99 protein-coding genes, 2 pseudogenes and 1 riboswitch (1 of these 102 running past the window's edge) are annotated in these 115,343 nt (G+C 68.6%); of the genes and pseudogenes, 50 read left to right on the top strand and 51 right to left on the bottom strand.

The window, feature by feature from the left end:
* Positions 1 to 118 precede the first annotated feature (118 nt).
* From rpmH to KQY30_RS17610, 9 genes are all read left to right on the top strand, one after another.
* A complete protein-coding gene (gene rpmH, locus KQY30_RS17570) occupies positions 119 to 256 on the top strand; it encodes a 50S ribosomal protein L34 (RefSeq protein WP_003949374.1) in 138 nt (45 codons plus the stop codon).
* Positions 257 to 274: 18 nt separating this feature from the next.
* On the top strand, positions 275 to 646 hold the full coding sequence (gene rnpA, locus KQY30_RS17575; RefSeq protein ID WP_217307644.1) for a ribonuclease P protein component: 372 nt from the start codon (positions 275 to 277) through the stop codon (positions 644 to 646).
* Positions 643 to 1,002 carry a membrane protein insertion efficiency factor YidD gene (gene yidD, locus KQY30_RS17580; protein ID WP_217307645.1) on the top strand — a complete coding sequence of 120 codons (360 nt, stop codon included), beginning with the start codon at positions 643 to 645 and terminating at the stop codon, positions 1,000 to 1,002. Before rnpA ends, yidD begins: the two co-directional genes overlap by 4 nt.
* A 3-nt stretch (positions 1,003 to 1,005) precedes the next feature.
* Entirely contained in the window at positions 1,006 to 2,286 is a 1,281-nt protein-coding gene (gene yidC / locus KQY30_RS17585) for a membrane protein insertase YidC (protein WP_217307646.1), read from the top strand.
* A gap of 14 nt (positions 2,287 to 2,300) precedes the next feature.
* A complete protein-coding gene (locus KQY30_RS17590) occupies positions 2,301 to 2,810 on the top strand; it encodes a R3H domain-containing nucleic acid-binding protein (RefSeq protein ID WP_046494331.1) in 510 nt (169 codons plus the stop codon).
* A gap of 105 nt (positions 2,811 to 2,915) precedes the next feature.
* On the top strand, positions 2,916 to 3,632 hold the full coding sequence (rsmG, locus tag KQY30_RS17595; RefSeq protein WP_217307647.1) for a 16S rRNA (guanine(527)-N(7))-methyltransferase RsmG: 717 nt from the start codon (positions 2,916 to 2,918) through the stop codon (positions 3,630 to 3,632).
* Positions 3,633 to 3,898: 266 nt separating this feature from the next.
* Positions 3,899 to 4,975: a ParA family protein gene (locus tag KQY30_RS17600; RefSeq protein ID WP_217307648.1), complete on the top strand. Its 1,077-nt coding sequence runs from the start codon at positions 3,899 to 3,901 to the stop codon at positions 4,973 to 4,975.
* A complete protein-coding gene (locus KQY30_RS17605) occupies positions 4,972 to 6,075 on the top strand; it encodes a ParB/RepB/Spo0J family partition protein (protein WP_217307649.1) in 1,104 nt (367 codons plus the stop codon). The genes KQY30_RS17600 and KQY30_RS17605 overlap by 4 nt, the downstream gene beginning before the upstream one ends.
* Before the next feature lie 164 nt (positions 6,076 to 6,239).
* Positions 6,240 to 6,857: a GNAT family N-acetyltransferase gene (locus tag KQY30_RS17610; protein WP_217307650.1), complete on the top strand. Its 618-nt coding sequence runs from the start codon at positions 6,240 to 6,242 to the stop codon at positions 6,855 to 6,857.
* Between the two features lie 96 nt (positions 6,858 to 6,953).
* Here the strand turns inward: KQY30_RS17610 and trxA are convergent, their stop codons facing one another.
* From trxA to KQY30_RS17645, 7 genes are all read right to left on the bottom strand, one after another.
* Positions 6,954 to 7,286: a thioredoxin gene (gene trxA, locus KQY30_RS17615; RefSeq protein WP_217307651.1), complete on the bottom strand. Its 333-nt coding sequence runs from the start codon at positions 7,284 to 7,286 to the stop codon at positions 6,954 to 6,956.
* A 42-nt stretch (positions 7,287 to 7,328) separates the two neighbouring features.
* Entirely contained in the window at positions 7,329 to 8,300 is a 972-nt protein-coding gene (gene trxB, locus KQY30_RS17620; protein ID WP_046494327.1) for a thioredoxin-disulfide reductase, read from the bottom strand.
* 118 nt (positions 8,301 to 8,418) lie between these two features.
* Positions 8,419 to 9,387, bottom strand: a complete 969-nt coding sequence (locus KQY30_RS17625) for an anti-sigma factor (RefSeq protein WP_217307652.1) — start codon at positions 9,385 to 9,387, stop codon at positions 8,419 to 8,421.
* The gene (sigM, locus tag KQY30_RS17630; RefSeq protein WP_217307653.1) at positions 9,384 to 10,088 is read right to left on the bottom strand and encodes an RNA polymerase sigma factor SigM; all 705 of its coding nucleotides are present in this window, start codon (positions 10,086 to 10,088) and stop codon (positions 9,384 to 9,386) included. The genes KQY30_RS17625 and sigM overlap by 4 nt, the downstream gene beginning before the upstream one ends.
* Positions 10,089 to 10,113: 25 nt before the next feature.
* Positions 10,114 to 11,826 carry a protein kinase family protein gene (locus KQY30_RS17635; protein WP_217307654.1) on the bottom strand — a complete coding sequence of 571 codons (1,713 nt, stop codon included), beginning with the start codon at positions 11,824 to 11,826 and terminating at the stop codon, positions 10,114 to 10,116.
* A 119-nt stretch (positions 11,827 to 11,945) separates the two neighbouring features.
* Positions 11,946 to 14,111, bottom strand: a complete 2,166-nt coding sequence (gene murJ, locus KQY30_RS17640) for a murein biosynthesis integral membrane protein MurJ (protein WP_217307655.1) — start codon at positions 14,109 to 14,111, stop codon at positions 11,946 to 11,948.
* Between the two features lie 45 nt (positions 14,112 to 14,156).
* On the bottom strand, positions 14,157 to 16,484 hold the full coding sequence (locus tag KQY30_RS17645; protein ID WP_217307656.1) for a DUF6049 family protein: 2,328 nt from the start codon (positions 16,482 to 16,484) through the stop codon (positions 14,157 to 14,159).
* A gap of 213 nt (positions 16,485 to 16,697) precedes the next feature.
* On the opposite strand from KQY30_RS17645, the gene KQY30_RS17650 reads away from it, so the two are divergent.
* On the top strand, positions 16,698 to 18,164 hold the full coding sequence (locus KQY30_RS17650; RefSeq protein WP_217307657.1) for a CCA tRNA nucleotidyltransferase: 1,467 nt from the start codon (positions 16,698 to 16,700) through the stop codon (positions 18,162 to 18,164).
* Positions 18,165 to 18,254: 90 nt separating this feature from the next.
* On the opposite strand, the gene KQY30_RS17655 is transcribed toward KQY30_RS17650, so the two are convergent.
* The 3 genes from KQY30_RS17655 to KQY30_RS17665 all read right to left on the bottom strand — a co-directional run bounded on the left by KQY30_RS17655 (position 18,255) and on the right by KQY30_RS17665 (position 21,467).
* A complete protein-coding gene (locus KQY30_RS17655) occupies positions 18,255 to 19,517 on the bottom strand; it encodes an MFS transporter (RefSeq protein WP_217307658.1) in 1,263 nt (420 codons plus the stop codon).
* A 101-nt stretch (positions 19,518 to 19,618) separates the two neighbouring features.
* Positions 19,619 to 20,701, bottom strand: a complete 1,083-nt coding sequence (locus KQY30_RS17660; protein WP_217307659.1) for an inositol-3-phosphate synthase — start codon at positions 20,699 to 20,701, stop codon at positions 19,619 to 19,621.
* A 58-nt stretch (positions 20,702 to 20,759) separates the two neighbouring features.
* Positions 20,760 to 21,467, bottom strand: coding sequence for a PadR family transcriptional regulator (locus KQY30_RS17665; protein WP_217307660.1), 708 nt, complete (start codon positions 21,465 to 21,467; stop codon positions 20,760 to 20,762).
* A 370-nt stretch (positions 21,468 to 21,837) separates the two neighbouring features.
* Here KQY30_RS17665 and KQY30_RS17670 point away from each other — a divergent pair, with 370 nt between their 5' ends.
* Together KQY30_RS17670 and KQY30_RS17675 are read left to right on the top strand one after the other, a co-directional pair.
* Positions 21,838 to 24,513, top strand: a complete 2,676-nt coding sequence (locus tag KQY30_RS17670; RefSeq protein ID WP_217307661.1) for a transglycosylase domain-containing protein — start codon at positions 21,838 to 21,840, stop codon at positions 24,511 to 24,513.
* 131 nt (positions 24,514 to 24,644) lie between these two features.
* Positions 24,645 to 26,135 carry a glycosyltransferase family 87 protein gene (locus KQY30_RS17675; RefSeq protein WP_217307662.1) on the top strand — a complete coding sequence of 497 codons (1,491 nt, stop codon included), beginning with the start codon at positions 24,645 to 24,647 and terminating at the stop codon, positions 26,133 to 26,135.
* Positions 26,136 to 26,326: 191 nt separating this feature from the next.
* On the opposite strand, the gene KQY30_RS17680 is transcribed toward KQY30_RS17675, so the two are convergent.
* The 3 genes from KQY30_RS17680 to KQY30_RS17690 form a co-directional block, all read right to left on the bottom strand.
* Positions 26,327 to 27,358, bottom strand: a complete 1,032-nt coding sequence (locus KQY30_RS17680) for an alanine racemase (protein WP_217307663.1) — start codon at positions 27,356 to 27,358, stop codon at positions 26,327 to 26,329.
* A gap of 129 nt (positions 27,359 to 27,487) precedes the next feature.
* The gene (locus KQY30_RS17685; RefSeq protein WP_217307664.1) at positions 27,488 to 28,606 is read right to left on the bottom strand and encodes a peptidoglycan bridge formation glycyltransferase FemA/FemB family protein; all 1,119 of its coding nucleotides are present in this window, start codon (positions 28,604 to 28,606) and stop codon (positions 27,488 to 27,490) included.
* Positions 28,607 to 28,716: 110 nt separating this feature from the next.
* Complete coding sequence (locus KQY30_RS17690; RefSeq protein ID WP_217307665.1) at positions 28,717 to 29,031, bottom strand: hypothetical protein; 315 nt, start codon at positions 29,029 to 29,031, stop codon at positions 28,717 to 28,719.
* Positions 29,032 to 29,295: 264 nt separating this feature from the next.
* Here KQY30_RS17690 and rpsF point away from each other — a divergent pair, with 264 nt between their 5' ends.
* From rpsF to KQY30_RS17720, 6 genes are all read left to right on the top strand, one after another.
* Positions 29,296 to 29,586 carry a 30S ribosomal protein S6 gene (rpsF, locus tag KQY30_RS17695; protein WP_006604399.1) on the top strand — a complete coding sequence of 97 codons (291 nt, stop codon included), beginning with the start codon at positions 29,296 to 29,298 and terminating at the stop codon, positions 29,584 to 29,586.
* A gap of 94 nt (positions 29,587 to 29,680) precedes the next feature.
* A complete protein-coding gene (locus KQY30_RS17700) occupies positions 29,681 to 30,265 on the top strand; it encodes a single-stranded DNA-binding protein (protein ID WP_046494311.1) in 585 nt (194 codons plus the stop codon).
* 44 nt (positions 30,266 to 30,309) lie between these two features.
* Positions 30,310 to 30,546 (top strand): 30S ribosomal protein S18, encoded by a 237-nt coding sequence (gene rpsR, locus KQY30_RS17705; RefSeq protein WP_003967857.1) that lies wholly within the window; start codon positions 30,310 to 30,312, stop codon positions 30,544 to 30,546.
* Positions 30,547 to 30,564: 18 nt separating this feature from the next.
* On the top strand, positions 30,565 to 31,011 hold the full coding sequence (gene rplI / locus KQY30_RS17710) for a 50S ribosomal protein L9 (RefSeq protein ID WP_217307666.1): 447 nt from the start codon (positions 30,565 to 30,567) through the stop codon (positions 31,009 to 31,011).
* A gap of 339 nt (positions 31,012 to 31,350) precedes the next feature.
* Positions 31,351 to 31,938 (top strand): hypothetical protein, encoded by a 588-nt coding sequence (locus tag KQY30_RS17715; protein WP_217307667.1) that lies wholly within the window; start codon positions 31,351 to 31,353, stop codon positions 31,936 to 31,938.
* The gene (locus tag KQY30_RS17720; RefSeq protein WP_217307668.1) at positions 31,935 to 32,507 is read left to right on the top strand and encodes a signal peptidase I; all 573 of its coding nucleotides are present in this window, start codon (positions 31,935 to 31,937) and stop codon (positions 32,505 to 32,507) included. Before KQY30_RS17715 ends, KQY30_RS17720 begins: the two co-directional genes overlap by 4 nt.
* 11 nt (positions 32,508 to 32,518) lie before the next feature.
* Here KQY30_RS17720 and KQY30_RS17725 read toward each other — a convergent pair whose 3' ends face one another.
* A complete protein-coding gene (locus KQY30_RS17725) occupies positions 32,519 to 33,856 on the bottom strand; it encodes an MATE family efflux transporter (RefSeq protein WP_217307669.1) in 1,338 nt (445 codons plus the stop codon).
* Between the two features lie 423 nt (positions 33,857 to 34,279).
* Here KQY30_RS17725 and dnaB point away from each other — a divergent pair, with 423 nt between their 5' ends.
* The 5 genes from dnaB (at position 34,280) to KQY30_RS17750 (ending at position 42,582) form a co-directional block, all read left to right on the top strand.
* On the top strand, positions 34,280 to 35,767 hold the full coding sequence (gene dnaB, locus KQY30_RS17730) for a replicative DNA helicase (RefSeq protein WP_217307670.1): 1,488 nt from the start codon (positions 34,280 to 34,282) through the stop codon (positions 35,765 to 35,767).
* Positions 35,768 to 35,970: 203 nt separating this feature from the next.
* Positions 35,971 to 36,687, top strand: a complete 717-nt coding sequence (locus tag KQY30_RS17735) for a TnsA-like heteromeric transposase endonuclease subunit (protein ID WP_254407188.1) — start codon at positions 35,971 to 35,973, stop codon at positions 36,685 to 36,687.
* Positions 36,684 to 38,810 (top strand): DDE-type integrase/transposase/recombinase, encoded by a 2,127-nt coding sequence (locus KQY30_RS17740; protein WP_217307671.1) that lies wholly within the window; start codon positions 36,684 to 36,686, stop codon positions 38,808 to 38,810. Before KQY30_RS17735 ends, KQY30_RS17740 begins: the two co-directional genes overlap by 4 nt.
* Complete coding sequence (locus tag KQY30_RS17745; protein WP_217307672.1) at positions 38,807 to 39,928, top strand: AAA family ATPase; 1,122 nt, start codon at positions 38,807 to 38,809, stop codon at positions 39,926 to 39,928. The genes KQY30_RS17740 and KQY30_RS17745 overlap by 4 nt, the downstream gene beginning before the upstream one ends.
* Positions 39,925 to 42,582 (top strand): TniQ family protein, encoded by a 2,658-nt coding sequence (locus KQY30_RS17750; RefSeq protein WP_254407189.1) that lies wholly within the window; start codon positions 39,925 to 39,927, stop codon positions 42,580 to 42,582. Before KQY30_RS17745 ends, KQY30_RS17750 begins: the two co-directional genes overlap by 4 nt.
* Before the next feature lie 989 nt (positions 42,583 to 43,571).
* Here the strand turns inward: KQY30_RS17750 and KQY30_RS17755 are convergent.
* Positions 43,572 to 44,159: an ImmA/IrrE family metallo-endopeptidase gene (locus KQY30_RS17755; protein ID WP_217307673.1), complete on the bottom strand. Its 588-nt coding sequence runs from the start codon at positions 44,157 to 44,159 to the stop codon at positions 43,572 to 43,574.
* Between the two features lies 1 nt (position 44,160).
* Complete coding sequence (locus tag KQY30_RS17760; protein ID WP_254407190.1) at positions 44,161 to 44,523, bottom strand: helix-turn-helix transcriptional regulator; 363 nt, start codon at positions 44,521 to 44,523, stop codon at positions 44,161 to 44,163.
* 152 nt (positions 44,524 to 44,675) lie between these two features.
* Between KQY30_RS17760 and KQY30_RS17765 the strand changes: the two genes are divergently transcribed.
* From KQY30_RS17765 to KQY30_RS17780, 4 genes are all read left to right on the top strand, one after another.
* Positions 44,676 to 44,936: a multiubiquitin domain-containing protein gene (locus tag KQY30_RS17765; protein ID WP_217307674.1), complete on the top strand. Its 261-nt coding sequence runs from the start codon at positions 44,676 to 44,678 to the stop codon at positions 44,934 to 44,936.
* Entirely contained in the window at positions 44,911 to 46,080 is a 1,170-nt protein-coding gene (locus KQY30_RS17770; RefSeq protein WP_217307675.1) for a ThiF family adenylyltransferase, read from the top strand. Before KQY30_RS17765 ends, KQY30_RS17770 begins: the two co-directional genes overlap by 26 nt.
* Positions 46,077 to 46,478, top strand: a complete 402-nt coding sequence (locus KQY30_RS17775; protein ID WP_217307676.1) for a DUF6527 family protein — start codon at positions 46,077 to 46,079, stop codon at positions 46,476 to 46,478. The genes KQY30_RS17770 and KQY30_RS17775 overlap by 4 nt, the downstream gene beginning before the upstream one ends.
* Positions 46,479 to 46,644: 166 nt before the next feature.
* Positions 46,645 to 46,854 carry a hypothetical protein gene (locus KQY30_RS17780; protein ID WP_254407191.1) on the top strand — a complete coding sequence of 70 codons (210 nt, stop codon included), beginning with the start codon at positions 46,645 to 46,647 and terminating at the stop codon, positions 46,852 to 46,854.
* 91 nt (positions 46,855 to 46,945) lie between these two features.
* On the opposite strand, the gene KQY30_RS17785 is transcribed toward KQY30_RS17780, so the two are convergent.
* Positions 46,946 to 47,665, bottom strand: coding sequence for a hypothetical protein (locus KQY30_RS17785; RefSeq protein WP_217307678.1), 720 nt, complete (start codon positions 47,663 to 47,665; stop codon positions 46,946 to 46,948).
* Positions 47,666 to 48,468: 803 nt separating this feature from the next.
* On the opposite strand from KQY30_RS17785, the gene KQY30_RS17790 reads away from it, so the two are divergent.
* Positions 48,469 to 49,170: a hypothetical protein gene (locus KQY30_RS17790; protein ID WP_217307679.1), complete on the top strand. Its 702-nt coding sequence runs from the start codon at positions 48,469 to 48,471 to the stop codon at positions 49,168 to 49,170.
* Positions 49,171 to 49,358: 188 nt separating this feature from the next.
* On the opposite strand, the gene KQY30_RS17795 is transcribed toward KQY30_RS17790, so the two are convergent.
* The 4 genes from KQY30_RS17795 to KQY30_RS17810 form a co-directional block, all read right to left on the bottom strand.
* Positions 49,359 to 49,727, bottom strand: a complete 369-nt coding sequence (locus KQY30_RS17795; protein WP_217307680.1) for a VOC family protein — start codon at positions 49,725 to 49,727, stop codon at positions 49,359 to 49,361.
* 168 nt (positions 49,728 to 49,895) lie between these two features.
* Entirely contained in the window at positions 49,896 to 50,531 is a 636-nt protein-coding gene (locus KQY30_RS17800; protein ID WP_217307681.1) for a DUF6875 domain-containing protein, read from the bottom strand.
* Positions 50,528 to 51,148 (bottom strand): GNAT family N-acetyltransferase, encoded by a 621-nt coding sequence (locus KQY30_RS17805; protein WP_217307682.1) that lies wholly within the window; start codon positions 51,146 to 51,148, stop codon positions 50,528 to 50,530. Before KQY30_RS17805 ends, KQY30_RS17800 begins: the two co-directional genes overlap by 4 nt.
* A 35-nt stretch (positions 51,149 to 51,183) precedes the next feature.
* Positions 51,184 to 52,560 carry an aminotransferase class V-fold PLP-dependent enzyme gene (locus KQY30_RS17810; RefSeq protein ID WP_217307683.1) on the bottom strand — a complete coding sequence of 459 codons (1,377 nt, stop codon included), beginning with the start codon at positions 52,558 to 52,560 and terminating at the stop codon, positions 51,184 to 51,186.
* A 191-nt stretch (positions 52,561 to 52,751) separates the two neighbouring features.
* Between KQY30_RS17810 and KQY30_RS17815 the strand changes: the two genes are divergently transcribed.
* Entirely contained in the window at positions 52,752 to 54,161 is a 1,410-nt protein-coding gene (locus KQY30_RS17815; protein WP_217307684.1) for a serine hydrolase, read from the top strand.
* A gap of 137 nt (positions 54,162 to 54,298) precedes the next feature.
* On the opposite strand, the gene KQY30_RS17820 is transcribed toward KQY30_RS17815, so the two are convergent.
* From KQY30_RS17820 to KQY30_RS17830, 3 genes are all read right to left on the bottom strand, one after another.
* Positions 54,299 to 54,751, bottom strand: coding sequence for a GNAT family N-acetyltransferase (locus KQY30_RS17820; protein ID WP_217307685.1), 453 nt, complete (start codon positions 54,749 to 54,751; stop codon positions 54,299 to 54,301).
* A gap of 112 nt (positions 54,752 to 54,863) precedes the next feature.
* The gene (locus KQY30_RS17825; RefSeq protein ID WP_217307686.1) at positions 54,864 to 55,868 is read right to left on the bottom strand and encodes a GNAT family N-acetyltransferase; all 1,005 of its coding nucleotides are present in this window, start codon (positions 55,866 to 55,868) and stop codon (positions 54,864 to 54,866) included.
* A gap of 5 nt (positions 55,869 to 55,873) precedes the next feature.
* Positions 55,874 to 56,437, bottom strand: a complete 564-nt coding sequence (locus KQY30_RS17830) for a DUF2269 domain-containing protein (protein ID WP_217307687.1) — start codon at positions 56,435 to 56,437, stop codon at positions 55,874 to 55,876.
* 76 nt (positions 56,438 to 56,513) lie between these two features.
* Here KQY30_RS17830 and KQY30_RS17835 point away from each other — a divergent pair, with 76 nt between their 5' ends.
* The gene (locus KQY30_RS17835) at positions 56,514 to 57,155 is read left to right on the top strand and encodes an HAD family phosphatase (RefSeq protein WP_217307688.1); all 642 of its coding nucleotides are present in this window, start codon (positions 56,514 to 56,516) and stop codon (positions 57,153 to 57,155) included.
* An 853-nt stretch (positions 57,156 to 58,008) separates the two neighbouring features.
* On the top strand, positions 58,009 to 59,535 hold the full coding sequence (locus tag KQY30_RS17840; RefSeq protein WP_254407615.1) for a globin domain-containing protein: 1,527 nt from the start codon (positions 58,009 to 58,011) through the stop codon (positions 59,533 to 59,535).
* Between the two features lie 58 nt (positions 59,536 to 59,593).
* Here the strand turns inward: KQY30_RS17840 and KQY30_RS17845 are convergent, their stop codons facing one another.
* The 4 genes from KQY30_RS17845 to KQY30_RS17860 all read right to left on the bottom strand — a co-directional run bounded on the left by KQY30_RS17845 (position 59,594) and on the right by KQY30_RS17860 (position 62,782).
* Positions 59,594 to 60,073, bottom strand: a complete 480-nt coding sequence (locus tag KQY30_RS17845; protein ID WP_046494291.1) for an NUDIX domain-containing protein — start codon at positions 60,071 to 60,073, stop codon at positions 59,594 to 59,596.
* 52 nt (positions 60,074 to 60,125) lie between these two features.
* The gene (locus KQY30_RS17850; protein WP_217307690.1) at positions 60,126 to 61,019 is read right to left on the bottom strand and encodes a LysR family transcriptional regulator; all 894 of its coding nucleotides are present in this window, start codon (positions 61,017 to 61,019) and stop codon (positions 60,126 to 60,128) included.
* 241 nt (positions 61,020 to 61,260) lie between these two features.
* Positions 61,261 to 62,412, bottom strand: a complete 1,152-nt coding sequence (locus KQY30_RS17855; RefSeq protein WP_217307691.1) for a cystathionine gamma-lyase — start codon at positions 62,410 to 62,412, stop codon at positions 61,261 to 61,263.
* Positions 62,405 to 62,782 (bottom strand): phage holin family protein, encoded by a 378-nt coding sequence (locus KQY30_RS17860; RefSeq protein WP_217307692.1) that lies wholly within the window; start codon positions 62,780 to 62,782, stop codon positions 62,405 to 62,407. Before KQY30_RS17860 ends, KQY30_RS17855 begins: the two co-directional genes overlap by 8 nt.
* 14 nt (positions 62,783 to 62,796) lie before the next feature.
* Here KQY30_RS17860 and KQY30_RS17865 point away from each other — a divergent pair, with 14 nt between their 5' ends.
* The 3 genes from KQY30_RS17865 to KQY30_RS17875 all read left to right on the top strand — a co-directional run bounded on the left by KQY30_RS17865 (position 62,797) and on the right by KQY30_RS17875 (position 64,480).
* Positions 62,797 to 63,114, top strand: a complete 318-nt coding sequence (locus KQY30_RS17865; RefSeq protein WP_217307693.1) for a cupin domain-containing protein — start codon at positions 62,797 to 62,799, stop codon at positions 63,112 to 63,114.
* Positions 63,115 to 63,275: 161 nt separating this feature from the next.
* Entirely contained in the window at positions 63,276 to 63,494 is a 219-nt protein-coding gene (locus KQY30_RS17870; protein WP_046494286.1) for a DUF5326 family protein, read from the top strand.
* A 551-nt stretch (positions 63,495 to 64,045) separates the two neighbouring features.
* Positions 64,046 to 64,480, top strand: coding sequence for an SsgA family sporulation/cell division regulator (locus KQY30_RS17875; protein WP_217307694.1), 435 nt, complete (start codon positions 64,046 to 64,048; stop codon positions 64,478 to 64,480).
* 144 nt (positions 64,481 to 64,624) lie between these two features.
* Here the strand turns inward: KQY30_RS17875 and KQY30_RS17880 are convergent, their stop codons facing one another.
* Entirely contained in the window at positions 64,625 to 66,112 is a 1,488-nt protein-coding gene (locus tag KQY30_RS17880; RefSeq protein WP_217307695.1) for a YibE/F family protein, read from the bottom strand.
* Between the two features lie 20 nt (positions 66,113 to 66,132).
* A riboswitch (TPP riboswitch) is annotated at positions 66,133 to 66,278 on the top strand.
* On the opposite strand from KQY30_RS17880, the gene thiC reads away from it, so the two are divergent.
* Positions 66,271 to 68,139, top strand: a complete 1,869-nt coding sequence (gene thiC, locus KQY30_RS17885) for a phosphomethylpyrimidine synthase ThiC (protein WP_254407192.1) — start codon at positions 66,271 to 66,273, stop codon at positions 68,137 to 68,139. (Overlaps the previous riboswitch by 8 nt.)
* A gap of 336 nt (positions 68,140 to 68,475) precedes the next feature.
* On the opposite strand, the gene KQY30_RS17890 is transcribed toward thiC, so the two are convergent.
* The 3 genes from KQY30_RS17890 to KQY30_RS17900 form a co-directional block, all read right to left on the bottom strand.
* On the bottom strand, positions 68,476 to 69,411 hold the full coding sequence (locus KQY30_RS17890) for an ECF transporter S component (RefSeq protein ID WP_217307696.1): 936 nt from the start codon (positions 69,409 to 69,411) through the stop codon (positions 68,476 to 68,478).
* A gap of 148 nt (positions 69,412 to 69,559) precedes the next feature.
* A complete protein-coding gene (locus KQY30_RS17895) occupies positions 69,560 to 70,663 on the bottom strand; it encodes a metallophosphoesterase (protein ID WP_217307697.1) in 1,104 nt (367 codons plus the stop codon).
* Between the two features lie 365 nt (positions 70,664 to 71,028).
* On the bottom strand, positions 71,029 to 72,141 hold the full coding sequence (locus tag KQY30_RS17900) for a LacI family DNA-binding transcriptional regulator (protein ID WP_079022854.1): 1,113 nt from the start codon (positions 72,139 to 72,141) through the stop codon (positions 71,029 to 71,031).
* Between the two features lie 624 nt (positions 72,142 to 72,765).
* Here KQY30_RS17900 and hisC point away from each other — a divergent pair.
* The 5 genes from hisC (at position 72,766) to KQY30_RS17925 (ending at position 82,389) form a co-directional block, all read left to right on the top strand.
* Positions 72,766 to 73,872 (top strand): histidinol-phosphate transaminase, encoded by a 1,107-nt coding sequence (gene hisC, locus KQY30_RS17905; RefSeq protein WP_217307698.1) that lies wholly within the window; start codon positions 72,766 to 72,768, stop codon positions 73,870 to 73,872.
* 337 nt (positions 73,873 to 74,209) lie between these two features.
* A complete protein-coding gene (locus KQY30_RS17910) occupies positions 74,210 to 75,718 on the top strand; it encodes a cytochrome ubiquinol oxidase subunit I (protein WP_217307699.1) in 1,509 nt (502 codons plus the stop codon).
* A gap of 27 nt (positions 75,719 to 75,745) precedes the next feature.
* On the top strand, positions 75,746 to 76,744 hold the full coding sequence (gene cydB / locus KQY30_RS17915; RefSeq protein ID WP_217307700.1) for a cytochrome d ubiquinol oxidase subunit II: 999 nt from the start codon (positions 75,746 to 75,748) through the stop codon (positions 76,742 to 76,744).
* Positions 76,745 to 76,836: 92 nt separating this feature from the next.
* On the top strand, positions 76,837 to 80,625 hold the full coding sequence (gene cydD, locus KQY30_RS17920) for a thiol reductant ABC exporter subunit CydD (RefSeq protein ID WP_217307701.1): 3,789 nt from the start codon (positions 76,837 to 76,839) through the stop codon (positions 80,623 to 80,625).
* A 390-nt stretch (positions 80,626 to 81,015) separates the two neighbouring features.
* The gene (locus tag KQY30_RS17925) at positions 81,016 to 82,389 is read left to right on the top strand and encodes a GAF domain-containing sensor histidine kinase (RefSeq protein ID WP_254407193.1); all 1,374 of its coding nucleotides are present in this window, start codon (positions 81,016 to 81,018) and stop codon (positions 82,387 to 82,389) included.
* A 119-nt stretch (positions 82,390 to 82,508) separates the two neighbouring features.
* Here KQY30_RS17925 and KQY30_RS17930 read toward each other — a convergent pair whose 3' ends face one another.
* Entirely contained in the window at positions 82,509 to 83,312 is an 804-nt protein-coding gene (locus KQY30_RS17930) for a Cof-type HAD-IIB family hydrolase (protein WP_254407616.1), read from the bottom strand.
* Positions 83,313 to 83,726: 414 nt separating this feature from the next.
* Here KQY30_RS17930 and KQY30_RS17935 point away from each other — a divergent pair, with 414 nt between their 5' ends.
* Entirely contained in the window at positions 83,727 to 84,620 is an 894-nt protein-coding gene (locus KQY30_RS17935; protein WP_217307703.1) for an LLM class flavin-dependent oxidoreductase, read from the top strand.
* A 160-nt stretch (positions 84,621 to 84,780) separates the two neighbouring features.
* Here KQY30_RS17935 and KQY30_RS17940 read toward each other — a convergent pair whose 3' ends face one another.
* From KQY30_RS17940 to KQY30_RS17955, 4 genes are all read right to left on the bottom strand, one after another.
* Positions 84,781 to 85,335, bottom strand: a complete 555-nt coding sequence (locus KQY30_RS17940) for an RNA 2'-phosphotransferase (protein WP_217307704.1) — start codon at positions 85,333 to 85,335, stop codon at positions 84,781 to 84,783.
* 356 nt (positions 85,336 to 85,691) lie between these two features.
* Complete coding sequence (locus KQY30_RS17945; protein WP_217307705.1) at positions 85,692 to 86,627, bottom strand: metal-dependent hydrolase; 936 nt, start codon at positions 86,625 to 86,627, stop codon at positions 85,692 to 85,694.
* Complete coding sequence (locus KQY30_RS17950) at positions 86,624 to 88,474, bottom strand: SDR family oxidoreductase (RefSeq protein WP_217307706.1); 1,851 nt, start codon at positions 88,472 to 88,474, stop codon at positions 86,624 to 86,626. Before KQY30_RS17950 ends, KQY30_RS17945 begins: the two co-directional genes overlap by 4 nt.
* Entirely contained in the window at positions 88,471 to 89,319 is an 849-nt protein-coding gene (locus KQY30_RS17955; protein WP_217311131.1) for a M24 family metallopeptidase, read from the bottom strand. The genes KQY30_RS17950 and KQY30_RS17955 overlap by 4 nt, the downstream gene beginning before the upstream one ends.
* A 283-nt stretch (positions 89,320 to 89,602) precedes the next feature.
* Between KQY30_RS17955 and KQY30_RS17960 the strand changes: the two genes are divergently transcribed.
* The 5 genes from KQY30_RS17960 to KQY30_RS17980 all read left to right on the top strand — a co-directional run bounded on the left by KQY30_RS17960 (position 89,603) and on the right by KQY30_RS17980 (position 94,151).
* A complete protein-coding gene (locus KQY30_RS17960; RefSeq protein WP_254407617.1) occupies positions 89,603 to 90,637 on the top strand; it encodes an ABC transporter ATP-binding protein in 1,035 nt (344 codons plus the stop codon).
* Positions 90,627 to 91,550 (top strand): ABC transporter permease, encoded by a 924-nt coding sequence (locus KQY30_RS17965; protein ID WP_217307707.1) that lies wholly within the window; start codon positions 90,627 to 90,629, stop codon positions 91,548 to 91,550. The genes KQY30_RS17960 and KQY30_RS17965 overlap by 11 nt, the downstream gene beginning before the upstream one ends.
* The gene (locus KQY30_RS17970) at positions 91,547 to 92,458 is read left to right on the top strand and encodes an ABC transporter ATP-binding protein (protein ID WP_217307708.1); all 912 of its coding nucleotides are present in this window, start codon (positions 91,547 to 91,549) and stop codon (positions 92,456 to 92,458) included. The genes KQY30_RS17965 and KQY30_RS17970 overlap by 4 nt, the downstream gene beginning before the upstream one ends.
* Positions 92,459 to 92,474: 16 nt before the next feature.
* Positions 92,475 to 93,194, top strand: a complete 720-nt coding sequence (locus tag KQY30_RS17975) for an ABC transporter permease (RefSeq protein ID WP_217307709.1) — start codon at positions 92,475 to 92,477, stop codon at positions 93,192 to 93,194.
* Positions 93,195 to 93,455: 261 nt separating this feature from the next.
* Complete coding sequence (locus tag KQY30_RS17980; protein WP_217311132.1) at positions 93,456 to 94,151, top strand: hypothetical protein; 696 nt, start codon at positions 93,456 to 93,458, stop codon at positions 94,149 to 94,151.
* A gap of 415 nt (positions 94,152 to 94,566) precedes the next feature.
* On the opposite strand, the gene KQY30_RS17985 is transcribed toward KQY30_RS17980, so the two are convergent.
* From KQY30_RS17985 to KQY30_RS18020, 9 genes and pseudogenes are all read right to left on the bottom strand, one after another.
* The gene (locus KQY30_RS17985; protein WP_217311133.1) at positions 94,567 to 95,412 is read right to left on the bottom strand and encodes an HAD family hydrolase; all 846 of its coding nucleotides are present in this window, start codon (positions 95,410 to 95,412) and stop codon (positions 94,567 to 94,569) included.
* A gap of 56 nt (positions 95,413 to 95,468) precedes the next feature.
* Entirely contained in the window at positions 95,469 to 96,746 is a 1,278-nt protein-coding gene (serS, locus tag KQY30_RS17990) for a serine--tRNA ligase (RefSeq protein WP_217307710.1), read from the bottom strand.
* A 576-nt stretch (positions 96,747 to 97,322) separates the two neighbouring features.
* Entirely contained in the window at positions 97,323 to 98,258 is a 936-nt protein-coding gene (gene pheA, locus KQY30_RS17995; RefSeq protein WP_217307711.1) for a prephenate dehydratase, read from the bottom strand.
* A gap of 92 nt (positions 98,259 to 98,350) precedes the next feature.
* The gene (gene efeB / locus KQY30_RS18000) at positions 98,351 to 99,703 is read right to left on the bottom strand and encodes an iron uptake transporter deferrochelatase/peroxidase subunit (RefSeq protein ID WP_217311134.1); all 1,353 of its coding nucleotides are present in this window, start codon (positions 99,701 to 99,703) and stop codon (positions 98,351 to 98,353) included.
* A gap of 63 nt (positions 99,704 to 99,766) precedes the next feature.
* Positions 99,767 to 101,926 (bottom strand): copper resistance protein CopC, encoded by a 2,160-nt coding sequence (locus tag KQY30_RS18005; protein WP_217307712.1) that lies wholly within the window; start codon positions 101,924 to 101,926, stop codon positions 99,767 to 99,769.
* 14 nt (positions 101,927 to 101,940) lie between these two features.
* Positions 101,941 to 102,279, bottom strand: coding sequence for a copper chaperone PCu(A)C (locus KQY30_RS36515; protein WP_254407618.1), 339 nt, complete (start codon positions 102,277 to 102,279; stop codon positions 101,941 to 101,943).
* Between the two features lie 174 nt (positions 102,280 to 102,453).
* Positions 102,454 to 103,098 (bottom strand): annotated as a pseudogene (locus KQY30_RS36520) (SCO family protein); the annotation flags it as partial.
* Positions 103,099 to 103,259: 161 nt separating this feature from the next.
* Complete coding sequence (locus KQY30_RS18015; protein WP_217307714.1) at positions 103,260 to 104,045, bottom strand: YcnI family protein; 786 nt, start codon at positions 104,043 to 104,045, stop codon at positions 103,260 to 103,262.
* 149 nt (positions 104,046 to 104,194) lie between these two features.
* Positions 104,195 to 105,061: a hypothetical protein gene (locus tag KQY30_RS18020; RefSeq protein WP_217307715.1), complete on the bottom strand. Its 867-nt coding sequence runs from the start codon at positions 105,059 to 105,061 to the stop codon at positions 104,195 to 104,197.
* A 241-nt stretch (positions 105,062 to 105,302) separates the two neighbouring features.
* Between KQY30_RS18020 and KQY30_RS18025 the strand changes: the two genes are divergently transcribed.
* Complete coding sequence (locus tag KQY30_RS18025; protein ID WP_217307716.1) at positions 105,303 to 105,815, top strand: ATP-binding protein; 513 nt, start codon at positions 105,303 to 105,305, stop codon at positions 105,813 to 105,815.
* A gap of 160 nt (positions 105,816 to 105,975) precedes the next feature.
* Here the strand turns inward: KQY30_RS18025 and KQY30_RS18030 are convergent, their stop codons facing one another.
* The gene (locus KQY30_RS18030) at positions 105,976 to 107,451 is read right to left on the bottom strand and encodes an aminopeptidase P family protein (RefSeq protein ID WP_217307717.1); all 1,476 of its coding nucleotides are present in this window, start codon (positions 107,449 to 107,451) and stop codon (positions 105,976 to 105,978) included.
* A 144-nt stretch (positions 107,452 to 107,595) separates the two neighbouring features.
* Positions 107,596 to 109,062 (bottom strand): PP2C family protein-serine/threonine phosphatase, encoded by a 1,467-nt coding sequence (locus tag KQY30_RS18035; protein WP_254407619.1) that lies wholly within the window; start codon positions 109,060 to 109,062, stop codon positions 107,596 to 107,598.
* A 686-nt stretch (positions 109,063 to 109,748) separates the two neighbouring features.
* On the opposite strand from KQY30_RS18035, the gene KQY30_RS18040 reads away from it, so the two are divergent.
* Positions 109,749 to 110,432, top strand: coding sequence for a bifunctional DNA primase/polymerase (locus KQY30_RS18040; RefSeq protein WP_217311135.1), 684 nt, complete (start codon positions 109,749 to 109,751; stop codon positions 110,430 to 110,432).
* Between the two features lie 385 nt (positions 110,433 to 110,817).
* Positions 110,818 to 111,441, top strand: coding sequence for a hypothetical protein (locus KQY30_RS18045; protein WP_217307719.1), 624 nt, complete (start codon positions 110,818 to 110,820; stop codon positions 111,439 to 111,441).
* A 496-nt stretch (positions 111,442 to 111,937) separates the two neighbouring features.
* Here the strand turns inward: KQY30_RS18045 and KQY30_RS18050 are convergent, their stop codons facing one another.
* From KQY30_RS18050 to KQY30_RS18060, 3 genes are all read right to left on the bottom strand, one after another.
* Entirely contained in the window at positions 111,938 to 112,903 is a 966-nt protein-coding gene (locus KQY30_RS18050; RefSeq protein ID WP_217307720.1) for a DUF5926 family protein, read from the bottom strand.
* Between the two features lie 281 nt (positions 112,904 to 113,184).
* Positions 113,185 to 113,985: an ATP-binding protein gene (locus KQY30_RS36525; RefSeq protein ID WP_254407194.1), complete on the bottom strand. Its 801-nt coding sequence runs from the start codon at positions 113,983 to 113,985 to the stop codon at positions 113,185 to 113,187.
* A 120-nt stretch (positions 113,986 to 114,105) separates the two neighbouring features.
* Positions 114,106 to 114,906, bottom strand: a complete 801-nt coding sequence (locus KQY30_RS18060; protein WP_217307721.1) for a glycerophosphodiester phosphodiesterase — start codon at positions 114,904 to 114,906, stop codon at positions 114,106 to 114,108.
* 395 nt (positions 114,907 to 115,301) lie between these two features.
* Between KQY30_RS18060 and KQY30_RS18065 the strand changes: the two are divergent.
* Positions 115,302 to 115,343: pseudogene (locus tag KQY30_RS18065) on the top strand (trypsin-like peptidase domain-containing protein) (it continues 1,544 nt past the right edge of the window).

A 115,343-nucleotide genomic window follows, 5' to 3' on the forward strand; every position in this document is an offset into this window, starting at 1 on the left:
AGATCACGATCTGTGGTTGTGAAGCGGTGCACTCGGGCGTGAACGCGAGCTACTCGTGGGCGCACGGTGACAGCCAGGCGATGTCCCGCCATCACACAATCATTTCTGGAGCCCCCGAGTGAGCAAGCGCACCTTCCAGCCGAACAACCGTCGTCGCGCCAAGACCCACGGCTTCCGGCTGCGGATGCGTACCCGCGCCGGCCGCGCGATTCTCGCGTCCCGCCGTGGCAAGGGTCGCGCCCGTCTGTCCGCCTGATCGTCACCAGGTCATGACGTGCTGCCTACCGAGAATCGGCTGAGGCGGCGCGAGGAGTTCGCGGCCGCGGTACGCCGAGGACGCCGGGCCGGACGCCCGCTTCTTGTCGTCCATCTACGCAGCGGTGCCATGGACCCGCACGCGCCTGGGGAGAGCGCCTCCCCGACGCGTGCGGGTTTCGTCGTAAGCAAGGCCGTGGGCGGCGCCGTCGTCCGTAACAAGGTGAAGCGCCGACTCCGTCATCTCATACGCGAACGACTGCCCGAGCTGCCCCCCGGTAGCCTGGTTGTCGTACGGGCGCTGCCCGGAGCGGGTGACGCCGATCATGCACAACTGGCCCAAGACCTGGACGCCGCTCTCCGGCGGCTGCTGGGAGGGGGCGCGCGATGAAATACCCGCTGCTGGCTCTGATCAAGCTGTACCAGTGGACGATCAGCCCCCTGCTCGGGCCCGTCTGCCGGTACTACCCGTCGTGTTCGCACTACGGGTACACGGCCATCGACCGGCATGGCGCGGTGAAAGGAACGGCGCTGACCGCCTGGCGCATTCTGCGGTGCAATCCGTGGTCGCCGGGCGGTGTGGACCATGTCCCACCCCGCAAACGCCCACGGTGGCACGAACTGCTGCGCAATGCGTGGCGCGGCAGTAAGGACGGGCACTCCGCCGCTGGCGTGCCTTCTGGGGGATCGGCCCCCGACACTTCCAGTCCAGCCGCAGAGACCTCGCCCAACGCTCAAGGAGCCTGATTAGTGGACACGATTGCCAGTCTCTTCAGTTTTATCACCACACCTGTTTCCTGGGTCATCGTCCAGTTCCACGCGCTGTACGGGACGATCTTCGGCCCCGACACAGGCTGGGCCTGGGGACTGTCCATCGTGTCCCTGGTGGTGCTGATCCGGATCTGTCTGATTCCGCTCTTTGTGAAGCAGATCAAGTCGACCCGGAATATGCAGGTGCTCCAGCCCAAGATGAAGGCGATCCAGGAGCGCTACAAAAACGACAAACAGCGCCAGTCCGAAGAGATGATGAAGCTGTACAAGGAGACGGGTACCAACCCGCTCTCCTCATGTCTTCCCATTCTGGCGCAGTCCCCCTTCTTCTTCGCGCTCTACCACGTGCTCTCCAGCATTGCGAGCGGCAAGACGATCGGTGTGATCAACCAGTCGCTGCTGGACAGCGCACGCCAGGCGCATATCTTCGGTGCCCCGCTGGCCGCCAAGTTCACGGACAGCAGCGACAAGGTCGCGTCCCTGAGCGCCTCGCTGACCGATGTACGGGTCGTCACCGCGATCATGATCGTTCTGATGTCGGCGTCGCAGTTCTACACCCAGCGCCAGCTCATGACCAAGAACGTCGACCTGACGGTCAAGACGCCGTACATGCAGCAGCAGAAGATGCTCATGTACATCTTCCCGCTGATCTTCGCCGTCACCGGCATCAACTTCCCCGTCGGTGTGCTCGTCTACTGGCTGACCACCAACGTGTGGACCATGGGCCAGCAGATGTATGTGATCAACCAGAACCCGACGCCGGGCAGCAAGGCGCAGGACCACTACCTGGAGCGTCTGCTGAAGAGCATCACGGCCCATGGTGAGGTCCGGTCCCGTCGTAAACGCAATGTCGTCAAGGCGATCGTGGCCAAGGGGCCCGACCGCAATGACAACGAGCGCAAGTTCGTGACGGGCCTGGCGAAGTCGGGCCTGGCCGCGCAGGCCGACGGCACGGTGATCAAGAGCGAGACCACCTCCGCCGAGGCCGAGTCCGGCGCCGCCGCACGCAGGCAGCAGCCGAAGCGCCAGACCAAGGCGCAGCGGCAGGCCGCCGCTGCCGCCCACCCGGGTACGGACAAGCCGGCCGAGGCCAAGGACTCCGAGACCGCCGACCTGGCGAAGACCTCGCTGCAGAAGAAGGACGAGCCGCAGGACACCAAGTCCAAGCCGGCGGCCAAGCCCGCCGCCGGTTCCGCACGCCAAGCCAAGCCGGGGCAGCGTAAGGGCCAGCAGCGGCCCAAGCACCCGTCCAAGAAGTAAGAAGGAGTCCATCCGTGACGGAAGGCACCATCTCCGCCGCCGAGGGGGGCGACACCCTGACCCGCCTGGAGCAGGAAGGGGAGATCGCGGCCGACTACCTCGAAGGTCTGCTCGATATCGCCGATCTTGACGGCGATATCGACATGGACGTCGAGGCCGACCGAGCCGCGGTCTCGATCATCAGTGACTCCGGTGCCCGGGATCTGCAGAAGCTGGTGGGGCGTGATGGCGAGGTCCTGGAGGCGCTCCAGGAGCTGACCAGGCTCGCGGTGCACCGGGAGACCGGGGACCGCAGTCGGCTGATGCTGGACATCGCCGGGTTCCGGGCCAAGAAGCGCACCGAGCTGGCCGAGCTGGGGGCCAAGGCCGCGGACGAGGTGAAGAGCACCGGCGAGCCGGTCAAGCTGAATCCCATGACACCCTTTGAGCGGAAGGTCGTGCATGACGCGGTCGCCGCCGCGGGACTGCGCAGCGAATCCGAGGGTGAAGAGCCCCAGCGCTTTGTCGTGGTGCTCCCGGCCTGACCGGTCCATCGCTTTCCGGCCCCGTCTGTTCCGCAGGCGGGGCCGATCTTTGTCAGCCTGTGAGTCAGCCACCGGGCGGTGGCTCGGTATGGAAGGACGGTTCCCGTGACGGAGGCAGCAGAGCTTCCCCCCGCACCGGACGAGGCACGCGCCGTCTTCGGTGAGTTCTTTCCGGAGGCTGTCCGCTACGCGGAGCTGCTGGCGGACGCGGGGGTCAGGCGCGGGCTGATCGGTCCGCGTGAGGTGCCGCGGCTGTGGGAGCGGCATCTGCTGAACTGCGCGGTGCTCTCGGAGGTTGTGCCCGAGGGCGTGATGGTCTGCGATGTCGGCTCGGGCGCGGGCCTTCCGGGGATTCCGCTGGCGCTGGTACGGCCGGATCTGAAGATCACGCTGCTGGAGCCACTGCTGCGCCGGACAAACTTCCTCCAGGAAGTGGTCGAGCTGCTGGGGCTGGACCATGTCACGGTGGTACGAGGCCGGGCCGAGGAGGTCCTTGGCACGCTCCAGTCGGTCCATGTGGTGACCGCCCGTGCGGTGGCTCCGCTGGACCGCCTGGCGGGCTGGGGAGTGCCGCTGCTCCGTCCTTACGGTGAGATGCTGGCGCTCAAGGGCGACACGGCCGAGGAGGAGATCAAGGGGGCCCGGGCGGCACTGAGCAAGCTCGGTGTGGTGAAGACCTCAGTGCTCCAGGTCGGCGAAGGAATTGTCGATCCACTGGCCACCGTGGTGCGGGTCGAGGCAGGGGAGAGTCCCGGCGGGGTCCGGTTCGCGGCCAAGAGAGCCAAGGCCGCCCGGGCTGGGCGTGCGAGGCGCCGCCGCTGAGCCGCAGGGGCCCTGTTAACTGCGGGCCCGTGCTCCATACAAGCTGCCATGGCCACGCATTGCGGAGTGTCGTGAGGATCTAGCCCTGCGGCCCGTGCATCGTGTTTCACGTGAAACGTCGCTCACTGCTGCAAGGAATCATCAGCCGTGGCCGCGCGGCTTCTACCCCACGCGGCCGAAAGCCCCTCGTAAGGGGCACGGGGTTGTCCACAGAGGCGGATTCATCCACAGAACCACCAGCCTCGCTGGTTCATGACCCCGAAAGCATGGCAGGCTCTGTTCATTGCGAGTCTGAAGTCGAGGAGAGTGAATCCTTGCGGTCCGACGCCAACATCGCGGGACCGATGACCGATCCGGTCCCCGGTCCCCGCACCGAGTCGGCGGGGGAGGATGTTTCACGTGAAACACCGCCCCCGATGGACGACACCCCCATTGGCCGTGCTGCCCAACTGGCGGTGGAGGCATTGGGCCGAGCCGGAGAAGGTCTGCCCCGCCCTGAGCAGACGCGTGTCATTGTCGTTGCCAACCAGAAGGGCGGCGTAGGGAAGACGACCACCACGGTCAACCTTGCTGCCTCGCTTGCGCTCCATGGCGCGCGCGTGCTGGTGATCGACCTCGATCCGCAGGGCAACGCCTCCACGGCGCTCGGTATCGACCATCACGCCGAAGTTCCCTCGATTTATGACGTCCTGGTGGAGAGCAAGCCCCTCTCTGAGGTGGTCCAGCCCGTCCCGGATGTCGAAGGCCTCTTCTGTGCCCCGGCCACCATCGATCTCGCCGGTGCGGAGATCGAGCTGGTGTCGCTGGTGGCACGGGAGAGCCGACTGCAGCGGGCGATCGAAGCGTACGAGCAGCCTTTGGATTACATCCTTATCGACTGCCCGCCGTCGCTCGGCCTGCTGACCGTCAATGCGATGGTCGCCGGCGCAGAGGTGCTGATCCCCATCCAGTGCGAGTACTACGCGCTGGAAGGGCTGGGTCAGTTGCTGCGCAATGTCGACCTGGTGCGGGGGCATCTCAACCCCACGCTCCATGTGTCGACGATCCTGCTCACCATGTACGACGGCAGGACACGGCTTGCCTCGCAGGTGGCCGAAGAGGTGCGGAGCCACTTCGGCAAGGAGGTGCTGCGGACGAGCATTCCTCGGTCCGTACGTATCTCGGAGGCACCGAGCTATGGGCAGACGGTGCTGACGTACGATCCGGGATCCAGCGGATCCCTGTCCTATCTCGAAGCTGCCCGCGAGATCGCGCTCAGGGGGGTCGGGGTGCACTATGACGCCCAGCACGCCCATATGGGCGGCCAGAACAGTCAGCAGAGTATGTCGGAGGGGATCCAGTGAGCGAGCGACGTAGAGGGCTGGGGCGTGGGCTCGGTGCGCTGATCCCTGCCGCTCCGCAGGAGCAGCAGGTGCCCTCCCCTGGAGCGGCCCCGGGGGCCCCGGGAGCGGCTCCGGTGCTGACCGCGGAGCGCGGTGTGGCCGCCGCCAAGGTGACCTCGCTGCCACAGGCCGCCGCCGTACCGGAGGCGGAGACAGTCGCACCCGAGACCGAGGTGGCGCCGGAGCCGGCACCACTGGCCGGGGCGCACTTCGCCGAAGTGCCGATCGGCTCCATCACGCCCAACCCCCGCCAGCCGCGTGAGGTGTTCGACGAGGACGCCCTCGCCGAGCTGATCACCTCCATCAAAGAGGTGGGACTGCTCCAGCCCGTTGTCGTACGGCAGGTGGGGCCGGAGCGCTATGAGCTGATCATGGGCGAGCGGCGCTGGCGGGCGTGCCGGGAAGCCGGCCTGGAGCGCATTCCGGCGATCGTCCGTGCGACGGACGACGAGAAGCTTCTGCTCGACGCGCTCCTGGAGAATCTGCACCGCGCCCAGCTCAACCCGCTGGAAGAGGCCGCGGCGTACGACCAGTTGCTCAAGGACTTCAACTGCACCCATGACCAACTGGCCGACCGGATCGGGCGCTCCCGGCCACAGGTCTCCAACACCCTGCGGCTCCTGCGGCTCTCTCCCCCTGTACAGCGCAGGGTCGCCGCCGGGGTGCTCTCGGCGGGACATGCGCGGGCGCTGCTCTCGGTGGACGACTCCGAGGAGCAGGACCGGCTGGCGCATCGCATTGTGGCCGAGGGGCTCTCGGTGCGTGCCGTCGAGGAGATCGTGACCCTGATGGGGTCGCGGCCTCAGAGCACCGCCAAGGCGAAGGGGCCGCGTGCCGGTGCCCGGCTGTCCCCAGCGCTGACCGATCTGGCGTCGCGGCTCTCGGACCGTTTCGAGACCCGGGTGAAGGTCGATCTGGGGCAGAAGAAGGGAAAGATCGTTGTCGAGTTCGCCTCGATGGACGATCTGGAGCGGATTCTCGGCACTCTCGCCCCCGGCGAGGGACGGGTCCTGGACAAGGGACTTACGGGGGACAGCGGAGAGGACGACGACGAGAGCTGATGTTCTCGCGTCGGCGGGCGGGCTGTGTTCCATGCTTACCGGAACACAGCCCGCCCTTTGCTGTCCCTCGGTGTGCCACGTAGCTCTGGGTGGATACGATGCGTTCTGGTATGGCGCATCCACCTTGATCACCTCAGAGGAGAAGGAAGTGGGGAACAGCCTTCATGGGGCGTCGGCTCGTACCGCTCACGCTGGACAACCTTGCGGATCTCCCCAAGCGCTGTCGTGCGTGTGTCTTCTGGGAGCTTGATCCGGTCAGCGGGGAGGCCGCGGTAAAGACCGGCAGAGCCGAGGAGGAGAAGGAAGCCTGGATCTCGGCCGCTCTACTGGAGTGGGGATCCTGCGGCCGCGTCGTCTATGTCGACGATCTGCCGGTGGGCTTTGTGCTCTACGCACCGCCGGCGTATGTACCGCGCTCCCTGGCCTTCCCGACGAGCCCGGTCTCCCCGGACGCGGTCCAGTTGATGACCGCCTGGATCAAGCCGGGCTATCGGGGGCAGGGGCTGGGGCGGGTGATGGTGCAGACCGTGGCCAAGGATCTGCTGCGGCGGGAGTTCAAGGCCATTGAGGCTTTCGGCGACGCGCGTTGGAGAGAGCCGGCCTGTGTGCTGCCTGCGGATCATCTGCTGGCGGTGGGCTTCAAGACCGTACGTCCTCATCCCCGGCACCCGAGGCTGAGGCTGGAGCTGCGCACCACGCTCTCCTGGAAGGAAGATGTGGAGCTGGCGCTGGACCGGCTGCTGGGTGCGGTGAAGAAGGAACCCGCTCTCCGCCCCCTCTGAGGGAGTGGAGATTGAGCGATACGGAAACGGGCCCGTTCCCCCAGTCGGGGGAACGGGCCCGTTTCACGTGAAACATTGGCGCCGATAGTCGTCGCCTTACTCGCCGATAAAGCTCTCCAGGTCACGCACCAGCGCGGCCTTGGGCTTGGCACCGACGATCGTCTTGGCGACCTCGCCGTTCTGGTAGACGTTCAGCGTCGGGATGGACATGACGCCGTACTTGGCTGCCGTGGCCGGGTTCTCGTCGATGTTGAGCTTGACGATCTCGATCTTGTCGCCGTGCTCGGCCGCGATGGCTTCGAGCGACGGGGCGATCTGGCGGCACGGTCCGCACCAGGCGGCCCAGAAGTCCACCAGTACGGGCTTGTCGCTCTTGAGGACATCCTGCTCGAACGACTCGTCGGTCACATGCTTCAGGTCGCCGGCCACGGCGGCCTCCTTCGGTTTATGGGGTGTGGGTCGGTAAGCGGATCAGACGGTGAGGGTCTTCTCCGCCTCGGCGTTCTCCCGGTCGCTGAGGGCCGAGAGGAAGCGCTCGGCGTCGAGAGCCGCGGAGCATCCGGTGCCCGCGGCGGTGATCGCCTGGCGGTAGGTGTGGTCGACGACATCGCCGGCCGCGAAGACACCGGAGAGGTTCGTCCGGGTCGACGGCGCGTCGACGGTGAGGTAGCCCTCGCTGTCCAGATCGAGCTGGCCCTTGAACAGCTCGGTCCGCGGGTCGTGGCCCACCGCGATAAAGAGACCGGTCACCGGGAGAGCCGAGGTCTCGCCGGTCTTGGTGTTGCGCAGGGTCAGACCGGAGAGCTTCTGATCACCCTGGATCTCCGCGACCTCGCTGTCCCAGGCGAACTTGATCTTGGGGTCGGCGAAGGCGCGGTCCTGCATGGCCTTGGAGGCACGCAGCGTGTCCCGGCGGTGGACGATCGTGACGGACTTGGCGAACCGCGACAGGAAGGTGGCCTCCTCCATCGCGGTGTCACCGCCGCCGATCACGGCGATGTCCTGGTCCTTGAAGAAGAAGCCGTCACAGGTGGCACACCAGGAGACACCGCGACCGGAGAGCTTGTCCTCGTTGGGCAGGCCCAGCTTGCGGTGCTGGGAGCCGGTCGTGACGATCACGGCCTTGGCGCGGTGCACCGTACCCGCCGTGTCGGTGACCGTCTTGATGTCACCGGAGAGGTCGACGGAGATGACATCGTCGGGGACCAGCTCTGCGCCGAAGCGCTCCGCCTGTGCCCGCATGTTGTCCATCAGGTCCGGACCCATGATGCCGTCGCGGAACCCAGGGAAGTTCTCCACATCGGTGGTGTTCATCAGGGCACCACCAGCGGTGACGGCGCCCTCGAAGACCAGCGGCTTCAGCGATGCGCGCGCGGTGTACAGCGCGGCCGTATAGCCGGCGGGCCCGGAGCCGATAATGATCACATTACGGACGTCGCTCACGGGTTTCTTCCTCGTCTCTGCAGACTGCCTACTGGGGCCGGATCATCGACTGTCACCCCATCCAACGGATCCTAAGGGTCCCGCATTCCCGAGGGACCCGGCGGCGCGGAAGGTGTCGTCAGCGGCGCGGGTAGGAGTGCATCAGCAGGACTTTCCCCTTGTCCGGGGACTGGCTGTCGACACAGGTCGCATCGACCACATAGGCCTGGACCCGGCTGCTGTCCACGGGGTGCGACAGCACCACTAGAAAGGCCCGGCTGCCCTCGTACATGCCCTGCTGGGAGGCGAGAACGGGCTCGGTGCGGCCGATGCCCTCCTCGATACAGGGCGGTACCTGGGAGAGGGGCCGGATCAGCGGGGTATTGGAGCCGCTCCGGTCCCGCGGCTCGGCGTCGAGCTCGCCGTCCTGCTGGGTCCCGGGCTCTTTGGCCGTGGTGCCGGAAGCCAGCAGTGCGTCGACACTGCTCTGGAGCCGTGCCTCCGAGAATTCTTCGACGCCGCCTGTCGTGGAGTTGACGGTCGCGTCGGCCGGGCTCTCCGAGCCGCCGCTGCCCGCGTTGAGCGACTGGAGCAGCAGAACGCTGACCCCTACGGCTGCTGTGCCGAAGACGGCCCCCAGAACGGCGGTACGGCGGCGACGGCGTGCCTGAGGGGTGCTGCGGCCGGGGCCGGTGGCCGCCCTGGGCCGGCCGGCGGGGCGGTCGGTCGTCCGGGGGGTGTCCGGCCCTGACGATTCCGGTGAGAGCGGTACGGGGGAGACGTCCGGCCCGGAGGACACCATGGAGGCAGGCGTTGTTTCACGTGAAACATGCGCGGTCTCGTCGGGCGCTGTCGCGTCGAGGAGCGCCTCCGCGGCCAGAGCGGCATCGATACGTTCGGCCACATCGGTCGGCATCCGCTGCGGTCCCGGCAGAGTGCCGAGCAGTCCCCTGATCTCTTCGAGCGAGTCACGGACATCCGCGCAGAGCGCACAGCCGTCGAGATGGGCCCTTATTTCAGTGGCGCGGGGCGGCGGGAGCAGGCCTTCTGTCAGATCGGAGATCTCCGAGACATCCGGGTGCTGAGCCATGTCGGTCGTCGATGTCATGCGCGCCCACCTCCGCCCTTCACTCCAGCAGGATCACTTGGTCCTGAATCCCTAGGTCCTGATGCCGGTGGGACGGATACCCCTGGCGTCCGGTTCCTTCCCCTGCCGAGACCGCTGTTATCCCCGCCGTCCCCACGTAGGTGGGTGAGCATGGGGAGCAGTCTGGCCCGGCCGCGCGCACAGCGGCTCTTCACTGTTCCGGTGGGTACGCCCAGGACGGCGGCGGCCTCGGCGACGGGGTAGCCCTGCATATCGACAAGCACCAGGGCTGCCCGCTGATCGACGGGAAGCTTGGCCAGGGCGGCCAGCAGTTCGCGATGGAGGTCCTGGCGCTCGGCAGGGGCCTCCGCCGACTCGTGCGGCTCCAGGAGCTGCTCCAGCCGTTCCGTGTCGTCCACAGGGGAGGTCTTGCGGGAGGCCGCCTTGCGGGCCCGGTCAAGACAGGCGTTGACGGTGATCCGGTGCAGCCAGGTGGTCACCGCGGACTGGCCACGGAAGGTATGGGCGGCACGGAATGCGGAGACGAGCGCGTCCTGCACCGCGTCCGCCGCCTCCTCACGGTCGCCGAGCGTCCGCAGGGCGACGGCCCAGAGCCGGTCGCGGTGGCGCCGTACCAGCTCACCGAAGGCATGAGGGTGCCCCGAGACATGAGCGCTCAGCAGATCCTGGTCACTGGTGTCGCCGAGTGCGACGTCGTCCAACGGTGAGCCCCCTCCCCTGGTCCGGTCAGCCGGTGATCTTGATCTCCGAGATACCGCCCCGGAAGAGTTCGGAGGATCCGTCCTCGGGCAGTTCGGTGATGTGGATCAATACGTACCGGGTTCGCACGGGCTTGTCGAGCGTGGTCTTGAGGCTCTTACCCACTGATCGCAGCTTGGTGAGGCGCTGCGGGAAATCCGAGAGATCCGTGGGATCGGACGCGTCCGGACCGGCGGCGAGTACTTCCGCCGTGTGCCCGGCGCGGTACATGGCGATGTCAAAGCCGGAAACGTCCTTCACACTGCCGAGATCAACGACTATTCCGCTGCCCTGCCGGCGGTTCGGGAGATTGCCGAAGTTGGCGTAGCCGTGGTACTGGAGTGTGATCCAGGAGGTGTCGCGCTTGCCGTCGACCGCGTTCGGCGCGAGTTCGGGCTTTATCCCCTTCCCGGTGGGCATGAACTCGCTCGCGTCGGCGATCCTGAGCGGCTTGGCGGGTGGGGTCGCCTTGTTGTCGTCGCCGGTGACCGGCTGGGTGGGCGTGGGGTCGCTCTCGCTGCTCTGGTCCAGCAGCCGGTCGGCGACCTGCCAGCTCCCCAGGCCCAGGGCGGCGATCAGGAGCGCGGCGACGGTCCACTTGAGGGCCTTGCCCGTACGGCTCTGGAGCGGTGGCGGCGGGGGCGCCACCGGCGGGATGGGAACCGTGCCGAGGCCCGACTGCGCCCGCCCGTACGTGCCCTGCTGGTAGGTGGTGCGCTGATATTCGGGCGGAGCCGTGAAGGTGGGCTCGGGGCGCCGGATACGGGGCATCGCGGCGACCGCGGCGGCCAGCTCGTCCGGGGTGGTGCAGGGAGGCTCCTGGCGGGACGCGGTGGCGCCGTCGTTGATCAGGGCCCGCATGGCGAGCTCCGACAGACCGCGGTGCACTCCCGCGCGTACCTGGTCCGGGGCGATCAGCCCCACTCCCCTGGGCAGGCCGGAGAGGCCATAGGCATCGGTCTCGTACGGCCAGCGTTGAGTCAGCGCGGCGTAGAGAAGCGCGCCGATCGCTTCCGTATCGGTGCGCTGCGGCCGGTCGGCGCGGATTCCGCGCAGCGCGGCGTTCACGGCGAGACCGCGGATCCGGTACTGGCCGGTGGAGGTGCGCAGCACGGCCCCGGGGGTCAGCCGCAGATGGGCGAGTCCTTCCCGGTGGGCCGCCGCCATGGCCTGGGAGACCTGGCTCACGAGCTGATACGCGTCATGGGCCTCCAGCGGGCCCGACGCGAGCAGCGCGGTGAGTTCCACGGCGTCCGGCAGCCATTCGTGGACGACATAGACGAGGTCGTTCTCCTCGACGGCGTCCAGTACCTGTACGAAGCGCGGGTCGCCGAGGAGGGCGGCGGAACGGGCCGCCGCCAGGACGGAGCGGGCCCGTGGATGGTCGGCGGGCAGGAGATGGACACCGACGGCGCGGCGCAGTTTCTCGTCCACGGCACGCCAGCTACTGAAACCGTCCAGACGGGTGACGCACTCTTCCAGCCGGTAGCGTCTTGCGAGTTTGTGGCCGCTGTGCAGTTCGGGCGTCACGATGGGCGGCACGGTGCCCTGCCGTTCGCCGCCCGTGCCCGGTGCGGACGCGTCCGCCGTGTTCTGGGCTTTCGCCAACCCGTCGGCCGTGGCCTTGTCCGCCTTGGCGGCCAGCGGTTCATCACCGCTGTTGTCAGCCACGTCGACGGCAGCCGTGCTACGTTCCGCCACCGTCGCTCCTGCCTCCCCATCCGTTGCGCGCTATCCAACAGCCAAGCCAATTGTGCCCACAGTCGGACGCTATGCACGACACGCGGAAGCCGACGATGGTTGCGCTCGGCCGGGCCCGCCTATCGGCCGAGACGTCCGCGCACCATACCGACCATGGAGTTCAGCTCCTCGATCCGCATCTTCTTCGCCGCGACGAAGAACAGGCCGAGCAGGGCGATACCGCCGCCGACCAGTGCCACGAGAGAGGCGAGGGCGCCGCCACCGAGGCCCTGGAGGACCAGATACGCGATGCCGCCGGCCACCAGGGCTCCAGGGACGGACGCCAGACAGAGCCTGGCGTAGGTCCGCATGACGCGGCCGCCGTCCAGGTCCCCGCCCAGCCGCTTCCGCAGTCGGCGCCAGGCGATACCGACACCGACCGCGTAGGCCAGACCGTACGAGGCGGCCATGCCGACCACGGCCCAGCGGGCAGGCAGGACCACGTAGCAGCCCGCCGATGCCGCGGCGTTGACCACGGCGACGATGACGGTGTTGTAAAACGGCGTCCGGGTGTCCTCGTACGCGTAGAAGCCGCGGAGCACCACGTACTGCACGGAGTACGGGATCAGCCCGAGCGCGAACGCCATCAGGATGAAGCCCATCGACCGCGCCGATTCCAGACCGCTGGACGAGAACATCAGGATCGACATCGGGACGCCGAGCGAGAGGAACGCGAAGGCGACCGGGACGATGGCGACCGCCGAGTTGCGCAGCCCCTGGGAGATGTCGTCGCGTACCGCGCCCGGGTCGCCGTCGTGGGCTGCCCGGGAGATCCGGGGCAGCAGCGCGGCCATGACCGAGACGGTGATGATGGCCTGCGGCATGCCCCAGATGAGCTGGGCGTTGCTGTAGGCCAGGATGCCGGTGCCGTCCTTGCCGGAGGCCTCACCGGCGGCGGTGGCGAGCTGGGTGACGACCAGTACACCGGCCTGGTTGGCGAGGACGAACAGTACGGTCCACTTGGCCAGCTTGACCGTCTTGCCGAGGCCGTGGCCCTTCCAGTCGAACCGCGGGCGGAACCGGAAGCCGGTGTCGCGGAGGTACGGGATCATCGCCAGGGCCTGGACGGCGAGGCCGAGCAGGGTGCCGATGCCCAGCAGCCGCACACCGTCCGCCGGGATCGTCCGTACGGTCATGTCCGAGTCGGCGGCCGTGCCGTACACCCAGATGAACAGGCCGAACGTGCAGATCATCACGATGTTGTTGAGGACCGGGGTCCACATCATCGCGCCGAACTTGCCGCGCGCGTTGAGGATCTGACCCATCACCACATGCACGCCCATGAAGAAGATCGTGGGCAGGCAGTAGCGGGCGAAGGTGACGGCGACGTTGTTGGCGGCGGGATCGCCGGCGATGGTGTCCGACATCAGGCGGACCAGCAGCGGCGCCCCGAACACGGCCAGTGCCACGATCGCGCCGAGCGCCACCATGACGAGGGTCAGCAGCCGGTTGGCGTACGCGATGCCGCCGTCCTCGTCGTTCTTCATCGCCCGCACGAGCTGCGGTACGAAGACGGAGTTGAGCCCGCCGCCGACGGTGAGGATGTAGATCATGGTCGGCAGGGTGTAGGCGACGGTGAAGGAGTCACCGAGCAGCGCGGCGCCCAGAGCGGCGGTGATCACCAGGCTCCGTACGAAGCCGGTGAGCCGGGACACCAGGGTGCCGGCGGCCATCACCGCGCTCGACTTGAGCAGACCCGCGGCCTTGCTCTGCTTCTTCGGGGCGGGCGGCGCGGGGGCCGCCTTGGGCTCCGGGTCGGTGAGCATCTGTCCTGTGCCCTGCTGGTCGCGGTAGAGGTGAGCGAACGCGTCCTGCTGCGGGGGCTCGTCGCCGGCCGAGGAGACGAGATCGTCGACGCCCGTGTACTGGGTGGTCCTCGGGTCGTCACCGTAGGGGAGGCGGCGCGACGGTCCCGAGGGCTCGGGCGGCGGGGTCTGGGCCCAGATACGGGGGTCGGGGGCGTACTGCTGCGCGGGCGGCTGCTCGTACAGCCGCTGCGGATCCGGGTAGGCGCCCGGCGGAGGCGGCGGGTGCGAGGCGCGGTCGTACAGTGCCTCGGTCACCGGGTCCTGCGCGGAGAGGTCCTGGGACCAGTAGGGGTCCCGGTTGTAGGCCTCCTGCACATAGGGATCCTGTGCGGGCGACTGGGCATAGGGATCTTGGGCAGGCGGCGCGGAGGGCGGAACCTGGCCCGCCGGATCGCCGCCCGCGCTCTGTCCGCGGTCACCGTCGTACGGCGCGTTCATGGTTACCCCACCTCATCGTCCCCGGCCGACCGGCCACGACATCGCTCAACGGTCCACTTTCTCACCCGGGCCCGACGCGTCCGCGCTTTCCGGTGCGGTGTCCGGTGTCGGGTCACTCGGCTGCTCGGGTTCCGTGTGCTCCTGCCCGGTTTCCGCCCGCTCAGCGGCCGCCTTGCGGGCCACCGCCCGCTTCCGCTGGCTGTACATCTTGACACCGGCCAGCACGAGCAGCAGCACACCGCCGGCGATGACGAGCATCACGGTGGGCGTGATCTCGGAGACCTTCACCTGGAAGGTCATGGAGCTGCCGTACGGCTTGCCGTCCTGCGTGTAGAGCTGTGCGGTCACCTGGACCGGGCCATTGGCGTTGCCCGCGCCGGTGAACTTCACCGACTGGCTGTGCCCGCCGTCGATCTTGATGGGCCGCTCCGCGACGGCCGCGCCGTCGTCGAGCTTGAGACGGCTCGGCTTGTCGGACGTGAGGCGCAGCACCAGGTTCTGGACGCCCTGCACCAGCTTGTTCTGCACGGTCACCGGGATGGTCGCGCTGCGTCCCGACAGGGTCAGGACGGACTTCGGGATGAGCTGCACCTCGGTGGTGAGGCCCAGCAGGTAGGTGTCGACCGTGTCGCGGTACTGCTGGGACGAGCCCTGGTCACCGCGCCACGACGTCGACATCGCCCGGCCGATCGCGTTGCCGAAGGGCGCGGCCACCCGGTCCGGCGAGCTGAGGATGGCCTTGAAGTTGTCGAGCCGGTTCTGGGTCTTCTTGATGTCGAGGAACGCCTGGGTGGGCAGCTCCCGGTCGCGCAGCTTCTTCGGGTACCGCGAGGCGCTCGGGATCTTGGTGCTGGCCTCGGTGTCGGGTGTGGCCGCCGCCGCGGTGAGCAGATCGGACGGCTCGGTCCAGCGCTCCGCGTCCAGACCGCGCAGCGCGCGCGCCATCGACTGCGCCTGCGCCGCGGTCGGCATCCGCTGCGGGGCGACGACGATGCTGCGCTGGTTGTCGGGCTCCTGAAGCGTCAGGGCCAGTGACTGCGCCAGGAACTTCTGTACGGCGAGGGTGGAGCTGCCCGCGGCCGTCATATCGCCCTGGAAGGCGGTGGAGAGCCGGGTGTCGGCGACCACGGCCGTCGTACCGCCGCCGATCGGCCGTGCGGCGCTGGGGGTGTACGAGAGGTTGTCCTGGAGGCTGTCGCTGCGGGTGATGACGTTGTGGGCGCCCGCCGAGGTCGCGACATCGACGATCGAGGGGTCGATCGCGCCGTCCACGGGCCAGGCGAAGTCGACGGACGGTTTCACGTGGAGCACGGTCTCCACCGTCTTCCCCGCCACGTCCGTGGCGGGCTGAAGGTGGCTGAGCGCGCCGGAGACGTCCTTGCCGCGGTGGGCCAGCGCCGCCAGATCCGGGTCGGCGAACGGCAGGGCGACGACCTTGCGGCCCTGTACGGCCTTCTCCAGGGCGTTGAGCCACTTGACGGCGACGGCCTGGTTGGTGCCCGCGACGGTGGTGTTCCCGCTCCTGACGCGGTAGCTACGGGTCATCGCGTCGGCGGTCGCGAGCAGATCGGGGTCGATGACCCAGGTGACGGGAAGCTGGTTGCCCAGCGAGACCATCTGCTCCAGCCGCCCGCCGGGGGCCAGCTCCTCGGCGAGACCGTCGTTCTCGAAGACCGGTGTCTGCTGATCGTCCGAGCCGGTCTCCGCCGAGAGATGCGTCGACGAGATGAGCGGCCAGAGATAGGTGAGCTCGGTCCGCTTCTCGGTGGCCTCCGGCTGCCAGGGCAGGAAGGTCCGCTGAATGCCCAGCGTCTGCGGGTACGGGGCGGACGAGGTCTGGCCGGTCAGTGAGACGGCGAGCTGGTAGACGCCCTCGTCGTCGAGCCCGAGCTTGTTGACGGGTACGGCGAGCGTGAAGTCCTGGGGGATCCCGGAGGCGAGCTTCGGGAAGGTGACCTTGTACTTGCCGCCGAGCGGAGCCGCGTCGGACGTGGAGCTGCCGGAGCGTGCCGCGGCGTCATCGATGGCGGTCCTGCCGTACAGCCGAGGGCCCACCCGCAGATCCACCTGGGCGTCGGTGACGGTCTTCTTGCCCTTGTTGGTCACCGTGCCGGAGATGGTGAGGGTGTCGCCCTGCACCGGAGCTCCGGGGGCCAGCGTGTCCAGCGCCACGGCGACGGTACGGGAGCCGGTGGGGGCCGCCGTGGGGGTCGCCGCAGTGGCCGAGGGCGTTGCGTGGGCCATAGGCGCCGCCGCAGTGCCGGCCAGGAGGCCCGCCAGGAGCGGCGCTCCCGCGATCAGGCAGGCTCTGCGCCGTAGCCTCCGGCGGGCAGGAGAGTGACCCATCCCCTGGAAGTCTGCCGCCTCCGCCACGCGCTCGCCCGTCCCTCGTCATCGTTTGCTGCCGTCGGTGGTCTGTCTGTTCCTGCGTCCACGCATGGTAACGATGTGCGCTGTGGCGAAGTGCTGGGGACTGCTCCACATGATCGGAAGAATCTCATGCGCCGCCGGAAACCCGTGCATCGGAGGCCGGGGGGCCCGAAACCGGGGCGCCGGCACCAGCTGCGGCACGTACCCTTTTCTGTTGTGCCGAATGCCAATGAAGTCAGTCCCAGCGCACTGAGCCAGGTGCAGCGCCGCGCGGTCAGTGAACTGCTGCGGGTGTCCCCCGTCGCCGATGAACTGGCGCGCCGGTTCCAGGATGCCGGATTCGGCCTCGCTCTGGTCGGCGGCTCGGTCCGGGACGCCCTGCTGGGCCGGCTCGGCAATGACCTGGACTTCACCACCGATGCCCGCCCCGAGGACGTTCTGAAGATCGTCAGGCCCTGGGCGGACGCGGTCTGGGAGGTCGGGATCGCCTTCGGCACGGTCGGGGTCCAGAAGGACGCCCGTGCCGGGGACACCGTTCAGCGCTTCCAGATCGAGGTGACGACGTACCGCTCGGAAGCGTACGACCGGACATCGCGCAAACCCGAGGTGTCGTACGGGGACTCCATCGAGGAGGACCTGGTACGCCGGGACTTCACGGTGAACGCGATGGCCGTCGCGCTGCCGCAGAAGGAGTTCATCGATCCTCATGGCGGGCTGGAGGACCTCTCCGCCCGGGTGCTGCGCACGCCCAGCACTCCCGAGGAGTCCTTCTCCGACGATCCGCTGCGGATGCTCCGGGCCGCGCGGTTCGCCGCGCAGCTCGACTTCGAGGTCGCTCCGGAGGTGGTCGCGGCCATGAAGGCCATGTCCGGCCGCATCGAGATCGTCTCTGCCGAGCGGGTGCGGGACGAGCTGAACAAGCTGGTGCTCTCCGCGTACCCGCGCAAGGGGCTGGCGCTGCTCGTCGACACCGGGCTCGCCGACCGGGTACTGCCGGAGCTGCCGGCCCTGCGGCTGGAGAGCGACGAGCACCACCGGCACAAGGATGTGTACGAGCACTCGCTGACGGTGCTGGAGCAGGCCATCGATCTGGAGGAGGACGGGCCGGATCTGGTGCTGCGCCTGGCCGCTCTGTTGCATGACATCGGCAAGCCCAGAACACGGCGCTTCGAGAAGGACGGCCGGGTCTCCTTCCATCACCACGAGATGGTGGGCGCGAAGATGACCAAGAAGCGGCTGACCGCGCTCAAGTACTCCAACGACCTGGTGAAGGACATCTCGCGGCTGGTGGAGCTGCATCTGCGCTTCCACGGCTATGGGACCGGCGAGTGGACCGATTCCGCGGTGCGCCGGTATGTACGAGACGCCGGGCCGCTGCTGAGCAGGCTCCACAAGCTGACCCGCTCGGACTGCACCACCCGTAATAAGCGGAAGGCGGCCGCGCTCTCCAGTGCGTACGACGGGCTGGAGGAGCGCATCGCGCAGCTTCAGGAGCAGGAGGAGCTGGACGCCATCAGGCCCGATCTGGACGGGAACCAGATCATGGAGATCCTGAGCGTGGGCCCCGGGCCGGTGATCGGCAGGGCGTACTCCTTCCTGCTGGAGCTGCGGCTGGAGAACGGGCCGATGGAGCACGATGCGGCTGTCGCCGCTCTCAAGGAGTGGTGGGCCGCCGAGAACTAGTGCCGCGATGACAGAGCGGGCCGGGTCATGTTTCACGTGAAACATGACCCGGCCCGCTCTGCTGTGAGGCGACGTTCCGGAGGCGATGTTTCACGTGAAACATCGCCTCCCGCGCATCAGCGCCACGGTGACGGCGGCATAGAGAACAGCGACTGTCACCACGAGTGGAACCGACCGGCCATCCGGCGGAAGCATCAGCGCGGCGACTGCCGCTGCGCCGACGAAGGAGACATTGAAGAGGACGTCATAGAGCGAGAAGATCCGGCCCCGGAACGCATCGTCCACCGCCGTCTGCACCACGGTGTCCGTGGCGATCTTCGCGCCCTGAGTGATCAGACCGAGAACGAACGCGGCGATCAGTATGGGTACGGGGGCGAACGGCAGTCCCAGGGCAGGTTCAAGGATGGCCGCCGCCCCCGCGCACACCGTCATCCATCCGAACGGACCGAGCCGGCCGGCCGCCCAGGGAGTCAGTACCGCTGCGGCGAAGAATCCCGCCCCGGAGACACCGAGAGCGAGCCCGAGCAGCGCCAGCCCTTCGGACTCCCGGTCGGTCCAGGCGTACCGGGAGAGCATCAGCACCATCACGGTGAGCGCCCCGTAGCAGAAGCGCATCACCGTCATGGCGACCAGTGCGCGGGCCGCCCTCCGCCGTTCCCTCAGATGCCGGAGTCCTCCCACGAGCCCCCGTGCGGTGGAGGCCAGGGCGGCACCGAGCCGTGGCTGGACGAGTGCCTTGTCGGGGCCGAGCAGTTCACGTGCCAGCAGAAGCGAGGCGAGCGCCGCGGTCAGATAGAGGGCGGCGCCCAGCAGCATCACAGCGGCGTCCGAGTCCGAGATCGCCAGCCGTACGCCGAGGGCGAGACCGCCGCCCGCGGTCGCGGCGAGCGTGCCTGCGGTCGGGGAGATCGAGTTCGCGAGGACGAGTCGCTCGTCGTCGACGACATGCGGCAGGGCGGCGGAGAGCCCGGCGAGGACGAACCGGTTGACGGCGGTCACCGACAGCGCCGAGACATAGAAGAGCCAGTCGGGTACGGACACCAGGATCAGCACCGCCGTGGCGCTCGCCAGAACGGCCCGCAGCAGATTGCCGTACAGAAAGACCTGGCGGCGCTGCCACCGGTCGAGCAGCACACCGGCGAACGGGCCGAGCAGCGAGTACGGCAGCAGCAGTACGGCCATGGCGGACGCGATCGCGGCGGGCGAGGTCTGCTTCTCGGGGGAGAAGACGACGTACGCGGCGAGCGCGACCTGGAAGACCCCGTCGGCCGCCTGGGACAGCAGACGGACCGACAGCAGCCGGCGGAAGGGGCCGAGGCGCAGGAGTACGCGCAGATCACGTACGACAGGCATGTGAGCCAGCGTCACACACGCACCGGCGGACCATACGAGAAGGGTCACCGGACGGCTGCCCGGAGACCCTTCTCGTACGGCTCATCTGGAGGAAGCGGGCTCTAGCGCTCGACCTCGCCCTTGATGAACTTCTCGACGTTCTCCCGCGCCTCGTCGTCGAAGTACTGCACGGGCGGGGACTTCATGAAGTACGAGGACGCCGACAGGACAGGGCCGCCGATGCCGCGGTCCTTGGCGATCTTCGCGGCGCGCACCGCGTCGATGATGACACCCGCGGAGTTCGGGGAGTCCCAGACCTCCAGCTTGTACTCCAGGTTCAGCGGGACATCACCGAAGGCGCGGCCCTCCAGACGGACGTACGCCCACTTGCGGTCGTCGAGCCAGGCGACGTAGTCCGACGGGCCGATGTGGACATTGTCCGCGCCCAGATCGCGGTCCGGGATCTGGGAGGTGACGGCCTGCGTCTTGGAGATCTTCTTGGACTCCAGGCGCTCGCGCTCCAGCATGTTCTTGAAGTCCATGTTGCCGCCGACGTTGAGCTGCATCGTACGGTCCAGGACGACGCCCCGGTCCTCGAAGAGCTTCGCCATGACGCGGTGTGTGATGGTGGCGCCGACCTGGGACTTGATGTCGTCGCCGACGATCGGGACCCCGGCCTCGGTGAACTTGTCCGCCCACTCCTTCGTACCGGCGATAAAGACCGGAAGGGCGTTGACGAAGGCGACCTTGGCGTCGATGGCGCACTGCGCGTAGTACTTCGCGGCGGCCTCGGATCCCACGGGCAGATAGCAGACGAGGACGTCCACCTGCCTGTCCTTGAGGGTCTGGACGATGTCCACCGGCGCCTCGGGGGACTCCTCGATCGTCTGGCGGTAGTACTTGCCCAGACCGTCGAGGGTGTGGCCGCGCTGGACGGTGACGCCCGTGGCCGGCACATCGCAGATCTTGATGGTGTTGTTCTCGCTGGCGCCGATGGCGTTCGCGAGGTCGAGACCGACCTTCTTCGCGTCGACGTCGAAGGCGGCCACGAACTCGATGTCCCGCACGTGGTACTCGCCGAACTGGACGTGCATCAGACCCGGTACCTTGCCCGCCGGGTCGGCGTCCTTGTAGTACTCGACGCCTTGCACCAGCGAGGCGGCGCAGTTCCCCACGCCGACGATGGCTACGCGAACCGAACCCATTCCGGTTGCTCCCTGTGTGATCAGTGTGCGTGATGAGACCCTGCGGAGATGCAGGACCTCACTTGGTGGTGTCCGCGGACGGATCCGGTCCGGCACGTCCCGGGGGCGTACCCCCGGGAGCGTCCCGGCGCCGGGGCAGGCCATCCGCTTCCCCCGATGTGTCTCCCTGCTCGGCGGGCACCCCGGGACCGGACCGTCGCTGGTCCCGTCCCGCCCGCTCGCTCTCGATGAGCTCGTTCAGCCAGCGCACTTCGCGCTCCACGGACTCCATTCCGTGGCGCTGCAGCTCAAGCGTGTAGTCGTCGAGGCGCTCGCGCGTACGGGCCAGAGAGGCGCGCATCTTCTCCAGACGCTCCTCCAGCCGGCTGCGCCGGCCCTCCAGCACCCGCATCCGCACCTCGCGCTCCGTCTGCCCGAAGAAGGCGAACCGGGCAGCGAAGTGCTCGTCCTCCCAGGCGTCGGGACCGGTGTGCGACAGGAGCTCCTCGAAGTGCTCCTTACCTTCCGCCGTCAGCCGGTAGACGATCTTGGCCCGCCGCCCTGCGAGCGAGGCGGCGAGCGCGTCCTCCAGAGCGCTCCCGGGCTCCTCGATCAACCAGCCGTTGGCGACCAGCGTCTTGAGGCAGGGGTAGAGCGTTCCGTAGCTGAAGGCCCGGAAGATCCCCAGCGAGGTGTTGAGCCGTTTCCGCAGCTCATAACCGTGCATGGGGGACTCGCGGAGCAGACCGAGGACAGCGAACTCGAGGATGCCCGAGCGTCGGCTCACCCTGCGCCTCCTCCACTGTCCGGGAACCTTATTTCGTTCTGATGTATCGACTCGATACATCCCGACGATAGAACGGGGATGCTGAAGGGACAAGCGGGGCCATCGTGAACGGCATCACATTGACAATTCTCAGGAAGCAACTTGCCTGATTTGAGATGAACTTCAGTACTCGGAAGGTTTTGGCCGTGCGTAGTCTGTGCGGCATGGAGACCACCGGGAACCGAGTGACGCGACTGAGCGTCAAGACTGTCGGGTTACCGGCTGTCTGCCGGATGAGCCCCATGCCGGGATGGTCCGTATTCATTTCGGGGGGACCGGAACTCAACTGCCGCTTCCAGGCGTCCGCGCCTGCCCGAGGAGTAGTCGTTCGATGAGTGAGCACCGTCGCAAACAGCCGCAGCCGCAAGGTGGCGGACGTGCCGCGGCCAGGCGCGCGGCCCAGCAGCCCTCAGGCCGCCGCGCTGCCCCTTCCCACGGGACCGCTTCGGTCTCGCACTCTGATGCCTACGACGAGGAGGCCCCTTACGGAGGGCGCGCCGCTGCCAGGCGCGCCGCCCAGCGGGGCGGCCGTCGGCGCGGAGGGGGCGGCCCCGAAGGACCCGGACCCGGACCCGGCCGCGGCCGGAGCGCGGGCCCCGGCAAGAAGCGGCTGATCGACTATCCGCGGTACGGCAAGTACGGCTGGCGGCGCTGGGTGCCGTCGTGGAGACAGACCACCGCTCTGTCGATCGGCTTCCTCGGCTCGATCCTCGCCGCGGGCACGATCGCGTACGCCGTGGTCTCGGTGCCCAAGGACAGCCAGGCGTCGCAGGCCGAGAACAATGTCTACTACTGGGACGACGGCACCCAGATGGTCGCCACCGGTGGTGAGGTCAACCGGCAGATCGTCGGGATCGAGAGCATCCCGAAGGCGATGCAGTACGCGGTGATCTCCGCGGAGAACAAGTCCTTCTACGAGGACCCCGGCGTCGACTTCATGGGCATCGGCCGGGCGCTGTTCAACATGGCCAAGGGCGGTGACACGCAGGGTGGCTCGACCATCACCCAGCAGTACGTCAAGAACGCCCGCCTCGGTGACCAGAGCCAGACCCTCAGCCGTAAGTTCAAGGAGATGTTCATCTCCATGAAGGTCGGCACGGACATGGAGAAGCCCGCCATTCTGGCGGGCTATCTCAACACCTCGTACTACGGTCGAGGCGCCTATGGCATCCAGGCGGCGGCCCGTACGTACTACGGCAAGGACGCCTCGAAGCTGAACCCGAGCGAGTGCGCCTTCCTGGCCGCGCTCCTCAAGGGCGCGACGCTGTACGACCCCGCCGGAGCCACCGAGATCAACTCGATTGCCACCCCCGCGGCCAATACCAAGCGGGCCACGGACCGCTGGGCCTGGATTCTCGACGAGATGGTCAAGGACAACCGCCTCGACGCCGCCGAGCGCGCCAAGTACACCGAGTTCCCGATGCCGGATCCGCCGAAGAAGAACGCGCAGCTCGGCGGGCAGATCGGCTATCTGGTCGACCTCGCCAAGGCGTACTTCGTGAACAACAACGACCAGGGCATCACGGCCGACATGCTCACCACCGGCGGCTATGAGATCCACACGACCTTCAACAAGAAGAAGGTCGAGCAGCTCAGGAAAGCGGTCGAGACGGTCTACGACGCCAATATCGATCCCAAGAAGCGCCCGGATACCGATACGCACGTCCAGTTCGGCGGCGCCTCCGTCGAGCCCGCGACCGGGAAGATCGTCGCCATCTACGGCGGCGCGGACGCCACCAAGCACTTCACCAACAACGCCGACCAGACGGGTGCGCAGGTCGGATCGACCTTCAAGCCGTTCGTGCTGGCCGCGGCGATGGACAAGGGCGTGCGCGACCCCAACGGGCCGTCGGACCAGAGCACGGGCGAGCGTACCCAGGTCTCGCCGGACAAGACGAAGTACAACGGCGACAACAAGCTGAAGATCAAGAACTACGACGGGTCGATCTGGACCAACGAAGAGGACAAGGAGTGGCTCCAGCGGAACGACGGCGACGAGTCGTACGGCGACATCGATCTGCGCGAAGCGATGCGTGAATCCGCCAACTCCCCCTTCGTCCAGCTCGGCATGGACGTGGGCATCCCGGTGGTGCGGGACTACGCGATCCGGGCCGGCCTGCTGGACAGTTCCCTGAGCAAGTCCGACGTGCCGTCGTTCTCGATCGGTATCTCCGACCCCAGTGCCATCCGGATGGCGGGCTCGTACGCGACGTTCGCGTCCAGCGGCAAGCAGCGCGACCCGTACTCGGTCACCGAGGTGATGAAGAACGGCAAGTCCGTCTTCAAGCACGAGACGAAGACGGAAAGGGCGTTCCCGGCCGCGGTCGCGGACAATGTCACGGACGTCCTGAAGACCGTGGTGGAGAAGGGCACCGGTACGAACGCCCAGCTCGAAGGGCGTGAGGTGGCGGGCAAGACCGGTACCACCGACGGCAACAAGTCGGCCTGGTTCGTGGGCTACACCCCGCAGCTCTCGACCGCCATCGACATGTACCGGCTGGACGACGACGCGAACAACAAGGACCGCAAGTTCCTTGAGATGTTCGGCACCGGTGACCAGGAGGAGATCCACGGTGCGTCGTTCCCGTCCGAGATCTGGCGCGACTACATGACGGAGGCGCTGAAGGGCCAGCCGGTCGAGAAGTTCCCCAAGCCCGAGCCCATCGGCCAGGCCTGGTGGGGCGGCGGCGCCGAGAGCCCGACCCCGACGCCGAGCGAGACGCCCTCCGAGACTCCTTCGGAGACCCCGTCCGAGACTCCTTCGGAGACCCCGTCCAAGGAGGAGCCGCCCACGCCGAGCGACAGTTGCACGGAGCTCTTCGGCTGCGGCGACAACGGTGGGGGCAACCAGGGTGGCGGTAACAACGGAGGCGGCAACCAGGGCGGTAACAACGGAGGCGGTAGTGGTGGCGGAGTCACCGACTCCCCGTCGGCGACCGGCACCGATCAAAGCGGCGGCCAGAACGGCGGCTCCGACGGCGGCTTCTTCGGGGGCACCGGAGGGTAGGACCGTCCGCCCCGTCAAACGCTGATTGACGGCAGACACGAGGGCCGTCGCACCGGTCACGTACAGACCTCTGTACGTACGGTGCGGCGGCCCTCGCCGCGTTCATGGGCGCGTACGGCAGGATGGGCGCCATGCCGAGCGCAGAAGAGACAACCGTGCACCAGGACCCGCCGGTCGTGGCCCCCACCCGGCGGGACGAGATCGCCGCGGCCGGCAGCGAGCTGATCGGCGGCCCGATCGGGCGCTGGGCCTGGCTCGGCAGCAGCCGGCTCACGCCCGTACGCGTGGTCGCGCTGGTCGCGATCGGCATGTTCGCGCTGGGCATGGTGCAGAAGATGCCCTGTTACGACTGGGCGTGGTTCCGGGGCGCCAGCTCCCAGTACACCCACGCCTGCTATTCGGACATTCCGCACCTTTTCCTGGGGCGCGGCTTCGCCGACAACCTCGTGCCGTACTTCGACCGGCTGAACGGCGACATGCAGTACCTGGAGTACCCCGTACTCACCGGCCTCTTCATGGAGGTCGCCTCCTGGCTCACCCCGGGCGGCTCCATCCAGTACCGCGAGCAGATGTACTGGATGGTCAACGCGGGGATGCTGATGATCTGCGCCGTGGTCATCGCGGTCTGTGTCGCGCGTACCCACCGGCGCCGCCCCTGGGACGCCCTGCTGGTCGCCCTCGCGCCCGCCTTCGCGCTGACCGCCACCATCAACTGGGATCTGCTGGCGGTGGCGCTGACCGCCGCGGCGATGCTGATGTGGTCGCGCGGCCGGAACCTGGCCTTCGGCATCCTCATCGGGCTCGCGACCGCCGCCAAGCTCTATCCCGTACTGCTGCTGGGACCGCTGTTCGTGCTGTGCTGGCGGGCCGGGAGGTTCCGGGAGTTCGGGACGGCCCTCCTGGGTACGGCGGGCGCGTGGCTGGTGGTGAATCTGCCGGTGATGGTGCTCGCGCCCGAGGGGTGGAAGAAGTTCTACACCTTCAGCCAGGAGCGGCAGGTCGACTTCGGCTCGTTCTGGCTGATCATCACCCAGCGCACGGGCAAGTCCCTGGAGGTCGGCACAGTCAACACCTATGCGACGGTGCTGATGGTGCTGGCGTGCGCGGGGATCGGCGCGCTGGCCCTGATGGCTCCGCGCAGGCCGCGGTTCGCGCAGCTCGCCTTCCTGGTCGTGGCCGCGTTCATCCTGACCAACAAGGTCTACTCGCCGCAGTACGTCCTGTGGCTGGTCCCGCTGGCGGCGCTGGCCCGGCCGCGCTGGCGCGATTTCCTGATCTGGCAGGCCTGCGAGGTCATGTACTTCCTGGGCATCTGGATGTACCTCGCGTACACGACCAGCGGCGACGCCCACAAGGGCCTGCCCACGGAGGGCTACCAGCTCGCGATCGCCGTGCACCTGGCCGGGACGCTGTATCTGTGCGCGATGGTCGTACGGGACGCCCTGCTGCCCGAGCGGGACGGCGTACGGACGGACGGTACGGACGACCCCTCGGGCGGGGTGCTGGACGGCGCGGAGGACAGGTTCGTACTCGGACAGTCGTACCGCCTGCCGGAGTACCAGGTCCAGGCGGCGGAGGCGCCACGCGTCGAGTGGGGAACGCGCCCGCCCGAGGCCGGCTGAGCGGTTTGCCGGGGCCTCGGGGGTTCCGGGGCCTCCGAGGCTGCTCTCAGGCGCTCAGAGCGCTTTTTGAGGGCGCTCCGAGGCGTGAGCGGACGGTTTGGAGGAGCCCGGCGGGGGCCGCCGCGGCGGCCCGAGCGGTCTTTGAGCGCCCTCCAAGCAGTCTCTGAGCGGTCTGGGCGGTCCCAGCAGTCTCAGCGGTCGACCAGGCGGTCGAACTGCGTCGTCGTGTGGCGCAGATGGGCCACCAGTTCATCGCCGACCTTGGGCTCGCCGGCGTCCGACGGTACGAACAGGATCGACACCTGCATGTGCGGCGGCTCCGCGAACCAGCGCTGCTTGCCGTCCCAGACGAACGGCGACAGATTGCGGTTGACCGTGGCCAGCCCGGCCCGGGCGACGCCCTTGGCGCGCGGCATCACGCCGTGCAGGGCCTTGGGAGCCTCCAGACCGACGCCATGGGACGTACCGCCCGCGACGACCACCAGCCAGCCGTCGGAGGCCACCTTCTGCTGGCGGTAGCCGAACCGGTCCCCCTTGACGACCCTGGTGACATCCAGGACGGAGCCGCGGTACTCGGTGGCCTCGTGGTCGCCGAGCCAGAGCCGCGTGCCGATACGGGCGCGGAAACGGGTCTGCGGGAACTGCTGCTGCAACCGCGCCAGCTCGCTGGAGCGGAGATGGCTGACGAACATGGTGTGCAGCGGGAGCCGCGCCGCCCGCAGCCGGTCCATCCAGCCGATGACCTCCTCGACCGCGTCGGAACCGTCCGTACGGTCGAGCGGGAGGTGCAGGGCGAAGCCCTCCAGCCGTACGTCCTCGATGGCCGCGTGCAACTGGCCCAGCTCCTCCTCCTTGACGCCATGGCGCTTCATGGAGGACATGCACTCGATGACGACACGGGCGCCCACCAGCGCGAACACCCCGTCGACGGACGAGACGGAGCGGATGACCCGGTCGGGCAGCGGCACCGGCTCCTCGCCGCGCCTGAACGGGGTCAGTACGAGCAGGTCACCGCTGAACCAGTCCTTGATCCGGGCCGCCTCGTAGATCGTGCCGACCGCGAGCGTGTCGGAGCCGAAACGGGTCGTCTCGTCGGCGAGACGCTCATGCCCGAAGCCGTAGCCATTGCCCTTGCAGACCGGGACGAGCCCGGGGAACTGCTCGATGACCGACTTCTGGTGCGCCCGCCAGCGCGCGGTGTCGACGTAGAGGGAGAGCGCCATGCCGGTCCGGAACCTTTCTCTTGGCTGCGGTATGAAGAATGAAGAATATGGGGGATATAGGGGACTCTGGGTGCCTCGCGGACGTGTCCGGGGCCCATCATCGCGGTTAACGGCATGCCGTGCTGCCGGTCAACGGCGCGACATGTAGATGTCGAGCGCCTTGTGGAGCAGTTTGTTGAGCGGGAAGTCCCACTCGCCCACGTACTCCACGGCCTCGCCGCCCGTGCCCACCTTGAACTGGATCAGACCGAAGAGATGGTCGGTCTCGTCGAGCGAGTCGGAGATGCCGCGCAGGTCGTAGACGGTGGCACCCATGGCGTAGGCGTCGCGCAGCATCCGCCACTGCATCGCGTTCGAGGGCCTGACCTCGCGCTTGTGGTTGGCGGACGCGCCGTACGAGTACCAGACATGGCCGCCGACGATCAGCATCGTCGCCGCCGCGACGTTCTCGCCCTCGTGACGGGCGAAGTAGAGGCGCATACGGTTGGGGTCCTCGGCGTTCAGGACGGACCACATGCGCTGGAAGTACGAGAGCGGGCGCGGGCGGAAGTGGTCGCGCACCGCGGTGACCTCGTACAGGCGCTGCCACTCGGCGAGATCGTCGTAGCCGCCCTGGACGACATCGACGCCGGCCTTCTCGGCCTTCTTGATGTTGCGGCGCCAGAGCTGGTTGAAGCCCTTGAGGACATCGTCCAGCGAGCGGTTGGCGAGGGGCACCTGGAAGACATAGCGCGGCTGTACGTCACCGAAGCCGGCGCCGCCGTCCTCGCCCTGCTGCCAGCCCATCTTGCGCAGCCGGTCGGACACTTCGAAGGCGCGCGGCTCGATGTGCGTGGCCTCGACATCGCGCAGCCGCTTGACGTCCGGGTCCTGGATACCGGACTTGATGGCGTTCGCGTCCCAGCGGCGGATGACGACCGGCGGCCCCATCTTCACGGAGAAGGCGCCCTGCTGCTTGAGGTGCGCCAGCATCGGCTGGAGCCACTCGTCGAGGTTGGGGGCGTACCAGTTGATCACCGGGCCCTCGGGCAGATACGCCAAGTACCGCTTGATCTTGGGGAGCTGACGGTAGAGGACCAGGCCGGCCCCGACGAGCTGGTCGTTCTTGTCGAACCAGCCCAGATTCTCGGAGCGCCACTCCGTCTTGACGTCAGCCCATGCCGGGACCTGGCAGTGACTCGCCGCGGGCAGGCTCTGGATGTACGCCAGATGCTGCTCTCGGCTGATGGTCCTCAGGGTAAGGCTCATGCGGGGCGCTCCTCGGCAGGTGTGTCCCCATGGATACAGGGGCTCCGGCTCTCGCGCCGAAGCCTACTGCGCCGATGGAGCACCCCGTCTGGCCCTGTGGACAGTGGACCTCAGCCGATCACTCCGCCGAAGAGTCCGCCGTGCGCCATTCCGAGGAAGAAGCCGACCGCCGAGGCGCCCAGACCGATGATGGTCAGAAAGCGTTCACGTGTGGTCACGGAGACAAACTGCCCGTACGCGCCTGTGAGGATCCCGATCAGTCCGGCCCATGAGCTGAGCAGATGCAGGTTGTAGAAGAAGGCGGAGAAGAAGGCGAGCAGTCCCAGCGTCAGCGTCACGCCCATCAGGATGTCCTGGCGGGGATGACGCTTGCCGTCCGTGGAGAAGAGAGAGGTGGCGGAGTTCGGTCGCATTGCCTGTGCCATGTGGCACCTCCTGGCCATAGCCGGAAGGCGGCGCATCGTAGCGTCGCACACACCCGATGTGTACAGATTGCGTCCGCCGGCGGCCGGATTTCAAGCGGAAGGCGGGGTGCGGGTAGTCTGTACGTTCTGCACCGGTGTCTGCCCTGGCGTGTACCCCTCGTACCGCCGAGCTTGTCAGAGGCGGCCGATACCGTTGCGAACGCATCACGACCCTCCTGCCACGGAACGACCGTGGCCGCTGAGTCCAAAGGAGGTGGGTTCCACATGCGTCACTACGAAGTGATGGTCATCCTCGACCCCGATCTCGAGGAGCGCGCTGTCTCCCCGCTGATCGAGAACTTCCTCTCCGTCGTCCGTGAGGGCAATGGAAAGGTCGAGAAGGTCGACACCTGGGGCCGTCGCCGTCTCTCCTACGAGATCAAGAAGAAGCCCGAGGGCATCTACTCGGTCATCGACCTCCAGGCCGAGCCGGCCGTCGTCAAGGAGCTCGACCGGCAGATGAATCTGAACGAGTCGGTCCTCCGGACCAAGGTCCTCCGTCCCGAGACCCACTGAGCATCCGGCTCAGCGGTCATCGGGGCCGAATGGCTCCGAGTAGTTCTTCGAGTAGCACAGCAGCCAGAAGCAATCCCCGCCGAGAGGTTCACCCATGGCAGGCGAGACCGTCATCACGGTCGTCGGCAATCTCGTCGACGACCCCGAGCTGCGCTTCACCCCGTCCGGTGCGGCGGTCGCGAAATTCCGCGTCGCGTCCACTCCTCGTACCTTCGACCGGCAGACCAATGAGTGGAAGGACGGCGAGAGCCTGTTCCTGACCTGCTCGGTCTGGCGCCAGGCGGCGGAGAACGTCGCCGAGTCGCTCCAGCGAGGCATGCGCGTCGTCGTGCAGGGCCGGCTGAAGCAGCGGTCGTACGAGGACCGCGAGGGCGTCAAGCGCACGGTCTACGAGCTGGATGTCGAGGAAGTCGGCCCCAGCCTCAAGAACGCCACGGCCAAGGTCACCAAGACCACCGGCCGCGGTGGCCAGGGTGGCTACGGCGGCGGCCAGGGCGGCGGCAACTGGGGCGGCGGCCCCGGTGGCGGCGGTCAGCAGGGCGGCGGCGGTGCTCCCGCCGACGACCCGTGGGCGACCAGTGCGCCGGCCGGCGGCCAGCAGTCGCAGGGCGGCGGGGGCAATGGAGGCGGCTGGGGCGGAAGCTCCGGCGGTGGCTACTCGGACGAGCCCCCCTTCTAGGGCGGGCCCGTACCCCCACTTCTTGATCACACAGGAGAAACACCATGGCGAAGCCGCCTGTGCGCAAGCCTAAGAAGAAGGTCTGCGCGTTCTGCAAGGACAAGACCCAGTACGTGGACTACAAGGACACGAACATGCTGCGGAAGTTCATTTCCGACCGCGGCAAGATCCGTGCCCGCCGCGTCACCGGCAACTGCACGCAGCACCAGCGTGATGTCGCCACGGCCGTCAAGAACAGCCGTGAGATGGCGCTGCTGCCCTACACGTCCACCGCGCGATAAGGGAAGGGTGACCGACTGATGAAGATCATCCTCACCCACGAGGTCTCCGGCCTCGGTGCCGCCGGCGACGTCGTCGACGTCAAGGACGGCTACGCTCGCAACTACCTGGTCCCGCGCGGTTTCGCGATCCGCTGGACCAAGGGCGGCGAGAAGGACGTGGCGCAGATCCGCCGCGCCCGCAAGATCCACGAGATCGCGACCATCGAGCAGGCCAACGAGATCAAGACCCGCCTTGAAGCCGTCAAGGTGCGTCTGGCCGTTCGCTCCGGCGACGCCGGCCGTCTCTTTGGCTCCGTCACCCCGGCCGACCTCGCTTCGGCGATCAAGTCCGCGGGTGGTCCGGAGGTCGACAAGCGCCGTATCGAGCTGGGCGCGCCGATCAAGACCCTGGGCTCGCACCAGGTGTCCGTACGTCTGCACCCCGAGGTTGCCGCGAAGCTCGGCATCGAGGTTATCGCCGCGTAAGCGCTGCGCTCGGCAGAGCATGGAGAGGGCCGCATCCCGCGAGGGGTGCGGCCCTCTTGCTGTGGTCCCGCTGCCGTAGTCCGGCGATGTTTCACGTGAAACACGTCAGCCGCGTGTCTGATGGTCGAACGGATGCACGTCGATGTCGGTCGGCATGGACTGCGTTACATCGTTCGGCCGATAGCGGTCGCTGGGGGTCATCAGCCGCGATGTCATGACAGTGCGACCCGCGAATCGAACCTCCATCAGACCCGCGTTGCGACACGGAGCGGCACCGCCACAGGTGAGACAAGAGGGGACAAAATGCTGCACAAGCGACGGAATTGAACGGAGTGGGCGATGGCGCGTCCCTGGCTGACCGTAGTGGCACAGGTGGTGCCCATTCCGCTCGGGTTACTGCTCAGCGGTGCTCTGGTCTGGGGTGCCACCAATGCCGACTGGAGTGGGACCAGCAGCAGCAACGGCAACAGGTGGACCGCCAGCTCGCTGGGTCTCGCCAACGACAGCAGGGTGCCCATGTTCCGCGTCGACGCCATGCACCCCGGCGATACGGGATCCAACTGCATCAGGATCAAGTCGAACGCCGACTTTCCCACCGCGCTCAAGCTGTACAGCGAAGCAGAGGACTGGCCCAGCAACTTCCAGTCCTTCATCAACCTCAAAATCGACGTGGGCAGCGGCGGCAGCTCCGGAAACTGCAAGGGCTTCACTCCGCACAGGTCTGCGTTCGACGGCACCCTGGACACCCTCGTTGCCTTGAACACCGACTTCCGTACCGGCCTGGGTCCCTGGACCCTGCCCGGTAAGCCTCCCAACTCGCTGACCTTCCGCTTCGCGTGGCAGTTCAGCCCCAGCGCACCCGACACCGCGCAGACCGAGGACACCAACGAGGTGACCTTCACGTGGGAAGCGCGGGATCACGAGTGACTCTCCCGAGTGACCTGGCCATCGGCGTGCTCCGCCGGCCCACGGCAGAGGGCGGCGCCCCGCACCCGATGCGCGTGGTCGCCTCGGTCGTCTCACGTACCGTGCTCGGCTCGATGGCCGGACTGCTGGTGTGGGCGCAATTGCCCGTGGCGGTGCTGGGCTGGACAGCGGGCGTGGTGCAGTCCGGCTCCATGCGTCCCGCTCTTGCGCCGGGCGATGTCGTTCTCTATCAGCCACCACCGCGCGACCGCACACCGGAGGTGGGCCACATCGTGCTGACCGAGGACCCCACCCGACCGAACCGTCTGCTCACCCATCGGGTCTACCACGTACTTCCCAACAAGTCCCTGATCACCAAAGGCGACGCCAACTCCGCACCGGACTCGACTCCCGTACGGCCCGCGGCACTCCAAGGCGTAGCGCGGTTGCGCGTGCCCTGGATCGGGCTGCCGGTTCAGCTCTGGCGCGCCAGGCAGCCCGTGCCCGTGGCGGTCGTGCTGCTCGGACTCGCCACTCTGCTCACGTTTGCCGTTCTGCCCCTGCACAGCCGCAGCCCGCAGAAGCAGTGAGACGTTCCGTATCAGCGAGTCGCGCCGGTGACCAGCCAGCGGCCGGAGCGGGTGCGCAGCCAGAGGGTCACCATACGGACCGTCATCATCAGCCCCATCGCCCACCAGAGGGCCGTCAGCCCGCCCCCGAGGACGGGGACGAGCAGTGCGACGGGTGCGAAGACCGCCAGGGTCACGAGCATGGCTCCGGCGAGGTACGGGCCGTCCCCGGCGCCCATCAGGACGCCGTCCAGTATGAAGACGATGCCGGCGACCGGCTGGGAGACGGCCACCACCAGCAGGGCGGGCAGCAGGGTGTCCCGTACCTCCTGATCGCCGGTGAAGAGCGGAATGAACAGCGGACGCGCCAGCACGACGAGGGCGCCGAGCAGCACCCCGGACACGATCCCCCACTGCACCATGCGACGGCAGGCGGCCCGGGCGCTCTCGGTGTCTCCGGCCCCGAGATAGCGGCCGATGATCGCCTGCCCTGCTATGGCTATCGCGTCGAGCGCGAAGGCCATCAGGCTCCACAGGGACAGGATGATCTGGTGGGCGGCCACATCCGCGTCGCCCAGGCGTGCGGCGACCGCCGTGGCGATCATCAGGACCGCGCGCAGGGAGAGCGTACGGACGAGCAGCGGGACACCGGCATGCGCGCCGGCCCGTATCCCGGCGGGGTCGGGGCGCAGCGACGCGCCATGCCGGCGCGCTCCCCGCACCACGACGACCAGATAGACGGCGGCCATGGCCCACTGGGCGATGACCGTGCCCCAGGCGGAGCCCGCGATACCGAGACCGGCGCCGTAGACCAGACCGGCGTTGAGTGCGGCGTTGGCGCCGAAGCCGCCGATGGCGACATAGAGCGGGGTACGGGTGTCCTGGAGCCCGCGCAGTACGCCGGTCGCGGCGAGTACGACCAGCATGGCGGGGATGCCCAGGCTGGAGATCCGCAGATAGGTGATGGCGTAAGGGGCCGCGGTGTCGGACGCTCCGAAGAGTCCGATGAGCGCGGGCGCGGTGGGGAGGGTGACGGCGACAACGGCGGCGCCGAGGAGGAGCGCGAGCCAGATGCCGTCCATGCCCTGGCGGATGGCGCCCGGGAGATCGCCCGCGCCGACGCGGCGCGCGACGGCCGCGGTGGTGGCGTAGGCGAGGAAGACGAAGATGCTCACCGCGGAGGTGAGCAGGGCTGCCGCGATGCTCAGTCCGGCGAGTTGGGGGGTGCCGAGATGGCCCACGATCGCGCTGTCCACCATGACGAAGAGCGGCTCGGCGACCAGGGCGCCGAAGGCGGGAACGGCGAGTGCGACGATCTCGCGGTCGTGCCGTCGCCGGAGGGTTCTGGGTGCCGCGGGCGCCTCTGTCATGGGCTCAATCTAATCTTCCACAGGTAAGCGACGCAATGGGCTTTGAGTCCTTACGTGGCGCATGAGTGAGGGCTCCGTCGCACGCTGTTTTCAGTGATCTTGGCCCAGTCGGGAAAGTTTTTCTCCCCCACAGCCGGTGGATGGAAAAAGGCCAGCTCATGGTGGGTGCGGCGGGGGCGCTCCGACTTTGTCCACAGTGCTGTCCCCCGCTCCGTGCACAGGTTCGCCGGGGTTCTCCACAGCATCTGGTCCGTCGTCCACATGGCCTGTGGATAACCAGATTGGCTGACGGTGCCCGCGGGCCTAACGTGGACCGGCGTCCGACGCGCCGGAACCGGGTTCAGGCCCTCTCGTTTTGTCAGTGTCGTGCCGTAGAAAGAGTGGCACGGCGAGGTCCGCAGGGCGGACGGGAGGAGGTGGCCGGTGAGCATTCCCGAGCCATTGGACGATCCCTGGACCGACGCCGGTCCCAGCGACCGACTGCCTGTCTCGCGGCAGCGCCGCGGCGAGGGCCGGGGTCGCGAGGAGCAGCACGAGCGTGGCCGGGACACCGGGGTCTGGGACGGCGGATCCCCCGGGTCCGCCGGTTTCGAGCGGGTTCCCCCGCAGGACCTGGACGCCGAGCAGTCGGTCCTGGGCGGCATGCTGCTGTCCAAGGACGCCATCGCCGATGTCGTCGAGATCATCAAGGGGCACGACTTCTACCGCCCCGCGCACGAGACCGTCTTCCAGGCGATTCTCGATCTGTACGCGAAGGGGGAGCCGGCCGACCCGATCACGGTGGCGGCGGAGCTGACCAGACGCGGGGAGATCAACCGTATCGGCGGCGCCTCGGTCCTCCACACGCTCGTCCAGATGGTGCCGACCGCGGCCAACGCGTCGTACTACGCGGAGATCGTGCATGAGCGGGCGGTGCTGCGGCGGCTCGTCGAGGCGGGCACGAAGATCACGCAGATGGGATACGCCGCCGACGGCGATGTCGACGAGATCGTCAACTCGGCGCAGGCGGAGATCTATGCCGTCACCGAGCAGCGAACCAGCGAGGACTATCTGCCGCTCGGCGACATCATGGAGGGCGCGCTCGACGAGATCGAGGCGATCGGTTCGCGCAGCGGGGAGATGACCGGGGTGCCGACGGGCTTCACGGACTTCGACTCCCTGACCAACGGTCTGCACCCCGGCCAGATGATCGTCATCGCCGCCCGTCCCGCGATGGGCAAGTCCACGCTCGCCCTGGACTTCGCCCGGGCCGCGTCCATCAAGAACAATCTGCCCAGCGTCATCTTCTCGCTCGAAATGGGCCGGAACGAGATCGCGATGCGTCTGCTGTCCGCGGAGGCGCGGGTGGCGCTGCATCATATGCGCTCCGGCACGATGACGGACGAGGACTGGACCCGGCTGGCGCGCCGGATGCCCGATGTCTCGCAGGCGCCGCTCTACATCGACGATTCGCCGAACCTCTCGATGATGGAGATCCGGGCCAAGTGCCGCCGCCTCAAGCAGCGCAACGACCTCAAGCTGGTGGTCATCGACTACCTCCAGCTCATGCAGTCCGGCGGCTCGAAACGCGCCGAGAGCCGCCAGCAGGAGGTCTCGGACATGTCGCGAAACCTCAAGCTCCTCGCCAAGGAACTGGAACTGCCGGTCATCGCCCTCTCCCAGCTCAACCGAGGCCCCGAGCAGCGTACGGACAAGAAACCGATGGTCTCCGACCTGCGTGAATCGGGCTCCATCGAGCAGGACGCGGACATGGTGATCCTGCTCCATCGCGAGGACGCGTACGAAAAGGAATCCCCCCGCGCCGGCGAAGCCGACCTCATCGTCGCCAAACACCGCAACGGCCCCACGGCAACGATCACCGTGGCCTTCCAGGGCCACTACTCCCGCTTCGTGGACATGGCCCAGACGTGAGCCGCGCGACTGTAGGGTCTCAGATTCCGCTGCATAATCTCAGTGCCGACTGCATATGGGTTGCACTTGTGCAGTCGTCGTGAGACTCGCAGCTCAGAGTATTCACTCTTTCGGGCGATGGGCGGAGGTTCCGCAACGCCCGAGTTTCGGAACTGGCACCTTGGCCTCGCGGGCAGAAGACGTCCGCAGGCTGGGGGCGCTCAGTGGACGGCACGACAGTGAGTGTGAGCTTCCGCCGCCGCAGCGGCGAGGCCATCGAGGACCGCGAATGGGCCACGGCGGCGATTGAGTTATTCGAGTCGGGCGCGCCATGGCGTACTTTCCGTTGGTACAAGGGCCAGAGGCACTACTCAGGCACCTACTGGTCTGCGACGACGAATGACCATGTGATCTACGAGTCGCGCCTGGAACTGACGCGGTTGCTCTTTGCTGACTTCGATCCTCTGGTTCAGAACATCAAGGCCCAGCCGTTCCTGCTGGAGAGTTTGGTGGACGGGAAGGTCCGTAAGCACATCCCGGATTACCTGCTCATCACCAAACAGGGGCCGGTGGTGGACGTCAAGCCACGTCGACGGCTTTCTCATCCCGATGTGGTCTTCACCTTTGAGTGGACCCGAAAGGCGGTGGAGGCCAGAGGCTGGCAGTACGAGATCTGGAGTGAGCCTTCAGAAGCGGAGCTGGAGAATGTCCGCTTTCTGGCAGGTTACCGGAGGAAGTGGCTGTTCAACCCCGAGCTCTTGGATGAACTCCGAGGGAGTGACCTCGATGGAGTCTCATTGGGCGAAGCGGTCCACTTGCTGCCGGACTGGCCAGCACTACATGTGCGGGCCGCGCTCCATCACCTGCTGTGGACCCGTGATCTCGTCACTGACCTGGGCCAGCCCCTGAGTTCACACCTGGTGCTGAGGAGGGCGGTATGAGCGGGGCGGGTACTCGCCTCGGAGTGGGCACACGCTTCCGCTACGACGGCGAGACCGTCGAGGTGGTGGAGATGGCCGCGACCTCAGCAGGCAACGAAGTGGTCTTGAAGGACGGCCGGGGGTCGATTCTGCGTTTGTCCCTCGCGCAGTTCCTGTTCTCTGACCGTGCAGTCATCATCCCTGACAAGGCCGGGCCATCTGCGGATGACGACAAAGAGATCGCTTCCGTAATTTTGGGACAGCTCGACGCCAAGGAGAGAGCGAAGGTTCTGGAACGGGCCGAGCATGTGCGTGAAGTGCTGACTGGCTATCGCTCAGGCAGTTCAGAACTCGCGCGCGACGATGAACCTCGTCCGGACTACGTGCCGGAGCGCCCTTTGGAGGCGCGGTATGCGGCGAAAGCGAACGAGCTTAGCGTCTCGCTTCGGAGCGTAAAGCAGTGGGTCGCGGACTTCCGCAGGGACGGGGAGGCTGGGCTCGCCTCGAAGAGCCGCGCGTCCGGCAAGTCGAAGATCTCGGTCGATGACCGCTGGGCGGAGACAGCACTGGAGGTGATGGTCGAGCACACGGGGGAGTCCAAACCGTCGCGCACGATGGTGATCGACCGCACTCGGGCCCGTGTGATCGCGCGGTTCGGCCCGGACGTGGTGCCGCAGCCGAGTCGAGCGACCGCCTTCCGGCTGCTGACAGAGCTGGAGAACCGGCACCCACTGTTCCGGTTGAGTACGAAGCGGAACCGGGATATCGCTGACCGGCCAGACGGTGTCTACGGGAAGCTGCGGCCGACGCGGCCGGGTGAGTACCTGCTGATGGACTCCACGCGGCTGGATGTGTTCGCGTTCGATCCGCTGACGCTGCGCTGGGTGCAGGCCGAGCTCTCGGTCGGGATGGATTGGTACACACGGTGCATCACCGGGATCCGGCTGACGCCGGTCTCCACGAAGGCGGTCGATGTCAGCGCGGTGCTCTATCAGTCGTTCCGGCCGAGGCTGGCCGGGCGGGACTGGCCCCGGCACGCGGTCTGGCCCGAGCACGGCATCCCCAGGACGGTCATGGTCGACATCGATGCGGCCGAAGGACCCGGCCTTGCGACCCCAGCCGTGGTGCCGGAGACGCTGGTGGTCGACCACGGCAAGGTCTATGTCTCGGAGCATCTGACCAGCGTTTGCCAGCGGATGGGTATCTCGATCCAGCCAGCTCGGTTGCGGACGGGGAGGGACAAGGGCCCGGTCGAGCGGTTCTTTCGAACGGTGCGTGAGGACCTGCTGCAGGCCCTTCCTGGCTACAAGGGCCCCGACATTCATTCGCGCGGCGAGAACCCTGAGAGCGACGCCTTCTTCTACCTGGACGAGCTTGAGGCGATCATCAGGGAGTGGGTCGCGACGGTCTATCACTGTCGGCCGCATTCAAGTTTGGTCGACCCGGGGTTGCCGGGGCTGCGCATGTCGTCGGCGAAGATGTTCGAGCACGGTATGGCTCGGGCCGGCTACATCGAAGTGCCACGAGATCCCTACTTGGCGTTCGAGTTCCTTGAGACGAAGTGGCGGACGATCCAGCACTACGGAGTCGAGATCGATCGTCGCCGCTACAGCGGGCCTGGGCTGCAGGACCTGAGCAAAGTCAGGAGTCCGTACGACGGGCCTGTCGACAACGGGTGGCCGTTCCAGGTGGACCCCGACGACATCACCCGCATCGACTTCCGGGACCCGGACCGGCGCTGGCACACGTTGCGCTGGGAGCATGCTCCGTCAGGTGACATGCCGCTGAGCGAGGACGCCTTGGTCTTCGCAAGGAAGCTGGCTGCCTCGAAATACCAGTACCCCGACGACCGGCTCGCGGTCGCTGACCTGCTGGAACGCTGGAAGCTCGGCCTGGGCACGACGCTGGCTGAGCGGCGCATGGCCTTGCGGCTCTCGCGAGAACAGGCAGCCATCGAACTGCCGGAGACCCAGACGGAGGCAGTGGTCTCGCTTCCGTCCGTCCGCAAAGCCCTCGGGGCAGAGCCAGAGGCGCCGGAACCCGAGCAGCCGCAACTGCTGGAAAGCGGCGATGACGACGAGGCCGACGTGGACGACCTGGCCGGTGAGGACGACTTCTACGCAGACGCACTGGAGGACGTGTGACCGTCGAGACCAGCGCGCTTCGTCCGTCGAACCTGGCCCTGTCCCGGAAGGAGGACTTCAAGGCGTTCGCCGAAGGCCCACGCCGGACCCGGCCTGAACTCCTCACCGGGGCCCAGATGGCCGCGCTCGGCACGCAAGCGAAGGCCGAGTATGACCGGCTGCGGCGCGAATGGCACGCCAACCTGGGGCCGATCAAGACCCCACAACTGTCCGAACTCCACCAGGATTTATGGGACATCATCGACAGCAACCTGCAGGACGGCGACAAAGCCAAAGGCGCCATCGCGGTCGACGCCTTCCCCGGCCTGGGGAAGACCACTTCGGTTCTGGCCTTCGCCCGCGAGTTCCACCACAGAGAGATCGCTGAGCAGAGAGAGTTCACCGCCCAGGGCTATGAGCGGCTCCCTGTCTGCCGAGTCGGACTGACCGGCAACACCGGTATGAAAGACCTCAACCGGGCCATCCTGGAGTTCTTCGGTCACCCGGGACGCCACCGCGGAACCACTGCCCAGCTCGGCCAGCGCGCTTTGGACTGCGTACTGTCCTGCGAGGTCCGCCTGCTTGCTCTGGACGATCTGCACTTTCTTCGGTGGCGCAACAAGAACGGCGTCGAGGTCAGCAACCATCTGAAGTGGATCGCCAACGAGTTCCCGGTGACGCTCCTGATGATCGGCGTGGGACTCGCCGGCAAGGGGCTGTTCAGCGAAGGCGGCAGCAAGGGCGACGCGGTCCTGGCCCAGACCGGGCGCCGCACGACCCGGCTGGGCATGCGTCCGTTCACGATCGAGAAGGAAAAGGGTCGCCAGGAATGGCGGCAGATGCTGCTGGCCCTCGAACAGCGCGTGGTCCTGGCCGACAAGTACCCCGGCATGCTCGCCGACGACCTGTCGGACTACTTGTTCGCCCGCAGTACCGGCCACATCGGCTCCCTGATGACGCTGATCAACCGTGGTTGCCAGCGGGCGGTCCGAAGCGGCGAGGAGGTGCTCAGCCGCGATCTACTGGACGGTGTGGAGAACGACGAGGCCTCGGAGGAAGCCCGCCGGGAACTCGAGGCTGCCCTGGAGAGAGGGAAGCTGACCAGCAAGCCTCGAACTGCCCGCAAGAAGGCTGTGTGACGGCTTCCCCGCGGACGTTCCCGATCCGGCTGGACCCCCTTCCCGGAGAAGCCCTCGACTCCTGGCTGGAGGCCCTGGCGCAGCGCCTGAACACCACGCTGGGTGAGGTGCTCTGGCATCTGGGATTTCCGGTGAGAGGCCGATCGGGCAATCACCGACGTGACATCCCTCCGGACTGGACGATCGCGTTGCGCGAGCATGAGGCGACGGCGATTGCTTACGCGAGTGGGCTGGCATCTTCCTCGATTACGGCCATGACGCTGGCCCACTACGACCAGCGCGCGCTTCGCATCGACCTGGAGCGCCGGCACGTCAACCGCCGAGTGCTCTGGGGCCGCGGCAGCGGCTCCCGGTTCTGCCCCGATTGCCTGCGTGACAGCGATGGCCGATGGCAGTTGGCCTGGCGGCTGGGCTGGTCATACGCCTGCCTCCTCCATGGCCAGCTCCTGGCGGACTGCTGCCCGAACTGCGGACGTGTTCAGCGGCAACGGCCCTGTTCCGGCAGGGTCATCCCACTTCCTGGGGTCTGCGGAAACCCACCAGTCGCCCCGGGCGGACCTCGGTCAGGCGGCTGCGGATTCGATCTGACCCAAGCCCGTACGCTTCAGCTGTCCCAAGGACACCCAGCGCTGAAAGCCCAAGGCAGGCTGCTGGAGATCATCGAGTCCGGGACCGCCGACTTCGGTGCCTATGCAGTCAGCCCTCAGCCGACGCAGAAGGCATTGACGGACATCCGCGCCATCAGCGGCCGGGTGCTGGCAGATCTTCCGATACCCTACCTTGCTGATCTCGTCCCATCCGACCTCATCACCGGTCACCTCACCCCCGATCCCGTCTCCCGGCTCACGGACCGGGCCGGTGAACGGCCTGGCTTCATGGCCCCACCGAGGGCCGTGAGCACCGCCGTCGCTGTGACCATCGCCTTGCACGTTCTCGACCAGCGCGACGTCCCCCGGGCTGGCGAGACGATGAGGGTCCTGCTGGAGGCCATGCGCGAGGAGCTCTGGCAGATCAGCGCCACCAGCATCGACAGCTGGGGACAAGGTCTGACCCCTGTCCTGCAAGGAGTACACCTGGCAGCCCTCGCCCCCACGCTTCGTCCCAGCGAACAGCTCCGCTATCGCACGGTCACGCCCCTGCCGAGCCGTCCGAGGACGACAGGTCGCGCCACGGCACGACGAGCCCGAAAGATCCCCAGCACGTTCTGGCCTTCCTGGGCCGTCCCGCTCACTCCGCCTGACGGAATTTATCCCCGCGTCCTCGCCCCCGTGCTGGCCTCCTCACTGCTGATCATCGGCAGCAACATCACCCTTGACGACGCTGCCTACCGCCTCGGCGCGGTCATCGACGGAACCGAGATCTCCCGCGTCTTCCAGGTGCTCGACGACCATCCGTGCTGGCTTACGATGACCACCGCTCTCGTCCGACTGGCGGAATACCTCGACGCTGTCGACGTGCCGATCGACTACCAGCGGCGGCGCCGCCTGGACTACACCGAGTTGCTGCCGCACGAACGTTGGCGGGAGATCTGTCGCAGCACCGGCACTTCGCCCGGCGCCGGGCGCCGCGAGATGGTCGCCCGTTGCCAGCTCTTCCAGCGCATCAGCGGCCTTCCCACCGAAGCCGCCCCGGGCTACCTCGGCGTCAACGAGGCACAGTTCCGGGCTGTCAGCGCCCGTTATTCGGCCCTCCAGACCCCCGAGCTCGCCCAGGCACTGACGGAAGAAGCCCGGAACTTCCTTGCCAGCCACGGTATCCACCGAGAACCGGTGACCTGGCAGCCACCTCTCACGCTGCTGACCGGGCTCGACCTTCCCGGCCCCGATCCAGGCCAGATCGACGTCCCCCGCCTGCACCAGCTCATCCGCAATCGCCAGAATCCGGTCCAGCACGCCGCCGAGACCTTCGATACCAGCGTCGAGGCCATCCGGCTCGTGCTGGACGAGCAACCCGCCCCCGCTCTCCCGGCGAACGAAATTGTGGCCAGAGCAACCGGCCGCATCAGCTTCAGGGCCCGCCAAGAGATGCCGAAAGAGGTGCTCTGCCGCCTTTACCTGGAAGAACATCGCTCACTTCAGCAGATCGCCGACCTGACGGGATTCTCTCGCCAGGTACTGACCAAGCTCGCGCGGGAGTACGGTATCCCGCTCCGCGGCGGACCGCAGCACTACCAACGTCGCGGAACCGTCGAAAAGGAATGGCTGCTTGAGCAGTACGTCGACCGCCAGCGGACCCTGCCCGATCTCGCCCACGAAAAGGGTATGAGTGTTGCGAACATGGCACGGTGGGCACGGGCCCACCACATACCTCTCCGTCCCCGCGGAGGAGGAAGCCACAACGCGGCCTTGCACGCAGCCGACCAAGCGGCCGCTGTCCCTGCCATTCTGCGCGCCGCCCTCACCGGCCCCTTCGCCTGGCAGCGACTCGACCGGTTCGTGGCGGCATTGCGCTATGCCACCATCGGGGAGGCAGCCAAGGCTCTCGGCGCCACCCAGCCTGCGCTGAACGCCCAGATCACCCGCCTTGAAGGGGACCTTGGCCAAGCCCTGCTCGAAAGGGCTGAGCGGGGCAGGCCCATGAAGCCAACACCCTTCGGGAAGAGGGTGGCTGCGGCCGTTCGAAAAATCCCTGAGGGGCAACGGACAGGGCGATGAGTGCACCGGAGCCGCTGACCTACCGGTGCACAGTCTCGCCCCGGTACAGGACCCGTACCTGCGACCGGCCGATAACGTACTGCGCCTTTGTGTTTCCGGGGAGTCGATAAACCGTAGATCGGGTTGCTCTAAACGAGTGAATCATCGCCGCCGCGTGCCTGACCCGCAAACAGGCTATTTTTGCGTCTCCTAGCCTCTCCCACAGCAACGCCAGCCTGTAGCAGCAGGCTCTAACTGACTCGGAGCGCCAATGTTGTCCACCGCCACGGATATGCCCAAGGCTGTGTGGCACGTCGACGAAACCGGCCTCGTGACCGTACAGGCGCAACCGGCGTGGTGGCGGAAGTGGGGGCAGGACGCTGGCTGGCCGGAGTACGCCGAGATGTTCGCCCAAGCTGGCGAGCAAGCTCGCTCTGACGATGTGTGTGGTGTCATGGGGCGTACCACCTTCCGCCCCTGTCGCCACAACACGAGGCTGTACGGGCCCTGCCCGCACCACTGTGAGACGCCGCTGCGTTTCCACTGTGCCACGGAGCGGAAGAAGGGGGGCTGGTGTCGGCGGGATCTCCGCAAGGGCGCCTGTAGCCACCATCCCGACTCCTATGAGGAGTACGTGGCTTCGGAACGGGCTGATGAGGAGGAGGAATTGCGGCGGCAGGCGGTGCGCGAACAGGAGCTTCATACAGCAGAGGAGAAACGGCGCCTTGGGACGCTGGGGGTGGCGTGCCCCTACTGTGACGCTCACCCTGGCGCGCGTTGCGTAGGGAGAAACGACGAAGTGAAGCGCACATTGCACGGTGCTAGAGAAAACTTGTGGCTTCACACCGAAACGGCCGGAGCGTCGGCCTGCACCTACTGCGCAGCAGCCGTCGGGGAGCTGTGTCGTACATCTAGCGGAAAGATCGCCAGTCAGGCCCACACCGGCCGCTGATGCTGTCCCTCGCCGAATAGTGGCGGTTAGCCAGCTCAGCGCGAGTGCCCGTGGTCCATTATCGAGAGTGCCCTGTTGGGGACCGGAATCCGTACTTGCTCGCGGCCCGCTGTGCCCGTACTCGTTGGCCTTTCATCTGCATCTGGGCGAACTGCTCACTCACTCCGTATGCAGCGGCGACGCGAGCGTTGTCCCAACCGTCGAACGCCATACGCTCCGCCGCGGTGAGCGGGATCAGCAGCTCGCCTGCCATGAAGGTTGCCTGCTTCTCCTGCTTCTCATTGAACTGGCGCTTGTGGTCTTCGCCGAAGATCACGTTATCGAAGGGGTGTTCCAGTAGATGGTGGCCAAGTTCGTGCGCGATGTTCGACCTGCGCCGGGCAATGGTGTGCGACTCATTCTCGATGATGACCCGTGCCGTCCCCAGGGGCACCAGGGCGGCCGACCACGCGGACGAGTCGACTGCCGTGAAGTGGCTGAGGGCCTCTGGGCCGATACCGAATTCGACCAGACTGCCGAGTGTGTACACGTTGATGCCGTGCTCCTCGGCGAGCGCGTACGGGTCGAACGGGGCGTTTTTCCTCAGGCCGAGCGCGGCTCGCTCCTCCTGGGCTACCTCTCGCATCAGGGTCTGCGTCCAGCGCATTTCAGTTGCTCCGGGGGCCACGTTCCGTGCGGAACCGCCGCGCGGCCGCCCCGATGACCTCTTGGAGGTATTCCACGTCTCCTTCGGAGAGGTCCCGGCGAGCTCGGAGCAGTGGAACGAGGGACGCCACGAGTTCCGGCTCCTCCGCGTGTGCCTCCACGCCCGGAACCACGTAGAAGGCCTCCGCTGGCATACGTAGCCACGTCGTCATCGCCGCGAAGGCTGTGACATCAGGCTTCAGCCCGTTGGCCATGCGCGAGATGGTAGATGCGCTCACCCCGATGTCCTTCGCCAACTGCCGGCCGGATAGACCCCTTTCCAGGCGGGCCGCCTCCAAGGCCGCATGCAAGGCTTTGACGTCCACGCTCGGACTGTCACTCATCACTGCCCCTGATCTCTTGGAGTGCTCGACATGTCGATCACCTCTGCTACAGTGTAGCTGCTCGAAACTTCGAGCGGCGATTGACATTCGGCGTGGGTGTCGGTCGGCCTGTTACCACGCCGTAGGAGTACCCGATGACACAGGACGCCCACGGGCCCCGCCCCGTCACGATCACCGTCAACACTCGATCGCACCCCTGGGCGGCGAAGGAAATTTCCTTTGAGCAGGTGGTCGAGCTCGCCTACCCCGGCCAGCCCGGAACCGGCGAGGACACCATCACGGTCCGGTACAGCCGCGGCCACGACGGTCACGGGTCGGGGAGCCTGACTGCCGGCCACAGCGTGCGGGTGAAGGAGGGGATGGTCTTCGATGTCTACCGCACCTCTCGTTCGTGATCCCGACCTGTCCCGCCTGCTCGACCACGGGTTCGATGTCGTCGTGCAGGCGGGACACCTGGTCGTGCGACACATCCCGTACGTCACCGAGGCGAGGACCATTGAGTACGGCTTCCTCGCCTATCCGGTCACCGTCAGCGGAGACCGCGTCGTATCCGACACCGACCACCGCATCTGGTTCGGAGGTTCGACCCCCTGCGACGAGTACGGCCGGAAACTGGCGATGGTCAATCCCGAATCTCGGGCGATCGCCGAGGGGCTGCAGGCGAGCTTCATGCTCTCCAGCAAGCCGACGCCGGACGGGTACCCCGACCAGTACTCCAAGGTCACGGCCTATGTACGGATGGTCGCCGACCAGGCACAGGCGATCGACAGTGCTGTGACGCCCACCCCCGGCGCGGCCTGGCAGGAGATCGACGACGACACGCCGTTCGTCTACCGGGACACCGCCACGTCGCGAGCTGGCCTCGCCGCCGTCAACCGACGGTACCGGGGCCACAAGATCGTGATTGTTGGTCTCGGCGGAACCGGGAGCTACATCCTCGACCAGGTTTCCAAGACCGAGGTCGACTCGATCCTGCTCGTCGACGGCGACACCTTCGACAACCACAACGCCTTCCGAGCACCGGGCGCGGCTACCCTCGACACGTTGCGCAACCGTCCCAACAAGGCCGAGTACTTTGCGGCGGTCTATTCGAACATGCACCGCGGCATTACCACGTGCGAGGAGTACCTGGACGAGGACAACCTCGAAAACCTCCAAGGGGCGACGTTCGTCTTCCTTGCATCGGACGACGCCGCGGGCAAGCCCGTGATCATGGACTGGTTGGAGGCCCGTGACGTGCCGTTCATCGATGTTGGACTGGGCATCGACGAGACCGATGGCCGACTCGGCGGTCTGCTTCGGGTCACGGCAAGTCTGCCGGGGCGCCGCGAGCAGGCCCGCCGCAGGATTCCGATCCCGGCACCCGAACGCGACGACTACGGGCGCAACATTCAGACCTCTGACCTGAACGCGCTCAACGCGATGCTCGCGGTCATCCGCTGGAAGCGCTACGTCGGCACCTATGCGGATGCGACGGGAGAGGGCTTCGCAACCTACTCGTTGATCACGAACGAGATCGCCAACGAGGAACTGACGTGACCGCAGTCGGCTTCCTTCGGTCGGAGTTCGTCGAGAGCTTTCCAGGTGCTATGGATCAGGGGGTGCTGTACGTCTCGATCGCGTACAGCACCTGCGGCCATTTGTGCTGCTGCGGCTGCGGGCAGGAGGTGATCACGCCGTTGTCGTCGGCGCAGTGGTCGTTCACCTACGACGGCGAGAACGTCTCCCTGACCCCTTCGGTCGGCAGCTGGGCTTTGTCGTGTCAATCGCACTACTGGATTCGCAAGGGCAAGGTGCAGTGGAGCCGCCGGTACTCGCCTGATGAGGTCGCCGAGAACCGTGAACGCGATCGGCACGAGCTCGCGCAGCAAGCTGGCGAGAGCGTGGGCGGCCGGTTTGCCAGGATGCGTCGGTGGTTGGGCGCATGGCGTTGGTGAGTCCTCGCTGGGTGGGACGGTTCTGTGAACGGACCGTCCGAAGTCTGCCGCGCGGCAGACTTGGAGTAGACGGAAGGATTACCCGATGAGTGCACTACCGGTCCACCAGCATAGGCCTGACCGCGTACCGCGAAACGGGGCAGGCACCGCGGCCGCGCTGGACAGCGTGAAGCGGATTGAGTTCTATCGCGAGCTGCTCGTGGCAGCTCCGGAGGAAGCGGAGGCCATTCTCAAGCGCTGGTGGTGCGAGGCGATGCTGGACACCGCCCCGGGTGGTGACCGGCTAACTCTGGCCTCACTCAACGGGACGCTTCCGACGATGGACGTCATCACGGCCATTGAGCGTCGTCGTTCGGCGGGACTGCCAGTTGAGTGAGAGGGACTGACTCATCGGCGGAGGACTCGGTAACAAGAGTTGATCCGTCCAACAGCGTGATCTTCGAGGTGCCGAGTAGACATTGCGATGGTCAGGGCAGGGCTCGCACATTGGCTGCGGTACCCGCGATGAGTTCACTCGCCACTGCGAACACCTCGTCGCACTGGCCGCGGACCGATTCCATGACCCGGGTGTGCCGTTTCGCACCGGTGCTGCTGGGGTCCTCGTAGTCCATGTCATGCACGATGTCGTTGCGGGCAGTGAAGAAAGGGTCGAGCAGCGCGAGCCGCTGCTTGGAGACCTTCGCGTTGGGTATCCCCAGAGTGTCGCGCACCCGCTTGCGTAGATCCTCGCTCCCCTGCATGCTCGCCTTCGTTCGCGCCGCTACGTACAACTTGATCAACTCGTCGCGGGGCGTTTTGCTGCGGATCGCGGTGGCGACCGGATCAGATGGGCCGACGGCAAGTTCGTGGGCCAAGTACTCGTCGAACTTCCGCGCCGCGTCCGCGTTGCCCTCGATCAGCACCGAGGCCGTATCCCGGACAAGGCGTTTGCAGCAGGCGTCCAACCCGCTGGAGGTGAACACCAGCGCAGCACGCAGCAGGTTCTGTTCATCGGTTCCTAGGCGCCCACGGAATTCCTCGCGCGCCTCGGCCCGGGTCCGACGCACCACGGACAGGCCGTCGAAGATGCCTTGGACGCTGGAGTGGGCCGCCTTGAGGTACTGCCATGCAGGCGTGATTATTTGACCCCTCGGCTTGGGGCCCAGATCTCTCAGGGAGATCTCGGTGAAGCCCTCACCGTTACCCATTTCCACCCCGTTGGTCTTGCCACCCGTGATCTGTCCACGCCATCGAGACGAGCTGCCACTTTAGCTCCTTCCGTCCCGTCCGCCCTCTGTGGTGAGCGCGAGGAATGCACCGAATGGGAAAGCCACGACCCCGAACGAGATCCCCGCAGATGCTGCTGGGGATCTCGTTCGTGCGGAGGGAATCGGCCAGTAGCCCCAACCACTCGACCCTCAGCGGCGCCCTACAGCAGGGGACAACTCGACCCGCCTAACGTTGCTGGAGCCACCAGATGGCTCCGCCGACGATGGCGTTGCCGGCGGCACCGGCGACTCCACGAACGAAGCTGTGTCCCGCAGTGCGTGCGAGCCGTCGCCAGCCGCGTCGCTGCGGCCGTCGGCGAGTGACTCGACCAGCCTCTCCGGTGGCAGGTGAGGTGCGGATCCTGGGCTTCTGAAGCCGACTCGACGGGACCTGATCGAGGGCCGTAGGCTCGGGTACGGAACTGATGGCTTTCTCCACTTCATGACTGCGTGCGTGGAAGCTGTCCGGGCTACGCGATGAGCGGCCCCCCGTTGGCGCGGGGGGCCGCTGCCGTTTCGCCTCCTGTGCATGCGGATGGTCAGGACTACGCGCGACGGCAAAACCTGTTGGCGCAGGGGCTACCCCCGGCCGGAGATGCGAAGAGGTCCACAACTCCTGTCGAATGGAGCCACTTTGCCGTCGTCAGAAAGCCTACGCAGGGGACTGACAGCTCCCGTACTGTTGAGAGATGTCGCGAGACATCGCTAACAGGATGGACAGTCGATACTGAGAGGCAGGTCACATGCCCGCGCGTTGGACCCCCATCGATCCGACCGCTGGGGAGGTTGAGTCGTTCGCCGCTGACCTGCGAGAACTCGGTAAGAGTAAGACGCCTGTCTCGTACATCGCGGACGCGGAGCCGTGGGTTTCCAGGGCAGCCCTCTACGCAGCCCTTTCCGGGGGGCGGCTCCCCAGGAGGAAGACGATCGCTGCCCTCCTGCGCTGGTGGGTACCTGCATCACCAGTGCGTGCTGAGCCTGGAGAGTGGGAGTGGGACTGGGTTTACAGCCTCAAGGACAAGGAGGCGGCAGAGGTTGCGACCCAGTGGATGGAGCGCCACAGGGCGCTCTCCGAGATACGGTTCGAATGGCCAACTCGACGTAGAGAGCCTGTGGCAATCGACGAACCTCCGGAGCAGCGCCGCTTCATCGAGAAGCTGCGCAAGGTCTTGGAGGCGCATGACCTCATCGAGGGGATCATGAGATGGGACGAGGATTACGAGTGTTGGGTCACCGCCGCGAGTGGTCACAACGTCCAGCGGTATCTCGCAGGCACAGTCATTCCGGAGGACGACACCATTAGCTCGCTCCTGGCCTTAGTTCCTGAGGAAGAACAGGCAGCTGAGCTTCTTCTTGAGCTTGTGCGTCTGGCCCAGGAGGCCCGCAGAGCCCGAGTACGCAGCCGACGTCTGGCCAGGGCAACCGACTCCTCCAAGCAGCTCTAACCACACCTCGGCTCTGTGGAATTCGCCGTCGCCGTGAGACTGATCATGTCGGTCACACGGTGAGACTGCCCGTAGAGCGGCAGTTCAGCGTGCTGCCCTATGACACGAGCCGCGAGACCCTACACCGACAGCGCGTCGCGGCCCGACCGCGTCGATCGGCCTTCTGGTGCGGGATTGCGCGGCCGAATCTAGGCTCTGACCACGCAGAAGGGATGCCCGGCCGGATCGGTGAAGACCCGCCACCTGTCTCCACCCGGCTGGTGATCCGGCTTGCCCGCACCCAGTTCCAGCAGCCGGGCCTCGGCCTCGTCCAGGTCATCGACCGCGAAGTCGAGGTGGAACTGCTGGGGGTCGGTCTGGTCGGGCCAGCGCGGCGCCCGGTAGTCGTCGACTCGTTGGAAGCCGATGAAGAGCCCGTCCTCACGGCTGAGACCGGCGAAGTCGGTGTCGGATTTCGGGTGGGGTTCAAGGCCGGTGGCCTGCTGGTAGAACGCCGCAAGAACCGGCGGATCAGGGCAGTCGAGCGTTATCGCGGTCAACTTCATCCGCAAGGACATGGCACCTCCGGGCCGATCGGTCGACTTTCGCGGTGCACACAGCCTGTACACACCCTGGAGACGGCCGCCCGCCCGTCGACCCGCAGGGCGAGAGCGACGGTAGCGGACGCGGCAATGACCGGTGCCCCGCTCCGTCGGCAGGGGGCGGGGCACCGGGGCTTGGTGAGGCTAGGCGACCACTCGGCTGACCAACTGGCCGCGGACGCGGGCCGGGATGGCCGGGGCGAAGCGGCGCAGGTAGTGGTCCATGTGCGTGTCGTCGCCCAGCAGGAACGGCAGGTCGAAGACGAGGAGCTTACGGACCGCCAGCAGCGGCAGGGGAGCGCGCAGCGGGCGGAATCCGGAGTTCCACAGGCCCGGCTCCTCGCACACCGGGTGGAACTGGCCGATCATCAGACCGTCGGCGACGAACTCGTCCTTCGCCTTGCGCTGGAGCTCGTCCAGCTCGCCCGAGTCCGTACGGTCGAAGTGCGGCAGCACCAGCAGCAGGGTCAGCAGCTCCTGGTCCTCCTCGTCGAGGTCGGCCGAGAGCCGCTCGTACCAGGCGCGCAGGGAGCCGACGGCCGCGGACAGGTCCGTGCTCCCCGCGTCGGCCAGGACGGCCAGATGGAAGAGCTGCTTGCGCAGCGAGGGCTGGGTGTACGGGCACACCGGGCCGCTGCGGCCCAGTTCGGGATGGCCGGACACCAGGAAGTCGCCGCTCCACTCCAGGACCTCGCGGAGGTGGTCGAGATGGAGCCGCGGCACCTCACCCGCGGCCACCTCGGCCGCCGTCCAGAACCGGATCTGCTCGTCGCCCCTCATCGCGGGTCCCGCCACATGGGCCGGAGCGACGGGCCGCCGTCCGGCAGCACGATGTCGTCGCCCAGCCGTACGAAGTCCTGCCGCAGGCAGAGCGCCTCACCGCCGGGTGAACTGGCCTCCGCGTACGCCGGGCAGCCGTCCCGGTCGGCACGGTCGATCAGCTCCTGGAGCAGCACCGAGAGCAGACCGTTCCGCTGCCGCGAGGGGCGGACCGCGCCGAACGACGCGTAGTAGTGGTCGGGTTCGGCCGGATGGCGCTCGGCCTGGAGCCTGACGATGGTCCCGAGCGGCTCGGCGTACTCACCGAGGGCTTCGGCGAACCGCCGCTCCAGCTCCTCCGCGCGCTCGTCCACCTGCTTCGAGGCCCCTGGCGGCAGGAACAGCATCACCGCGTCGCCGCAGGGCGAGACGGCCACCCCGTCGTAGTCGTGCGAGACCTCGACGAAGATCCGGAACAGGCCGGGCAGCAGCTCCGCCCGGCGCCGGCCGTCCGGAATGATCCAGCGGGTCAGCGGATCGTCGTGGAAGGCCGCGGCCAGCAGCGCGGCCAGATCATCGGTGTCCGGCCTGGCAGGACGGCGCGGGACACCACGCGGCGGACTTTCGATCGTGGACAACGGTTCCCTCCGGAAGGCGGTGCGGGGGCCGTGCGCTACCGCTCCTCGCCGTGTACGGCGAGTTGCTCCACCCGGGCGTGCAGGCGGTCGAGATAGTGCTCGGCCTCCGGCTTGATCAGGACACTGCGCATTACCCGTGCCGCATCGGCGTCGCGGACGATCCGCGGATGCCGGCGTACGAACGCCTCGGCGTCCGTGCGCAGCACACTCAGAAAGACCGGCTCCTGATGAGCGGTCATGCCGTCCTGGAGCAGACGTCCCGACGCCGCGTCGACGGCGGACAGCGAGGCCGGCCGGGTCACCGGGAAGTAGTTGACGATGTCGAGATCGGGCCGCTGGTACAGCTCCAGGGCGTCCGAGGCCGCCAGCAGATCCGCCCAGCGCAGCGCCGCGCGGCGGTTCGCCGCGAGGATCGCCCCGAACCCGTCCGGGGTGAGCGGCAGGAGCTGGAGGGTCAGCCACAGCCCGGCCGCCGCGGCACCCGCCCGGGAGCACTCCAGGCTGATCTCGCCCAGGTGCAGCTCGGCATCGGTGAAATAGGTGTACGGCGAGTCGTGCGCGAAGTGCCGGCCCGCGCGCGGATCCGGGAAGAGCACCGCCCCGCAGCCATAGGGCTGAAGGCCGTGCTTGTGCGGGTCCACCACGACCGAGTCGCACTCGGCGACCGCCTGCCACGGCCTCGGGTCGATCCCCTCGGGGGCGTCGGCCCGCCCGAGGAGCGCGTAGAAACCGCCGTACGCCGCGTCCACATGCACCCGCGCCCCGTACCGCCGGGCCAGGGGCAGCACCTCGTGCACCGGGTCCACGGCCCCCAGGCCCGTGGTGCCCGTGGTCACCACCACCGTGCCGATGCGGCCCGTTTTGAGCAGGCTCTCCAGCGCGTCCAGGTCGATCCGCCCGTACGAGTCGACCGCCACCCGGTGGCCCTCGACGCCCAGCACCTCGCACATCCGCTCATGCGTGTAGTGGCACTCCGAGCTGTACGCGACGCCGCGGTCCGGGTGCAGCCGCCGGGCCACATAGAGCGCTTCGAGGTTCGCCATCGTGCCGCTGGTCGTGAGATGCCCGACATGCGCGGGCAGGCCGAACATCTCTGCCAGGGCCGCGACGCACTCCCGCTCCATCTCGGTGGTCGCGGGACCGCCCTCCGCCGCGTGGTTGTTGGGGTTGAACAGCATCGCCGTCAGATAGCCGACGACCGCGGCCGGATGCGGCGGCTTCACCATCTGCCCCGCGTAACGCGGATGGAAGAACGGGTAGTTGTCCTCCATCCGCTTGGCGAAGCGGCCGAAGGCGTCGGCGAACGCCTCGTCGCTCACCCGGTGCGCCGTATGCGGCTCGAAGGGGCCGAACCGCTCGCCCCATTGCTCGGCCACATCCACCGCGCGCGGCAGCCAGTAGCGAAGATCCACGGTCAGCCTTCCCGGGCATACGACTCGGATACGGGCATACAGCTCGGATGTACGACTCGGATGTACGCGGGAATACGTATACGGGCCGGACCGCAAGCGGCGCGCAACGCGCGTCGACCCGCCCGTACCTGCCGTTCCGCAGCCCGCGAAATGGAGTCGACTCCGTGGGGCGGCACCGGTAGATGTGGCTCATGACATCGCCTGCATTGTCCACATCGCCCGCATCGCCTTATGAAGAGCTGCTGCCCGGCACCCGACGAGCCCTGCTGCACCGCATCGCCCTCGCCCAGTCCGAGGGCCGCGCGCCCTCGCTGGTCGCGGCGGTGGCCCGCGAGGGACGGATGGTCTGGACGGGCTCCCGTACCTGTGTGGACGGGCACGCGCCCGACGCCGACACCCAGTACCGCATCGGATCGATCACCAAGACCTTCACCGCCGTACTGGTGCTGCGCCTGCGCGACGAAGGACTGCTCGATCTCAGCGACCCGCTGGAGAAGCACCTTCCGGGCACCGGGGTGGGCGAGGTCACCGTCGCCCAGCTTCTCGACCACACCGCGGGACTGGCCGCCGAGACCCCGGCACCCTGGTGGGAACGGACACCGGGCACCTCACGCCCGGAACTCTCCGATGTCCTCGGCGAGCGGCCCGTGCTCCATCCGTCCGGGCGCCGCCATCACTACTCCAATCCCGGTTACACCCTGCTGGGTTCGCTGATCGAGGCGGTACGGGGCGTGCCCTGGGAGGAGGCGCTGCGGCGGGAGGTCCTGGAGCCGCTGGGCATGAACCGTACGACCGCTCAGCCCGTCGCCCCGCATGCCGGAGGCTGGGCCGTGCATCCCTGGGCCGATGTGATGCTGCCGGAGCCCGCCATGGATCTCGGGCTGATGGCCCCGGCAGGACAGCTCTGGTCGACCGCCGGCGATCTCTGCCGCTTCGCGGTCTTCCTCGCCGAGGGCGATGACACGGTGCTGAGTGCCGAGTCCCTACGGGAGATGCGAACGCCGTCCGCTCCGCCCGAGGCCGGGCAGTGGGACGGCGGCTACGGTCTCGGTGTCCAGCTTGCGCGCCAGGGTGGTCGGAGCCTGGTCGGCCATGGCGGGTCGCTGCCCGGCTTTGTCGCCTCCCTGTGGGTGAGTGTGGCGGACGGGGTGGGGGCGGTGGTGCTCGCCAATGCCACCTCGGGGCCGGCGGTCGGAGCCGTTGCCGTCGATCTCATCGGGATTGTGGCGGATGCCGAGCCTCGGATCCCCGAGCCCTGGCGCCCGCTGCCCGAGGTCGATCAGACGCTGCTGGACCTCACCGGACCGTGGTATTGGGGCACCCATGCCTTTGTGCTGAAGCTGGCGGCGGACCGAGGGGTGGACCTGTACCCACTGCGCGGCGGCGGGCGTGGCTCGCGCTTTGCCGCGGAGCCGGATGGCACCTGGACGGGGCTCGATGGCTATTACGCGGGGGAGACCTTGCGAGTGGTGCGCAGGCCGGACGGCTTGGTGGACCATCTCGACCTTGGGTCGTTCGCCTTTACCCGTCATCCCTATGACCCGGAGGCGGATGTGCCCGGCGGGGTGGACAAGGGAGGCTGGCGCGGTTTCGCATCGTGACGTGAAACAAGCGGATGTTTCACGTGAAACAGGTACGTCCGGATGCTCTCCGGCAGGCTCTTCGGGGCTCGGGGCTCGGGGCTCGGGGCTCGGGGCTCGGGGCTCGGGGCTCGGAAGTCAGGGGTCAGGGTCAGGGGTCAGAGCTGGAGTTTGAAGCCCAGATGGGAGGCGGTGAAGCCCAGCCGCTCATAGAAGCGATGGGCGTCGGTACGGCTCGCATCGGAGGTGAGCTGGACCAACTGACAGCCCTGGCGCCGGGATTCATCGACCGCCCACTCGATGAACTGGGTGCCGAGCCCGCTGCCACGCTCATCGCGATGAACGCGTACCCCCTCGATGACCGAGCGCAGGGCACCTCGCCGGGAGAGCCCGGGGACGATGGTGAGCTGGAGCGTACCGACCACCCGGCCATCGCGTACGGCCACCATCAGATGCTGGTTCGGGTCGCTCGCGAGGCGCTGATAGGCGGCGGTGTACGGCGTGAGGTCGTCGGGGGACTCGCGCTGGGCGCCCAGCGGATCGTCCGCGAGCATCGCCACAATGGCGGGGATGTCGTCGGGGGCCGCACGCCGTATCTCCGGATCGCTCATGATCCGCAGGGTACGCCGGGACCCCGGCGGCGGGATCCTGGGGCGCCGGAGAGAGCCTGGGGGCGACCTGGCCGGCGGCTCGTACCGCCGCGGTCGCCGTCCGCCGTACGGTTCAGCCCGTCGCCAGATTCAGCGGTGCGAACCGCCAGGTCCAGTCGCCCGGTTGGTCCGGGATGCCATGGACCATCGTGGTGGTCCGGGTGGTCGGCTCCAGACCATGATCCTTCACCCAGGCCAGCAGCTCTTCGTGGCGTATGTCGATGACGATACGCAGCCGCCGGCAGGAATCGGCGATCCCAGCGGTCAGGGAGCTGACAAGGGCCTTCGCCGTCCCGGTGTCCCTGGCGATCAGCGGGCCGATCACATCCGCCGCGGGTGTGGGCCAGGCGGCCGCGTAGCCGATGAGCCCCGAGCTGTCCTCCGCGACCCTGAGGTGGTCCGCGAAGGCAGGCAGGCGCACGATCAGATGGGTGCGGTCGACACCGAAGATCTCGGTGTCCAGGCGGACGATGGCCGACAGATCATCGGCGGTCGCGGGCCGGGTCATCACCCGGGCCCGCGACGGCACCGGCTCCGGGGTCTTGAAGTGCCCGAGAACCGTCTCCGTTACGCCGATGCTGGTGAAGCCGAGCTGCTGATAGAGCGGCAGACCGTACTCCGTGGCGTTCAGGATGAGCGGAGTGTCCCCCGCTTCGTGCAGCACATGCGTCATCATCCGGCGGCCGAGGCCCTGCCGGGCATGCCGTCCGGCGACCAGCATCATGCCGATCGTGGCGAGACCCCGGTCGCCCGGGGCACCGTGCGCCCCGAGGCGCGAGGTCTCGCTCCCGGAGCGGGAGCCGTACGAGGAGCCGCTCGGGGACCCGTAGGACCCGTAGCCGTAGGACCGGTGCGAGGTGCTGTACGCGGAACCGTACGAGGTGATCACACAGACGGCGGCCAGCCCTCTGCCCTCCGGATCGTCGATGCCGTATCCGGTGCCCGCCGTCAGCAGCAGACCCCACCTGCGCTCCTCCCGCGCCCAGCCGCGGTCCTCGGAGAGGTCCGCACAGGACATGAGGTCGTTCATGGTCAGACGGCGGATCGGCAGAGCGGAGAGTGGTGTCGCTGTCGGCATGGGGATCAGGCTGTCGGAGTCGATGATCGTTCGTCCACCAGTTTGTGGGAAGTGGTGCGAGAAGCCGAGCGGGAGGCGGTGCGGGCAGTGGTCATGATCCGATGGCGTCGGCCGCGCCGGGTCGGCCCCCATGGCTTGAGTACCGAGATCGCGGTCATGAAGAGATACGCGGAACTCGCCACCGTGGGGGCGGCGATCAGGCTGGTGTTGGGGATCCCGAGGAGCGCGGCCTGATCGATGGTCGGCCGCAGTGCGAAGACCGTCGCCACGAAGGTGATCAGAGTGAGCCAGAACTTGATCGAGACCCACCAGTGGCGCGCCAGGCCCCAGGGCGTACCGAGCGAGAGCACCAGCCCGCTGACCAGGGCGAGCAGTGCCACCGGGACGATCAGCCAGTTGGCGAGGATCTTCATGGCGTCATAGCAGGCCTGGGTGGTGGCGGGGGCGTCGGTGATGTAGGCGGTCACGCCAAGCGTCAGCAGGCCGAGGGTGAGCCCCAACCAGCTCACGGAGGTGGCGACATGGACAACGAGGAGCGCCCGGCGGACGGGCCGCGTGAGTGGTTTCACGTGAAACACGGTGCCGTCTGGCCGGTGGAAGGGCGTCTGACGACGGGAGTAACCGTACGTACTAACCTCGGCGTACATGGCGCGCGTACGCAGACTGCATCTCTTTGACCTCGATGGAACGCTCATCCGTGGATCGGCCGCCGCTGTGGAGATCTCCCGGCAGCTCGGGCTGAGCGCCGAAATCGCCGAGCTGGAGGCCGACTTCTTCTCCCGGGGGATGGCACCGCACGAGTTCGCGGTCCGGGCGCGGGAGCTATGGGCCGATCTGACGGTGGCACAGGTGTCGGCGGCCTTCGAGGGGGCGCCCTGGCTGGCCGGAATCCGTGAGGTCTGGGCGGATATCCGGAGCCAAGGTGATTACTGTGCCGTTATTTCCCTCTCGCCCGACTTCTTTGTTACGCGACTGCTGGACTGGGGCGCCCATGCGGCCCACGGTTCACGCTGGCCGGTAGTGCCTTTCACCGAGCCCGTCGACCGGGCGGGCATTCTGAGCCCGGCGGCGAAAGTGAAGGTCGCGAACCGGCTGTGTGCAGAGTTCGGGGTAAGGCTGGACGACTGCGTTGCGTACGGTGATTCGATGTCGGACGCCGAGATCTTCGCGGTGGTGCCCAGGGCGGTGGCGGTGAATGCGGACCACCATCTGTCCGGGCTGGCCACCCACACGTACAGCGGAGGCGATCTGCGCGAGGCGTATCAACTCGTCTGTCCCGTACGGTAAGTGGGGCGCCCGCGACAGTAATACGCTGGCCCGCAGGTGCCGCGGGAAACGCGGCCGGAAACCGCGAATGGCACGGGAGCAATGGAGCCTAACGGTAAATCCGGTGTGGATGGCCGGACTTCGCGCTCTTTGTCCCATGCGCTGATGCTTCCTGCCATGCTGCGACGGCAGGGACAGCGGTCAATCTCACACTCTGCCGGTTCCGACCCCGGTGAGGGGTATGGCGGCGGCTAATGTGGGCTGCCAACAGTCCTAGTCAGAGCGGGGAATTGCTAGCGCATTCCGGGCCAGCGGAAGTGCGCAGACCGACCGAAAGATGTTCGAGGCGAGGCACACCATGGACGCTCCGACCACCACGTCGGCCGACAACGGCACTTCCGGAGGGAACGGAAGGGGCGGTTGGTTCGCTCCCCGCAGAGCGCCGGGCGGCGACGGCCGCACAGACTCCGGTGCGGCGGAGGGGACCGCGGCCGGCACGCCGGAGGCGGCCGGCCGGGAGCGAATAGCCGTGCCGAGCCGGTCACTTGCGTCCATACGCCCGGTCGGTTCCGGGGCGGCGCGTCCTGGGCGGCCTTCGCGCGAGGGCCCCGCGGGGCATGACAGCCGGCCGGATGCCGCCCCCCGGCCTCCGGCGCCCGTGAACGATGTACCCGACGCCTTCCGGCCCCGCACCAAGGGGCCCCGCGGCGGGGACGTACCCGCCGTGCATCCGCCGGTCCACGAGGGCCCCGGTACGCCGGCCGCGCCCGGTGGAGTGCCGCAGCCCGCCTCTCCCACGCCCTCGGGGGACGCCGCCGTACGATCTGCCGGCACGCGGCAGGAACCCGTACAGCAGGCCTCCGTACAGGCCCCCATGCAGACACCCGTACGGCCCGGCCCCGTACAGCAGCCCCCCGAGGCACGCCCCCCGGCCCCACAGCCCGCCGCCGTGCCGACTGCCGCCGCACAGCCCGCCGCCGTACCGACCGCCGCGCCGCTGCCCGGGCCCCTGCCCCGAGCCACGGATACCGGCGCCTCCGAGCCGCGCCCCTCCGAATCGCGCGCCGCTGAGCCGCGCTCGTCCGAGCCGCGCGCCAGTGAGGCCCGGGGCGCCGGTCCGCTGCCTCCCCAGGCGGCACCGCTGCCCCAGGAGGCTCCGGTGCCGCGAGGGGCTTCGGTGTCCGCCGCGCTGCCTCCCGAGGTGCCCGCCTCGCAGCCGTCCACCACCGCGCCCGAGACCTCCGGCTCGCTCTTCGCCGAGGACGCGAACGCGTCCCCCGACGCGGTCCTCATCCGCCGCACGCTGGACGAGGTCGCGCCCGTCGCCGACCAGCTCACCTCGTACTTCTACGCGCTGCTCTTCGTCCGCCACCCCGATCTGCGCAGTCTGTTCCCCGCGGCCATGGACGCCCAGCGCGACCGTCTCCTCAAGGCGCTGCTCACCGCCGCCGAGCACATGGACACCCCGGACATCCTGACCGGCTATCTCCGCCAGCTCGGGCGCGGGCACCGGAAGTACGGCACCCAGGCCGCGCACTACCCCGCCGTGGGCGAGGCCCTCATCGGCGCCCTGACCCGCTACGCGCTCCAGACCTGGGACGACGAGACCGAGGCCGCCTGGGTCAGGACGTACACGACCATCTCGCAGATCATGATCGACGCCGCCGCCGAGAACGAGCTGCACGCCCCGGCCTGGTGGCAGGCCGAAGTGGTCTCGCATGAACTGCGCACCCCGGACATAGCCGTCGTCACGGTCCGGCCCGACCAGCCGTACCCCTTCCTGGCCGGGCAGTACACCAGCCTGGAGACGCCGAGGTGGCCCCGGGTCTGGCGGCACTACTCCTTCGCCTCGGCGCCGCGCCCGGACGGGCTGCTGTCCTTCCACATCAAGGCCGTCCCGGCCGGCTGGGTATCCAACGCCCTTGTCCATCACTCCAGTCCGGGCGATGTACTGCGCCTCGGCCCGCCGGCCGGCTCGATGACCGTCGACCACAGCAGCCGGAACGGTCTGCTCTGTCTGGGCGGCGGCACCGGCATCGCGCCGATCAAGGCGCTCGTCGAGGATGTCGCCGAGCACGGCCACCGGCGCCCGGTCGAGGTCTTCTACGGAGCGCGCAGCGATCAGGATCTGTACGACATCGAGACGATGCTGCGGCTCCAGAGCGAGCACCCCTGGCTCTCCGTACGCCCGGTGGTCGCCGAGGGGCCGAGCCTGGGCCTGAAGGGGCAGCTACCGGAGGCGGTGCGCGAGCACGGTCCCTGGCACGAGTACGACGCGTATCTGTCGGGACCGCCCGGGATGATCCGCAGCGGGCTGGACGCGCTCAAGGGCGCGGGGATCCCCTCCGAGCGGATACGCCACGACTCACTCGAAGAGCTGGTGGCGGCCGGCGCCAACTGACCGCGCGTCCGGACTCACGGACGGACACGGCTCAACGGTGGCCATCAGCCAGCGGCCATCAGCCCAGGTCGGGGGCGTGCATCGCGCGCACGCCTTCGATATTGCCGTCCAGATAGTGCCGCAGCGACAGCGGTACGAGATGGACGGCGGCGATCCCGACCCGGCTGAACGGCACCCGGACGATCTCGTACTCCCCGCAGGGCTCGTCCATCTCGGGGCCGTGCCGCAGCGAGGTGTCCATCGACTCCAGCCGGCAGACGAAGAAGTGCTGCACCTTGACGCCGGTCACTCCGCCGCCGGCGATGTGCTCCACGGTGTCGACGAAACACGGCACCACATCGACGATCTTGGCGCCCAGTTCTTCGTGGACCTCGCGGTGGAGCGCGTCGACGACGGTGGTGTCCGCCGTCTCGACCCCGCCGCCCGGAGTGATCCAGTACGGGTCCACCCCCGGCTTGGTGCGTTTGATGAGGATCAGATCGTCCCCGTCGAGCAGGATGGCGCGTGCGGTGCGCTTGACCACGGGCCGTTCGGTCATGGGAAGAGGTTCGCCCGTACCACCCGTTCTGAAACTCCCGCCGGGCGCCCGGTCACCAGTCCGCCGCGGCGCGCAGCAGCCACTCGTGCGCCCGCGCGACCGGCGGCAGGGCGAGGGTGCCGGTGCGTACGACCAGGAAGTACGTGCGCAGCGGAGGCACCGGCGGATCGAGGAGCGCGACCACCTCTCCCCGCTCCAGCGCCCCCTGGCAGAGGTAGCGGGGCAGTACGGCAAGGCCCGCGCCCGCCACCGCGCATTCCAGTACGGCCCGCAGATCGGGCGCGATCACCGTGCCCGCGGTGGCCGGCCGGGAGTCGAAGACGGCCGTCCAGTAGCGCGAGACGAGCGGCAGGGACTCGTGCACCTCCACCACCGGCAGCCGCTCCAGCACCACATGCCCCTCGCGCAGCACCGTGTGTCCCAGCCGCGCGGCCCAGCGGGGCGCGGCGACCAGCACATGTTCCTCGTCGCAGAGGGGAGTGGCGGTGAGCAGTCCACCGCGGGGCCGTGCCGTGGTGATGACCAGATCGTGATGCCCGGCCGCCAGCCCGTCCAGGGCCTCCTCGGCGTTGCTGGAGAACGAGGTGCGCAGCGCGAGGCCCTGGGTGGTGAGCGGCGCGAGCGCGGGAAGCGCGCGCAGGGAGGTGAACTCCGGCGGCCCGGCGAGATGGAGCGTCCGTACGCCGGACTCCTCGTCGAGCCCGCTCTCGGCGATCTCGACCAGCGCGTCGAGATGGGGCGCCGCCCGCTGTGCGAGTTCGTCACCGATCGTCGTGGGGGTCACGCCCCGCGCCTGGCGCAGGAAGAGCGGGCGGCCGAGCTGCCGCTCCAGGGTTCTGATCTGGCTGGTCACGGCGGGCTGGGAGAGTCCGAGCAGGGCCGCGGCACGGGTGAAGGAGCCGGCGCGGTGGACGGTGACGAAGGTACGCAGCAGAGCGAGGTCCATGTCCCGTGTCCTGCTCTCCTGTCTCGTAGCACGCCCCCGCAGCTTCGGACCGTCAACTATAAATATGTCGATAGCTTGCTGTCGCTACTGTGATTGGACACTGACGCAGAGTCAACTAGCCTTGTGCAAATGGTTCTCCGCGCGTGGAACGCACGGGACCTGGGACGGTCCGAGCCATGAGGGGGGAGGCTCGGACCGTCCGTGTTTCCGCGATGTACGCGCCGCTCGGCGAGCGCGCCGCTCAGTGAGCCGACCCGGCCAGCGCGCGCAGCACATCCGCCACCAGGTCCTCGGGATCCTCGGCCCCGACGGAGAAGCGGATGAAACCTTCCGGTACGGCGTCGCCGCCCCACCGCCCGCGGCGCTCGGCGGTCGACCGTACGCCGCCGAAGCTTGTCGCGTCGTCCACCAGCCGCAGTCCGGCCAGAAAGCGTTCGGCCCGCTCCCGGTCCGGCAGTACGAACGAGACCACGGAGCCGAACCGCCGCATCTGCCGCGAGGCGACAGGGTACGAGGGGTCGCCCGGCAGCCCGGGGTAGCGCAGCCCGGTCACCTCGTCGCGCCCCTCCAGTGCCCGGGCCAGCGTCAGCGCGTTCGCGCACTGCCGGTCGAGGCGGAGCTGGAGCGTCGCCAGCGAACGGTGCGCGAGCCAGGCCTCCATGGGCCCCGGGATCGCCCCGACGACCTTGCGCCAGCGCCGTACCCCCGCGGCCAGCGCGGGATCCGCGCTGGTCACATGGCCGAGCAGGACATCGCCGTGGCCCGTCATGCCCTTGGTGTCGCTGGCCACCGAGAAGTCCGCGCCCAGTTCCAGGGGCCGCTGGCCGAGCGGAGTGGCGAGGGTGTTGTCCACGGCGACAAGAGCACCTGCGGCATGCGCCGCGTCCACCAGCCGCCGGATGTCGCAGACATCGAGACCCGGGTTGGACGGCGTCTCGATCCAGAGCAGCCTGGCGCCGTCGAGGGCAGTGAGCTGGGCGTCGCCGCCGGTCGGCGCCGTCCGTACTGTCACGCCGTACGCCTCCAGCCGCTCCCGCAGCAGCGGCAGGGCCTGATAGCCGTCGTCCGGCAGTACGACGATCTCTCCGGCGCGGAGCTGCGAGAAGAGCACCGCCGAGATCGCGGCCATGCCGGAGGCGAAGACGACGGTTTCGACGGACTCCCCCGGCGCCTCCAGCTCGCCGATGGCCCGTTCGAGATGCGTCCAGGTCGGGTTCTCGTCCCGCCCGTAGGTGTACGGGCCCGTCGGCTCGCCCGGGAGGTGGTAGTGGGCGGCGAAGACCGGCCCCGGCAGGGTCGGTTCGTATGTCACGGGGTCCGGGAGCCCGGCACGTACGGCCCGCGTGCCGTCCCCGATGCCCGTGCTGTCGCCGCTCACGGGGTGGTCAGTCATTGTCGGGGAGTACGACGTGGAGCGCCCACGAGACGATCGAGATGACCAGTCCGCCGAGGACGGCGGTCCAGAAGCCGTCGACCTGGAAGCTCAGGTCCAGCTTGTCCGCGAGCCATGAGGTCAGCAGCAGCATCAGGGCGTTGACCACCAGGGTGATCAGGCCGAGCGTGAGGATGAACAGTGGCAGTGTCAGGAGCTTCACCACTGGCTTGACTATGAAGTTCACCAGGCCGAAGACCAGTGCCACGAGCACCAGCGTCAAGGCCTGATTGGCGGTGTTGTCACCGGTGAGCGTGATGTCCGGGACCAGCCAGATGGCCACTGCCAGAGCGCCCGCGTTGGCGATCGTCTTGACTACGAAATTCTTCATGGTCTGATCGTGGCATGAAGGCATTCCGACTTGATGAGCTGGAGGCGGAGCGTGCCGCCAACGACGGGGCGTATCTGCAGTTTCTGCGGGAACGCAACATGTCAGTGGGCCTGTACGCGCTGGACGCCGGGGAGATCGACCCGCAGCAGCCGCACCGCCAGGACGAGGTGTACTTCGTCGTGAGCGGCCGGGCTTCGATCACGGTGGGGATGGAGACGACACAGGTCGGCCGGGGCAGCGTGGTCTATGTGCCGGCCGGAGTCGCGCACAAGTTCCACCACATCACGGAGGATCTGCGGGTGATGGTCGTGTTCTCGCCGCCCGAGGGCTGACCGTGTCTCTCGGATGTACTCAGGATTCCGCTTCTCAGGGGTGGCTCAGGGTCGGATCAGGGAAGAGCGGGGGCCGCGCGGCCTCCATGGGCGCCGCGGCGCCTCTAGCATCGATGGTGCAAGGGGATATGTGTGCCACTCGGTGAAGCGAGGTAAGGACGATGGCGGTTCGGGAGATACTCACGGGGCTGCCCTGGTGGGTGAAGTGGATCGCGGTGCCCGTCATCGCCATCGTGGTCTTCGGCGGGCTGATCATGAGCGTGGTCGCGTTTGTGATCGGACTGCTCTTCAAGGTGCTGATCTTTGTGGCACTCGTCGGCGGACTCATCTATGTCGTACGGAAGTTCATGTCCTCGTCGTCCTCGCGGGGCGACTGGTAGGTCAGCGGGCCGCGTGCCCGTTAGCCCGCGCGAGGGAAAGGTGAACCAGAAACCATCTCGGTCGCGGACCTGCCCTTAGAGTGACATATCTCTCCGTCCCCCAGTCCCCCTCAGGGGTGCGGCGGGCACGCGGGGGCGGCCCCCGCGGGCGGGCCCTCGCCCGTCGGCATCCCGGGGGTGAGTCCGTGGCCACGGCCCCACAACGCGACGTGCGGAGTCGTCAACACGCTGTGCAGAATCGTCGCGGCAAGATCGTCGGCTTGAAGCGCGGCGATTGTCTGCTTTCCGATCCACGGTTTCGCGATCCACGGCCCCGCGAGGTAGAGCGCGGGCCGTGGGTTTTTCTGTGTCTCACCGTCAACGGGAGCGACCGCTTCCGGAGGTGGAACGATTACGCAACGGGATCGCATCGCTGGTCAGCCCGCTCGCCTTCTCTTTCCGTATCTGAAAAATTACTCCTTGTGATCCGCTAGCGCTTACAGGACGATTGCGTCAAGAGGGTCAATGGGGATCATTCCCAGCCACTGTTTCATCTACTCCGGAGTACAGCGATGCGCGAGTCGGTGCAGGCCGAGGTCCTGATGAGCTTCCTCGTCTCCGAGGAACTGGCATTCCGGATCCCGGTGGAACTCCATTACGAGGTGCGGGATCCCTACGCGGTGCGCATGACATTCCATTTGCCCGGCGATGCCCCTGTGACCTGGACTTTTGGCCGTGAGCTACTGCTCGACGGCATCAACACGCCGAGCGGTGACGGTGATGTGCACATCGCGCCGACGGAGCCCGAGGACCTCTCGGACGTGCATATCCGGCTCCAGGTCGGGGACGATCATGCGCTCTTCCGGGTCAGTGCCGCGCCGCTGGTGGCCTTCCTCGACCGTACGGACCGGCTGGTGCCGCTGGGCCAGGAGCGCACGCTCGGTGACTTCGAGGTCAATCTGGAGCAGGCACTCGGCCGCATCCTGGCCGGGGAGAACGCCGGCTGAGCCCGGCTGGACGGGGCCGTACGGGTGATCCTTCCCGGCGGCCGTTTCGCGGCCCGGTCGGTGCCGAAGCCCCGGTCGGTCCTGAAGGCCACGGTCGGCGCTGAAGGCCTCGGTCGGTGCTGAACGTATCCACTTCGTGCGGACCTACTTCTTGCGGCGTCGGCCCCTGCCGCCGCCCAGCCCGCGCGCCGGTGTGCTCTGTACCGGCAGCGCAGGCCCTGTCTGCGGGCCTGCCGGACCTGCGGGACCTGCCGGGCCCGTGGGCCAGGGATCCGCGGTCCCGGGAGCCTGGGCCGGTGGTACGGGAGGCACGGGAGGCGCCCCGTGTCCCGCCCGGTCGGCGGAGACCACCAGAGCCGCCAGCGCCGTGGTCACCGGCACCGAGGCGACCAGACCGATCGAACCCACCAGGGTCCGTACGATCTCCTCCGCCACCAGCTCACTGTTGGCGACCGTACCCACACCCGACTGCGCGATCGAGAAGAGCAGCAGCAGTGGCAGGGCGGCGCCCGCGTAGGCCAGGACCAGCGTATTGACCACCGAGGCGATATGGTCCCGGCCGATCCGGATACCCGCCCGGTAGAGGGCACGGGGACCCATCGACGGGTCCGCCTGGTGCAGCTCCCAGACCGCCGAGGTCTGGGTGACCGTCACATCGTCGAGGACACCCAGCGAACCGATGATGACCCCCGCGAGCAGCAGACCGCTCATATCGATCCCGGGATAGAGACCGTGGATCAGACCGGTGTTGTCATCGGTGTTGCCGGTCAGGCTCGCCCAGCCGATGAAGACCGATCCCAGCAGCCCGATCAGCAGCAGGGAGACCAGTGTGCCAAGAACCGCGACCGAGGTTCGGGCCGTCAGTCCATGGCACATATAGAGCGCGATCAGCATGATCGCGCTGGCCCCGACCACCGCCACGACCAGCGGATTCGAGCCCTGAAGTATCGCGGGCAGGATGAACAGCGTCAGCACGGCGAACGAGACAGCCAGCGCGACCAGCGCCATGACCCCGCGCAGCCGCCCCACCACGACCACCGCGAGCGCGAAGATCCCGGCCAGCAGAGCCATGGGGACCTTCCGGTTGACATCCGTCACGGAGTACTGGAGATCACGCGGGGCGTCGGGTGCGTATGCCACCACAACGCCCTGTTTCACGTGAAACTGCCGTGGCGCGTCCGGCTGGACGATCTCGATGAAGGTCCGGCCCTTCTCCTTGCCCGTGGTGACCTCGATCGTGGCCTTCTTGCAGTCACCGGTCTGCTCCCGTTCCGCCTCGCGTCCCTGGGGCTTGGAGGTGTCACCGGTGGACGGGATCTGGGCGGCGTTCACGGACTTGCAGTCGACCTGCTCGATCTGCACCACCCGGCCCTGCTCGGTCTGCCGGTCGAAGCCCACTCCCGTACGCTCATGCGCCGGAGCGCCGCCGGGCCAGAGCACCACCAGACCGACCGCCACGGCGGCCGCAAACGGGATCAGAACCGCCGCGATGACCTTGCGAAGGTGCAGGGAGACCGGCGCGGCGGGGCCATGACTGTGCGTGTGCCCGTGCGATTCGTGGGTCTGCTGGGTTGAGGTCACCGACCGATCATCGCAAGAAGCCTGAGGCCCTCTGTTCAGCACGCCGGACATGACGCTAGCGTGGGGGCACCTTTTGCACACGCGGGAGCTCGGAGCACCGGGCTGAGAGGGCGCTGACTGTGGCGTTCCGGGGCATGTCCCCTGGACCCCTGAGCTGCGCCGACCGCTGAACCTGTTACCGGGTAATGCCGGCGTAGGGAGTAGGTCTCATGACCGTTCAGGACGCACACACGCCTGCCTCCGATTCTGGAAACGAGTCTGGAAATCCGAGCGAGGCTCAGGGTTCGAGCCGGACTCAGAGGACTATCGGCTGGCACAAGGGATATGTCCAGGGCTCGCGCCCGGACCTCCAGGTACCGGTCCGCCAGGTGCACCTCACCAACGGCCAGGACGTCACGCTGTACGACACATCGGGTCCGTACACCGATCCGGCAGTCGAGACCGATGTACGCCGCGGTCTCGCGCCGCTGCGGGAGAACTGGATCGTCGGGCGGGGTGACACGGAGGAGTACGCGGGCCGGCCGGTCCGCCCCGAGGACGACGGGCTCAAGCACACGGCGCCGCGTGGCGGGCTGCGCAACCTCGACGCGGTCTTCCCCGGCAGGCCGCGCCAGCCGCGACGGGCGCGTGCCGGGCAGACCGTGACGCAGCTCTCGTACGCCCGGCGTGGGGAGATCACGTCGGAGATGGAGTACGTCGCGATCCGGGAGAATGTGTCCCCGGAGGTCGTGCGCGAGGAGATCGCCGCGGGCCGTGCCGTACTGCCGGCCAATGTCAATCACCCGGAGATCGAGCCGATGATCATCGGCAAGCGGTTCCTGGTGAAGGTCAACGCCAACATCGGCAATTCCGCGGTCACTTCCTCGATCGAGGAGGAGGTGGAGAAGATGACCTGGGCGACCCGCTGGGGCGCCGACACGGTCATGGATCTCTCCACCGGCCGCAATATCCACACCACTCGCGAGTGGGTGCTGCGCAACTCCCCCGTGCCGATCGGCACCGTGCCGCTCTACCAGGCGCTCGAAAAGGTCGACGGCAAGGCCGAGGAGCTGACCTGGGAGATCTACAAGGACACGGTCATCGAGCAGGCCGAGCAGGGCGTCGACTACATGACCGTCCATGCCGGGGTGCTGCTGCGGTACGTTCCGCTGACGGCGCGCCGCAAGACGGGCATCGTCTCGCGTGGCGGCTCGATCATGGCGGCGTGGTGCCTCGCGCACCACAAGGAGTCGTTCCTGTACGAGAACTTCGAGGAGCTGTGCGAGATCCTCGCGGCGTACGACGTGACGTACTCCCTCGGCGACGGCCTGCGTCCGGGGTCCATCGCGGACGCCAACGACGAGGCCCAGTTCGCCGAACTGCGCACGCTCGGGGAGCTGAACTCGACCGCCAAGCGGCTGGGCGTACAGACCATGATCGAGGGCCCGGGCCATGTCCCGATGCACAAGATCAAGGAGAACATCGACCTCCAGCAGGAGATCTGCGAGGAGGCGCCGTTCTATACGCTCGGCCCGCTGACGACCGATGTGGCTCCGGCGTACGACCACATCACCTCCGGTATCGGCGCCGCGATGATCGCGTGGTGGGGTACGGCGATGCTCTGCTACGTCACCCCCAAGGAACACCTCGGGCTGCCGGACCGGGACGACGTCAAGACCGGTGTCATCACGTACAAGATCGCCGCGCATGCGGCGGACCTCGCCAAGGGGCACCCGGGGGCACAGGCGTGGGACGACGCGCTGTCCGACGCCCGGTTCGAGTTCCGCTGGGAGGACCAGTTCAATCTGGCCCTGGATCCGGACACCGCCCGGGAGTTCCACGACGAGACGCTGCCGGCCGAGCCGGCGAAGACGGCGCACTTCTGCTCCATGTGCGGCCCGAAGTTCTGCTCGATGAAGATCTCCCAGGACATCCGGCGGCGGCACGGCGGCGAGATGGAGGGCGACGGCGACGGTACGGGAAGCGCGGACGTGGCGGGCGCCGCGATCGGGGACGCCGAGATCGAGGCGGGCATGGCACAGAAGTCCAAGGAATTCGCCGCGGCCGGCAATCGGGTCTATCTGCCGCTGGCGGAGTGAGCCCGGCGGATTGAGGACCGGCGGCCCGCTGGGCCTGGGCCGTGCCGGACGGGATCAGTCGGACACGGCCCGGGCCCTGTCCGGACAGGGCCCCGCGCCGGGCCTTGAGCACTGCGCGGAGCCCTGAAGGGCAGGCTTGCGGAACGGCGGGCCATCGGAGCTTGGCACCGGCCGGAGTCACTCCGGCCGGTGGTCCGCCGGGCCGAGGCCTCCGGAACAGTGGTCGTTAAGGACAGTGGTCGGTAGAGACAGTGGGTCGGTAAGGACCGGGGTCCGGGGGCGCCGCGATGTCGGCGAGGTTCCGCGCGGCGGCCGGGACAGTGACCCCGGCCGGGGTCACTCCGGCCTGTGGTCCGCGCCGCCGAAATCGGGGCTGGTGAAGTCCGGGCTGGTGAAGCTCGGGCGCTGGCCGGTGGCGGCACCCTCGTCCGGGCTGCTGAAGTCCGGCCGGCTGTAGCCGATCTTGGGCAGGTGCTTGACCGGGCGGGCCGGTCCCGGGGCGGCCGGATCCGCGCTCGGGTCGGCCAGAACGTCGCGCAGGAAGGGCAGAAGGCCCCGCTCCAGCAGCGCATGGCGCCAGGCCTCCCGCGCCCGGGCCACCTCGTCGGGCAGCTCGGCGCTCGGCGACTCCTCGGCCGGGAGCTGGGTCTTGCGGTTGCGCAGGGCCGTGACCAGCAGACCGATCGCGGCGGCCAGGATGCCCAGCGCCGTGACGGCACCGAAGAACCAGCCCACGGCGAGCAGGCTGTCGGCGAACGCGGGCGGTCGGCTGAGCGCTTTGAGGAGATAGCCGACGAGCAGGAAGATCACCGCGGCGATGCCGCCGAGGACCGGTACCAGCACCGTGATGATCGCCGTGAACCCCGCGCCGGATACCGGCACTTCTGCCTCGGCCGGGTCCAGCACGGAATCGTGCGCCGAGTCGGGGCGAGCAGTATCGGAGCGAGCTGAACCGGAGCGGGCCGCGTCGGGACGCGCCGAGTCGGCCCGTACGGAGTCGGCTCGTACGGAGTCCGGTCGGGCAGAAGCGGAAAGGCTTGGTGAGCGGAACTCCTCGCGGATCTTTCTGTAGTGCTCGTACTCGGCGGCCGCGGCCGTGGTGATCCGCGCCGTGGACTTCAGGGCCATGGTGCGTAGCTGCTCGCTGTTGAGCCGCTCCCCGATCGCGGCGAGATCAGGGCGCTCGTGTGCGTTGTGCAGCACGTCATCGAGGATCCGCTCGAATTCCGCGCGATCCTCGCTCAGCAGGTGCGGAGCGCTGTTCATGTGCATCCCCCGATGCTCCGTAGGGCCGGCTCGCCCGCGTGGGTACGGGCAGTTGGCGGAAACGGAGGAGAGCCTGCTACGGATAAGCCGATGGTAGAGCTGTTTCGGCGTGGGGTGACAGGGGGTTTACACAAATCGGCTTGACCCTGTTGTCTCAGTTCTCCAGGGGAAGCCGGACGACCAGCAGCTTTCCCGCCATCGTCACTCCGCCGTCCATCGCGATGGCAAGTCCGTCGGCATATACGTGTGGCCCTTCCACCAGCGGACCCGTGTCGGCTTCGCCGTCCGAGGCGTCTTCGGTGCCGACTTCGCCCAGCAGATAGGGAATCGGGCTGTGGCCATGGACGATGCGCTGTCCGCCGTACCGGGAGAGCAGTTCGCGTACGGCCTCGGGGCCGCCGTCGTCACGGAAGGCGAAGCGCTTGGTGAGTTTGCGGAACAGATCCCAGCATTCGTCCGCGTCATTGCGCGTGAGGATCTGATGAATCGTGTCGTTGACGTCCTCGATCGTGGACCCGTAGTCCAGATAGGCCGTCGTGTCGGAGTGCAGGAGGAGATGTCCGTCCGCCTCGACCACCGCGTCGAGCCGGGACATCCACTGGAGATGGACGTCCTGGAGGCGCTCCATATCGGTGCGCTGACCGCCGTTGAGCAGCCAGGCGGCCTGGAAGGTGGCCGTACCCGCACCGGAGTTGACATGGGTGTCGCCGAAACGTCTGGCGCCGATCAGCAGCAGTTCGTGATTGCCCATCAGGGCCTTGCAGTAGCCGCCCGCCGCCGCCGCTTCCGCGGAGAGCCGCATCACGAGATCGATGACACCGATGCCGTCGGGACCGCGGTCGGTGAAGTCGCCGAGGAACCAGAGGCGCGCGGTGCCCGCGGCCCAGTGGCCGTCGGCGTCGATCAGCCCCTGTTCGGCCAGCGCGGCGAGGAGTTCGTCGAGATAACCGTGGACATCGCCGACGACATAGAGCGGGCCGAGACCGTCGGGGACCGGCGACTCCGCCGCAGGGCCGACGTGCACCTGGACCGTGTCCCCCCGGTTGATCACCGGGAGATCGCGTTCGGTGGGGGTGTAGCCCTCCGGGGGTTCGTCATCGGGGACCGCGTTGCCGGGGTGCCCGGACGGGCCGGCGGCCGTGGGGCCTGACGGGCCGGGTTCTCCGGACTGCACGGGAACCAGCGCGTACGGCGGTACGCGGAAGTCGCGCAACGTCGCCGTCCGCACCACGGGTCCCTGGCCGGCCCCCTGTGTCATCGACCCCTCCACCGCCGTCGTGCCGCCGTACACCTGTGGGGCCCGCCCGGCCGGTGGGGGTGAGCCCGTCGGCGGTGAGCGAAGGTCCGCGGTGTCGTGCGCCCATCATAGGAATGCGGGTCCTCCCGTGTGACGCACCAGGGGTGGTGAATCCGATTGCACCTCTGGTTCACCGGCTGTTTTCGGGCCGATCGCCCGAAATGTCAAAGGTCTGGGCCTTCACCGGTCATTGCACCGGCTCAACCAGTTCTCCACCGGCCCCGTCCGTCCCGCCCGTACCACCTGTTCCCGTTGTGTCCCGGGCTCTCGGCAGCCCCTGACCGCGTGCTGTGCTCCGCGCGGCCCGGGGTCCGCCGTACTGATGGTCAGTCACCCGCGGGGGACCGGGGCGCGCTGACCGTGGTGCGCGGAGGGCGGCGCTGGGAGGAGGTCCGGACGATCAGTTCGGTCGGTATCACCTGCTCGACCGGCCGGTCGGTCTCCAGCCCCTCGATGGCGTCGATGAGGAGCTGGATGACCGCGGTGCCGATACGGCGCGGCTTGAGCGAGAGCGTGGTGATCGGCGGCTCCGTCGAGGCGTACACGGTGGACTCGCTGCAGCAGACGAGCAGCAGGTCGTCCGGTACCCGCAGTCCGTACCGCCGTGCGGCGGCGAGCAGATCGGTGCCGTTGGGGTCGAAGAGCCCGTAGACGGCGTCGGGCCGGTCCGGGCGGGCCAGCAGCCGGTCGGCTGCGACGGCCCCCGCGCACGGGTCGTGGGCGGGATAGGACTCGTAGACCGGGTCCTGGCCGACTCGTTCGCACCAGTGCAGATAGGCGGTGGTGGAGAGCCGGGTGTAGGTGTCCGTGGTTGTGCCGGTGAGCAGGCCGATCCGGCGTGCGCCGGCCGCGGCGAGATGGTCGAGCAGATCGAGGACGGCCGCTTCGTGGTCGTTGTCGACCCAGGCGGTGACGGGAAGGGTGCCCGCGGGCCGGCCGTCGGAGACGACGGGAAGACCCTGGCGGACGAGTTCGGTGACCACGGGATCGTGGTCGGAGGGGTCGATGACGACGGTGCCGTCGAGGGCGACATTGGCCCAGACGTCGTGGCGGGAGGTGGCGGGGAGGATGACGAGGGCGTATCCGCGGGCGAGTGCGGCGGAGGTGGCGGCCCTGGCCATCTCGGCGAAGTAGGCGAACTCGGTGAAGGTGAAAGGTTCATCCCCGTACGTCGTCACCGTCAGGCCGATGAGGCCGGACTTGCCGGTACGGAGGGTTCTGGCGGCGGCGGACGGCCGGTAGCCGAGGCGTTCGGCGACTTCTCGGACATGGCGTCGGGTGGCGTCGGGTAACCGGCCCTTGCCGTTGAGCGCGTCCGAGACAGTCGTGATGGAGACACCGGCTGCGGCGGCCACGTCCCGGATGCCCGCCCGACCTTGCCGGCTTCCCCGGCGGGATGTGTCCGTCCGGCTCACCTGGTGTTTCCCTGCTGCTGTCATGGCGAGCCGATAGTAGGGCTCGGGCGGGCGGTGGGTCCGGTCGCACAATCACCTATGGGCAGGCACGTTTTTGCATGGTTGAAGGTGGTAAATGGCCTTGGAAGGCAAGGGAGTTAACACGTGTAGCTATGTTCTGCCATGCAACGAGCGGCATGGACCTGGCGAAGGGGCCATGTTTCGAAGAGGTCTCAACTCACCTCTACGGGGGACGCGCGCCACGGCGTGGGCCACCGGCGCGCGCCAGGGAAGCGCGTGCGCCCCTCTCCCGGCGGCCTTCCGGAGGTCATCCGCCGGCCTCCCGCAGGACGTCCTGCGGCCGTCGGGCGGGGGCCGGCAGCCGCGCGGCGCGTGTCCTGCGGCTGCGCGACGGAGCGCGGCGGGAGTGCTGCGGGCGGCGCGGCCGGGGTGCGGCGGGAGTGCTGCGGGGGCGCGGCCGGAGTGTGGCCGGTGTGTGCGGCCCGTGTGTGACGGACCTCCTTCGGCCGCCATTCGCAGCGGACGCGAATCCTCATAAGGTGTGCAGCATTGAAGTCGTCATCGATGCCGGCGCCGACGCCGGTGTCCATGACGGTGATGCCGGAGTCGAAGTCGTACGGACCCGTGAACGGCCGAGGAGGACCTGCGGTGAGCGAGACGAGCCCCAAGCTGCGTGCCGAGCTGGACGGCATCCCCACGTACAAGCCGGGCAAACCTGGCGGGCCGACGGCGTCCGGCGGCCCCGCCGCGTACAAGCTGTCCTCCAACGAGAACCCGTACCCGCCGCTGCCGGGCGTGATGGAGCGGGCCATCGAGGCCGCGGGCGCCTTCAACCGCTACCCGGACCTGGCCTGCAGCGGGCTGATGGAGGAGCTGGCCGACCGCTTCGGGGTGCCCGTCTCGCATCTCGCGACCGGTACGGGGTCGGTGGGGGTCGCCCAGCAGTTGCTCCAGGCCACCTCGGGCCCCGGGGACGAGGTCATCTACGCCTGGCGTTCCTTCGAGGCGTACCCGATCATCACCCAGATCGCGGGCGCGGCCTCCATAAAGGTGCCGCTGACCCCGGGCGACGCGCACGACTTGGACGCGATGGCCGACGCGATCACCGAGCGGACCCGGCTGATCTTCGTCTGCAACCCCAACAACCCGACCGGCACGGTGGTGCGCAGGGCCGAGCTGGAACGGTTCCTCGACCGGGTGCCCGGCGATGTGCTGGTGGTGCTCGACGAGGCGTACCGGGAGTTCATCAGGCCCGGGCGGGGCGCGGAGGGCGGCGAGGTGCCGGACGGGCTGGAGATCTACCGCGACCGCCCGAATGTGGCGGTGCTGCGTACGTTCTCCAAGGCGTACGGTCTGGCCGGGCTGCGGGTGGGCTTCGCGATCGCCCATGAGCCGGTGGCCGCCGCGCTGCGGAAGACCGCCGTCCCGTTCGGCGTGAGCCAGATCGCACAGGAGGCGGCGATCGCCTCGCTGCGTGCCGAGGACGAACTGCTGGGGCGGGTGGGCGCGCTGGTCGCCGAGCGCGAGCGGGTGCACGCGGGGCTGGTCGGCCAGGGCTGGACCGTACCGGAGACCCAGGCCAATTTCGTCTGGCTGCGGCTCGGCGAGCGTACGGTCGCGTTCGCGGCGGCCTGCGAGGCGGCCGGTGTGGTCGTACGGCCCTTCCCGGGCGAGGGGGTACGGGTCACGATCGGCGAGCACGAGGCCAATGACCTGTTCCTTCAGGCGGCCGAGACGTTCCGCAAGGAGATGTAGCAGGGCGAGTCGCAGCCGGGCGGGTTGCGGCCAGCAGCCGGGCGGGCTGCGGCCAGGAGTGCCGGGCGATGCCGGCAAGGGGCGGTCCCTTCGGGGCCGCCCCTTCGGCGTGTCCGGAGGCGGCCGGCGGCTGTCCGGAGATGGCCGGTGGCTTGTCTTCGACCCCCCTGCGCCGGCCCGGAAGGGTGTGCGACATAATGCTTGTGAATGTGAACGCGTTCACAAGCTCGCCTTGTTCGTTGCGGTATGTCCGGGGTGAAAGGGGCAAGCCGCCGCCGTCACCACTCCGGTGAAGGCGCGCGAGGCGGTTGTGCAAGGCGATTAAGGAGAAGGCGACGTGTACCTGGCTCTGGCGCCGGAGACCCTGGCGCGATGGCAGTTCGGCATCACCACCGTCTACCACTTCCTCTTCGTCCCCCTGACGATCTCGCTCGCCGCGCTCACCGCCGGCCTGGAGACCGCCTGGGTCCGCACGGGGAATCCGAAGTACCTCAAAGCCACCAAGTTCTGGGGCAAGCTCTTTCTGATCAATATCGCGATGGGGGTCGTCACCGGCATCGTGCAGGAGTTCCAGTTCGGGATGAACTGGTCCGACTACTCGCGCTTCGTCGGTGACATCTTCGGAGCCCCGCTCGCCTTCGAGGCGCTGATCGCCTTCTTCTTCGAGTCCACCTTCATCGGACTGTGGATCTTCGGCTGGGACAAGCTGCCGAAGAAGATCCATCTCGCCTGCATATGGATGGTCTCGATCGGTACGGTCCTCTCCGCCTACTTCATCCTGGCGGCCAACTCCTGGATGCAGCATCCGACCGGCTTCCGTATCAACGAGGAAGCCGGACGCGCCGAACTCACCGACTTCTGGAAAGTCCTCACCCAGGACACCGCGCTCACCCAGTTCTTCCACACCCTGACGGCCGCTTTCCTGGTCGGCGGCGCCTTCATGGTCGGAATCGCCGCCTTCCATCTCGCCCGCAAGAAGCACATCCCGGTGATGCGGACCTCGCTCCGCCTCGGCCTGGTCACGGTGGTGATCGCCGGACTGCTCACCGCCGTCAGCGGTGACACGCTCGCCAAGGTCATGTTCAAGCAGCAGCCGATGAAGATGGCCGCGGCCGAGGCCCTCTGGGAGGGCCAGGCGCCCGCGCCCTTCTCGCTCTTCGCGTACGGAGATGTCGAGAAGGGCCACAACACCGTGGCCGTCGAGGTCCCCGGACTGCTGTCCTTCCTCGCCAACAGCGACTTCAGTTCGCATGTCCCCGGCATCAACGACGTCAACAAGGCCGAGCAGCAGAAGTACGGGCCCGGCGACTACCGGCCCAATATCCCGGTCGCCTACTGGGGCTTCCGCTGGATGATCGGCTTCGGCATGGCGTCGTTCGCCATCGGCCTGCTCGGACTCTGGCTGACCCGGAAGAAGTTCCTGCTGCCACCCGCCCTCCGGACCGGCGAGGACGAGGTGCCGCATCTCGTTCTCTTCAGGAAGAAGGCGCTGAGCCCCAAGTTCGCCAAGTGGTACTGGATCACCGCCCTCTGGACCCTGCTCTTCCCGCTGATCGCCAACTCCTGGGGCTGGATCTTCACCGAGACGGGGCGCCAGCCCTGGGTCGTGTACGGGGTGCTCCGCACGGCCGACGCGGTCTCCCCCGGTGTCTCGCAGGGCGAGGTGCTCACCTCGATGATCGTCTTCACCCTGCTGTACGCCGTCCTCGCGGTCATCGAGGTCAGGCTGCTGATCAAGTACGTCAAGGCCGGGCCGCCGGAGCTGACGGACGCGGATCTCCATCCGCCCACGAAGATCGGCGGCGATCCGGCGGACGCCGACCGGCCGATGGCCTTCTCGTACTGACGATTCGACCGAGGGACGTGAGGAGCTATGGAACTCCACGATGTCTGGTTCGTTCTGATCGCCGTTCTCTGGACCGGCTACTTCTTCCTTGAAGGCTTTGACTTCGGTATCGGCATCCTGACCAAGCTGCTGGCCCGCGACCGCAAGGAGCGGCGGGTCCTCATCAACACCATCGGGCCCGTCTGGGACGGCAATGAGGTCTGGCTGCTGAGCGCGGGCGGGGCGACCTTCGCCGCCTTCCCCGAGTGGTACGCCACCCTCTTCTCCGGCTTCTATCTGCCGCTGCTGCTCATCCTGGTCTGTCTGATCGTGCGCGGTGTCGCCTTCGAATACCGGGCCAAGCGGCCCGAGGAGAACTGGCAGCGCAACTGGGAGCACGCGATCTTCTGGACCTCGCTGCTGCCCGCGGTGCTGTGGGGTGTCGCCTTCGGCAATATCGTGCGGGGCGTCGAGATCGACGCCCACAAGGAGTACGTCGGCAGCTTCGGGGATCTGCTCAATCCGTATGCGCTGCTGGGCGGACTGGTCACGCTGACTCTCTTCACCTTCCATGGCACGGTGTTCGCCGCGCTCAAGACGGTGGGGGACATAAGGGTCCGGGCCAGGAAGCTGGCCGTCGGGCTGGGGCTGCTCACCGCCGTGCTGGCGCTCGGTTTTCTGCTCTGGACCCAGGCGGACAACGGCGACGGTACGAGCCTGGTCGCGCTGATCGTGGCCGTGGCGGCGCTGGCCGGCGCGGTCGGGGCTATCGCGGCGGGGCGTGAGGGCTGGTCCTTCGCCCTCTCCGGCGTCACGATCGTGGCCGTCGTCGCGATGCTTTTCCTGACGCTCTTCCCGAATGTCATGCCGTCGTCGCTGGATCCGGCCTGGAGCCTGACGGTGACGAACGCCTCGTCCACCCCGTACACGCTGAAGATCATGACCTGGTGCGCCGGGATCGCGACTCCGGTGGTGCTGCTCTACCAGGGGTGGACGTACTGGGTGTTCCGCAAGCGGATAGGGACGCAGCACATCGCGGACGCGTGAGCTGCTACGGGGGATTTGCTGGGTGATCGCTCGGGGTCACCAGGGTCACCAGGGTCATGAGTGTCGGGCGGCATCAGGAGTAGGTGTTTCACGTGAAACCAATCGATCCGCGCCTGTTGCGCTATGCCCGCGCCACCCGCTTCTTTCTGGCTGCCGTGGTGGGTCTGGGGCTGGCCGGCGCAGGGCTGGTGGTCGCTCAGGCGATGCTGATCGCCGAGGTGGTGGTGGGCGGCTTCCAGCGTGGGCTCGATGGTTCCGAGCTGCGTACTCCCCTGCTTCTGCTGGCCGCGGTCGCCGTCGGGCGCGGTCTGGTCTCCTGGCTGACCGAGCTGGCGGCCCACCGGGCGAGCGCTGCGGTCAAGTCCGAGCTGCGTGGGCGCTTGCTGGAACGGGCGGCGGAACTCGGTCCGGGCTGGCTGAGCGGGCAGCGCACCGGTTCGCTGGTCGCGCTCGCCACGCGCGGGGTCGATGCCCTAGATGATTACTTCGCGCGCTATCTGCCTCAGCTCGGACTCGCTGTGGTCGTACCGGTGGCGGTCCTGGCGAGGATCGTCACTGAGGACTGGGTCTCGGCGGCGATCATTGTGGTGACCCTGCCGCTGATTCCGGTCTTCATGGTGCTGATCGGCTGGGCCACCCAGGCGCGGATGGACCGTCAATGGCGGCTGCTGTCCCGGCTGTCGGGCCACTTCCTGGATGTGGTCGCCGGGCTGCCGACCCTCAAGGTCTTCGGCCGGGCCAAGGCACAGGCCCAGTCGATCCGTACGATCACCTCCGAGTACCGGCAGGCCACCCTCCGTACGCTGCGGATCGCCTTCCTCTCGTCCTTCGCACTGGAGTTGCTGTCGACGCTGTCGGTGGCGCTGGTCGCGGTTGGTATCGGGATGCGGCTGGTGCACGGCGATCTCGATCTGTACACCGGCTTGGTGGTGCTGGTCCTCGCCCCCGAGGCCTATCTGCCGATCCGCCAGGTGGGGGCGCAGTATCACGCGGCGGCCGAGGGGCTGTCGGCCGCCGAGGAGATCTTCACGGTCCTGGAGACCGAGCCTCCGGCGCGCGGTACGGAGGTGATCACCGGCTCCGGTGCGCCTCGGCTGGAGCTGGAGGCGGTGACCGTACGCCATCAGGGCCGTAAGGAACCCTCGCTGGACGCGGCTTCGCTGACGGTCGAACCGGGGGAGACGGTCGCCCTGGTCGGGCCGAGCGGGGCGGGGAAGTCCACGCTGCTCGATGTCGTCCTCGGATTCACCACGCCTGACGAGGGGCGGGTACGGGTGGACGACCGCGATCTGGCCGCGCTCGACCCGTACGGCTGGCGGGAGCGGATCGCCTGGGTGCCGCAGCGGCCGTACCTCTTCGCCGGGACGATCGCGGAGAACGTACGGCTGGCCCGGCCGGACGCGGACGACGCGGCGGTACGGGAAGCGCTGCGGGAGGCGGGCGCGTACGAGTTCGTGGCGGCGCTCCCCCAAGGGGTGCTGACCGTGCTCGGCGAGGACGGTGCCGGGCTCTCGGCCGGTCAGCGGCAGCGGCTCGCGCTGGCCAGGGCGTTTCTCGCCGACCGGCCGCTGGTGCTGCTGGACGAGCCCACGGCGGCGCTCGACGGTGAGACGGAGGCGGGCATCGTCGAGGCGGTACGGCGGCTGGCCAGGGACCGTACGGTGCTGCTCGTCGTCCATCGGCCGGCGCTGCTTGCGGTGGCGGACCGGGTGGTCGCGCTGCGGGAGAGGTCGGAGGGCGAGGCGGACCCGGGGCTTGGCGTGAGCGAAGCCAATTCGGTGCGTGGCGTGGGCGAAGCCGATCCGGGTCTTCGCGTGGGCGTGGGTGTCGCGGGCGCGGAGGTTCCGCGGCTTGGCGTCGGCGCGGAGGTTTCGCGGTCCGGTGCTGGCGAGGGAGTCTCGGCGGGGGAGCGGGGCCTCGGCTCCGCTCCGGCGCCCGCGCGTCCCGTAGGCGAAGCTTCCGAAGAGCAGGCCGTACCGGCATTGGGCGGCGAACTGCCCGTAGCGGCCGGGGATTCGCTTGCTCAGCTTGCCTCGCTTGCTCCGCTCGCGCGGATGCGGGCCGCCGCCGGGGCGCTGCGCGGCCGCTTCGTACTGGCCCTGCTCCTCGGAAGCTGCGCCCTCGGCTCCGCCGTCGGGCTCATGGCAGTCTCCGGCTGGCTCATCTCACGCGCCTCCGAACAGCCGCCCGTGCTCTATCTGATGGTCGCGGTGACGGCCACCCGCGCCTTCGGGATAGGCCGGGCCGTCTTCCGGTACGCCGAGCGCGTCGTTTCGCATGACGCCGTGCTCAGGACGCTCGCCGATCTGCGGGTCGCGGTGTACCGGCGGCTGGAGCGCATCGCGCCCGCCGGCCTCGGCGGGACCCGGCGCGGCGATCTGCTGTCCCGGCTCGTCGCCGACGTGGACGAACTCCAGGACTACTGGCTGCGCTGGCTGCTGCCGGCCGGTACCGCACTGCTGGTCGCGGCGGGCACGGTCGGATTCACCGCGTGGCTGCTGCCGGAGGCGGGCGCCGTACTCGCCGCCGGGCTGCTGGTCGCCGGGGTCGGCGTGCCGCTGGTGAGCGCCGCCTGCGCCCGCCGGGCCGAGCACCGGCTCGCCCCCGCGCGCGGAGCATTGGCCACCCGGGTCGCCGATCTGCTCCGGGGCACCGCCGAACTGACCGTCGCGGGCGCGCTGCGGAGCCGTCTGCGCCAGGTGCGCGAGGCCGACGGAACGCTGACGGCGATTGCCGCACGCGGGGCGAGCGCCCAGGCCCTCGGCGGCGGGCTCTCCGCGCTGGCCTGCGGACTGACCGTGGCCGCGGCGGCGCTGGTGGGCGTGGCGGCCGTACGCGCGGGTCGGCTCGACGGCGTCGAACTGGCCGTGGTCGTCCTGACCCCGCTCGCCGCGTTCGAGGCGGTCACCGGGTTGCCGCTGGCCGTGCGGCACAGGCGGCGGGCCGTGCGCAGTGCGGAGCGGGTGTGCGAGGTACTGGACGCCCCCGTCCCCGTACAGGAACCGGAGCGGCCGGCCCCCGCTCCCGTATCACCGTTCCCGCTGGAGGTGCGGGGTCTGTCCGCGCGGTACGCGGGGCAGCGGCGGGACGCGCTCAGCGGGCTCGATCTGACCCTGACCGCCGGGAAGCGCGTCGCCGTCGTCGGGCCCTCGGGGTCGGGCAAGACCACGCTCGCGCATGTGCTGCTGCGCTTCCTGGACGCGCGCGAGGGGGACTGCCGGCTGGGCGGTACGGACCTGGGCTCGCTCGACGGGGACACCGTCCGCCGGTTCATCGGTCTGTGCGCGCAGGACGCGCACCTTTTCGACAGTTCCGTACGCGAGAACCTGAGGCTCGCCCGTACGGACGCGACCGAGGACGAACTGCGTGAGGCCCTGCGCCGGGCCCGGCTGCTCGACTGGGCCGATTCCCTGCCCGCGGGCCTCGACACGCTCGTCGGCGAGCACGGCGCCCGGCTCTCCGGCGGGCAGCGGCAGCGGCTGGCGCTGGCCCGCGCGCTGCTGGCCGACTTTCCCGTACTGATCCTGGACGAGCCCGCCGAACATCTCGACCTGGCGACCGCGGACGCGCTGACCGCCGATCTGCTGGAGGTGACGGAGGGCCGTACGACGCTGCTGATCACCCACAGGCTGCGGGGGCTGGACGCGGTGGACGAGGTGATCGTGCTGGACGGCGGCCGTGCCGTACAGCGGGGTACGTACGCCGAGCTGGCGGCGGGCGAGGGGCCGCTGCGCCGGATGCTGGAGCGGGAGCGGGCGGGGGACGCGGCCGGGGTTGCTGCTGGGGGTCTGGGCGGTGCGCGGGTGGCGGACGCGCAGGTGGCCGGGGCGCGGGTGGCTGGTGCGCGAGCGCCGGGTCGCCGGACGGCTGAGGCCCGGTAGGCCCGTACTCGCGCACGCGGACTTTCCCTATCAAATGGGAATTATTAGGCTCTGGCCTATGAAGGTGCCCGAGCCGCTGGAGCCTCTGGACGCGGTCACTCGCGCGGCGAGCAGTCTGGAGGGCCTGTCCGTCGAGAACACCGCGCGTGTGCCGCAGCTTCTGGAGGCGATGTGCTCCGTCGGCACGGGGCGGGGGCTGCACACCACGCTCAAGCGGATCTGTGAGACCGCCGCCGAGCTGGCCGGGGCCCGCTATGCCGCCATCGGGGTCCTCGACGAGGCGGGCGAGAGCCTCTCGGACTTCGTGACCCACGGCGTGGGCGAGGACGTGGCCCGCCGGATCGGCCGCAGACCCGACGGACACACGGGCCTGCTCGGCGTGCTGAACAGGTGTCCCGAACCGATCCGGCTGGCCGATCTGACCACCGATCCGCGCGCCGCGGGATTTCCCCCGGCCATCCGCGGATGCGGACGTTCCTGGGAGTCCCCATTCGTGCCCAGGGCGAGGCACTCGGCAATTTCTATCTGGCCGAGAAGCCCGGCGGGGGCGAGTTCAGCGACTACGACCTGCACATGGTGCGCGTCCTCGCGACGGATGCTGCGAACGCCATCGGCAACGCCCGGCTGTACGAGGCGGCCCGACAGCGCGAACGCTGGATCGACGGCTCGGTCGCCGTCACCACGGCCCTGCTCACCAGCGGTGACGCGGGCGACGCGCTGTCCGTGGTCGCCGAGCAGGCGCGCCGGCTGGCGGACTCGGTCATCGGAGTGGTGCTGCTGCGCACGGAGGCCGGCGGGCTGGAGGTCGTGGCCGTGTCCGACGAGCATCCGACGGTGAAGCGGAAGTACGTCGTACCGGCCACGAACCCCGTCGCCATGACCCTGCTGGCCGGTGAGTCCATGTTCCTGGACGATCTCGCCACCGATCCGCGGATGACGCCCGCCCTGGCCGCGGATTTCGGGCCCGGGATGCTGCTGCCGCTGCGGTCCGACGGCCGGGTGCTGGGCGCGCTGGCCATGCCCCGGGCGCGGGGCGCGCGCCGGTTCGGGGAGCGGGAGCGGACCATGGCCGACCAGTTCGCCGCCCAGGCCGCGCTGGCGCTGATGACGGCCGAGGCGCAGCGCGACCGCGAGCGGCTGGCGGTTCTGGAGGACCGCGACCGTATCGCCCGTGACCTGCACGATCTGGTCATCCAGCGGCTGTTCGCGACGGGGATGACGCTGGCGAGCGCCCAGCGCGGAGCGGTCGCCGCGGAGGTGCACCAGGGCATCGACCGGGCCGTCGACGAGCTGGACGTGACCATTCAGGAGATCCGTACGGCCATCTTCGCGCTCCAGCAGGGACCGGCCGAGGCGCCGGCCGGGGTGCGCACCCGCGTACTGCGGGAGATCAATATGGCGGCGGTGCCCCTGGGATTCCGGCCCAGCCACCGGTTTCTCGGGCAGGTCGACGCCGCCGTCGGTGAGCTGGCCGGGAAGAATCTGATCGCCGCGCTCCGTGAGGCCCTCTCCAACGCCTTCCGGCACGCGCACGCCACCCGTATCGAAGTGGTCGTCGACGCGACGGCCCGGCTGCCCGACGGCAGGGCGGCGGTGCGGCTGTCGGTCGCCGACGACGGGGTGGGCATCCCGGACGGCGGACGGCGCAGCGGGCTGCGCAATCTGGCGCGGCGGGCCGAGTCACTGGGCGGATCGAGCGTGTGCGGGCCGGGGATCGGCAGGGGCGGGCGCGGTACGACGGTGATCTGGGAGGCGCCGCTGTGACGGCGGCGGGTGTGGCGTGGCGTGGAGACGCCGGAGCCGGGCCTGGATCTGCTCGTGTCGCGACCGCGACCGGCTGCTCGTGCCGCCACCGCGACCGGGCAAACCTTGCCGGGACAGACCTAGATCCGGGCCAGGATCTGTTCGATGACGATCGCCACGCCGTCCTCGTTGTTGGTGACCGTACGGCCTGACGCGGCGGCCAGCACATCCGGATGGGCGTTGCCCATGGCGTACGACGTCCCGGCCCAGGCCAGCATCTCCAGATCGTTCGGCATGTCGCCGAAGGCCACGACCTCGTCGGACGATATGCCGCGCTCGGCACAGCACAGGGCGAGGGTGCTGGCCTTGCTCACGCCCAGGGCGCTGATCTCCAGCAGCGCGGTGGGGCTCGACCGGGTGATCGTGGCGCGGTCCCCCGCCGCTGTACGGGCCAGGGTGAGGAAGGCGTCGGGCGTCAGGGCGGGGTGGTGGGCGAGCAGCTTGACGACCGGGCCCGCGGAGTCCTCGTACGCCTCGTCGAAGATCCTCTCCGCGGTGGCGACGGTCGCGCCCGGGTCCTCAAGGAAGGGCGGGTACGTCGGCTCGTAGCGGATGCCGTGGGCCATCTCGACGGCGAAGGCCGTTCCGGGGGCGGCGTCGCGCAGGGCCTGGACGACATACAGCCCGGTCTCGCGGTCCAGGTCCCGGACCTTCAGCAGCTCGCCGCCGGCGTGCAGATCGACCACGGCCGCGCCGTTCGCGCAGATCGCCAGGCCATGACCGTGCACATGCTCGCTGACGACATCCATCCAGCGGGCCGGGCGCCCGGTGACGAAGAAGACCTCGACGCCCGCTTCCTCGGCGTTCTTGAGCGCGGCGATCGTACGGTCCGACACGGACTTGTCGTCGCGGAGCAGGGTGCCGTCGAGATCGGTGGCGATCAGCCGAGGCCGGGCGGGGAGCGGGGAACCGGGCGAGGCCGGTGTCTCCGGGGCCTTTGGGGCTTCCGCGGTGGCTGGGGTTTCCGGGGCGGCTGGGGAGTCGTCCGTGGGCGAGGTCACGGCGCCATTCTCCCGTACGGATGCGCACGGGCGTGCGGAGGGGCGCCCATCTGAGACGGGGTCAGTCGGACGGTGTGCACGCGTGCACGTGTGCGTGCGGGCAAGCGGGCGATTCGGGGCCGGGGCGGGGCTTCCGCGGGGGCTGGGGCTGGGGCGGCGGCGACACGCGTATGGTCGGCTGGCGCGAGGTCGACGGGCGTGGGGGCGATTGGCGTACGGATCGAGTGGCATACGGGGGATTGGCGTACGGGTCGACGGGCGCGCGGGCGGTCGGTCGGCGGGACGTAGGGTCGGGGCATGCGCCTCAGTACTGTGATCCTTCCCGTCCGCCGCTGGCACGACGGTGGCCGCGACGAGTGGCTGCGCGCCGAGCGGCTCGGTTTCCATGCCGCGTACACGTACGACCACCTGTCCTGGCGTACCTTCCGCGACGGCCCGTGGTTCGGGGCAGTGCCCACGCTGACGGCGGCAGCCGCGGTCACCGACCGACTACGGCTCGGGACACTCGTCACCTCACCGAACTTCCGGCATCCCGTCACGCTCGCCAAGGACCTGCTCACGCTGGACGATGTCTCGGGCGGGCGGATCACTCTGGGGATCGGCGCGGGCGGTACGGGCTTCGACGCCACGGTGCTGGGGCAGGAGGCGTGGACGCCCCGGGAGCGGGCGGACCGGTTTGCCGAGTTCGTGCCGCTGCTGGACCGGCTGCTGACCGAGGACTCCGTGACGTACGAGGGCAGCTTCTACTCCGCGGTCGAGGCCCGCGGCATCCCGGGGTGTGTGCAGCGGCCCAGGCTGCCCTTCGCGGTCGCGGCCACCGGGCCGCGCGGGCTGCGGCTCGCCGCGGAGTACGGCCAGGCCTGGGTGACGACGGGCGATCCCAAGCTGTTCGAAACCGGTACGCCCGAGCAGTCCCGGGAGGCCATTCACGGGCAGATCGAGCGGCTCGCCAAGGTCTGCGCGGAGATCGGGCGCGAGGTGCCCGAGAAGATCTTGCTCACCGGCTTCACCCCGGACCGGGACGCGCCGATGCGGTCTCTCGACGCGTTCGTGGACTTCGCGGGCCGGTACAGGGAGCTGGGGATCGACGAGATCGTGGTGCATGCGCCCATTCCGGACTCGGTCTTCGCCGCTGACCAGCGGGTCTTCGAGCGGATCGCGACCGAGGCGCCGACGCAGCTCCGCTCGTAACCGGCGGGACTGGGGGCGGGGCTGGGGCGGGGGTCGGAGCCGACGGGCTTCGGATGGGGCTGGGAGCCGGGAGTCGGGAGCCGAAAGCTTGGGCCGGGGCGCGGGTCCGGGCTGTGTCGTGGGCGTCCGTTGGTGACCGTGGGGTGGTCGGCGGGCAGGGTCAGGCGGGGAAGCGCAGGTACCGCGGTGGTACGGAGTCCGTGAGCCAGACCCCATTGGCGCTGACATGGAAGACCAGCCCGCCCCGGTGCATCGCTCCCGCGTCCACCGAGAGCACGATCGGCCGGCCGCGACGCGCGCCGACCCGGGTCGCCGTTTCGCGGTCCGGCGAGAGATGCACATGGTGACGGGCCATGGGGCGCAGCCCTTCGGCCCGGATCGCGTCGAGATGGCGGGCGACGGTCCCGTGGTAGAGGTACGCGGGCGGCTCCGCCGGAGGCAGGTCCAGGTCGACCGCGACGGTGTGGCCCTGGTTGGCGCGGATGCGGTCGCCGTCCACCGTGAAGCGCCGCTTGTCATTGACCGCGACCACATGGTCGAGTTCGGCGCGGCTGATCCGGAAGCCATGCGCGGTCGCGGCGCTGATCAGTTCGTCGACCGCCACCCAGCCGTTCGCGTCGAGGGTGATACCGATCCGCTCGGGCTGGTGGCGCAGATGTTTGGAGAGGTACTTTGACACCTTCACGGTGCGTCGTTCATCGGGTGTTGCGTTCATCCGAACAGCGTGGCCGGTAGGGTCACCAGGCCGCCACTCATTTGAAATTCGTGGTGTTCACAGGTTTGATCCACAGCCAACTCAGTTATCCACAGGGGGATTTGCCGATCCTGTGGACAAGGTCCGCGGCTTTTAACCTATTTGATCAATACGGCTGCCTTGTCTGTTGATTGAGGCGAGGGCGTCCAAGGCCCCTGCCTGAAGCTCCCGTTCGGCCGCCGCCGTGATGAAGGCCGCGACGTTCTCAGGCCCAACCAACCTCTGTATGGCCCGGATCGTACGTACGGCGGCCCCGCTCGCATACGCCAGCCCCTCGATCCGGTACTCGGCCCACGACAAGGACGGACCCGACGCGCTCACTCCCCCCGTTCCGGCGTCGCGCGGCTCACCGTGTCCGCCGCGGCCCGGGCGGCGGGCGAGGCCGCGAGGTAGTCGACTGCTCTGCGCAGCGAGCCTTCCCGCGAGGGGTGGTACGACCGGCGGAAGTAGCGGGGTATCGCCGCGCCCAGCTCGCGCCAGGTCGGCAACAGCCCTTTGCCCATCGCCTTGTTGTGCTCCCGAAGCGAATAGCGCAGCCGGCCCGCGAGCTGAGGGTCGTGCCGGATGAGATAGGCGGCGCCCGAGGCCCAGAGCCACAGCAGTACGGGCACGGTGACACACATCGTGCCGACCCGGCGCGCGTAGCGCAGTGCGTCCGGGCCGCCGCAGTGCTCGTACATGTCGAAGGCCACGGCGCGGTGTTCGACCTCCTCCGCGCCGTGCCAGCGCAGCAGATCGAGCATGACCTCGTCGGATCCCGACCGGTCCAGCGCCTCCGCACGCAGCACCCAGTCACCGAGGACGGCCGTGAACTGCTCGATCGCCGCGACGAACGCCAGCCGGTAGAGCAGCCATCTCCCGGCCGGGAAGGGTATCCCCCAGGGCGGCTTCTCGCCGAGGAGCTTCTCGAAGAGATAGTCGACGCGGCGGATGTAGGCGTCGGTGTTCAGCCGCTGCTCGGCCAGATGGTCCAGTACATGGGAGTGCTGGACGCTGTGCGTGGCCTCCTGCCCCATGAACCCCTTGACGTCCTTGAGCAGTTCAGGGTCGGTGACCAGCGGCAGGCCCTCCTTTAAGACCTTGACGAACCACCGCTCGCCGGCCGGCAGCAGCAGGTGCAGCACATTGATGACATGGGTGGCCGTGGGCTCGTCCGGTATCCAGTGGAGAGGAGTCCCGTGCCAGTCGAACGAGACCCGGCGCGGCACGATGGCATACCGCTCCCCGTCCCCCGCCTGTTTGTCGGTGTTCACAGCGGCGGCTCCACTCGCGCGATCGCGCGCAGCGCCCCGGGGGCGAAGCGGGACAGGAACCGCGCACCGCGGGCCTCCGGAGTGACCGGTATGACGGCCTGGTTGCGCACCACGGCGCGCAGTACGGCGTCGGCGACCTTCTCCGGCGGGTAGTTGCGCAGCCCGTACAGCCGGGAGGTCTTCTTTCTGCGCCGCTCCTGTTCAGCCGCGGAGACACCGGTGAAACGCGCGGTGGACGTGATGTTGGTGTTGACGAAACCGGGGCAGATCGCCGAGACCCCGATGCCTTTGCCGGCAAGTTCCGCCCGGAGGCATTCGCTGAGCATCAGAACCGCCGCCTTGGACGTGCTGTACGCGGGCAGCGCCTTCGAGGGCTGGTAGGCGGCCGCGGACGCGGTGTTGACGATATGGCCGCCCTGTCCGCGCTCGGCCATCTGCCTGCCGAAGACGCGGCAGCCATGGATGACACCCCACAGATTGACGTCCAGGACCTTCTTCCAGTCCTCGGTGGTGGTGTCGAGGAAGGGGCCGGACAGCCCTATGCCCGCGTTGTTGACCAGGACATCGACGATGCCGTACTCCGTGGCGACCTTCTCGGCGAGCTTCTCCATCGCCTTGCCGTCACCGACATCGACCGTCTCGGCCCAGGCCTTGGGTGCTCCGGTCAGACGGGCCAGTTCCGCGGTCCTGGCGGCACCTTCCCCGTCCAGGTCGACCGCCACGATGCGCGCGCCCGCCTCGGCGAACGCGAAGGCGGTGGCCCGGCCGATGCCGCTGGCCGCGCCCGTGACCAGGACGAGCTGTCCGCCGAAGCGCTGCGCGTACGGTCCCGTCGGCGCCGTAACCGTACTCGACTCAGCAGTCCGTTCCGGAGGGCCGCCACTCTCGTGGGCTGTGACGAAGTCGCCGATCCAGGAAACCAGTTGGTCGGGCCTGGTGCGGGGTACCCAGTGCTTGGCGGGCAGCGTGTGCCGTACCAGGCCCGGCGCCCACTGCTCCAGGTCGTCGTAGAGCCGCTCCGACAGGAAGGCGTCGTCGGTCGGGGTGATGAGCTGGACAGGTACGTGCGCATGGGCGTCGGTACGGGGACGGCGCAGCCGGGCGCGGACGTTGTCCCGGTAGAGCCATGCGCCGTGAGCCGCGTCCTGGGGCAGGGAGGCGGTCGGATACGCCGTGCCGGAAAGCCTTTCGGCCCGGCGGAGGATCTTGGGCCACTGCCTGCCGAGAGGGCCGTACCAGGCCAGCTCGGGCAGCACGGGCGTATGCAGCACGTAGATGTACCAGGACTTGGCGCCCTGGCCCAGGAGCTGGCCGACCCGACGCGGAGTGGGGTGTGCCGCGCGCCGTTTGATCCAGTGCCCCATATGGTCCAGCGACGGCCCGGACATCGAGGTGAAGGAGGCGATCCGGCCCTCGGTCCGCGCGACGGTCGCAAACTCCCATGCCTGTACGGAACCCCAGTCGTGGCCGACGAGATGCACCGGCCTGTCCGGACTCACCGCGTCGGCGACCGCCAGGAAGTCATCGGTCAGCTTCTCCAGTGTGAAGCCGCCGCGCAGCGGGTCCGGCGCCGTCGACCCGCCGTGCCCCCGCACGTCGTACAGCACCACATGGAAGCGCTTCGCCAGCCTTGCCGCGACCTCCGACCAGACTTCCTTGCTGTCCGGATAGCCGTGCACGAGCACCACGGTCGGCCGCCCGGGATCGCCCAGCTCGGCGACACACAGCTCGACTCCGCCGGTCAGCACCCGGCGCTCCCGTGCCCCCTCCAGCCCCGGGACCGTACTGCCGCTGCCGCCCGAGGAGCCCGCACCCGGGACTGCGCCCGCGCCCCTGTCCGTACTCATACGGCCGCCTCCGTCCAGCGCCGCACATGCGGCAGATCGTCATCCAGCCAGAACGCGCTCTGTTCCGGATCCCGGGAGTCGGTGACGACCAGGATCTCCTCGAACTTCGCGCCCGTACCCCGGAACCCGAGGTGCGGTTCGACCGCCCACAGCCCCTGTGCCGGCGGGTGATCCGAGAACCGGTACGGGCTCCACAGCGGCGACCACCCGTCGCGGTGGCCGCGCAGCGCGTCGCTCGCGAGCCCCTTGAGCGACTGGGTGCCGAACCCGAACACATGCGGTGACCAGCGACGTTCCTTCACCCGGTCGATCTTGTGGGCGATGACACCGAACGGATAGGCCCGGTGCCTGTTGGCGTAGCCCTGTCGGACCATGAGGCGGTCCACGTCCTCGTAGATCTCCCGCAACGTCCGCCGCTCACGCACCTCGCGCAGGATCAGCTCGCGGTGCGCCCGGAGGTCGGCGATCAGTTTGTTGTGCAGGGGGTTCGGACCGAGACAGCCCGAGTAGCCGACATCCGCCGTGAAGCCGCGATGGACGGGCGCGAGGTCCAGGATGAACGGCATCCCGGTCTCCAGCCGGCGCCCGGTGGGAAAGAACTGCAGCGGTATCCGGAAGCCGACGAACGCCGTACGGTCCCCGAACCAGGCGAAGGGCAGGTGGAACCAGTCGCGCACGCCGCGGGCGCGCAGCCACGCACGCTGCATCCGCGCCGCCTCGCGCTCGGTCACCCCCGGCGTGAGCCGCGCGGCGACGGTCTCCGCGCATTCGTACGCCAAGCGCTGGACCTCCCTGAACCCCCGCAGCTCCGCGGTCCGTTGGTCCGTCACGGCATCGTCTCCCATCGGTTCCATGTGCTGTGCGTGTTCGTCGTGTCACGCAAATCGATGTGGCAGTGACGAATGTGACAATGCCAGGTGCCAGCGTCAAGGGCCGGGCTGTACCTGTGGATAACCGGCCCGCTCGCCCCTGTGGACAACTCGGTCGGCGAATCGGCCGATGGACTACGGTTTCTCCCAGTTCCTCAGCGGCCCCCTTACGGGTCCGTACGCCCTGAGGGGGACAGGGATACAGCCGCCAAGGCTGACGACCCCTGTTACCTTCGCCACTACCGTCGGAGCCGTGAATGTGATCGCGACAGAAGGCCTGAGTAAGCGGTTCCCACGGGTAACCGCGCTTGACCGGCTCTCTCTGGACATCGGACCGGGTGTGACCGGTCTGGTGGGTGCCAATGGAGCTGGCAAGTCCACCATGATCAAGATCCTGCTGGGTCTTTCCCCCGCCACGGAAGGCCGGGCCACGGTGCTCGGGCTCGATGTCGCCACCAGCGGCGGTGCCATCCGTGAGCGTGTGGGATACATGCCCGAGCACGACTGCCTGCCGCCGGACGTCTCGGCCACCGAGTTCGTCGTTCATATGGCGCGCATGTCCGGACTCCCCCCGACCGCGGCGCGCGAGCGCACCGCGGACACGCTGCGCCATGTCGGCCTCTACGAGGAGCGTTACCGCCCCATCGGTGGTTACTCGACCGGTATGAAGCAGCGCGTCAAGCTCGCACAGGCGCTGGTCCACGACCCCCAGCTCGTCCTCCTGGACGAGCCGACCAACGGCCTCGACCCGGTCGGCCGTGACGAGATGCTCGGCCTGATCCGCCGCGTATACACGGACTTCGGCATCTCCGTCCTGGTCACCTCGCACCTCCTGGGCGAGCTCGAACGGACCTGTGACCATGTCGTCGTCATCGACGGCGGGACACTGCTGCGCTCCAGCTCCACCAGCGACTTCACGCAGATCACCACGACCCTCGCGGTCGAGGTCACGGACACGGACGCGCACCCCGACGGCACCGAGACGCTGCGCGAGGCCCTCACCACGGCCGGGCTGACCCTCCACGCGGGCATGGAAGAGGGGCTTCCCGGCGCGGGCCACATCCTGCTGATCGAGGCCAAGGGCGAGGAGACGTACGACGTCGTCCGCGACACCGTCGCCGCGCTCGGCCTCGGACTCGTACGGATGGAACAGCGGCGCCACCACATAGCGGAGGTGTTCCGCCCCCAGCGGACCGAACACCCGCAGGGCACACCGCAACAGGCCCCGGACGGCCGGGCCGCAGACGGAACGGACCACGCACTGGTGAAGGGAGGCGTCCACGATGAGCGCTGAGACCACGACCGGCACCGATGCCGGTACGGGATCCGGAGCCGCGACCACCCGGATCCACAACATCGGATACCGCACCTACGACGGAGCGCGCCTCGGCCGCGCCTACGCGCGCCGCTCCCTCTACTCGCAGTCCCTGCGCGGTGCGTACGGACTCGGCCGCTCGGCCAAGTCCAAGGTCCTGCCGATGATCCTCTTCGCGGTGATGTGCCTGCCCGCGGCCATCATCGTCGCGGTCGCCATCGCGACCAATCTCAAGGAACTGCCGCTCGACTACACGCGCTACGCGATCTTCACCCAGGCCGTCATCGGTCTCTATCTGGCCTCCCAGGCCCCGCAGTCCGTCTCCCGCGACCTGCGCTTCAAGACCGTGCCGCTCTACTTCTCCCGCCCGATCGAGCGCGTCGACTACGTACTCGCGAAGTACGGAGCGATGGCCTCCGCGCTCTTCGTACTGACCGGGGCGCCGCTCGTCATCCTCTACGCGGGCTCACTGCTGGCCAAGATGGACTTCGCCGACCAGACCAAGGGATTCGGCCAGGGGCTGGTGTCGGTGGCGCTGCTCTCCCTGCTCTTCGGCGGGCTCGGCCTGGTGATGGCCGCTCTCACACCGCGGCGCGGCTTCGGCGTCGCCGCCGTGATAGCCACCCTGACCATTTCGTACGGCGCTGTCTCCACCCTCCAGGCGATCGCGTGGAGCTCGGACGCCGTCGGAGCCGTCAAGTGGCTCGGCCTCTTCTCGCCGGTCACGCTCATCGACGGTGTGCAGACCGCCTTCCTGGGCGCGACCTCCGCCTTCCCGGGCGAGGCAGGTCCCTCGGCCGGCGTGGGCGTGGTCTATCTGCTGGTCGTCCTCGCGCTCGTAGCCGGCTCGTACGCCGTCCTGATGCGCCGTTACCGGAAGGTCGGGCTGTGACCACCATCAATATCGAGCACACCTCGCGCTGGTTCGGCAATGTGGTGGCCGTCAACGACGTCACGATGACCATCGCCCCCGGTGTCACCGGACTCCTCGGCCCCAACGGCGCGGGCAAGTCGACCCTGATCAATATGATGGCCGGCTTCCTCGCCCCCTCCACGGGCAGCGTCACCCTCGACGGCCAGCCGATCTGGCGCAACGAATCGGTCTACCGGCAGATCGGCATCGTGCCGGAGCGGGAGGCGATGTACGACTTCCTGACCGGCCTGGAGTTCGTCGTCGCCAACGCCGAACTGCACGGGCTGGGGAGGAAGGAGGCGCGTGCGGCTCTCGCCACGGTCGAGATGGAGTACGCGCAGGACCGCAAGATCGCGACGTACAGCAAGGGCATGCGCCAGCGCGTGAAGATGGCGTCCGCGCTGGTCCACGACCCGTCTGTGCTGCTTCTGGACGAGCCGTTCAACGGTATGGACCCGCGTCAGCGCATGCAGCTCATGGATCTGCTGCGGCGTATGGGCGCCACGGGCCGCACGGTTCTCTTCTCCTCCCATATTTTGGAGGAGGTCGAGCAGCTCGCCTCGCACATCGAGGTGATCGTGGCCGGGCGCCATGCCGCCTCCGGGGACTTCCGCAAGATCCGCCGGCTGATGACCGACCGGCCGCACCGCTATCTCGTACGGTCCAGCGACGACCGCGCGCTCGCCGCCGCGCTGATCGCCGACCCGTCGACGGCCGGTATCGAGGTGGACCTCGCCGAGGGCGCGCTGCGCATCCAGGCGGTCGACTTCGGCCGGTTCACCGAGCTGCTGCCGCGGGTCGCCCGCGAACACTCCATCCGGCTGCTCACGGTCTCGCCCTCGGACGAGTCCCTCGAGTCGGTCTTCTCGTACCTCGTAGCGGCCTGAAAGGAGCTGTGACGTCATGTACAACCCCACAGTCGCCCGGCTCACCTACCGGGCCCTGCTCGGCAGGCGCCGGGCCGCGCTTCTTTTCCTGCTGCCCGCGCTGCTGATCGTCATCGCGGTCGCCGTCCGCGTGCTCAACGGCGCCGACGACCAGGTCGCGGTGGATGTGCTGGGCGGTTTCGCACTCGCCACGATGGTGCCGCTGATCGGTGTCATCGCGGGGACCGGCGCGATCGGACCCGAGATCGACGACGGCTCGATCGTCTATCTGCTCTCCAAGCCGGTGAAGCGGTCGTCGATCATCTTCACCAAGCTGATCGTGGCCATAGCCGTGACCATGGCCTTCTCCGCGATCCCCACATTCATAGCCGGGTACATCCTCAACGGCAACGGCCAGCAGATCGCCGTCGCTTACACGGTCGCGGCGCTGGTCGCCTCGATCGCGTACAGCGCGCTCTTCCTGCTGCTGGGTACGGTCAGCCGCCACGCGGTGGTCATCGGACTCGTCTACGCGCTGGTCTGGGAGACGCTCTTCGGCAGCCTGGTGGCGGGCGCGCGGACGCTCAGCGTCCAGCAGTGGTCGCTGGCGCTCGCCCAGAAGATAGGCGGCGAGGGCACGATCACCTCGGACGTCGGCCTGCCGCTGGCAGTGGGCCTACTGGCGGGGGTCTCGGTAGCGGCGACCTGGTACGCGGGCCAGAAGCTCAGGACGCTGAAGCTCGCGGGCGAGGAGTAGACGCGTGCGTTCCGCACGGCAACCCCCGCCCGGTGGGCGGGGGTTGCCGCGTAACTGTACGTTTATCGCTTCGTTGTCCAGTACGCGTGGAGGCAACTGGAGTCTGTGACGTCGAGCGTTTGTGAAGCTGGGGATTGCCGGCGCGGGGCCGAGAGCCGCGTATGCCGGTCATTGAGTGAGTAGCCACCGTGAGCCGACCTCCGCCCCTGAAGCCCGGGGAGAGGGCCGACCATCAATCGGTTTCACGTGGAAGGCATGTCCATGCCACCTGAAGGTGCCCTGCTCGAATCGCACACACTGCGTGTCGAGCATCTCGGACGCGTAGACGCTCTCGACAAGATCAAGGCTCTTGTCATGCTCCCCGACGGAATTCACGTTCGCACAGAGGACGTGGCCCGGTACTTCGAAGTATCCACAGATGCCGTCAGGCAACTCACAGCCCGGCATCGGGCGGAACTCGTCGAAAATGGGATGCGTGTACTGCGAGGCGCTGACCTGCGGCTTTATCATAGTGACATGGTGTCACTATGGGGCGCCGAGGCGGCCAAAAGTTATCCACAGGCAGCCACCCAGCTCACGCTCTACACCCGCCGTGCTGTGCTCAACATCGCGATGCTTCTTCGCGACAGCGACATCGCGCGGTGCGTCCGTACGTATCTCCTCGACGCCGAGGACGAACTCCGCACGGGTTACACGAACCTCGACCGGCGGGTGACCGATGTCGAGGCGTGCCTCGGCGGGGTCGGTGTGGCGCTTCAGGAGCTGGGGCCGGTTCTGAGCCGGATGTCGTACCGGCTCGACAGTCTGGACCGGCGGCTCGATGCGACCAATCAGGTCGTCGGAGCCATCAGCAACCGGCTGTGCCAGATGTCCGAGGACATCAACCGGGTCGATGCCCGGGTGGACGATGTCGTCCATCAACTGAGGGATCTGCGCCGGAGCCGTAAGCGCCGCTGATCCAGCTCGTAGCCCATGCGCCCGCGTCCGTCTGTGGTAACCCTGCGGGCGGGCGTGGGCCATGGCGCCGATATTCGGTGGCGGGACGTCGCCGCCCCGGGCACAGTAGTTCTGTCAAGGCACACCTCAGGACCGGGAGCGGAGCACGGCGACGACCGGGATTCCGTGTCCGCCGAGTTCCCAGCAGGGCAGCACCGCGCAGGCGCCGGAGTAGCCATCACTGCTCCGCGCGGCCGCCGGGGCGCTGCCCGGGGGCGGCCGCTTCGAGCGCGCATCCGCGCGGGCCGCCCCTTCCCGGAGGACTGAGCGAGTGGCGGACCATCGGCGGTACGGCTGCGACTCGCACGCCCCGAGCAGCACCCGCGGCCAGCGGCCGAAGTCAGCGGCCCTGACTACCCCCGACCGGGGGCCGTAACTACCCCAGCAGCAGCTTCTCCAGCACCACCGCGATGCCGTCATCCTCGTTCGACGCCGTGATCTCGTCGGCCACGGCCTTCAGTTCCTCATGCGCGTTCGCCATCGCCACCCCGTGCCCCGCCCAGGCGAACATCGGGATGTCATTGGGCATGTCGCCGAACGCGATTGTGTCCGCCGCCGTGACACCGAGCCGGCGCGCGGCCAGCGACAGCCCGGTCGCCTTGTTCAGGCCCAGCGGCAGGATTTCCACAACCCCGGCCCCGGCCATCACCACATCCACCAGGCCGCCGACCGTCGCCCGCGCTGCCTGCGCCAGCGCGTCGTCGTCCAGCTCGGGGTGCTGGATGTACACCTTGTTGAGCGGCTCCGCCCACAGCTCCGTCAGGTCGTCGACGAACAGCGCCGGAAGTTCACGGTCCAGCACCTGGTAACCAGGGCCGATCACCACCTCGCCGTCGAGACCGTCCCGGCTCGCCGCGAGCGCCAGCGGCCCGGTCTCCGCCTCGGTCTTGGCGAGCGCCAGCCTGGCCAGTTGGCGGTCCAGCGTCACCGACGTCAGCAGCCTGCGCTCACCGGCGTGATAGACCTGCGCGCCCTGGCCGCACACCGCGAGGCCTTCGTATCCCAGATCGTCCAGTATGTGCCGTGTCCAGGGCACGCCACGTCCCGTGACGATGATGTGCGCGGCTCCCGCCGCCGTGACCGCGGCGAGCGCCTCGCGCGTACGCCCGGAGACCGTGAAGTCCTCACGCAGCAGCGTGCCGTCGAGATCGGTCGCCACCAGCCGGTACGGGAACGATGCCGCGGACGAACCCGTGGCCGGGACCGCTGAGGACCCGGCCACAGAGGACCGCGCGGACGACGAGGGCGTCGGCGACGACGCCGGGTCGGAGCCGGTATTCACTTGGTGACCGGCTCCAGCAGCTCACGCCCGCCCAGATAGGGCCGCAGCACCTCGGGCACCACCACCGAACCGTCGGCCCGCTGGTGGTTCTCCAGGATCGCCACGATCGTGCGCGGCACCGCGCAGAGCGTGCCGTTCAGCGTCGACAGGGGCTTGATCTGCTTGCCGTCCCGCATCCGGACGGAGAGCCGGCGCGCCTGGAAGCCGTCGCAGTTCGACGCCGAGGTCAGCTCGCGGTACTTCCCCTGCGTCGGGATCCATGCCTCGCAGTCGAACTTCCGCGACGCCGAGGCCCCCAGATCGCCGGTCGCCACATCGATCACCTGGAAGGGCAGCCCGAGACCGGTCAGCCACTGCTTCTCCCAGTCCAGCAGCCGCTGGTGCTCGGACTGGGCGTCCTCCGGATCGACGTACGAGAACATCTCGACCTTGTCGAACTGGTGGACCCGGAAGATGCCCCGGGTGTCCTTGCCGTACGTACCGGCCTCGCGGCGGAAGCACGGCGAGAAGCCCGCGTACCGCAGGGGCAGCTTGTCGGCCTCGATGATCTCGTCCATGTGGTACGCGGCGAGCGGTACCTCCGACGTACCGACCAGGTAGAAGTCGTCCTTCTCCAGGTGGTACACGTTCTCCGAGGCCTGGCCGAGGAAGCCCGTACCCTCCATGGCGCGCGGGCGGACCAGCGCCGGAGTCAGCATGGGGATGAACCCGGCCTCGGTGGCCTGGGCGATCGCCGCGTTGACGAGAGCCAGCTCCAGGAGCGCGCCGACGCCCGTCAGATAGTAGAACCGCGAGCCGGACACCTTGGCGCCGCGCTCCACATCGATGGCGCCCAGCGCCTCGCCCAGCTCCAGATGGTCCTTGGGCTCGAAGCCCTCCGCCGCGAAGTCGCGGATCGTGCCGTGCGTCTCCAGGACGGCGAAGTCCTCCTCGCCGCCGACCGGGACATCGGGGTGGACGATATTGCCGAGCTGGAGGAGCAGCCGCCTGGCCTCCTCGTCCGCGTCGTGCTGCTCGGCGTCGGCGGCCCTGACATCGGCCTTGAGCTGCTCCGCCTTCTTGAGCAGCTCGGCCTTCTCCTCGGCGGACGCCTTGGGGATCAGCTTGCCGAGCGACTTCTGCTCGGAGCGCAGCTCGTCGAAGCGGAGGCCGGACGACCTGCGCCGCTCATCGGCGGAGAGCAGGGCGTCGACCAGGGCGACATCCTCTCCACGGGCGCGCTGGGAGGCGCGGACACGGTCGGGGTCCTCACGGAGCAGGCGAAGGTCAATCACCCCCCAGGCTACCGGTGCCCGCCGACACCGACCCACTCGATATCAACAGGCACACCTCTCTGTCTGAATTGTCGCGATTGAGAAATCTGCCGGAAAATCTCCCGCCAGTCATTCGTCGTTCGTCAATAAAGGGGATCCAATTCGCCGCAACGAGGCATAAGGTGGCGGTCTGCTTGACTCACTTCCCTTGTGGAGAAGGGGACTTGAGTCGAACTCCACAGAGCGTTGTCCACAGAGGCGCGCCGGTCGCGCGAGTTATCCACAGGCTGCGCGAGGGGCCTGTGGATTGCGGAAAAGAACGGGTCGCGCGAGCTGGGGGCGGGCCGGAGATTTCCCTCGTAAACCCACTTCACACACTCATTCGGGTGGGAATTGCTCGCTCCAACGAGTTGATCGCTGGAATCGGGCTGACGTTGGGCGGCTCGGCGCCCTGTGGATGGAGGTGGGTGACCGCAGAGATTTGTCGACTCGACCGGCCCGTGTTGTCGACTTGTCCCCAGGTCGAGAAGCGTGCCTGTGGATAACTTTGCCCTTCATCCACAGGCTCACAAGCACAGAGGCTCAGAAGCCCAGCCCTCAGGCGCGGCCGTCCTGGCTTCGCGCCAGCCACTCGGCCGCCTCGATGAACTCCGTGTCCGAGGTCCCCCGCCGCAGTGTCGACACATCGTCCGCCGACACCCCCGCCCGCGGGTACGAGCCGAGGAAGCGCACCTTGGGACAGATCCGCTTCAGCCCCATCAGCGCCTCGCCCACCCGCCGCTCCGAGATATGGCCCTCGGCGTCCACCGCGAAGCAGTAGTTGCCGATCCCGGCGCCGGTCGGCCGCGACTGGATCAGCATCAGGTTGACCCCGCGCACGGCGAACTCCTGGAGCAGTTCGAGCAGTGCGCCGGGGTGGTCGTCGCCCATCCAGATGACCACCGAGGTCTTGTCCGCGCCCGTCGGCGCCGCCGGGCGCGCGGGCCGGCCCACCAGCACGAAGCGCGTCTCCGCGTTCTGCGCGTCATGGATCTCGGTCACCAGGGGTTCGAGACCGTACGTCGCCGCCGCGAACTCACCCGCGAAGGCCCCGTCGAACCGTCCCTCCTGCACCAGCCGCGCGCCGTCCGCGTTCGACGCCGCCGACTCCCACAGCGCGTCCGGGAGCTGGTTCCGCAGCCAGTTGCGCACCTGCGGCTGCGCGACCGGATGACCGGTCACCGTCTTCACGTCGGAGAGCTTGGTCCCGGGCCGTACGAGCAGGGCGAACGTGATGGGCAGCAGCACCTCGCGGTAGATCATCAGCGGCTCGCCGGAGGCCAGCTCGTCAAGGGTCGCGGTGACACCGCCCTCCACCGAGTTCTCGATCGGTACGAGCGCCGCCGCCGCATCGCCGTTCCGTACGGCGTCGAGCGCCGCCGGTACGGACACCATGGGGACGAGTTCGCGGGTCGCGGCTTCCGGGAGCGTACGGAGGGCTGCCTCCGTGAACGTGCCTTCGGGGCCGAGATACGTGTAGCGCGTGGCCGACATACGGTCACCCTAATGGCCCGGCGGATCTCATGCCGCGAGCGCCGACCCGCCGCCGACCGCCGGCCCGCCCCCGAGCCCCCGACCCGCGGCCCTCAGGACTCCAGCAGCCGCTGCCCCACGTACTCCCCCTGCTCCGCGCCCCCCGGCACCGCGAACAGCCCGCTCGCCTCGTGGCGGATGAACGCCGACAGCGCGTCCCCCCGGTCGAGCTTGCGCTGCACCGGTACGAACCCCTTGAGCGGATCCGCCTGCCAGCAGACGAAGAGCAGTCCGGCGTCAGGAGTCCCGTCGGCCCCGATTCCGTCATGGAACGAGAACGGGCGGCGCAGCATCGCGGCCCCGCCGTTCGCCTCCGGTGTGGAGATCCGGGCATGCGCGTTCGCCGGTATGACCGGCTTGCCGTCGGCTCCGAGCCGGTCGAGATCCGGCTCGGTCGTCTCCGTACCGCCCGTGAGCGGCGCGCCGTCGGACTTGCGGCGGCCGATGACCTGCTCCTGCTTGGCGAGCGGGAGCTTCTCCCAGTCGTCGAGGAGCATCCGGATGCGCCGTACGACCGCGTACGAGCCGCCCGCCATCCAGGCCGGAGTGCCGGACGGCGGCGCCGCCGGGACGAAGATCCGCCGGTCGAAGTCCGGCTCCGACGGCTTCGGATTGCCCGTCCCGTCGACCTGGCCCATCAGATTGCGGCTGGTCATCGGGTGCGGGGTTGCGCCGGGCGAACGGTTGAACCCGTTCATCTGCCAGCGCACCCGCGCCGCCGCGCCCGCGTCCTTCTGGAGCGTACGGAGGGCATGAAAGGCGACCAGCGCGTCGTCGGAGCCGATCTGGACCCAGATATCGCCCTCGCTCCGCCCCGCGTCGAGATGGTCGGAGGAGAAGGCGGGCAGCGGGTCCAGAGCAGCGGGGCGCTGACCGGTCAGGCCCGTACGGTCGAAGAAGGTACGGCCGAAGCCGAAGGTCACCGTAAGGGAGGAAGGCCCGGCGTCCAGTGCGATTCCGGTGTCACCGCTCGCCGCCGGTTCGCCCGCCATCATCGCCCGCGCCGACTCCGACCAGCGGCGGAGCAGCGCGGCTGCCTCCTTGCGGCCGGCTCCGGGGGCGAGATCGAAGGCGATCAGATGCCCGCGGGCGTGGAGCGGTGTGGTGATTCCGGGCTGGTGCGCGCCATGGAAGGGGACGGTTGCCGAACCGAGGGCGGTCAGCGCCGTCGCCGGCTCGGGGCGGCTTGCCGCGTACGTACCCGCTCCGGCCGCCGCGCCGAGCGCCAGCCCGGTGGCTCCGGCGGCGCCCGCGGTGCCGAGCAGCCGCCGCCGGGAGATACCGGCGGCGGCCGGGCTGTCCGAGGTGTTGGCAGTGTCCGGGGAAGCAGGGGAAGCCGGGGATTTCGGGGAAGCAGGGGCGGCCGGGGATTTCGGGGAGCCGTGCGGGCCCTGCCCGCCGTGCATCCCCTGCCCGCCGTTCCGGCCGGTCCGGTCGTTGTGGTCCTGTCGGGTCTCGCTCACGATGGGTCAGCCGATCTTCACGTTCTTGTCGACGGTCGTCTGGTCGATGTCGGAGGTCCGTACGGTCACCTGGAGCCGCCAGTCGCCGGGCATCGGGATCTGTACGCCGTCCGCGCTCCAGTGTCCGGGTGCGAAACGGTCGGGAACGATCGGAAGCGGTCCGATCCGTTCGGCGTCGAGTGTGAAAGCGGCCTTCACCTCGGGTGCGTCCAGGGGCTGTCCGTCGGTCCCGTCGACATAGATGTGCATGACATTGCCGCCGGAACGGCCGGGATCCAGGGTCAGCCGAATCGTTCCCTTGCCCTTCGGGCCGCCGGTGTCGAAGGGCATGCTGACGCTGATGGGACCCTGTTCCGCGGGGGCCTGGGCCACGGTGCCGCCGGTCCGGGCGGCCTCCTGCTCGGCGGTACGGCCCGGCTCGGTGGAGGTCAGTACGGTCGTGACGGCGAGCAGCACCACGGCGACACCGGCCTCGGCCAGTACGGTACGGCGCAGTCCGGTCCGCGCGGGATCGGCGTCCCGGATGCGCTTTTGGCGTGCGGTCGCCAGTGCGGCTTTCTGGCGGGCGAGCTGGGTAGCTCTCCGACTGTCATCGACCACAGCCGTGGCGGTGGCGGTCTCGGATCTGGAGCGTGTCCCGGCCTCCGCTTCCGCCCCCGCCTCACTGCCGGCCCCAGCCTCCACCTCTGCCTTCACCTTCGCCTCGCCGCCGGCCTCGGTCTCCGTCCCTCCAGCCGCCGCTCCCTTGCCTACTTCGCCTTCCTCGCCTGCTTCGCCCGTTTCGGCCGGCTCTCCCAGCCGTCCCGTCCACCGCCGTGAGAACCAGGCGATTCCGACCAGTACAGCGACCAGTCCGACCTTGACCAGCAGGAGCTGCCCGTATGTCGTTTCCCAGAGCGCCGACCACGATCCGACCTGACGCCAGGACTGGTAGAGCCCGGTCGCGGCGAGCACCACGACACTGACGAAGGCGATGCGCGAGAAGCGCCGTACCGCCGCGCTCTCCATCGAAGGCGCCTGGTAGAGAGCGACGAGCAGCGCGGTGAGGCCGCCCAGCCAGACCGCCACCGCCAGCAGATGCAGGACGTCCACCGGCATCGCCACACCGGGCTGGATCCCGGTCGAGGCGTGCTCGGCGAGCGCCCAGGTGCCGGCGATCCCGGCGGCCACGACCGTACCGCCCAGGCTGAGCCCGAAGGTGAGGTCCTTCCTCTCCTTGCGCTCCTCGCTCTCCCGTCGTCCGTCCTGTTCGGACGGCTCGGACTGCTCCGCCTGCTCCGACTCCTCGGACCGTTCGCTGTCCGGCTGCCCGCTGCCCGGCTGCTCGCCGTCCGGCCGCCCGCTCTCGTCCGCCGCCACCTTCTTGGCGTACGCGCCGAAGAGGACGGCGACAAAGAGCGCCGCCGCGCCGAGGAGCAGCAGCCGGGAGACGAGTGCCGCTCCGGTCTTGGTGGCGAGGACGTCCTGGAGACCGTCGAGATCGAAGGCGTCGCCCAGCTTGCCCGAGCCGGTGTACGGGTTGCGCAGGAGCAGCAGGACGAGTGTGGCGGCGGTCAGGGCGAGCCAGCCCTGTACGACCAGCCGTTGCAGTGGTCGTACGGACGCACCGCGCTGCCAGCAGGCGAGTACGAAGGCGGCGCCGCCGACGAGAAGGATGAACCCGGCATACGAGACATAGCGCGCCGCGCCGTACAGGGTGCCGACGAGTCCGCCGCCCACCTCCTCGGTGGGCACGGTGGCGGTGGTCTTGGAGGGCGCTCCGATGGAGAACGTGAAGGCGCCCGAGATGGGATGGCTGTCGGCGGACACGGCCTGCCAGGCGACGGTGTAGGTGCCGTCGGGCAGTCCGGGGCGCAGGCCGATGCCGTAGCGGACCGTGCCCCCGGCGCTCAGATCGCGGATCTTTCCCGCGTCGGCGCGTTTGCTGTCCGGATCGAGTACGCGGATCGAGTTGTCGCCCATGGCGACCTGTTCGGAGAAAGTGAGGCTGATGTCCTTGGGAGCGGTCGCGACCACCGCCCCGTCCTCGGGGCTGCTCCCCGTCAGTGCCGCATGCGCCGACGCCGTGCCGGAGAGCACGGTGAAGACGGTGCCGAACAGCACCGTGGTGACGAGCAGCAGTCGCATCAGGGGAGCGTGTCCGAAGCGCGGAGCGGTGGCTGTCATGGCGTCTCAGTCCCTCACTGCTGGGCCGGGTTGTACGTGGTCTCCTTCACGGGAAGCTCGACCGTGACGGGGTCGGTCTTCTCGAAGTGCAGCTCGATACGGACCTTCTCCCCCTGCCGGGGGCGGTGCTTGAGATCCATGAACATGATGTGACTGCCGCCGCGTTCGAGATCCAGCTTTCCGCCGGCCGGGATGTCGAAGGACGTCACCTCCATCATTTTCTGGTTCTCGGTCTTGTGGATGGTGATGTCGTCGGAGATGTCCCCGGTGACGGACGTGAGCTTGTCGGGGGTGCCGCCCTTGTTGGTGATGACGACGAAACCGGCAGCGAGATCACTGACGGGCTCGGGCATATAGGCGCCGCTGACGGACAGTTGGGGCCGCTCGGACGAGCCCCCTGCGCGGAAGCGGAGTTGGAGGCGGATCCGGAGGCGGACGCGGACGAGCCGGAGGAACAGCCGGCCAGCGCCAGCGCGGCGGCGAGGCCGACGGCGAGTGCGAGCGGAGCGCGGCGGTTCACGGCGTCTCCCCCTGATGATCTTCGGCAGATCCTTGGCGTAGTCGTCAGCGGTGGTGTCCTCGCCGTAGAGGACATAGCCGGCGTCGGTCTTCGGCGAGAAGGCGATGACCTGCGCGCCGTGCATGGAGACGACGCTGCCGTCCTTCTCCTTCGTCGCCGGGTCGATCCCGATCCCGATCTGGCGGGCGCCCGCCTGGATGGTGGCGAAGTCGCCGGTGAGCCCGATGAAGGAGGGATCGCCGGCGCTGGGCAGCCACTTGGCGAGTTCCGCCGAGGTGTCGCGTTCGGGGTCGGTGGTGACGAAGACGACCTGGAGCTTGTCCTGGTCGGCCTTGGGGAGCGACTTTCTGGCGATGGCGATGTTGCTCATCGTCAGCGGGCAGACGTCCGGGCAGTTGGTGTAGCCGAAGTAGATCAGCGTCGGCTTGCCCTTGGTCCGCTCGCGGAAGTCGTAGCTCTGCCCCTTGGTGTCCGTGAGGACGAGGTCCGGCTTCTTGAAGGGCTGGTCGAGCACCGTCGCCGCCTTGGCCGTCTCCTGGACGGACACCTCGGCGAGCGGTTTCGCGGGATCGTCGCCGCTGCCGCAGGCGGTCAGGGCGAGGACCGCCGTCACCGCGAGAGCGGCGGCGGAGGTCAGGGTTTTCTTACGCATGGTCTTACGCATGGAGAGAGTTCCCGGTTGTGGAGTACGGGCACCGGGCACGCGGGGCCGGGAAGTTCCGGCCTCACGTGCCCCGGGTGCCTCGGATACGTGGAGCGTGGCGCGTGCCCGGTGCGTCAAGTGCCGCGGCCGGCAGCGCCGATGGCAGCGGGTCAGGCGGTGGTACGGCGCCGGCCGGCCAGGACCCCGTAGGCCACCCCGGCGACGCCGACGACGATTCCGACGATGCCCAGGACCCGGGCGGTGGTGTCACTGCTGTCCGCAGAGGCCGTCCCGGTCGCGGTGTCCGCGGCCTTCGCGCCGACCTGGGCGGCGGCCGGCTCGGCGGCGTGCTTGTCGGCCGCCCCGCCGTGCTCGTCGTCCCCGGCCGCGCTGAGCTTCAGGACGGGCGCGGGGTTCTCGGGCTCCGCCGCGCCTTCCTTGGGCTCTTCGATCCAGCGCACGACTTCCTTGTTGTCGTACGTCTGGATCGCCTTGAACACCAACTGGTCGGCGTCCTCGGGAAGCTGCCCGACGGAGAGGGGGAACTGCTGGAAATACCCCGGTGCGATCTTGCTGCCGGCCGCGGTCCAGGTGACCTTGGACACAGCCTCGGTGATCGTATTGCCGTGCATCTCCAGCGGCTTGGCCAGCTTGCTCTTGGTGACATCGATCTTCCAGCCGGGCACCGCCTGCGGCGACACCGACGCCAGCGGGTGATCGGTGGGGAAGTTCACCTCGACCTTGACGGTGGAGGCGTCGTCCCGCTCGTTCGGGACCTTGAAGTTGATCGTGGCATAGCCGCCCTTGGCGGCCTCGCCCTGCGGCTGGACGCTGACATGCGCGGAGGCGGGCCCTGCCAGCAGCAGAAGAGCGGTCGCCGCGATACCGCCGACGACGGAGAGGCGCGTGAGGTTCTTGGCCGCAGACCCGGAGGGCGCGGAGAACGGTGAGAACACGGAACACTCCACGGTGTTGTGATGAAGAGGTGATCGGACGGAGGCCGCGCGCGGACGCGCGACGGCGGCGCGGCATCACCCGGTCCGGCGGGACCCACGGCGTACGGACATGCCGGGGGTGTACGGACGGACGGGAGGAACGCGTCGCGTCAGGCTGCGAGAGCGAGGACGGCGGGCGGCCCGCGCCTGATCACCGAGTGCTGGAGTGTCTCCCCGGAGGTCACCGGGGGAGTGAGATACGAGGTGCGCGGGGCGCGCACGGCAGAAGCGGGTACGCCGGGCAGCCCGGCGCGCAGGGCCCGTACGAGCGCGAGGGCGGCGCGCAGGGCACGCAGCGCCGCGCTGTCCGTCACCTCGCCGACCCCCTGCGCCGAGAGCTGCGTGAGCCGTACGAGCGCGAGATCCCCGCGACGCAGCAGCCAGCCGGTCGCGAGGGCGGCCAGCAGATGCGCGAGAACCATGGGCAGGGAGGGCAGCAGCCCCTCGACGGAAGCGTGTACGGAAGCCGAAGCGGAGCCCGAGGGCATGGAGCCCGAGAGCACGCCCATGCCCGCCATATGCTGATGAGCGCCCGCCATCACATCTGAGCCCGTACCGGCCGACGCGCCCGAACCCGCCGGGTTGAGCCCCGCGTTGGCCACGATCCGCTGTGCGTCGACAGCGCTGAGCGAGGCGGGACCGGCGCCGCAGACGAGTTTCGCGGCCAGCCTGATCAACGCGTCGTCGGTGCCCGCCGGTACGACGGGATGCCGCTGGCCGATGCCGAACAGGCTGTGCAGACCGAGCTGTCCAGCCGTCAGGGCGACCACGATGGACCCTGTCGAACGCACACGTCCGGCCAGCGGGGCGGCGACGGCGAAGACGGCCACGAAGCCGAGAAGCAGGGTCCACCACGGGACCGGCGCGCACGCGGCCAGTACATGCCCGGTCGCCGACAGCACGACACAGACCGCGGTGAACACCGCGGCCCTCAGCAGCCGCGGAGCGGCTCCGGCACGTACGAGACGAGCAGACATGGCCGGGCCATCATCGCACCGCGGTTCCGGGCGCCGTAGGGCAGGTCCATAAGGTCGCCCTCTGTCCGATACACCGCCCATGCACCGGTCCGCGCCCGTTCCGCACAGCGCCCCCCATACACCGCCATGCGCCGCGTTCGCATCCGCCGAATGAGCGCTATCACGTCAACCGCGTGCTTACGACCCCCCAAGAGGGGCAATACGTATCGGTATGTCGAGCCACAGCCAGAAAGGCTGGAGCATGAGCATCTGGTGGTCTCTCCACTTGCGGCGCGAAGCCGCGAGTGTTCCACTCGCCCGTCATCTCCTGCTCGGCGCCATGGAGACCGCGGGGGTCGATCCGGACGTCTCCTTCGATCTGTCGGTCGCGCTCACCGAAGCCTGTGCGAACGCCGTCGAGCACGGCGGCACCGGTGCTGACGGCGGGAGCGGCTGGGGCACCGCGGACGCCGGCGACAGCGGGCCCGGCGCGGACGGACCGTCCGCCGAGGAGCCGGGGGCGTACCGCGTCACCGCCTATCTGGACGGTGAGAGATGCCGTATCGAAGTGGCCGACTCGGGCCCCGGCTTCCCCGCCCGGCGAGTGCTCCGCCGTCCCGCGCCCGCCCCCACCTCCGAGAACGGCAGAGGGCTCGGTCTGATCGAACAGCTCGCCGATCATGTGCACTTCCGCAACCGGCCCGGGCACGGCGCGGTGGTCAGCTTCGACAAGATCCTCAAATGGCGGGAGGACGCGCTGCTCAGGGCCATGTGACCCGGGCAGCGCGCCCTCCGCGGATCCGATAGGGCGATGGACCGACACGGCCATGAAGCAGATAAGCCATGAATCCGGCACAGCGGATCCGATACGGCCATGAAGCCGATACGACTGTCGGATCAACTCGTCGGATCAAGTCATCGGATCAACCCGGCGGTCAGGCCTGCTTGAGGCCCGCCATCCACGCCTCCACCTCGTCGGCCCGGCGCGGCAGCCCCGCCGAGAGGTTCCGGTTCCCGTCCTCGGTGACGAGGATGTCGTCCTCGATCCGCACCCCGATGCCGCGGTACTCCTCCGGAACGGTCAGATCATCGGTCTGGAAGTAGAGCCCCGGCTCGACAGTGAGGCACATTCCCGGCTCCAGCGTCCCGTCCACGTACGCCTCCCTGCGGGCGGCCGCGCAGTCGTGCACGTCCAGGCCGAGCATGTGACCCGTGCCGTGCAGCGTCCAGCGGCGCTGGAGGCCCAGCTCCAGGACCTTCTCGACCGGCCCTTCGAGCAGCCCCCACTCGACGAGCTTCTCGGCGAGGACGCGCTGCGAGGCGTCATGGAAGTCGCGGTACTTCGCCCCCGGCTTCACCGCCGCGATACCGGCTTCCTGGGATTCGTACACCGCGTCGTAGATCTTCCGCTGCAGCTCGCTGTAACGGCCGTTGATGGGCAGTGTGCGGGTGACGTCGGCCGTGTAGAGGGTGTGTGTCTCCACCCCGGCGTCGAGCAGCAGCAGGTCCCCGGAGCGTACGTCGCCGTTGTTGCGCACCCAGTGGAGGGTGGTGGCGTGCGGTCCCGCCGCGCAGATCGAGCCGTAGCCGATGTCGTTGCCCTCGACACGGGCGCGCAGGAAGAACGTTCCCTCGATATAGCGTTCGCTGGTCGCCTCGGCCTTGTCGAGGATCTTCACGACGTCCTCGAAGCCGCGCACGGTGGAGTCGACGGCCTTCTGCAGCTCGCCGATCTCGAAGTCGTCCTTCACGGCCCGCGCCTCGGAGAGATGGACACGCAGTTCCTCGTCGCGCTCCGCGGTGACCTTGTCGGTCAGCGCGGCCTCGATGGAGGCGTCGTGTCCACGCATGGTACGTACCGGTCCCGTGGCCTCCTTCAGGGCGGCGGCCAGCTTCCGCACGTCCTTGGCGGGGATGCCCAGGAGCTGTTCGGCCTCGGCGAGGGAGTGCCGGCGGCCCACCCACAGCTCGCCCTGCCCGTCGAGCCAGAACTCGCCGTTCTCGCGGTTGGAGCGCGGCAGCAGATAGATGGTCGCGTCGTGCCCGCCGTCCTTCGGCTCCAGTACGAGGACGCCGTCCTCGCTCTGGTCGCCGGTGAGGTACGCGTACTCGGTGGCGGCACGGAAGGGGTACTCGGTGTCGTTGGAGCGGACCTTGAGATTGCCCGCGGGGATGACCAGACGCTCGCCGGGGAAGCGCGCGGAGAGCGCGGCGCGGCGCGCGGCCGTGTGGGCGGCCTGCGGGATGGGCTCCAGGCCGTGCAGCTCGGTGTCGGCCCAGCCGGACTTCATGATCTCTGCGAGCTCGTCGGACACGCCCGGGTACAAACCGTTCTTCCTGGTCTTGATCGGCTCTTCCTCGGTCTCCGGGGTCGCCGGTTCCGGGGTCTCCTGGGGGAGCTCGTCAGCCACGTCTTCTCCTTGTACGACTATCGGTCTGGGTCATCTTCCCCATCGTATGTGCGAGGGGAAGGCGGCCCCGGGGCCTGTGCGGAACGGCCCCGGGCGCCCGTGAGAAATCGATCAGCAGCGGATGAGAGCGGTCAGCCGAGCGAGTCAGTCGAACCGGGCGGCGAGCACCACGACGTCCTCCGCGCCCTCGGACTTCCCCGCGCCCGCGCCCGTACCGGCGCGTTCGCCGCGCCCGGTCTCGTGCTCGCCCGGCAGCACGGTCCGCAGCACATGGTCGGCGACCGCCCCCGGATCCTCCCGGACGGACGCGGGCACGCTCGCCGCCGCGCTGTGCAGCCGCGCGAAGGCGCGGTCCATGGGGTCGCCGGTACGCCGCAACAGCCCGTCCGTGTACAGCAGCACCGTTTCGCCGGACCCGGGCCACAGCTCCACGCTGGGCGCCTCCCAGCACGAGAGCATCCCGAGCGGCGCGGACAGGGACGTCTCGACGAACTCCGCGCGCCGGTCCCCGACGATCAGCGGCGGCGCGTGCCCGGCCCCCGCCAGCACGATCTTGCCCTGGGCCGGTTCGGCGTACGCGAAGAGCGCGGTGGCCGTACGAGCGGGCTCGGTCAGCCGCAGCAGCAGCTCCAGATCGGAGAGCACGGCGACGGGATCCTCGCCCTCCATCACGGCGTACGCGCGCAGCGACGCGCGCAGCCGTCCCATCGCGGCCACCGCGCCGGGCCCGGAACCGCTGACGGAGCCCACGGCCAGACTCACGGCGCCCTCGGGCAGCGGCAGCGCGTCGTACCAGTCGCCGCCGCCGTACGGTCCGGTGCGGTGCCGCGCGGCGAGCCGGACTCCGGGGATCCGGGGGAGCCGGGTGGGCAGCAGTTCCTCGGCGATGGCGGCCACGCGGGTACGGGCCCGCTCCAGCTCCAGCAGCCGCGCGAGATGCTCGCTCGCGTACCGGGCGTAGAGACCGACGAGATGGCGCTGCCGTTCCACCGGTTCGGCGGGTTCGTCGTACAACCAGACAACGGCCCCCAGTCGCCCCGAAACGCCGCCGGTACGACCGCTGCTCGTGCCCCCGGTACCCGTACCGCCACCAGCACCAGCACCAGCACCAGTTCCGGCGATGAGCGGCACGGCATAGCTCGCGCCGTATCCGAGCCGTACCGCGACTTCGCGCTGGCGCGGGTCCACATCCGTGCCCCCGAACAGATCGGGCGCCGCCACCGGTTCGTTCCGCGCGGTCCCGTCCAGGAGGAGCCCGCCGTACGAGGAGACGCGGCGCGGCACGGTCTCAAGATGGCCGAGATCCGCGTGGGCCAGTCCGAGTCCCAGGGTGGTCGCCGGCCCCAGGCGGTCGGCCGGTTCGAAGACGACCAGGCCCCGGCGGGCACCGACGAGGGCGGCTCCGGCACGCAGCAGTTCCTTGAGCGCGCCGTCCAGCGAACCGGTCCTGGCCAGGCGTTCGGTCAGCTCGTGGAGCGTGGTCAGATCCGAGACCCAGCCGGCCAGCCGGTCCCGGATCAGCGCGCCGGGCGCGGCCGGAAGATCAGCCGACGGCTGGGCAGTGTGCGCGGGGGCGGGAACTGTTGGATCGATTCCAGCCACTTTCGGCATGTTCGGAGCGCTCATGGCAGTCGGCTTTCCGACGGGTGCGTTTCACTCCATAGCATCGCAAACCCCTAGGTCATTCCGCACGACTGCCTATGTGTCCACATGTACACGTACAACTTGAGCAATGTCCAGCATTGTCCTGCTCGGGTGGGTGGTGTCCTGAGACGTTCAAGTTGGCAAAAAAATTACCCCCCGGGTCAGGTTTTGCGATCGACTGAGGGAGCTCAACAGGGGGTCCTCCAGGGATGAGTTCATGTACGACCCGGGTGGAGCGTCATTCCGAACGTGATGGGTACGTAAACGGTGACGGACAGGGGCAGTTGGGACCACCCCGGAACCTGGCGGCGGTACCGGGCGTCTTAACCGCCGTAGGCCAAGCCTCATCCCCCGGAGTGGCGAGAAAAGTACAGCGGGACAGAGCGGCACAGTAGGCGCCATGCGCACGCCACCCCTCGCCACACGCTCAACGAAGACAGTCCGGTCTCGGCCCAGGAACGGCGCGGCGCGCCGCAGGCCGGGAGAAGTCTGTCCGTACCTCGGGTACGGGGCGGCCATGCGGCGGTGCGTGGCGGTACATGTCGATGTGTGCGCGATGAAATACGCACGGCGGTACGCACGGTGAAGTGATGCACACACATGGTGTCAGTGTCATGTGGACCTCGGCGTTCAACGGAAAGGAACGAGCGCTCATGCGCGAGATCCTCGGAAGGCGACGCAGGCTCCGGCTCCGGCGCAAGGAGGAGCCGGCCCAGCTCGACGCGGCGCTCCTCTGCGCCACCGCGTGGAGATGGCCCGTACTCCCGGGCGCCGGACTCACGGCGGCCGGCGGACGCGGGACGCGCGGGCGCGGCTGCGCCTGCCCCGACCTCGACTGCGCCGTACCCGGCGCACACCCCTTCGACCCGGGGCTGCTCGCCGCGACCACCGATGAGCGGATGGTGCGCTGGTGGTGGCGGAACCGGCCCACGGCCCCGATCGTGCTGGCCACCGGCGGCACCGCACCCTGCGCGGTGAGCCTGCCGGCCGTCGCGGGCGCGCGGGCGCTGGCGGAGCTGGACCGGATGGAGATCCGGCTCGGCCCTGTCGTCGCGACGCCCACGCGCTGGTCGCTGCTGGTGGCTCCGTACACCCTCGAACAGCTCGGCGAGCTGCTCTACGCCAAGGCCTGGGTGCCCAGTTCGCTGCGGTTCCACGGCGAGGGCGGCTATCTCGTACTGCCGCCCTCCGAGGCGGCCGGCGGGCAGGTCCGCTGGGAGCGCGGGCCGCTGGCGGGCTCGGCGGCGCCCTGGCTGCCGGATGTGGAGGCGGTCGTGGACGCGCTGGTGGAAGCGAGTACGAGTGCGCCGGACGGCGGCAGCAGACTCGCGTACTGAGAGCAGAGAACTGCGAACTGAGCTACGAAACTCGCGTACGGACATGACGCGTACGGGCATGTCGCGTACGGGCATGTCGCATACGGACATCTGAAGAACGGCGCACGGTGAACAGCCCTCGGCGAAGATGAACGGCGCCCAGCGAACGGGGACGCGGGATCGCGTACGGACCGCCGCACCGGCGGCGGTCGGCGCGGTCGCGTTCGCATGCCGTCCCACGGGCGACGCGCCGGTCGCTCGTACCACTGCATTACGCGCATCACTCGTACGGGTGTGAGCCGCCCCGACATGTACGGGGACTGTGCGCGCGCTGCCTCTCAACAGCCCGTGCCGTGGGTATCTTCGGCCACCGTCAGCGATCTCCGGCAGTGGCAGGTGGCCCACCATGAATCTTCGCGCGATCGGGTTCGCCGCCGTCGCGGTGTTCGCCGTACTTCTGCCGGTGGCTGCCACCGCCGGGTCCTCTGATCCTGCCCGGCCCGGTGAAGCCGTCAAACCCGCCGAGGGATCCCGGACAGGTTCCGCGCCCGGAGCACTCGACGCGAAGCCCGGACCCGGCCGTCAGTCCCTGTCCGGAATTGACGGGTCCGCCACGCCCGCGGATGCCGCTGCCACGTCCTCCTCGTCCGACGACCCGGTCGTGCGCGCCGGTGAGCGATGTGGGCCTGAAGTCGCCTCTCCAGAAGGGATCGAGGCACGCACATGTGTACTGCGCGAGGGGCGTGACACGTGGGCGCGTACCCACTACCGCAACGCGTCCGGCGATGAACTGGTCGCCGCGCTCAGCCTGATGGGCCCGCGCGGACGCACCGTACAGACACAGTGCGTGGTCGCCGCGACGGCCGGAGCGGCGAGCTGCCAGACGCCGCGTGAGCCCTCGCTGGGAGCGCTGGCGGACTACACCGCGATTGCGGAGTTCGCGGCCTCGACTGCCCAGGCAGCGCCCAGGACCGGGGGCGACAGCGAGGAGATCGGGCCTTTGCTTCTGCGGGTGGGGAGCAACTCGTAACTGCCGTCCGCCGACCGCCGCGACTGGGGCGGGATGCTGATGGGGAGCAACTCGTGGGCTGCTACGGCCTGTTGGCGTACCGATCGCATCCGGGAACGCAGACGCCCGATCGCTGGCGACGGGGGATGCACCAGCGACCGGGCTTATAGAACGGTAACAAGAGATCGGCAGTTAGCAAATTCGATCCGGTGTATTCGGACAATGAATTACCGGCAGGTACGGGCAGGTGTGATGCCCGATGTGACAGGTGTCACCAGCCGGCCGCGCGAACTTCACGCGGCCGAGGAACCGACGACGGATACGGTCCGTGAACGCTCCGGCGATCCCGATCCCGATCCCGATCCCGAATCCGATCCGGTGGTCCGACGACGACGTGGCCGGCTCCCGTGCTGCGAGGCATGTCTTGCCGATCTTGCCGATTAGCCGGGCTCGCGGGGCCCGGCACAGACAAGACACCTCATAGCCCCGGGAGCCGGCCCCGCGCCGACGCGGTGAGTCAGCTCAGGGTCACCTGGCGGTTGGTGAGACCGCCGCGCGCCCGGCGCTCGTCCGCCGTCAATGGCGCATTGACGCCGAGCGCCGCCGTCAACCGCTCGGCGAACTCCGCCGCCGGCTTCTCGCAGTCCTCGGCGCCCATCGCGCTGGGCAGGTCCCACACCGGTACGGTCAGCCCGTGCGCCCGGAAGGAGCCGACCAGCCGGGTCCCCTCACCGAGGCTCGACGTACCCGCGGCGTGCAGCCGGGCCAGCGCGTCCAGCAACGGCTCCTCGGCGTACGGCATCACCCAGCGCAGATGGTTCTTCTCCGGGGTCTCGCACCAGTAGGCGGCATCGCTGCCCGAGAGCAGTACGGTCGGGATCGCGGCGGCGTTGGCGCGCTCCAGCGAGGCGTTGACCTCGGCCGAGGCGTTCTCCGCGTCCGGCACCCAGAATTCGAACCCGGCGTGGACGACGGGCTTGAAGGGGGCGTCGGGGTCGAGCAGGTCCTGGAGCCGCGGGCCGTCGGCGGGCACCCGCTGCGCGGCCACCGGGTTGCCGGGCTCGGCGGTCAGCGCACGCCGGAGCGTATCGGCGAGATCGCGGCTGAGATCGCCGGACGAGGTGTCGTTCTGGAGCGCGAGCAGTACGGAGCCGTCGTCGCGGCGCAGCGCTGGCCAGGCCATGGGCAGTACGGTCGCGAGCGTCACGGACGGCACGCCCTCGGGGAGCCCGTCCTTGAGGGTCAGCTCGGCGGTCGCGGCGGGCACCAGCTCGCGCATCGCGACCCAGTCGCACTCACCGGCCAGGCCCTCGAAGGGGCGCTGGACCAGCTCGGTCACGGCGTGCGCGGCGGCCCGGCCGTGACAGGCCTTGTAGCGGCGGCCCGAACCGCACGGGCAGGGTTCACGGGCCCCCACCACCGGGATCGGTCCGTCCTTGAGCTGCGCCGTGGTGGCCTTCGTCTGGGGGCGCTTCTTGGCCATGGTGTGGCTTTCTCCCGTTAGCGGCGGTGCGATGTCGGCGCGAGCCTAGCCGTACGGGCAGGGCGGAGGGCGCTATGCGACGCGCGGGAGGGTCGGTGCGGGGCGCGAAGGCGGGCACATCGTGTGCCGACGGTGGGCACGTCCGCCGTGGGTACGCGGGCGGTGCGGGGCAGTCCGGCGGGTGTACGAATCAGTGCTGCGGGCGTACCGATGCGTACGAGGCCAGTGCCGCGGCCGTACGGCACAGGCCTTTGCGGGGCTTTGCTGCGGGCGGGTGGCGCTCAGGTCCCGTCGTCGAAGGGGTCCGCGAAGGCGAGCCGGTCCAGACGGCTGAGGCTTTCCAGCCCGTCGAGTCCGTCGAGTCCGTCCAACTCGTCCAACTCGTCCAACTCGTCGATCGCGTCCAGGTCGACGTACGTACCGGCCGCTGTACGGGCCGCGCTTCTGCCGGGCGCCGTCGCCGTACCCGTACTCGATCCCGTATCCGAACCCGCCCCGGCGCCCTGTCCTGAGGCCGGTACGGGGCCTGTGACGCGCGTAGCGAAATCGTCGTGACGGTGTATCGCGGATACGATCACCCACACGGTGACTTCGCCGGACTCGCTGTCCCGTACGCCCCACTCCTGGGCGAGCGCCGAGATGATGTTGAGTCCGCGTCCGCCGCGGGCCGTCACCGAGGGCGTCGCGGGTATGGGCCGTGTCGGGCCACCGCCGTCCGTCACCTCGACTATCAGCCGCCCCGCCTTGTCGACGCGCCAGGCCGCACGGATGTCACCGTCGCCGATCTGCTCGCGCCCCAGCGGTCTGCCGTGCCGGCAGGCATTGCTGACGAGTTCGGAAAGGATCAGTACGGCATCGTCGACCACCGCGTCCGACACTCCGCTGCGGCTGAGCTGCTCCCGCATCCGGTGCCGCGCTTCCCCCACGCCCGCAGGGCCATGGGGAACGGCCATGCTCGACGACGTGGGCACCTCTTGTGCCACCACAAACGCCACCCCCGAGACCTCCTTTGCCCCACGCCACCGTTTGGATGCCCGATCGGCCTGGACCGGAAACCGGCCAGGAGGAGCCCTTTGACGCACTCATGACGACCGGATACGGACCGAATGCGCCGGTGCACTCCCTGTCATTGGCCGCTTGATGGCGATTCATAACGCTTTGCCGGGCCATGTGCACGGGAATGAGCTGGAAGCGCGGCGTTATCAGGCAAGGCGGCCCAACTGGGACAGCACCTGTTTGGGGCGATTGGTGATGATCGCTTCGACTCCGAGACGTACACAGAGATCGACGTCTTCCGGCTCATTCACCGTCCAGACATGGACACGGTGGCCCGCTCTGTGCAGCCGCGCGATGTAGCCGGGGTGATTGCGGACGATCCGCATGCCCGGGCCCGCGATCCGGGCGCCGGCGGGCAGCCGTCCGTCGCGCAGCCGGGGTGTGACGAACTGCATCAGATAGACGGTCGGCAGCCTGGGCGCGCCGTACGCGATCCGGTGCAGCGAGCGCGCCGAGAAGCTCATGATCCGTACGGCCGACTCGCCCGGCTCCGGATCGCTGAGTCCGAACCGGCCCAGCAGGTGGAGCAGCCGCTCCTCCACCTGTCCGGCCCAGCGGGTCGGGTGTTTGGTCTCGATGGCGAGCTGGATGGGGCGGCTCGCGTCCGCGACCAGTTCCAGCAGCCGCTCCAGCGTCAGTACGGAGGTGAACTCGCGGTCACGCCAGTCCGGGCTCTCCTCGCTGTCCTTCCACGAGCCGAAGTCGAGGGTCGCGAGGTCGGCCAGCTCCAGGGCGGAGACGGCTCCGCGGCCGTTGGAGGTGCGGTTCACGCGGCGGTCGTGGACACAGACGAGATGGCCGTCCGCCGTGAGCCGCACATCGCATTCCAGGGCGTCGGCACCGTCCTCGATGGCCTTGGTGTATGCGGCCAGGGTGTGCTCCGGCGCGTCCTCCGAGGCTCCTCGGTGGGCGACGACCTGGATGCTGTGCTGTCGTGCTTGAGTCACCGCGTCATGGTGTCATCGAGACGGGGTAGGCAGGCGAGTAGGCAGATGAACGGACGGGGTTCTGCGGCTGATCGGATCACAATGCAATCGTTTTATATGGAGTGTCCGAAGTAAAGGGCGGTGGGCCGGACGCACAGGTCCTGCTTACAGTGGTCTGACGTGCTGTGGGAAAAGCTGACCGCAGATACATGCGCGGTTGACTTGCGCGATCGACCGACGTGCGCCGGCGGTGTGCGTCAGGGACGCGTGCGATCGACGCGCGCGACCGATGTGTACGACCGAGTGCACGACCAACGTGCACGACCGATGTGCACACACGCGGAAACCCGCAGGGCGGGACTCCGCGGGACGCCTGCCGAAGACTGATGCTGATGCGGAACCGAGGAGAACGAGCTGTGAGCACTGAGAACGAGGGCACTGCGGCGGACGCCGCCCCG

This window comes from Streptomyces sp. GMY02 (assembly GCF_019056675.1).
GTDB lineage: Bacteria > Actinomycetota > Actinomycetes > Streptomycetales > Streptomycetaceae > Streptomyces > Streptomyces odonnellii.

Bases quoted from the DNA above. Each gene is read 5' to 3' on its own strand.
- yidD (WP_217307645.1), top strand. From the start codon at position 643: ATGAAATACCCGCTGCTGGCTCTGATCAAGCTGTACCAGTGGACGATC.
- KQY30_RS17600 (WP_217307648.1), top strand. From the start codon at position 3,899: ATGGCAGGCTCTGTTCATTGCGAGTCTGAAGTCGAGGAGAGTGAATCC.
- KQY30_RS17610 (WP_217307650.1), top strand. From the start codon at position 6,240: ATGGGGCGTCGGCTCGTACCGCTCACGCTGGACAACCTTGCGGATCTC.
- KQY30_RS17625 (WP_217307652.1), bottom strand. From the start codon at position 9,387: ATGACATCGACGACCGACATGGCTCAGCACCCGGATGTCTCGGAGATC.
- murJ (WP_217307655.1), bottom strand. From the start codon at position 14,111: ATGAACGCGCCGTACGACGGTGACCGCGGACAGAGCGCGGGCGGCGAT.
- KQY30_RS17655 (WP_217307658.1), bottom strand. From the start codon at position 19,517: ATGCCTGTCGTACGTGATCTGCGCGTACTCCTGCGCCTCGGCCCCTTC.
- KQY30_RS17660 (WP_217307659.1), bottom strand. From the start codon at position 20,701: ATGGGTTCGGTTCGCGTAGCCATCGTCGGCGTGGGGAACTGCGCCGCC.
- KQY30_RS17670 (WP_217307661.1), top strand. From the start codon at position 21,838: ATGAGTGAGCACCGTCGCAAACAGCCGCAGCCGCAAGGTGGCGGACGT.
- KQY30_RS17675 (WP_217307662.1), top strand. From the start codon at position 24,645: ATGCCGAGCGCAGAAGAGACAACCGTGCACCAGGACCCGCCGGTCGTG.
- KQY30_RS17680 (WP_217307663.1), bottom strand. From the start codon at position 27,358: ATGGCGCTCTCCCTCTACGTCGACACCGCGCGCTGGCGGGCGCACCAG.
- KQY30_RS17685 (WP_217307664.1), bottom strand. From the start codon at position 28,606: ATGAGCCTTACCCTGAGGACCATCAGCCGAGAGCAGCATCTGGCGTAC.
- KQY30_RS17690 (WP_217307665.1), bottom strand. From the start codon at position 29,031: ATGGCACAGGCAATGCGACCGAACTCCGCCACCTCTCTCTTCTCCACG.
- rpsF (WP_006604399.1), top strand. From the start codon at position 29,296: ATGCGTCACTACGAAGTGATGGTCATCCTCGACCCCGATCTCGAGGAG.
- KQY30_RS17700 (WP_046494311.1), top strand. From the start codon at position 29,681: ATGGCAGGCGAGACCGTCATCACGGTCGTCGGCAATCTCGTCGACGAC.
- rpsR (WP_003967857.1), top strand. From the start codon at position 30,310: ATGGCGAAGCCGCCTGTGCGCAAGCCTAAGAAGAAGGTCTGCGCGTTC.
- rplI (WP_217307666.1), top strand. From the start codon at position 30,565: ATGAAGATCATCCTCACCCACGAGGTCTCCGGCCTCGGTGCCGCCGGC.
- KQY30_RS17715 (WP_217307667.1), top strand. From the start codon at position 31,351: ATGGCGCGTCCCTGGCTGACCGTAGTGGCACAGGTGGTGCCCATTCCG.
- KQY30_RS17725 (WP_217307669.1), bottom strand. From the start codon at position 33,856: ATGACAGAGGCGCCCGCGGCACCCAGAACCCTCCGGCGACGGCACGAC.
- KQY30_RS17740 (WP_217307671.1), top strand. From the start codon at position 36,684: ATGAGCGGGGCGGGTACTCGCCTCGGAGTGGGCACACGCTTCCGCTAC.
- KQY30_RS17755 (WP_217307673.1), bottom strand. From the start codon at position 44,159: ATGCGCTGGACGCAGACCCTGATGCGAGAGGTAGCCCAGGAGGAGCGA.
- KQY30_RS17765 (WP_217307674.1), top strand. From the start codon at position 44,676: ATGACACAGGACGCCCACGGGCCCCGCCCCGTCACGATCACCGTCAAC.
- KQY30_RS17770 (WP_217307675.1), top strand. From the start codon at position 44,911: ATGTCTACCGCACCTCTCGTTCGTGATCCCGACCTGTCCCGCCTGCTC.
- KQY30_RS17785 (WP_217307678.1), bottom strand. From the start codon at position 47,665: ATGGGTAACGGTGAGGGCTTCACCGAGATCTCCCTGAGAGATCTGGGC.
- KQY30_RS17790 (WP_217307679.1), top strand. From the start codon at position 48,469: ATGCCCGCGCGTTGGACCCCCATCGATCCGACCGCTGGGGAGGTTGAG.
- KQY30_RS17795 (WP_217307680.1), bottom strand. From the start codon at position 49,727: ATGTCCTTGCGGATGAAGTTGACCGCGATAACGCTCGACTGCCCTGAT.
- KQY30_RS17800 (WP_217307681.1), bottom strand. From the start codon at position 50,531: ATGAGGGGCGACGAGCAGATCCGGTTCTGGACGGCGGCCGAGGTGGCC.
- KQY30_RS17815 (WP_217307684.1), top strand. From the start codon at position 52,752: ATGACATCGCCTGCATTGTCCACATCGCCCGCATCGCCTTATGAAGAG.
- KQY30_RS17820 (WP_217307685.1), bottom strand. From the start codon at position 54,751: ATGAGCGATCCGGAGATACGGCGTGCGGCCCCCGACGACATCCCCGCC.
- KQY30_RS17825 (WP_217307686.1), bottom strand. From the start codon at position 55,868: ATGCCGACAGCGACACCACTCTCCGCTCTGCCGATCCGCCGTCTGACC.
- KQY30_RS17835 (WP_217307688.1), top strand. From the start codon at position 56,514: ATGGCGCGCGTACGCAGACTGCATCTCTTTGACCTCGATGGAACGCTC.
- KQY30_RS17840 (WP_254407615.1), top strand. From the start codon at position 58,009: ATGCAGACACCCGTACGGCCCGGCCCCGTACAGCAGCCCCCCGAGGCA.
- KQY30_RS17845 (WP_046494291.1), bottom strand. From the start codon at position 60,073: ATGACCGAACGGCCCGTGGTCAAGCGCACCGCACGCGCCATCCTGCTC.
- KQY30_RS17850 (WP_217307690.1), bottom strand. From the start codon at position 61,019: ATGGACCTCGCTCTGCTGCGTACCTTCGTCACCGTCCACCGCGCCGGC.
- KQY30_RS17855 (WP_217307691.1), bottom strand. From the start codon at position 62,412: ATGACTGACCACCCCGTGAGCGGCGACAGCACGGGCATCGGGGACGGC.
- KQY30_RS17860 (WP_217307692.1), bottom strand. From the start codon at position 62,782: ATGAAGAATTTCGTAGTCAAGACGATCGCCAACGCGGGCGCTCTGGCA.
- KQY30_RS17865 (WP_217307693.1), top strand. From the start codon at position 62,797: ATGAAGGCATTCCGACTTGATGAGCTGGAGGCGGAGCGTGCCGCCAAC.
- KQY30_RS17870 (WP_046494286.1), top strand. From the start codon at position 63,276: ATGGCGGTTCGGGAGATACTCACGGGGCTGCCCTGGTGGGTGAAGTGG.
- KQY30_RS17875 (WP_217307694.1), top strand. From the start codon at position 64,046: ATGCGCGAGTCGGTGCAGGCCGAGGTCCTGATGAGCTTCCTCGTCTCC.
- KQY30_RS17880 (WP_217307695.1), bottom strand. From the start codon at position 66,112: ATGTCCGGCGTGCTGAACAGAGGGCCTCAGGCTTCTTGCGATGATCGG.
- thiC (WP_254407192.1), top strand. From the start codon at position 66,271: ATGACCGTTCAGGACGCACACACGCCTGCCTCCGATTCTGGAAACGAG.
- KQY30_RS17890 (WP_217307696.1), bottom strand. From the start codon at position 69,411: ATGCACATGAACAGCGCTCCGCACCTGCTGAGCGAGGATCGCGCGGAA.
- KQY30_RS17895 (WP_217307697.1), bottom strand. From the start codon at position 70,663: ATGACACAGGGGGCCGGCCAGGGACCCGTGGTGCGGACGGCGACGTTG.
- KQY30_RS17900 (WP_079022854.1), bottom strand. From the start codon at position 72,141: ATGACAGCAGCAGGGAAACACCAGGTGAGCCGGACGGACACATCCCGC.
- cydB (WP_217307700.1), top strand. From the start codon at position 75,746: ATGGAACTCCACGATGTCTGGTTCGTTCTGATCGCCGTTCTCTGGACC.
- KQY30_RS17935 (WP_217307703.1), top strand. From the start codon at position 83,727: ATGCGCCTCAGTACTGTGATCCTTCCCGTCCGCCGCTGGCACGACGGT.
- KQY30_RS17940 (WP_217307704.1), bottom strand. From the start codon at position 85,335: ATGAACGCAACACCCGATGAACGACGCACCGTGAAGGTGTCAAAGTAC.
- KQY30_RS17950 (WP_217307706.1), bottom strand. From the start codon at position 88,474: ATGAGTACGGACAGGGGCGCGGGCGCAGTCCCGGGTGCGGGCTCCTCG.
- KQY30_RS17955 (WP_217311131.1), bottom strand. From the start codon at position 89,319: ATGGGAGACGATGCCGTGACGGACCAACGGACCGCGGAGCTGCGGGGG.
- KQY30_RS17965 (WP_217307707.1), top strand. From the start codon at position 90,627: ATGAGCGCTGAGACCACGACCGGCACCGATGCCGGTACGGGATCCGGA.
- KQY30_RS17975 (WP_217307709.1), top strand. From the start codon at position 92,475: ATGTACAACCCCACAGTCGCCCGGCTCACCTACCGGGCCCTGCTCGGC.
- KQY30_RS17980 (WP_217311132.1), top strand. From the start codon at position 93,456: ATGCCACCTGAAGGTGCCCTGCTCGAATCGCACACACTGCGTGTCGAG.
- pheA (WP_217307711.1), bottom strand. From the start codon at position 98,258: ATGTCGGCCACGCGCTACACGTATCTCGGCCCCGAAGGCACGTTCACG.
- efeB (WP_217311134.1), bottom strand. From the start codon at position 99,703: ATGCACGGCGGGCAGGGCCCGCACGGCTCCCCGAAATCCCCGGCCGCC.
- KQY30_RS18005 (WP_217307712.1), bottom strand. From the start codon at position 101,926: ATGACAGCCACCGCTCCGCGCTTCGGACACGCTCCCCTGATGCGACTG.
- KQY30_RS36515 (WP_254407618.1), bottom strand. From the start codon at position 102,279: ATGCCCGAGCCCGTCAGTGATCTCGCTGCCGGTTTCGTCGTCATCACC.
- KQY30_RS18020 (WP_217307715.1), bottom strand. From the start codon at position 105,061: ATGTCTGCTCGTCTCGTACGTGCCGGAGCCGCTCCGCGGCTGCTGAGG.
- KQY30_RS18025 (WP_217307716.1), top strand. From the start codon at position 105,303: ATGAGCATCTGGTGGTCTCTCCACTTGCGGCGCGAAGCCGCGAGTGTT.
- KQY30_RS18035 (WP_254407619.1), bottom strand. From the start codon at position 109,062: ATGCCGAAAGTGGCTGGAATCGATCCAACAGTTCCCGCCCCCGCGCAC.
- KQY30_RS18040 (WP_217311135.1), top strand. From the start codon at position 109,749: ATGCGCGAGATCCTCGGAAGGCGACGCAGGCTCCGGCTCCGGCGCAAG.
- KQY30_RS18045 (WP_217307719.1), top strand. From the start codon at position 110,818: ATGAATCTTCGCGCGATCGGGTTCGCCGCCGTCGCGGTGTTCGCCGTA.
- KQY30_RS18050 (WP_217307720.1), bottom strand. From the start codon at position 112,903: ATGGCCAAGAAGCGCCCCCAGACGAAGGCCACCACGGCGCAGCTCAAG.